At 40.4% G+C, this 115,343-nt stretch carries 109 protein-coding genes, 2 tRNA genes and 3 pseudogenes (1 of these 114 running past the window's edge); 29 read left to right on the forward strand and 85 right to left on the reverse strand.

The window, feature by feature from the left end:
* Window positions 1-264 precede the first annotated feature (264 nt).
* Window positions 265-835, reverse strand: a pseudogene (locus HL290_RS14750) (TetR/AcrR family transcriptional regulator).
* A gap of 88 nt (window positions 836-923) precedes the next feature.
* Between HL290_RS14750 and HL290_RS14755 the strand changes: the two are divergent.
* The gene (locus HL290_RS14755; protein ID WP_198496875.1) at window positions 924-2,138 is read left to right on the forward strand and encodes an oxygenase MpaB family protein; all 1,215 of its coding nucleotides are present in this window, start codon (window positions 924-926) and stop codon (window positions 2,136-2,138) included.
* 67 nt (window positions 2,139-2,205) lie between these two features.
* Here the strand turns inward: HL290_RS14755 and HL290_RS14760 are convergent, their stop codons facing one another.
* The 4 genes from HL290_RS14760 to def all read right to left on the reverse strand — a co-directional run bounded on the left by HL290_RS14760 (window position 2,206) and on the right by def (window position 5,657).
* Window positions 2,206-2,412 (reverse strand): hypothetical protein, encoded by a 207-nt coding sequence (locus HL290_RS14760; protein WP_045437095.1) that lies wholly within the window; start codon window positions 2,410-2,412, stop codon window positions 2,206-2,208.
* A gap of 54 nt (window positions 2,413-2,466) precedes the next feature.
* Complete coding sequence (locus tag HL290_RS14765; protein WP_198496876.1) at window positions 2,467-4,584, reverse strand: TonB-dependent copper receptor; 2,118 nt, start codon at window positions 4,582-4,584, stop codon at window positions 2,467-2,469.
* Window positions 4,585-4,657: 73 nt separating this feature from the next.
* Complete coding sequence (locus tag HL290_RS14770; RefSeq protein WP_003655503.1) at window positions 4,658-5,083, reverse strand: DUF2946 family protein; 426 nt, start codon at window positions 5,081-5,083, stop codon at window positions 4,658-4,660.
* Window positions 5,084-5,126: 43 nt separating this feature from the next.
* Window positions 5,127-5,657 carry a peptide deformylase gene (def, locus tag HL290_RS14775; RefSeq protein ID WP_004795267.1) on the reverse strand — a complete coding sequence of 177 codons (531 nt, stop codon included), beginning with the start codon at window positions 5,655-5,657 and terminating at the stop codon, window positions 5,127-5,129.
* Window positions 5,658-5,779: 122 nt separating this feature from the next.
* On the opposite strand from def, the gene HL290_RS14780 reads away from it, so the two are divergent.
* Genes HL290_RS14780 through HL290_RS14790 form a run of 3 tightly spaced genes read left to right on the forward strand, consistent with a single transcriptional unit; the run spans window position 5,780 to window position 8,706 of the window.
* A complete protein-coding gene (locus HL290_RS14780; protein ID WP_045126185.1) occupies window positions 5,780-6,934 on the forward strand; it encodes a LysM peptidoglycan-binding domain-containing protein in 1,155 nt (384 codons plus the stop codon).
* Window positions 6,935-6,954: 20 nt separating this feature from the next.
* Window positions 6,955-8,085 (forward strand): DNA-processing protein DprA, encoded by a 1,131-nt coding sequence (gene dprA, locus HL290_RS14785; protein ID WP_198496877.1) that lies wholly within the window; start codon window positions 6,955-6,957, stop codon window positions 8,083-8,085.
* A gap of 51 nt (window positions 8,086-8,136) precedes the next feature.
* Complete coding sequence (locus HL290_RS14790; protein WP_080026138.1) at window positions 8,137-8,706, forward strand: L-threonylcarbamoyladenylate synthase; 570 nt, start codon at window positions 8,137-8,139, stop codon at window positions 8,704-8,706.
* A gap of 390 nt (window positions 8,707-9,096) precedes the next feature.
* Here HL290_RS14790 and HL290_RS14795 read toward each other — a convergent pair whose 3' ends face one another.
* Window positions 9,097-10,017: a DMT family transporter gene (locus HL290_RS14795; protein WP_198496878.1), complete on the reverse strand. Its 921-nt coding sequence runs from the start codon at window positions 10,015-10,017 to the stop codon at window positions 9,097-9,099.
* A 105-nt stretch (window positions 10,018-10,122) separates the two neighbouring features.
* Window positions 10,123-10,776, reverse strand: a complete 654-nt coding sequence (locus HL290_RS14800; RefSeq protein WP_198496879.1) for a TetR/AcrR family transcriptional regulator — start codon at window positions 10,774-10,776, stop codon at window positions 10,123-10,125.
* 135 nt (window positions 10,777-10,911) lie between these two features.
* Between HL290_RS14800 and HL290_RS14805 the strand changes: the two genes are divergently transcribed.
* The 4 genes from HL290_RS14805 to HL290_RS14820 all read left to right on the forward strand — a co-directional run bounded on the left by HL290_RS14805 (window position 10,912) and on the right by HL290_RS14820 (window position 14,319).
* Window positions 10,912-12,126, forward strand: coding sequence for an MFS transporter (locus HL290_RS14805; protein ID WP_017391514.1), 1,215 nt, complete (start codon window positions 10,912-10,914; stop codon window positions 12,124-12,126).
* Window positions 12,127-12,147: 21 nt separating this feature from the next.
* Window positions 12,148-12,912 (forward strand): AraC family transcriptional regulator, encoded by a 765-nt coding sequence (locus tag HL290_RS14810; protein WP_198496880.1) that lies wholly within the window; start codon window positions 12,148-12,150, stop codon window positions 12,910-12,912.
* A 122-nt stretch (window positions 12,913-13,034) separates the two neighbouring features.
* A complete protein-coding gene (locus HL290_RS14815) occupies window positions 13,035-13,580 on the forward strand; it encodes a glutathione peroxidase (RefSeq protein WP_003655521.1) in 546 nt (181 codons plus the stop codon).
* A gap of 142 nt (window positions 13,581-13,722) precedes the next feature.
* A complete protein-coding gene (locus HL290_RS14820; protein ID WP_198496881.1) occupies window positions 13,723-14,319 on the forward strand; it encodes a hypothetical protein in 597 nt (198 codons plus the stop codon).
* A gap of 62 nt (window positions 14,320-14,381) precedes the next feature.
* Here the strand turns inward: HL290_RS14820 and HL290_RS14825 are convergent, their stop codons facing one another.
* From HL290_RS14825 to HL290_RS14870, 10 genes are all read right to left on the reverse strand, one after another.
* Window positions 14,382-14,801: a F0F1 ATP synthase subunit epsilon gene (locus HL290_RS14825; protein WP_003655525.1), complete on the reverse strand. Its 420-nt coding sequence runs from the start codon at window positions 14,799-14,801 to the stop codon at window positions 14,382-14,384.
* A gap of 17 nt (window positions 14,802-14,818) precedes the next feature.
* Window positions 14,819-16,213: a F0F1 ATP synthase subunit beta gene (atpD, locus tag HL290_RS14830; RefSeq protein ID WP_003655528.1), complete on the reverse strand. Its 1,395-nt coding sequence runs from the start codon at window positions 16,211-16,213 to the stop codon at window positions 14,819-14,821.
* 30 nt (window positions 16,214-16,243) lie between these two features.
* Window positions 16,244-17,113 carry a F0F1 ATP synthase subunit gamma gene (gene atpG / locus HL290_RS14835; protein WP_003655530.1) on the reverse strand — a complete coding sequence of 290 codons (870 nt, stop codon included), beginning with the start codon at window positions 17,111-17,113 and terminating at the stop codon, window positions 16,244-16,246.
* Between the two features lie 77 nt (window positions 17,114-17,190).
* The gene (gene atpA, locus HL290_RS14840) at window positions 17,191-18,735 is read right to left on the reverse strand and encodes a F0F1 ATP synthase subunit alpha (protein ID WP_198496882.1); all 1,545 of its coding nucleotides are present in this window, start codon (window positions 18,733-18,735) and stop codon (window positions 17,191-17,193) included.
* Window positions 18,736-18,781: 46 nt separating this feature from the next.
* A complete protein-coding gene (locus tag HL290_RS14845; protein ID WP_003655534.1) occupies window positions 18,782-19,318 on the reverse strand; it encodes a F0F1 ATP synthase subunit delta in 537 nt (178 codons plus the stop codon).
* Between the two features lie 12 nt (window positions 19,319-19,330).
* Window positions 19,331-19,801 carry a F0F1 ATP synthase subunit B gene (locus tag HL290_RS14850; protein ID WP_003655537.1) on the reverse strand — a complete coding sequence of 157 codons (471 nt, stop codon included), beginning with the start codon at window positions 19,799-19,801 and terminating at the stop codon, window positions 19,331-19,333.
* A 38-nt stretch (window positions 19,802-19,839) separates the two neighbouring features.
* Window positions 19,840-20,085: a F0F1 ATP synthase subunit C gene (atpE, locus tag HL290_RS14855; RefSeq protein ID WP_000424060.1), complete on the reverse strand. Its 246-nt coding sequence runs from the start codon at window positions 20,083-20,085 to the stop codon at window positions 19,840-19,842.
* 84 nt (window positions 20,086-20,169) lie between these two features.
* A complete protein-coding gene (gene atpB, locus HL290_RS14860) occupies window positions 20,170-21,045 on the reverse strand; it encodes a F0F1 ATP synthase subunit A (RefSeq protein WP_005037450.1) in 876 nt (291 codons plus the stop codon).
* Window positions 21,046-21,149: 104 nt separating this feature from the next.
* A complete protein-coding gene (locus tag HL290_RS14865) occupies window positions 21,150-21,548 on the reverse strand; it encodes an ATP synthase subunit I (RefSeq protein ID WP_003655545.1) in 399 nt (132 codons plus the stop codon).
* Between the two features lie 170 nt (window positions 21,549-21,718).
* Window positions 21,719-22,558 carry a metal ABC transporter solute-binding protein, Zn/Mn family gene (locus HL290_RS14870; protein ID WP_005037453.1) on the reverse strand — a complete coding sequence of 280 codons (840 nt, stop codon included), beginning with the start codon at window positions 22,556-22,558 and terminating at the stop codon, window positions 21,719-21,721.
* Between the two features lie 127 nt (window positions 22,559-22,685).
* Between HL290_RS14870 and HL290_RS14875 the strand changes: the two genes are divergently transcribed.
* The 3 genes from HL290_RS14875 to znuB are packed head-to-tail and all read left to right on the forward strand — an operon-like array spanning window position 22,686 to window position 24,757.
* Window positions 22,686-23,183 carry a transcriptional repressor gene (locus HL290_RS14875; RefSeq protein ID WP_003655556.1) on the forward strand — a complete coding sequence of 166 codons (498 nt, stop codon included), beginning with the start codon at window positions 22,686-22,688 and terminating at the stop codon, window positions 23,181-23,183.
* A complete protein-coding gene (gene znuC / locus HL290_RS14880; protein WP_198496883.1) occupies window positions 23,156-23,944 on the forward strand; it encodes a zinc ABC transporter ATP-binding protein ZnuC in 789 nt (262 codons plus the stop codon). The genes HL290_RS14875 and znuC overlap by 28 nt, the downstream gene beginning before the upstream one ends.
* A gap of 3 nt (window positions 23,945-23,947) precedes the next feature.
* Window positions 23,948-24,757 (forward strand): zinc ABC transporter permease subunit ZnuB, encoded by an 810-nt coding sequence (gene znuB, locus HL290_RS14885; protein WP_026057177.1) that lies wholly within the window; start codon window positions 23,948-23,950, stop codon window positions 24,755-24,757.
* A gap of 1 nt (window position 24,758) precedes the next feature.
* Here the strand turns inward: znuB and HL290_RS14890 are convergent, their stop codons facing one another.
* On the reverse strand, window positions 24,759-25,385 hold the full coding sequence (locus HL290_RS14890; RefSeq protein WP_005037459.1) for a LysE family transporter: 627 nt from the start codon (window positions 25,383-25,385) through the stop codon (window positions 24,759-24,761).
* A 159-nt stretch (window positions 25,386-25,544) separates the two neighbouring features.
* Between HL290_RS14890 and HL290_RS14895 the strand changes: the two genes are divergently transcribed.
* Entirely contained in the window at window positions 25,545-26,465 is a 921-nt protein-coding gene (locus HL290_RS14895) for a Dyp-type peroxidase (protein ID WP_198496884.1), read from the forward strand.
* Window positions 26,466-26,604: 139 nt separating this feature from the next.
* Here the strand turns inward: HL290_RS14895 and HL290_RS14900 are convergent, their stop codons facing one another.
* Both HL290_RS14900 and HL290_RS14905 read right to left on the reverse strand, forming a co-directional pair.
* Window positions 26,605-27,042 (reverse strand): hypothetical protein, encoded by a 438-nt coding sequence (locus tag HL290_RS14900; RefSeq protein ID WP_198496885.1) that lies wholly within the window; start codon window positions 27,040-27,042, stop codon window positions 26,605-26,607.
* 88 nt (window positions 27,043-27,130) lie between these two features.
* On the reverse strand, window positions 27,131-28,828 hold the full coding sequence (locus HL290_RS14905) for an NAD-dependent malic enzyme (protein WP_004640531.1): 1,698 nt from the start codon (window positions 28,826-28,828) through the stop codon (window positions 27,131-27,133).
* Between the two features lie 495 nt (window positions 28,829-29,323).
* Here HL290_RS14905 and argS point away from each other — a divergent pair, with 495 nt between their 5' ends.
* Window positions 29,324-31,114, forward strand: coding sequence for an arginine--tRNA ligase (gene argS / locus HL290_RS14910; protein WP_198496886.1), 1,791 nt, complete (start codon window positions 29,324-29,326; stop codon window positions 31,112-31,114).
* A 156-nt stretch (window positions 31,115-31,270) separates the two neighbouring features.
* Entirely contained in the window at window positions 31,271-31,885 is a 615-nt protein-coding gene (locus HL290_RS14915; protein ID WP_003655571.1) for an SPOR domain-containing protein, read from the forward strand.
* A 40-nt stretch (window positions 31,886-31,925) separates the two neighbouring features.
* Here HL290_RS14915 and HL290_RS14920 read toward each other — a convergent pair whose 3' ends face one another.
* From HL290_RS14920 to guaA, 9 genes are all read right to left on the reverse strand, one after another.
* Window positions 31,926-32,594, reverse strand: a complete 669-nt coding sequence (locus tag HL290_RS14920) for a glutathione S-transferase (protein WP_035364091.1) — start codon at window positions 32,592-32,594, stop codon at window positions 31,926-31,928.
* A 112-nt stretch (window positions 32,595-32,706) separates the two neighbouring features.
* Window positions 32,707-33,114: an OsmC family protein gene (locus HL290_RS14925; RefSeq protein WP_003655574.1), complete on the reverse strand. Its 408-nt coding sequence runs from the start codon at window positions 33,112-33,114 to the stop codon at window positions 32,707-32,709.
* Window positions 33,111-34,058 carry a pirin family protein gene (locus HL290_RS14930; RefSeq protein ID WP_056483958.1) on the reverse strand — a complete coding sequence of 316 codons (948 nt, stop codon included), beginning with the start codon at window positions 34,056-34,058 and terminating at the stop codon, window positions 33,111-33,113. The genes HL290_RS14925 and HL290_RS14930 overlap by 4 nt, the downstream gene beginning before the upstream one ends.
* Window positions 34,059-34,215: 157 nt before the next feature.
* Complete coding sequence (locus HL290_RS14935; RefSeq protein ID WP_198496887.1) at window positions 34,216-34,521, reverse strand: DUF3861 domain-containing protein; 306 nt, start codon at window positions 34,519-34,521, stop codon at window positions 34,216-34,218.
* 22 nt (window positions 34,522-34,543) lie between these two features.
* Entirely contained in the window at window positions 34,544-34,933 is a 390-nt protein-coding gene (locus HL290_RS14940; protein WP_005049063.1) for a transcriptional repressor, read from the reverse strand.
* A gap of 13 nt (window positions 34,934-34,946) precedes the next feature.
* Window positions 34,947-35,474 (reverse strand): PadR family transcriptional regulator, encoded by a 528-nt coding sequence (locus tag HL290_RS14945; protein ID WP_005049064.1) that lies wholly within the window; start codon window positions 35,472-35,474, stop codon window positions 34,947-34,949.
* Window positions 35,475-35,772: 298 nt separating this feature from the next.
* On the reverse strand, window positions 35,773-36,282 hold the full coding sequence (locus tag HL290_RS14950; protein ID WP_003655584.1) for a DinB family protein: 510 nt from the start codon (window positions 36,280-36,282) through the stop codon (window positions 35,773-35,775).
* Window positions 36,283-36,495: 213 nt separating this feature from the next.
* Window positions 36,496-36,624 carry a hypothetical protein gene (locus tag HL290_RS18795; protein ID WP_017390173.1) on the reverse strand — a complete coding sequence of 43 codons (129 nt, stop codon included), beginning with the start codon at window positions 36,622-36,624 and terminating at the stop codon, window positions 36,496-36,498.
* Window positions 36,615-38,183, reverse strand: coding sequence for a glutamine-hydrolyzing GMP synthase (gene guaA, locus HL290_RS14955; protein WP_003655585.1), 1,569 nt, complete (start codon window positions 38,181-38,183; stop codon window positions 36,615-36,617). The genes HL290_RS18795 and guaA overlap by 10 nt, the downstream gene beginning before the upstream one ends.
* A 385-nt stretch (window positions 38,184-38,568) precedes the next feature.
* Here guaA and HL290_RS14960 point away from each other — a divergent pair, with 385 nt between their 5' ends.
* A complete protein-coding gene (locus tag HL290_RS14960) occupies window positions 38,569-39,786 on the forward strand; it encodes a DUF445 domain-containing protein (protein WP_170834095.1) in 1,218 nt (405 codons plus the stop codon).
* A gap of 67 nt (window positions 39,787-39,853) precedes the next feature.
* On the opposite strand, the gene HL290_RS14965 is transcribed toward HL290_RS14960, so the two are convergent.
* A complete protein-coding gene (locus tag HL290_RS14965; protein ID WP_003655588.1) occupies window positions 39,854-40,291 on the reverse strand; it encodes a DoxX family protein in 438 nt (145 codons plus the stop codon).
* A 194-nt stretch (window positions 40,292-40,485) separates the two neighbouring features.
* Between HL290_RS14965 and HL290_RS14970 the strand changes: the two genes are divergently transcribed.
* The gene (locus HL290_RS14970; protein WP_003655590.1) at window positions 40,486-41,127 is read left to right on the forward strand and encodes a DedA family protein; all 642 of its coding nucleotides are present in this window, start codon (window positions 40,486-40,488) and stop codon (window positions 41,125-41,127) included.
* Window positions 41,128-41,134: 7 nt separating this feature from the next.
* Here HL290_RS14970 and HL290_RS14975 read toward each other — a convergent pair whose 3' ends face one another.
* The 5 genes from HL290_RS14975 to HL290_RS14995 form a co-directional block, all read right to left on the reverse strand.
* On the reverse strand, window positions 41,135-41,725 hold the full coding sequence (locus HL290_RS14975) for a LysE family translocator (RefSeq protein ID WP_003655592.1): 591 nt from the start codon (window positions 41,723-41,725) through the stop codon (window positions 41,135-41,137).
* 214 nt (window positions 41,726-41,939) lie between these two features.
* Complete coding sequence (locus HL290_RS14980; RefSeq protein WP_004795328.1) at window positions 41,940-42,326, reverse strand: hypothetical protein; 387 nt, start codon at window positions 42,324-42,326, stop codon at window positions 41,940-41,942.
* A gap of 10 nt (window positions 42,327-42,336) precedes the next feature.
* The gene (locus tag HL290_RS14985) at window positions 42,337-43,179 is read right to left on the reverse strand and encodes a ParA family protein (protein ID WP_003655596.1); all 843 of its coding nucleotides are present in this window, start codon (window positions 43,177-43,179) and stop codon (window positions 42,337-42,339) included.
* A gap of 76 nt (window positions 43,180-43,255) precedes the next feature.
* On the reverse strand, window positions 43,256-43,648 hold the full coding sequence (locus HL290_RS14990) for a SirB2 family protein (protein ID WP_004640503.1): 393 nt from the start codon (window positions 43,646-43,648) through the stop codon (window positions 43,256-43,258).
* 11 nt (window positions 43,649-43,659) lie between these two features.
* Window positions 43,660-43,968 (reverse strand): BolA family protein, encoded by a 309-nt coding sequence (locus HL290_RS14995; protein WP_004640501.1) that lies wholly within the window; start codon window positions 43,966-43,968, stop codon window positions 43,660-43,662.
* Window positions 43,969-44,198: 230 nt separating this feature from the next.
* Here HL290_RS14995 and HL290_RS15000 point away from each other — a divergent pair.
* Window positions 44,199-44,274, forward strand: a tRNA-Gly gene (locus HL290_RS15000).
* A gap of 45 nt (window positions 44,275-44,319) precedes the next feature.
* A tRNA-Gly gene (locus tag HL290_RS15005) sits at window positions 44,320-44,395 on the forward strand.
* A gap of 92 nt (window positions 44,396-44,487) precedes the next feature.
* Here HL290_RS15005 and HL290_RS15010 read toward each other — a convergent pair.
* The 9 genes from HL290_RS15010 to abaR all read right to left on the reverse strand — a co-directional run bounded on the left by HL290_RS15010 (window position 44,488) and on the right by abaR (window position 61,580).
* Entirely contained in the window at window positions 44,488-45,249 is a 762-nt protein-coding gene (locus HL290_RS15010) for a 4'-phosphopantetheinyl transferase family protein (RefSeq protein ID WP_198496888.1), read from the reverse strand.
* Window positions 45,249-47,102 (reverse strand): alpha/beta fold hydrolase, encoded by a 1,854-nt coding sequence (locus HL290_RS15015; RefSeq protein ID WP_198496889.1) that lies wholly within the window; start codon window positions 47,100-47,102, stop codon window positions 45,249-45,251. The genes HL290_RS15010 and HL290_RS15015 overlap by 1 nt, the downstream gene beginning before the upstream one ends.
* A gap of 53 nt (window positions 47,103-47,155) precedes the next feature.
* Complete coding sequence (locus tag HL290_RS15020; RefSeq protein ID WP_198496890.1) at window positions 47,156-48,430, reverse strand: DUF1302 family protein; 1,275 nt, start codon at window positions 48,428-48,430, stop codon at window positions 47,156-47,158.
* Window positions 48,427-52,068: an outer membrane lipoprotein-sorting protein gene (locus HL290_RS15025; protein WP_198496891.1), complete on the reverse strand. Its 3,642-nt coding sequence runs from the start codon at window positions 52,066-52,068 to the stop codon at window positions 48,427-48,429. The genes HL290_RS15020 and HL290_RS15025 overlap by 4 nt, the downstream gene beginning before the upstream one ends.
* A 24-nt stretch (window positions 52,069-52,092) precedes the next feature.
* Window positions 52,093-56,052 carry a non-ribosomal peptide synthetase gene (locus HL290_RS15030; protein WP_198496892.1) on the reverse strand — a complete coding sequence of 1,320 codons (3,960 nt, stop codon included), beginning with the start codon at window positions 56,050-56,052 and terminating at the stop codon, window positions 52,093-52,095.
* The gene (locus tag HL290_RS15035) at window positions 56,049-56,309 is read right to left on the reverse strand and encodes an acyl carrier protein (protein ID WP_004640490.1); all 261 of its coding nucleotides are present in this window, start codon (window positions 56,307-56,309) and stop codon (window positions 56,049-56,051) included. Before HL290_RS15035 ends, HL290_RS15030 begins: the two co-directional genes overlap by 4 nt.
* Entirely contained in the window at window positions 56,306-58,081 is a 1,776-nt protein-coding gene (locus HL290_RS15040) for an acyl-CoA dehydrogenase (RefSeq protein ID WP_198496963.1), read from the reverse strand. Before HL290_RS15040 ends, HL290_RS15035 begins: the two co-directional genes overlap by 4 nt.
* Before the next feature lie 50 nt (window positions 58,082-58,131).
* Window positions 58,132-60,021, reverse strand: a complete 1,890-nt coding sequence (locus HL290_RS15045; RefSeq protein ID WP_198496893.1) for a fatty acyl-AMP ligase — start codon at window positions 60,019-60,021, stop codon at window positions 58,132-58,134.
* Window positions 60,022-60,863: 842 nt separating this feature from the next.
* Window positions 60,864-61,580: a LuxR family transcriptional regulator AbaR gene (gene abaR / locus HL290_RS15050; protein WP_005049095.1), complete on the reverse strand. Its 717-nt coding sequence runs from the start codon at window positions 61,578-61,580 to the stop codon at window positions 60,864-60,866.
* Between the two features lie 634 nt (window positions 61,581-62,214).
* On the opposite strand from abaR, the gene HL290_RS15055 reads away from it, so the two are divergent.
* Window positions 62,215-62,631, forward strand: coding sequence for a DUF4902 domain-containing protein (locus HL290_RS15055; protein ID WP_198496894.1), 417 nt, complete (start codon window positions 62,215-62,217; stop codon window positions 62,629-62,631).
* Between the two features lie 63 nt (window positions 62,632-62,694).
* Window positions 62,695-63,261: an acyl-homoserine-lactone synthase AbaI gene (gene abaI, locus HL290_RS15060; protein ID WP_080593021.1), complete on the forward strand. Its 567-nt coding sequence runs from the start codon at window positions 62,695-62,697 to the stop codon at window positions 63,259-63,261.
* 141 nt (window positions 63,262-63,402) lie between these two features.
* On the opposite strand, the gene HL290_RS15065 is transcribed toward abaI, so the two are convergent.
* From HL290_RS15065 to HL290_RS15095, 7 genes are all read right to left on the reverse strand, one after another.
* Window positions 63,403-64,764, reverse strand: a complete 1,362-nt coding sequence (locus HL290_RS15065; RefSeq protein WP_198496895.1) for an MFS transporter — start codon at window positions 64,762-64,764, stop codon at window positions 63,403-63,405.
* A 121-nt stretch (window positions 64,765-64,885) separates the two neighbouring features.
* Window positions 64,886-65,911, reverse strand: coding sequence for an enoyl-CoA hydratase/isomerase family protein (locus tag HL290_RS15070; protein WP_198496896.1), 1,026 nt, complete (start codon window positions 65,909-65,911; stop codon window positions 64,886-64,888).
* Window positions 65,912-65,923: 12 nt separating this feature from the next.
* On the reverse strand, window positions 65,924-66,697 hold the full coding sequence (locus HL290_RS15075) for an enoyl-CoA hydratase (RefSeq protein WP_198496897.1): 774 nt from the start codon (window positions 66,695-66,697) through the stop codon (window positions 65,924-65,926).
* Between the two features lie 21 nt (window positions 66,698-66,718).
* Window positions 66,719-67,846: an acyl-CoA dehydrogenase family protein gene (locus HL290_RS15080; RefSeq protein WP_003655633.1), complete on the reverse strand. Its 1,128-nt coding sequence runs from the start codon at window positions 67,844-67,846 to the stop codon at window positions 66,719-66,721.
* 11 nt (window positions 67,847-67,857) lie between these two features.
* Window positions 67,858-69,507: an AMP-binding protein gene (locus HL290_RS15085; RefSeq protein WP_198496898.1), complete on the reverse strand. Its 1,650-nt coding sequence runs from the start codon at window positions 69,505-69,507 to the stop codon at window positions 67,858-67,860.
* A 77-nt stretch (window positions 69,508-69,584) separates the two neighbouring features.
* Entirely contained in the window at window positions 69,585-70,475 is an 891-nt protein-coding gene (gene mmsB, locus HL290_RS15090; protein ID WP_003655640.1) for a 3-hydroxyisobutyrate dehydrogenase, read from the reverse strand.
* An 11-nt stretch (window positions 70,476-70,486) separates the two neighbouring features.
* Entirely contained in the window at window positions 70,487-72,004 is a 1,518-nt protein-coding gene (locus HL290_RS15095) for a CoA-acylating methylmalonate-semialdehyde dehydrogenase (RefSeq protein ID WP_198496899.1), read from the reverse strand.
* 166 nt (window positions 72,005-72,170) lie between these two features.
* On the opposite strand from HL290_RS15095, the gene HL290_RS15100 reads away from it, so the two are divergent.
* Window positions 72,171-73,052 (forward strand): LysR family transcriptional regulator, encoded by an 882-nt coding sequence (locus HL290_RS15100; protein ID WP_016142532.1) that lies wholly within the window; start codon window positions 72,171-72,173, stop codon window positions 73,050-73,052.
* A 57-nt stretch (window positions 73,053-73,109) separates the two neighbouring features.
* On the opposite strand, the gene HL290_RS15105 is transcribed toward HL290_RS15100, so the two are convergent.
* The 5 genes from HL290_RS15105 to HL290_RS15125 all read right to left on the reverse strand — a co-directional run bounded on the left by HL290_RS15105 (window position 73,110) and on the right by HL290_RS15125 (window position 79,275).
* Window positions 73,110-74,543, reverse strand: coding sequence for an amino acid permease (locus HL290_RS15105; protein WP_004640465.1), 1,434 nt, complete (start codon window positions 74,541-74,543; stop codon window positions 73,110-73,112).
* Window positions 74,544-74,913: 370 nt separating this feature from the next.
* A complete protein-coding gene (locus tag HL290_RS15110) occupies window positions 74,914-76,353 on the reverse strand; it encodes an amino acid permease (RefSeq protein WP_151743790.1) in 1,440 nt (479 codons plus the stop codon).
* A gap of 162 nt (window positions 76,354-76,515) precedes the next feature.
* Window positions 76,516-76,875: a RidA family protein gene (locus HL290_RS15115; protein ID WP_003655648.1), complete on the reverse strand. Its 360-nt coding sequence runs from the start codon at window positions 76,873-76,875 to the stop codon at window positions 76,516-76,518.
* Between the two features lie 10 nt (window positions 76,876-76,885).
* Entirely contained in the window at window positions 76,886-77,989 is a 1,104-nt protein-coding gene (gene alr / locus HL290_RS15120; protein WP_198496900.1) for an alanine racemase, read from the reverse strand.
* A gap of 20 nt (window positions 77,990-78,009) precedes the next feature.
* Window positions 78,010-79,275 (reverse strand): D-amino acid dehydrogenase, encoded by a 1,266-nt coding sequence (locus HL290_RS15125; RefSeq protein WP_198496901.1) that lies wholly within the window; start codon window positions 79,273-79,275, stop codon window positions 78,010-78,012.
* Between the two features lie 136 nt (window positions 79,276-79,411).
* Between HL290_RS15125 and HL290_RS15130 the strand changes: the two genes are divergently transcribed.
* The gene (locus HL290_RS15130; RefSeq protein ID WP_003655656.1) at window positions 79,412-79,879 is read left to right on the forward strand and encodes an Lrp/AsnC ligand binding domain-containing protein; all 468 of its coding nucleotides are present in this window, start codon (window positions 79,412-79,414) and stop codon (window positions 79,877-79,879) included.
* Window positions 79,880-79,921: 42 nt separating this feature from the next.
* Here the strand turns inward: HL290_RS15130 and HL290_RS15135 are convergent, their stop codons facing one another.
* Complete coding sequence (locus HL290_RS15135) at window positions 79,922-81,067, reverse strand: DUF1624 domain-containing protein (protein WP_198496902.1); 1,146 nt, start codon at window positions 81,065-81,067, stop codon at window positions 79,922-79,924.
* A 74-nt stretch (window positions 81,068-81,141) separates the two neighbouring features.
* Here HL290_RS15135 and HL290_RS15140 point away from each other — a divergent pair, with 74 nt between their 5' ends.
* Window positions 81,142-83,232 carry a TonB-dependent siderophore receptor gene (locus HL290_RS15140; protein WP_198496903.1) on the forward strand — a complete coding sequence of 697 codons (2,091 nt, stop codon included), beginning with the start codon at window positions 81,142-81,144 and terminating at the stop codon, window positions 83,230-83,232.
* Window positions 83,233-83,276: 44 nt separating this feature from the next.
* Here the strand turns inward: HL290_RS15140 and HL290_RS15145 are convergent, their stop codons facing one another.
* From HL290_RS15145 to HL290_RS15175, 7 genes are all read right to left on the reverse strand, one after another.
* Window positions 83,277-83,654: a nuclear transport factor 2 family protein gene (locus HL290_RS15145; RefSeq protein WP_198496904.1), complete on the reverse strand. Its 378-nt coding sequence runs from the start codon at window positions 83,652-83,654 to the stop codon at window positions 83,277-83,279.
* A 28-nt stretch (window positions 83,655-83,682) separates the two neighbouring features.
* Window positions 83,683-84,066, reverse strand: a complete 384-nt coding sequence (locus HL290_RS15150; RefSeq protein WP_003655664.1) for a ribonuclease E inhibitor RraB — start codon at window positions 84,064-84,066, stop codon at window positions 83,683-83,685.
* Between the two features lie 129 nt (window positions 84,067-84,195).
* Window positions 84,196-84,861, reverse strand: a complete 666-nt coding sequence (locus HL290_RS15155; RefSeq protein WP_198496964.1) for an RluA family pseudouridine synthase — start codon at window positions 84,859-84,861, stop codon at window positions 84,196-84,198.
* Between the two features lie 111 nt (window positions 84,862-84,972).
* The gene (locus tag HL290_RS15160) at window positions 84,973-85,674 is read right to left on the reverse strand and encodes a DUF1003 domain-containing protein (protein ID WP_003655668.1); all 702 of its coding nucleotides are present in this window, start codon (window positions 85,672-85,674) and stop codon (window positions 84,973-84,975) included.
* A gap of 78 nt (window positions 85,675-85,752) precedes the next feature.
* Window positions 85,753-86,256: a DUF2867 domain-containing protein gene (locus HL290_RS15165; RefSeq protein ID WP_198496905.1), complete on the reverse strand. Its 504-nt coding sequence runs from the start codon at window positions 86,254-86,256 to the stop codon at window positions 85,753-85,755.
* A gap of 489 nt (window positions 86,257-86,745) precedes the next feature.
* On the reverse strand, window positions 86,746-87,945 hold the full coding sequence (locus HL290_RS15170; protein ID WP_198496906.1) for an MFS transporter: 1,200 nt from the start codon (window positions 87,943-87,945) through the stop codon (window positions 86,746-86,748).
* A 198-nt stretch (window positions 87,946-88,143) separates the two neighbouring features.
* On the reverse strand, window positions 88,144-88,728 hold the full coding sequence (locus HL290_RS15175) for a TetR/AcrR family transcriptional regulator (protein ID WP_198496907.1): 585 nt from the start codon (window positions 88,726-88,728) through the stop codon (window positions 88,144-88,146).
* Between the two features lie 251 nt (window positions 88,729-88,979).
* Here HL290_RS15175 and HL290_RS15180 point away from each other — a divergent pair, with 251 nt between their 5' ends.
* Window positions 88,980-89,681 (forward strand): SDR family NAD(P)-dependent oxidoreductase, encoded by a 702-nt coding sequence (locus HL290_RS15180; protein WP_004640433.1) that lies wholly within the window; start codon window positions 88,980-88,982, stop codon window positions 89,679-89,681.
* Window positions 89,682-89,769: 88 nt separating this feature from the next.
* Here the strand turns inward: HL290_RS15180 and HL290_RS15185 are convergent, their stop codons facing one another.
* The 5 genes from HL290_RS15185 to HL290_RS15205 form a co-directional block, all read right to left on the reverse strand.
* Entirely contained in the window at window positions 89,770-90,228 is a 459-nt protein-coding gene (locus HL290_RS15185) for a hypothetical protein (RefSeq protein WP_198496908.1), read from the reverse strand.
* 71 nt (window positions 90,229-90,299) lie between these two features.
* The gene (locus HL290_RS15190; RefSeq protein WP_198496909.1) at window positions 90,300-90,641 is read right to left on the reverse strand and encodes a hypothetical protein; all 342 of its coding nucleotides are present in this window, start codon (window positions 90,639-90,641) and stop codon (window positions 90,300-90,302) included.
* 6 nt (window positions 90,642-90,647) lie between these two features.
* Window positions 90,648-91,010 (reverse strand): hypothetical protein, encoded by a 363-nt coding sequence (locus tag HL290_RS15195; protein WP_198496910.1) that lies wholly within the window; start codon window positions 91,008-91,010, stop codon window positions 90,648-90,650.
* Entirely contained in the window at window positions 91,010-92,254 is a 1,245-nt protein-coding gene (locus tag HL290_RS15200) for a hypothetical protein (protein ID WP_198496911.1), read from the reverse strand. Before HL290_RS15200 ends, HL290_RS15195 begins: the two co-directional genes overlap by 1 nt.
* An 8-nt stretch (window positions 92,255-92,262) precedes the next feature.
* Window positions 92,263-95,043 carry a type VI secretion system Vgr family protein gene (locus HL290_RS15205; protein WP_198496912.1) on the reverse strand — a complete coding sequence of 927 codons (2,781 nt, stop codon included), beginning with the start codon at window positions 95,041-95,043 and terminating at the stop codon, window positions 92,263-92,265.
* Between the two features lie 261 nt (window positions 95,044-95,304).
* Between HL290_RS15205 and HL290_RS15210 the strand changes: the two genes are divergently transcribed.
* Both HL290_RS15210 and HL290_RS15215 read left to right on the forward strand, forming a co-directional pair.
* Window positions 95,305-95,997, forward strand: a complete 693-nt coding sequence (locus HL290_RS15210; protein WP_198496913.1) for a tetratricopeptide repeat protein — start codon at window positions 95,305-95,307, stop codon at window positions 95,995-95,997.
* A gap of 670 nt (window positions 95,998-96,667) precedes the next feature.
* Window positions 96,668-96,952, forward strand: coding sequence for a hypothetical protein (locus tag HL290_RS15215; protein WP_198496914.1), 285 nt, complete (start codon window positions 96,668-96,670; stop codon window positions 96,950-96,952).
* 104 nt (window positions 96,953-97,056) lie between these two features.
* Here HL290_RS15215 and HL290_RS15220 read toward each other — a convergent pair whose 3' ends face one another.
* On the reverse strand, window positions 97,057-97,476 hold the full coding sequence (locus HL290_RS15220) for an NUDIX hydrolase (RefSeq protein WP_198496915.1): 420 nt from the start codon (window positions 97,474-97,476) through the stop codon (window positions 97,057-97,059).
* Window positions 97,477-97,591: 115 nt separating this feature from the next.
* Here HL290_RS15220 and HL290_RS15225 point away from each other — a divergent pair, with 115 nt between their 5' ends.
* Window positions 97,592-97,936: a hypothetical protein gene (locus tag HL290_RS15225; protein WP_198496916.1), complete on the forward strand. Its 345-nt coding sequence runs from the start codon at window positions 97,592-97,594 to the stop codon at window positions 97,934-97,936.
* Window positions 97,937-98,167: 231 nt separating this feature from the next.
* On the opposite strand, the pseudogene HL290_RS15230 reads toward HL290_RS15225, so the two are convergent.
* From HL290_RS15230 to HL290_RS15240, 3 genes and pseudogenes are all read right to left on the reverse strand, one after another.
* A pseudogene (locus HL290_RS15230) lies at window positions 98,168-98,669 on the reverse strand (NUDIX hydrolase).
* Between the two features lie 268 nt (window positions 98,670-98,937).
* The gene (locus HL290_RS15235) at window positions 98,938-99,447 is read right to left on the reverse strand and encodes a GNAT family N-acetyltransferase (RefSeq protein WP_198496918.1); all 510 of its coding nucleotides are present in this window, start codon (window positions 99,445-99,447) and stop codon (window positions 98,938-98,940) included.
* Window positions 99,448-99,624: 177 nt separating this feature from the next.
* Window positions 99,625-100,581: a carbon-nitrogen hydrolase family protein gene (locus tag HL290_RS15240; protein ID WP_198496919.1), complete on the reverse strand. Its 957-nt coding sequence runs from the start codon at window positions 100,579-100,581 to the stop codon at window positions 99,625-99,627.
* A 200-nt stretch (window positions 100,582-100,781) separates the two neighbouring features.
* On the opposite strand from HL290_RS15240, the pseudogene HL290_RS15245 reads away from it, so the two are divergent.
* Window positions 100,782-100,886: pseudogene (locus HL290_RS15245) on the forward strand (Mpo1-like protein); the annotation flags it as partial.
* 65 nt (window positions 100,887-100,951) lie between these two features.
* Here the strand turns inward: HL290_RS15245 and HL290_RS15250 are convergent.
* The 8 genes from HL290_RS15250 to HL290_RS15285 all read right to left on the reverse strand — a co-directional run bounded on the left by HL290_RS15250 (window position 100,952) and on the right by HL290_RS15285 (window position 109,360).
* Window positions 100,952-101,530 (reverse strand): DUF4126 domain-containing protein, encoded by a 579-nt coding sequence (locus HL290_RS15250; RefSeq protein WP_198496920.1) that lies wholly within the window; start codon window positions 101,528-101,530, stop codon window positions 100,952-100,954.
* 122 nt (window positions 101,531-101,652) lie between these two features.
* Window positions 101,653-101,787, reverse strand: coding sequence for a zinc ribbon-containing protein (locus HL290_RS15255; protein WP_004640417.1), 135 nt, complete (start codon window positions 101,785-101,787; stop codon window positions 101,653-101,655).
* Between the two features lie 346 nt (window positions 101,788-102,133).
* A complete protein-coding gene (locus HL290_RS15260; RefSeq protein ID WP_198496921.1) occupies window positions 102,134-102,613 on the reverse strand; it encodes a DUF2569 domain-containing protein in 480 nt (159 codons plus the stop codon).
* 402 nt (window positions 102,614-103,015) lie between these two features.
* Complete coding sequence (locus HL290_RS15265; RefSeq protein ID WP_045437454.1) at window positions 103,016-103,531, reverse strand: hypothetical protein; 516 nt, start codon at window positions 103,529-103,531, stop codon at window positions 103,016-103,018.
* Between the two features lie 218 nt (window positions 103,532-103,749).
* Complete coding sequence (acnD, locus tag HL290_RS15270; protein WP_198496922.1) at window positions 103,750-106,356, reverse strand: Fe/S-dependent 2-methylisocitrate dehydratase AcnD; 2,607 nt, start codon at window positions 106,354-106,356, stop codon at window positions 103,750-103,752.
* Entirely contained in the window at window positions 106,356-107,513 is a 1,158-nt protein-coding gene (gene prpC / locus HL290_RS15275; protein WP_198496923.1) for a 2-methylcitrate synthase, read from the reverse strand. The genes acnD and prpC overlap by 1 nt, the downstream gene beginning before the upstream one ends.
* A gap of 259 nt (window positions 107,514-107,772) precedes the next feature.
* Window positions 107,773-108,657 (reverse strand): methylisocitrate lyase, encoded by an 885-nt coding sequence (prpB, locus tag HL290_RS15280; protein ID WP_003655707.1) that lies wholly within the window; start codon window positions 108,655-108,657, stop codon window positions 107,773-107,775.
* A complete protein-coding gene (locus tag HL290_RS15285; protein ID WP_003655709.1) occupies window positions 108,650-109,360 on the reverse strand; it encodes a GntR family transcriptional regulator in 711 nt (236 codons plus the stop codon). The genes prpB and HL290_RS15285 overlap by 8 nt, the downstream gene beginning before the upstream one ends.
* Before the next feature lie 515 nt (window positions 109,361-109,875).
* Between HL290_RS15285 and HL290_RS15290 the strand changes: the two genes are divergently transcribed.
* On the forward strand, window positions 109,876-111,090 hold the full coding sequence (locus tag HL290_RS15290; protein ID WP_003655711.1) for an aromatic amino acid transaminase: 1,215 nt from the start codon (window positions 109,876-109,878) through the stop codon (window positions 111,088-111,090).
* A 50-nt stretch (window positions 111,091-111,140) separates the two neighbouring features.
* On the opposite strand, the gene dld is transcribed toward HL290_RS15290, so the two are convergent.
* The 4 genes from dld to lldP form a co-directional block, all read right to left on the reverse strand.
* Window positions 111,141-112,847, reverse strand: coding sequence for a D-lactate dehydrogenase (gene dld, locus HL290_RS15295; protein ID WP_198496924.1), 1,707 nt, complete (start codon window positions 112,845-112,847; stop codon window positions 111,141-111,143).
* Between the two features lie 297 nt (window positions 112,848-113,144).
* Window positions 113,145-114,296 carry an FMN-dependent L-lactate dehydrogenase LldD gene (gene lldD / locus HL290_RS15300; protein WP_004640408.1) on the reverse strand — a complete coding sequence of 384 codons (1,152 nt, stop codon included), beginning with the start codon at window positions 114,294-114,296 and terminating at the stop codon, window positions 113,145-113,147.
* A complete protein-coding gene (gene lldR / locus HL290_RS15305; RefSeq protein WP_198496925.1) occupies window positions 114,293-115,045 on the reverse strand; it encodes a transcriptional regulator LldR in 753 nt (250 codons plus the stop codon). Before lldR ends, lldD begins: the two co-directional genes overlap by 4 nt.
* 19 nt (window positions 115,046-115,064) lie before the next feature.
* Window positions 115,065-115,343: the end of an L-lactate permease gene (gene lldP / locus HL290_RS15310; RefSeq protein WP_198496926.1), read on the reverse strand. Its footprint extends 1,389 nt past the window's final position; only the last 279 of its 1,668 coding nucleotides appear in the window; its start codon lies beyond the right edge, outside the window; its stop codon occupies window positions 115,065-115,067.

Genomic DNA, 115,343 nt, shown 5'->3' on the forward strand with positions numbered 1-115,343 from the left:
TTTTAAAACTTATTCTCAAAACCAACTTCTTATCAAATCCACTGCTCAAAGCAATCAACCCAATTCCAAGTAACTGTTTTTCAACAAGTTCTTATCTGCATCACCGCCGATGGATGTGCATTATAGAGGATTAAGATCCCTTTGCAAGCGAAAATTAAAAACTTATGACTTGAGCGTTCATTTTTAAAACAACAAACATATTAACCAATTGTTTTATATCAATAATTATTTTAATTCTTTATTTTTGACTTAAATAAGCCAGTATCATGCTCGATAATTCTTGTTTAAGTTGTTGTTCTGAGATAAGAAAATTGTTCTGACTAACATATCTCATCATTGTAAAAAGCGTACTATTGATGATTACAAAGGATTTATGCTTCACCTGTTCGAAGTCCCATTGATGGGGATTTCTACTAAATGCATATAGTCCAACTTCAAAAAAATGTTTTTCTAAAATCTGAGCAGCTTGCGAATGACTATAGTCATGCCAATGCTTCAGCACCTCTATAAAAAAACCATGATCGGCTTTTAATGCAGCAAATCCTAGTTCTATTGCTAAGGGGATAAGGATATCCAAAGGAATATTTCCTTGCTGCATAACTAATTCTTTGAGTTGTTGCCCCAATAGTTCGCTTTTACGGCGCAACAGTTCTTCAATGATTTGATCTTTATTCTCAAAGTATTGGTAAATTGAACCTACACTTACTCCAGATCTCTCTGCAATTTTAGGAGTCGTGGTATGGAGCAATCCATATTGGGCAATACAGTGCTGTGTCGCCTCTAAAATATGGTCAACAATAATTTTTGAACGCTGTTGCTGTGGGGCTTTTCTCATTGGTTTTTTATTCTTTAAATGTGAATTGAATGCGAATAATTATTCATATTAGCCTATTTATTATTCAGTTCAATAAGTAAGTGACAAAATGCAAATAAGTAGCCCGACTCGACTTGCCTCTTTTAATGACATGCAAGACAGTAATTTCTTTACTCAGTTTTTAAATGTCTGTTGCAAAAAACCAGCACAGCCAAACTATGCAGAATATGTGTCTTTACAACGTGCTCTTTATGAAGGGGACGTTGAAATGGATAAAGTAATTGATTGGGTTATGCAAAATCCTAAAGATCACCGCATGATTTTTGAGAAGATATTATTTCAAGGCCGCGATGACTTATCTAAGCCCATACCTACTGAGTTAGAAAGTTTCTTTAATTACATTGAACAAAAGCCTGAATGGCTAGATCAACATCAAATTGATGAGGCTATTAAATTTACTCATCGTTTAGGAATAAATAATGGTTTTATTCTTAGAGATTTATCTTTGATGGCGGGATATTTATATCCAGGGTTTAATCAGCCTCTAATTTTAACTGGCGCATTGAAGAAACAGGCAGGAACACGTTTAGCAGAGACTACAAAATGGTGGGTGGATATTACTGAACCTCAAGGGCTTTATCGTTTGAGTTCAGGCTTTACCTCAACCATTTATGTTCGCTTTATTCATGCACTCGTTCGCCGACAATTAAAAAAGTCTGATCGTTGGGATAGCGAAATTTGGGGAATTCCTCTTAATCAGTTTGATTTAGCAATGACCAATTTAGCGTTTAGCAGTGTGGTTTTGTTAGGAATTCGAGCTTTAGGAATATGGCCGACTAAACAGGAAACTAAGAATTTTTTACATTTTTGGCGTTATGTTGGCTGGTTGATGGGTATTGATGAAAAATGGCTTATTCAATCTGAAACTCAAGGCTGGCGCTTACTTTACTGGATGCAGTTTGCTCACCCGCGCTCCGATCACAGCAGTATTGAATTAGGATCGAGCTTATCTAAAGAACCTTTTGAGAGAAAATATCAGCATTTACGTTCTTTGCAGCAGAAGCTTGCTTATCGACAACATTTAGAACTTACTCAATTTTTTATTGGTAAGAAAAGAATGAGATTACTCGGATTACCTCAACAATCTGCTTCGTGGTTTGCTTATTATCTGATTTTACGTAATTCATTACTTTATAGTGGTGCAAAGCTTTCACCAAAAATTGAAAACTTCTTATCCAAATCAGGGCGTAATATACAAAAACTTGGTCTAAGTCTTTATCAGAATCAAGGTAAAGCAAAAACCTTAGCGAGTATGCATCAATAATTTTCTAAGTCTAAAAATAAAGAATGGAAGTCTGGATATCAGACTTCCATTTTTAAATATTAAAGGCTTATTGAGATGATGAACTATGCATTTCAGCGTGATTCATTTGCTCAGTCGACTCCACCATCTGCTTCTTTTTTTGACTTGGCATGTAGTCAGGCTCATTGTTGATTGCCAAGTAAAAAATGATCATAAACAATAAACTCAAGATAGAAGCCACAATAAGTAACTTCCATCCCCACCAAGACTGTTCAGGCGATAATTTATTTGTCATTTGATTTCTCTCGTTAAATTAATATTTTCAGTTCATTTAATTCGCTACAGCTTATTAAAACTTCATGCTCATACGAACCCAGTAGTTTCTTCCGATATTGTTAAACTGCTCTTCACTCGCGAATCCAAAGCCTGCACTACCCGCTTTGTTTAAGTGTTCGGTATAGGTTTTATCTAATACGTTATCGACACCAACAGAGACATCAATATCCTTACGAAGGTTGTAACTTCCGTTTAGAGAAAGAGTTGAAAAACCTTTACTTGGTTTTAGGTCATATCCCACGATGTTACCTTGATGTAGACTCACGCGGTTTTGCTCAGCAACAGCTCGCCACAATAGACCTAAGTTATATTTATCAGCCACATAGCGAATATTTAGTCGACCTTCTAAAGGTGAAATTTGAGGTAAAGGTTTGTCATCTGTGGTGTTTTTACCCCATGCATACATCGCACTCAAATCAGCCTGAATATGATCGGTAAATTGATAGCCAATACCAGCTTCTGCACCAGCAATGGTTGCATCGACATTTTTCGCTCCAGCAGTAATATCATGGCTCATATCATGTCCACCCATATCCATGCTTGGGTGATGGTGATAACTCATTAAAATGTAGTCATCTACTAAGCCTGCATAGGCAGAAGCCCATGTATTTAAAGCGCCATGTTGTTGCTGAAAGCCCAAATCCAACTGTAGTGTTTTCTCAGGATTCACACCGTTAAAGGTATTGGTTGAGCCAGCATTACCATGTTGAGGCGAAAAAAGTTCCCAATAATCAGGCATACGTTCTACATAGCCTAAACCGATATAGCTTTTTAGGTCATGCTCAGGATGTTGATTTTCCCAGCGGACAAATGCACTTGGTAAAGTCTTTTCAAGTTTAGTATTGAAGCCTTTTGCTTGAGAATCTGCGCGCTTATCTTCAACTGTTACTCGATCTAAACGCACACCTGTAACCAGTTTATTGAGATCGTTCCATTGATAACCGAGTTCACCAAAAGCACCATATGATTGAAAACGCATATCTTGACGATATGGAACATTCATAGAAGGCATCGTTGGTGATGACATGCTGCCGCCATGTTTATTAAATTGAGAATCTACACCTGTGATCAGGCTCCATTGATTCCATTCAGAGGTCATGGCTAAGCGCGAGTTTAGTGTACGGCGTGTCACTTGCATTGCCATTGGATTTGGCATCAGCATAGTCATACCACCACCATGGTTCATTTCAACTAATGGTGGTGTACGCAAGCTAAAGTTATCCATAATATGGTCGTTATAGCTGTAGTTCACCTGCCCTTCAATTTTCTTAATGACATCAGTGATATTTTTCTTTTCGAAACGTAGTCCTAAGCTTTCACGCGCAAATTGAGAACCATCCATTGAACGTCCAGCATAGAGCGATTCACCATCAGATTTTCCACCAGTGAGTTCAACCCATGTATTTTCATCTGGAGTGAAACCAATCGCCACATCAGCATTCCATTTTTCCCATGCTGAAGGTACTGTATTGCCGTCACCATCTTGATAACTATTGGACTCAGAACGATTAGCATTTAAACGAATATATTTTTTCTCATCACCAATTGCCGCTTCAACATTATGGTCAATACGCCCATATGAACCTAACAATACACTCGCTTGTCCACGATAAGGTTTTTCTGTGGTGAGCTTTTCAGGCTGACGTTCAAAAAGGACAGTCGCTGCTGAGCCCGTATTGGCATATTGAACTGTTTGCGGACCTTTAATGACAGAAATACGGTCATAACTTTCTGGTGAAATATAAGAAGTTGGGGCATCCATACGATTTGGGCATGCGCCTAAATTTTCAGTTCCGTCAGTTAGAATTTTGATGCGTGAGCCAAACATACCTCGGAATGTTACATCGCCATTTGTTCCACCGCTTTGTATTGAGTTAAAGCCCATAATACTTTGCAAGTAATCTGCACCGTCAGTTGCAGGCACAGGCTGAATCGGTTGCTTTGGATCTGCATGAACAATAAGACCGTTTGCATCATTGCCTTGCTGTGCTGTAACAACGATAGGTGCCAATGAATGAAGTGTTTTGGTATCAACATCATTTTTTTGGGAATCAGCAAAAACTAGACCCGAATGAGAGACAGCAAACATCGCAACCCATAAAGGTTGTAATAAGAATTTAGAATGTGACATTTTTTATACGCTCTAAAACATAAATAAAGTGATATTGAAGTCAATCAAGACCCCAACAAAAATTTGCTTTTATTTATGCAAATAGAGGCGGTGCACGCCCTTGCGGGAGTAGGAAAAGTCGCTGTAGCGCAAAATAAACATGTTTGAATGCTTGTTGATAAGCGACTAAGCGAACTTGTATGCGAACTAAAACTTCTTTTACGCCGAATTCAGGCGGTAAAACCAAATTGGCATAGACGGTACAATATTGACATTGATGGTTTGCATCATGATGGTCATGGTGTTCAGGTACTTGAGCCTGTTCAATATGATGTTCATGATGTGAATGCATGGTATGTGACATGGCTTCCGTCTGTGCTTTGGGCTTCAGCAAAGCACGGGTAATAGTTTCACAGACCGGAGCAATTTGATATTGCTTCGGTAATAGCGGCTGTAGAAATACCGCAACCTGTAAAAATACTGCTGCACATGCAAGCAGTAAACCACTACGAAAAACCAAAAATCACATCCACACTATATTAATATTTGAAGAATAGAAATTTTTAACGTTTTACTGCAACTTTTTCACGCTCACGTTGACGAACAACTTTTTCGACTTTTTCACGCGCACGCTGACGTTTAAGTGGCGACAAATAATCCACAAATAATTTGCCATTTAAGTGATCCATTTCATGTTGGATACAAACAGCGAGAAGTCCATCAGCTTCTATCTCAAATGCTTGACCTTCAAGGTTAATTGCCTCAATTTTCACACGTGACGGGCGCTCAACTTTGTCGTATATTTGTGGCACCGATAGGCAGCCTTCTTCGTACTGCTGCTTATCTTCTGTCAGTGGAGTGATTTTGGGGTTAATAAAAACCAAGGGTTCATCTTTAGCTTCAGATAAATCTATAACGATTAACTGAATATGACGATCTACCTGTGAAGCTGCTAAACCAATACCTGGTGCGGCATACATGGTTTCAAGCATATCTGCTGCAAGTTGACGAATTTCATCAGTAACTTCTTCAACAGGCTTAGCAATGGTACGAAGACGGGGATCAGGAAAACTTAAAATAGGTAATAAGGCCATACTGACGTCCTCACTTATGCCATTGATTGAAAAACCAAATGAAGGAAATACTTCATCGAAAAATTGTGTGTAAGCCGCCTATTATAACGCATCTGCACACATAATTTTTAGGAATTATCATAATGAAAAAGGTTTTTAACGGCATGGGTGAATTTCATGCTTTGGGGATAAAAAAGCATTTACTTGCTTTCGCACTTTTTACAGGGGTTGCAATGGGTACAGTAGCAGAGGTTCATGCTGCTAGTCCGAACCATAATCCACCCTCTCTAAAAAGTAATGCACCACATGTCTACGTTGTAAAACGAGGAGATACGCTGTGGGATATTTCTGGTCATTTCCTAAGTAAACCTTGGCGCTGGCCAGAAATCTGGGCAAGTAATCAGCACGTCAAAAATCCACACTGGATTTACCCGGGTGACCGCTTATTGTTATGCAGTTTAGCTGGTCGACCATTGATAGGTAAAGATGAGGGAGATGGTTGTGTCGGCATTATTCGTCGCTACACAGGCCAAACAGCAAACTTACAACCTCAAGTTCGTGTGGAGTCGCTCAACGATAATGTGCCTGTTATTCCACTTGAACATATCAAACAGTGGTTAGAACACAGCACAATTTTGCCAGCCGATGCAATTGAACATACGCCTTATATTGTTGGCACTGCGGATCAACGTGTACTTGCTGCAAAGGGCCAAACGATTTATGCACGCGGACAAGGTTTAATTGATGGTCAACGTTATGCAGTCTACCGTGAAGGTGAACCGTACTATTTCATGGATAGTAAGGGTAAAAAACACAGCCTAGGTATTGAACTACAACAAGTTGCGTCAGGTATTGCGATTTCTTCTGAGAAAGACATAACAACACTTGAGCTAACTGATAGCTACAATTCCGAAGTGCGTCGTGGTGATCGGGTCATGCCAGAAGAAGATGCGACTTTGCCCACTCTATTTTACCCAGTGGATGCTAAACAAGTGACGGATGGTGGCAAGATCATTCGTGTGATGGGTTCAATTGGTAGAGCAGCCAAAAATAGTGTAGTGACTTTAGACCGCGGTACGGCTCAAGGCGTTCAGGTGGGTCAAGTCTTTGATATTACCCAACAAGGTGAAACCATTCGAGATCCTAAAACCAAAGAACCAATACAGTTACCTGGTCAACAAATTGGTAGCCTTATGGTATTTAGAACTTTTGATCAGCTTAGCTATGCATATGTATTAGAAAGTGACTTACCCATTAAAGTAGGTTCAAACATTCAGCCACCTCGTCTTGATGATTAACGCTGGATATACACTTTACAATGCTTACTCAACTTTCTTCACACCATTACCACACCCTTAAAGTGTGGTATTTGGTTCAGCACTCTTTAGTTAGCTTTAAAAAAATTGTCGACTATTTCGGTAGCTGTGAAACGGCTGTCCAACCTGCCGGGTTAGCCCAATGGTCTAATCTCGGTTTACATGCCAATCATTTAAAACGCGTAGATGAATTTCAAACTGCTCAAGGTCAGGCTCATTTTGAAAAACTGATTGAGCAGATCCAGCAATATACCGACTTTATTTTAACGCCCGATGACTCTGGGTATCCTACGCAATTGCTACCTTACACAGATCATCCGCCCATCATTTTTGGAAAAGGCCAAGCTCAAGCTTTGCTACAGCCACAAATTGCTATTGTGGGTAGTCGAAAACCAAGCCCGCATGGTCGTCAGGTTGCTTATGACTTTGCCTATTACTTAAGTGAAAAAGGATTTTATATAAGTAGTGGTTTGGCATATGGCATTGATGAAGCCGCTCATCAAGGAGCTTCAGTACATCAACGAACTATTGCTGTAACCGGAACAGGTCTAGACAGCACCTACCCTGCTCAGAATAAAAAACTTGCAGAACAGATCTTGGCTCAAAACGGCGCCATCATTACTGAGTTTTTACCCGGGACACCACCATTACAGCAGCATTTTCCACGTAGGAACCGAATTGTTAGTGGTTTGAGTTTAGGCGTGTTAGTGGTAGAAGCTACTTTAAAAAGTGGCTCTCTGATTACTGCCAACAAAGCTGCTGAACAAGGTAAAACGGTATTTGCTATTCCCGGCCATATTTATAGTGAATTTCATCAGGGCTGCCATCAGCTTATTCGTGAGGGTGCAATCTTAGTCGATCATCCTGAACAGATTGTTGAGGACCTTGCTCTTCCAACCCAATGGCAGAGTCAGCAACAAAGTCAAAGTGAGACAGCTGAAACTGGCGCGCCAGAAATTCCTGAACATTTAATTAAACTGTATCAATCTTTAGACTGGGTCGGTCAAGATATTGATCAGCTTGTCGTGCATCACTCACAACCCGTTGCAGAACTCACCTCTTCACTCATGGAACTAGAACTACTTGGTTTATGTATGCAACAATCAGGGCTGTATTTACGTTGTCGCTCTTAGTATGGGAGCACACAATAGCAATTCTGTATGATTGAAAGGAAGAGTATTACCATGATTACCACCTCAGTTACCGAAGCCGCCGAAAGTTTACATCAAGGTCAAGTCTTGGCGTATCCAACTGAGGCAGTTTGGGGGCTAGGTTGCGACCCTTTTAACGAACAAGCTTTTCAAAAAATTCTAGAGCTGAAACAAAGACCTATTGAGAAGGGGGTCATTTTATTAGCCGGCCATATTAGCCAAGTTGAGCACCTGTTAACCTCTTTACCTCAAACAACCCAACAAGAAATTATTGATTGCTGGACGAATCACCAACCTTCAGAAAGAGCCACAACTTGGCTCTTGCCTGCTGGTGAACATATTCCTTCATGGATTAAAGGTGAACATCCTCTTGTCGCTGTTCGAGTCACCACACATCCTTTGTGTGTGGCATTATGCAATGCTTTTCATGGTTTTATTGTCTCGACTAGTGCCAACCCGAGCGGGCAAGAACCTGCTCATTCACTACAAGATGCCTGCCAATACTTTGGTTCACAATTAAACTATCTCAATGGTGATTTAGGCCAAAGTCAGCAGCCAAGTAGAATTATTAATGCTCTCACAGGCGAGATTATCCGCGCCTAATTTCAGACAAAAAAAAGCTCAGTTATATAGGGATAACTGAGCATAAAAAAGGATGGGTATATACCGCATCCAGAGGGTTTGGATATCTCTGCAACGAAAGATAATTTGCCAAAAAGAGCGTCTTTCGTAGTGGTCGCTATTATGTGGCAATAGACTAAATGAGAGAAATATATAATTTCTCTAAAAAAAGCATGAAAAGTGTAGGGAATTTACGGTTTTTCGCTTAAAAATTAAAATTATATTAATATTTTTATTCGGCTTTTTTAATATTTATATTTCAACCTAGTTTTATAATCTATTTATAAATCATATAGAAAAGCTTTAACTAATAAAAAAATGGCATATTTTCATTAATTTTTTTCAAAATATGCCATAGTTTTTTTAGTGGTCTTAGTTTTGCTCTTGTATCAGCTCACTCTTTTTGGAACCGACCTTCTTTTGAGCCATGATGATACCAATTAAAATTATTACACCACCTAGTGTGTGATAAATGGTCCACTGCTCAGATAACCAGACACTCGCAATAATTGCTGTAAACACAGGAACTAAGTTCATAAAGATACTTGTTCTATTAGGCCCTAATTGCTGAACAGCCAACATCCAAACTAAAGGCGCAATGAGTGAAGCAAATACTCCTGCATAAATAGCACTCGGAGCATTTTGTGCATTTAAAGCATCCAGTCCGAACCAGAAAATCAAAGGAAGGTGAAATATTACAGAAAAACCAATCTGGACATATAAGCTCGTCATGATTGGAAGTGGCAACTGCCATTTTTTAAGAAAAACCCCATAAAATGCATAAAAGAACACAGCGATAATCATTAAGGCATCACCAAGATGTCCACCAGAACTTAATAAGTGGCCAATATCTCCTTGGGACATGACATAGAGCAAACCTGAAAAAGACAAAATACTACCAAAAACTGCAAAGCGATTAGGCACATCTTTTAAAATGGCAAGAGAAACAAAAATAGTAAAGATGGGAATAAATGCATTCACAATTCCCATATTAGTTGCACTGGTATAATGGGCAGCTGTATAAGCAAGCCCTTGATAAAGCACCATTCCAAATGCACTTAATACTGCTAATTTAGGCAAATACTGTTTTAATAAGTGTCGCTGTTTCCAAACCGGTAACAACATAAATGGGGTTAAAATAATAAAGGCGATTAACCACCGGTAAAAACTGATACTGACCGGAGAGATATAATCAGAAACATAGCGGGTAACTACAATATTCAAAGACCAAATCAGTACTGCCAAAATGGGAAATATAAATGCCCATTTATGATATTTCATGACCTGACTCATAGTAATACGCCATCTGTAAAAGAGAGTTTATTTTGAAGAATGTCTTAATAAATTGAAATATCGTATTTCCGACATTGATATTGAACTTAGGACATCATCAATTTTTTAGAATAATGTCCAAGTCTTCATGGCATGTTCCACAACTTTGTGTAATTGCTCGGTACTCGCCCCATCTCTTGCTTGAATCGTTAACCCTTGAATGACAGTTGCATAAAAGTCTGTCATTTCCTGTAACGGTGCATTTGGAGACAAATCACCCTGCTCTACACCTTGTTGAAGACGTTTGAATAATTTTTCTTTGGTCTTTATTCGTTTATCGAGAAGGTTCTGCTGCACATTCTGAGTAGCGTCAGAACAATTCATAGCTGCAACAACAAGCATACAACCAGCAGGCTTATTTGGCTGGACGAGTCGTTTAACGTTATCGTATAGATAAAGTTCAAAAGCGATTTTTGCTGTTTTTGCTTCTAAAAAGATGGTTTCAATAGGGCATGCTTCATGAGCCAAGTAGTAATCAATACTTTGATAAAACAGCCCAGCCTTATCTCCAAACGCACTGTATAAACTTGGTGCTGTAATTTCCAAAGCCTGTGTTAAATCACTGATCGACGTTGCTTCATAGCCATGCTCCCAAAACAGTAACATTGCCTTTTGCAAAACCTGCTGTTCATCAAAGCATTTAGGACGTCCACGCTTTTTTTTCAGCGTGTCCTCAGCAATGGTCAAATTCTTTTCATGCCTATTTGTCATAAAGATCACATCTATTTTTATAACAATCGTTATTAAATTAATTGACGTTCGATTTTTTATCAACTATTTTATTTTCATAATGATCGTTAGTTAATTAATAAATTGCCTTTGTTCACTCCAAATTTAGCCAAGTAAGGATTTCCTATGGACCAATCTTCTATCTCTAAAGCGCGACCCACGACCTCACCACAAGGAAGTTGGTTTGCCATTTTGGCCGTTGCCATTGCAGCATTTGCATTAGTAACAAGTGAATTTTTACCTGTTGGTGTTTTAAATAGTGTTGCAACAGATTTAAATATTTCTGTAGGTACAGCCGGTCTTATTATTACTGTACCCGGCATTATGGCCGCGATTGCTGCCCCCTTATTACCAGTTTCAGTGAAACAACTTGATCGACGCTATGTTCTCATTTTACTGACAGCAATTATGGTTATTGCCAATACCATTACTGCTTTTGCTGAAAACTTTCATATTTTATTACTCAGTCGCTTAATTTTAGGAATCTCAATTGGCGGGTTCTGGGCCACGGCAATCGCTTTAAGTGGGAAATTAGCTCCCCCCCATCTCCCTATTGCCAAAGCAACTGCTGTTGTAATGGCAGGTGTAACTTTTGCGACAGTTTTGGGTGTTCCTATTGGAACATGGTTAAGTGAATTTTATGGCTGGCGCAGTGCTTTTGGAATTACAGCAGGAATTGGCTTAATTGTTTTAATCTTACAATTAATCTTTTTACCTAAACTTGTTCCAGACTCGCCAATCCATATGAGGGACTTACCAGCATTATTACGCACGCCTAAAGCACGTAGCGGCATGCTTATTGTTCTACTTATCGGCCTTGCTCATTTTTGTGCATATAGCTATTTAGCGCCTTTCTTTAAGAATATTGCGGGCTTTAATGGTACAACGATTAGTTCATTATTATTGCTCTATGGAATTGCAGGTATTTTCGGAAATGCATTTGCTGGATATAGTGGTAATTTGAATGTCCGATATACGCTTGCCTTTGTTAGTGCTTGCTTTGCAATTGTATTTTTTGGATTCCCACTTTTTGCCATTCATGAATTTGGTGCTATTGTCTTAACTGCTTTATGGGGCTTCGCATTTGGTGCTTTTCCTACCTCAGCCAATATCTGGATGTTTGTACATGCGCCACATGCAGTTGAAAAAGGTATGCCTCTTTTTGTAGGTATGTTTCAGGTCATGATTGCCACAGGTTCATTATTAGGCGGTTATGTGGTTGATCATTTCAATGAAAATACCTTAATTTATGGCGTATTAAGTTTTGTTGCTTTAGCACTCGTAAGTACTTTTACCTTAGCAAAAGGCTTAAACAACCCTAAAGCAACCTGTGAAAATTAAAATATGAGTCAGAGCATATAAATGAAAAATGAGGACCAACGATTTTCTTTATTGAACAGTATAGAAGTTCATGAATTTCTATATCAAAAAGAAGATATTGTTCGTCCTCATGCCTCGCTCTGGGGAGATTTTAATTTCAGCTTAAATGGCATTTTAGAAATGCAGGTGGAAGAACAGCTATATCTGTCTCCACCTAGTTATGGACTTTGGATTCCACCTCAAACGGTTCATCAATCGACTGATATTGATCACGAAATTCACTATATCTGTATTCGTCTACATCCCCGCCTATGCTCTGTTTTAGGAGATGTCTGTCAGTGTTTTAGTATCCAGCCATTTTTTCGGACGTTGGTCCTCCAAATTCTGGAACAACAGAAGCAGAATAAAAAACCTGAATATTTAGAACATCTTTTACAAGTCTTATTCGACCAATTACAACAAGCCCCAGCCTATTCGCATTATTTGCCTCAAACGCGGCATCCAGTTTTATTGCCTATTTTAGAAAAGCTTTCCGACCCATTACTTTTTGATCACTCGTTACAACAGTTACTCCAAAATTTCTCGGTAAGTGACCGTCACCTGTTACGTTTGAGTCAACAAGAGCTCCAGTTGTCTTTGTCTGAATGGAGAAATCGAGCCAAAATTGTTTATGCAATTCATCAAATACGACAAGGGACACCCATTAAGCGTTTAGCATATGATTTAGGTTATCAACATAGCTCAAGTTTTATTGAGTTTTTTAAACGTTATACTGGGCAAACACCTATTCAAATTAGAAATAACTAGAATTCAGTTTATCTTTTAAAATCTTTTTCTTTTTTTGAACACGAATATTATTGCACTACCCCTCAATAGCAGTTAAAACAAATGCGTTACTTGATATCAACTACAATCTTTAGGAAATACTCATGACACAATCTGTATATCACATTCCAGTAAAAGCTATTTCAGGCGAAACGGTTGACCTTGAACAATATAAAGGCAAGGTTTTACTTATTGTAAATACTGCTTCTAAATGTGGTTTAACTCCACAATACGAAGGCTTAGAAAAGCTTTACCAAGCAAAAAAAGATCAAGGTCTTGAAATTTTAGGTTTTCCAGCCAACAATTTTAAAGAGCAAGAACCAGGTTCAGATGAAGAAATTCAACAATTCTGTTCATTAAATTATGATGTTCAATTTCCTTTATTTTCTAAAGTGTCTGTTGTCGGTGAAGATAAGCATCCACTTTATCAAACTCTGACAGCAGCTCAACCAGAACGTACTGGTGAAGGACCTTTCCGTGAGCGTTTAGAAGGTTTAGGTATTCCAACTAATCCAGCTCCAGAAGTTTTATGGAACTTCGAAAAATTCTTAATTAATAAAAATGGCGAAGTAGTGGCTCGTTTTGCTCCAAATCTAACTGCGGATGATGAACAAATCGTTAAAGCAGTTGAAGCAGAGTTAGCAAAATAACGTTTAAAAAACGTGAAAAAGAGCGTTTTCTACGCTCTTTTTTATTATCTGGTCAAAATGTTGTTTGTTTGCAAAAATACAATCTTTCTCCATATTTTATGCCTATAGTACCTATTTGCTTTATTTGATGTTGTTTGTAGTTATGAAAAAAGTTTTACAGGGTGCGTTTCTTCCTTTTGTAATTTTTGCCTCAGGCATGCTTTTACTCGGGTGTGATCAGGCACAAGACCATGCTACTGAACAAGAAAATACTGAAATAACCGAACAGGCATCTGATCAAACTATTGAACGACAAGAGTCAGATATTGCTCCGAGTAAAACCGAATTTAAAAGCGGCAATATTTTTTATATGGTTCGAGATGCTGCTAATTTACAGCTTAAAGCTGGAGATTATGTTGAACAACTTAAAGACACTCAACTTGACGTTGAACAAGCTATTCAAGATAAAAATCAAAATGAATTAAAAACAACTGTTTCAACTTTAAAACAGCAATTACAAGGTTTAAATCAAGCTCTTCTCACCTTAGATATAAAAAGTCAGGAAATTGAGAATATTCGCCAAAGTTTATTACATGCAAATCAACAAGCTCTAAGCATGCCTTTACTAAATGGGAAATTAGATCAAATCAATTTTGAACAAATTGAAAAACAGCTTAATACCATTCAAATGGATATGGTTAAACTCGCAGCTATGATTATGGCTGGAGATGAAAAACCTGATCCAAAAACTGATTCTTAAGTTATATCCAAATAATAAAAAAGCCACCTTACGGTGGCTTTTTTTGATGAACACCGCACAAATTATAATGCGCGGTTCTTCATCTTACGGATAGTTTCAAGCTGACCTGAAATCTCTGATAGAGATGCCAATGCAGCAGCTGAGTCCAAATCACTCTTTTGGTTCGCAAGCAATTGTTCAGCATTTTTACGTGCTTCTAAAATTGCAGCTTCATCCAAGTTGTCTGCACGGATTGCAGTATCTGCAAGAACCGTTACAACGTGAGGTTGAACCTCTAAAACACCGCCAGATACATAGACGATTTCTTCTGTACCATTTTCCAACTGAACACGAATCGGGCCCGGTTGAAGCAAAGTCACAAGTGGTGCGTGTCCTGGCAAAATACCAAGTTCACCACCTGCGCCTTTCGCGATTAACATCGTTACTGCGCCAGAGTAAATAGACTCTTTAACACTTACGACATCACATTGCATAGTCGCCATGAGATGATCTCCTTAAATTAGAGTTTCTCAGCTTTAGCAATCACTTCGTCAATACCACCAACCATATAGAACGCTTGTTCTGGGATGTGATCGTATTCACCAGCTAATAGACCTTTAAAGCCACGAATCGTTTCTTTAAGCGATACTAATTTACCAGGAGCACCAGTAAACACTTCAGCTACGTGGAATGGTTGAGAGAAGAAACGTTGGATTTTACGCGCACGGTAAACAACCAATTTATCTTCTTCAGCTAACTCATCCATACCCAAGATCGCGATAATGTCTTTAAGCTCTTTATAACGTTGCAAAATGTTCTGTACAGAACGCGCAATTTCATAATGCTCTTGACCAACAACTAATGGGTCTAACTGACGTGAAGTTGAGTCAAGTGGATCGATCGCTGGATAGATACCAGAAGATGCGATGTCACGGCTCAATACTACTGTTGCATCTAAGTGAGCAAATGTAGTTGCAGGCGATGGATCTGTTAAGTCATCGGCAGGTACGTATACTGCTTGGATCGATGTGATCGAACCAGATTTAGTAGACGTAATACGCTCTTGAAGAACACCCATTTCTTCTGCAAGTGTAGGCTGGTAACCTACCGCAGATGGCATACGACCTAACAATGCTGATACTTCAGTACCTGCAAGAGTATAACGGTAGATGTTGTCGACGAATAATAATACGTCACGACCTTTACCATTTTCGTCTTTTTGATCACGGAAGTATTCAGCCATAGTCAAACCAGTTAACGCTACGCGTAAACGGTTACCTGGTGGCTCATTCATCTGACCGTAGACCATTGCTACTTTGTCAAGAACGTTAGAATCTTTCATTTCGTGATAGAAGTCGTTACCTTCACGAGTACGCTCACCAACACCAGCAAACACAGATAAACCTGAGTGAGCTTTCGCGATGTTGTTGATCAACTCCATCATGTTAACGGTTTTACCAACACCAGCACCACCGAATAAACCAACTTTACCACCTTTTGCAAACGGGCAAAGTAAGTCAATTACTTTAATACCAGTTTCTAAAAGGTCAGTAGAAGCAGCTTGTTCAGCATAAGAAGGCGCTTGACGGTGAATTGGCAAACGTTCTTCAGTTGCAACTGGACCAGCTTCATCAATTGGGCGACCCAAAACGTCCATGATACGACCAAGCGTAGCTGGACCTACTGGAACAGAAATCGGTGCATTTGTGCTAGTTACATTAAGGCCACGTTTAAGACCTTCTGTAGAACCCATTGCGATGGTACGAACAACACCATCGCCAAGCTGTTGCTGAACTTCTAATGTAGTTTCAGTACCGTCAACTTGGAGAGCGTCATAGATCTTAGGAACGCTATTGCGCTCAAACTCGACGTCGATAACCGCGCCGATGATCTGAATGATACGACCGCTACTCATTGCTGTCTCCTCAATTCAAACTTAATAATGTTAAACGGCAGCGGCACCGCCAACGATCTCAGAAATTTCCTGAGTAATCGCGGCTTGACGCAGCTTGTTGTAAATGAGTTGTAGGTCTTTAATCAGTTGTCCTGCGTTGTCTGTCGCTGCTTTCATCGCGACCATACGAGCTGACTGCTCACATGCAACGTTTTCAATCACACCTTGATAAACCATAGACTCGATATAGCGAACCAACAAACCATTTAACAATTGTTCTGCTTCTGGTTCGTAGATATAGTCCCAACCATAAGTACGGTTGAGATCATCGCCTTCTTCTGCTGGTGCTAGAGGAACAAGTTGTTCTACTTTAGGCTGCTGAGTCATTGCATTAATGAAGCCATTTGATACGAGGTAGATACGATCTAATTCGCCCTTATCAAATGCATCAAGCATAACTTGGACTGAGCCAGTTAACTGTTCCAAACTCGGCGCATCGCCAAGTTGGGTAGTTGCACCAAGCACTTTACCGCCGTAATTCTTAAAAAACGAAACCGCTTTTTGACCAATTAAAGCAAATTCAACTTCAATTGACTGCTGTTGTTGTGCTTTGACATGCTGCACAACTTTCTTGAACAAGTTAATGTTCAAGCCACCGGCCAAACCACGATCTGAAGACACTACGATATAGCCAACGCGCTTAACTGGGCGGTCAACCATATAACGGTGTTTGTATTCAGGGTTTGCTTGAACCAAGTGAGCAATTACACGGCGCATATTATCGGCATACGGACGGCCCTGAGCCATGCGCTCTTGCGCACGACGCATTTTAGAAGCAGCTACCATTTGCATCGCGCGAGTAATCTTTTGCGTGCTCTTGATACTAGCTACTTTGGCGCGAATTTCTTTTAAATTTGCCATACGCTTAACCTAGTATTCGAAAGCCCTTTCGAGCTTCCGAAGGTTGATCCGTGAACCAAACTTAACTAAAACTAAACTTAGTAAGTTTGAGTCGCTTTAAAGCTTTCAATACCTGCTTTGATTGCTGCTTCGATGTCTTTGTTGTAATCACCAGTTTCATCGATTTGTTTCATCAACGGAGCATATTCTGAGCGGAAGTAAGAAATTAACGCAGCATCAAAGTCTACGATTTTCTTAACTTCTACGTCAGCCATATAGCCTTCGTTAGATGCATAAACAGAAACAGCTTGGTCAGCAATTGAGTAAGGAGCATATTGCTTTTGCTTCATTAACTCAGTTACACGTTGACCATGTTCAAGTTGCTTACGAGTTGCTTCGTCAAGGTCAGAAGCGAACTGAGCAAACGCAGCCAATTCACGGTATTGTGCTAAAGCAGTACGGATACCACCAGACAATTTTTTGATGATCTTAGTTTGAGCAGAACCACCAACACGAGATACAGAGATACCCGCGTTCACAGCAGGACGAATACCTGCGTTAAATAATGATGTTTCTAAGAAGATCTGACCGTCAGTAATCGAAATTACGTTCGTTGGTACGAATGCAGATACGTCACCTGCTTGAGTTTCAATAATTGGCAATGCAGTTAAAGAACCAGTTTTACCAGTTACTGCGCCATTAGTGAATTTCTCAACGTAGTCAGCAGATACACGAGAAGCACGTTCAAGAAGACGTGAGTGAAGATAGAATACGTCACCTGGATACGCTTCACGACCTGGTGGACGACGTAAAAGCAATGAAATTTGACGGTAAGCAACAGCTTGCTTAGACAAATCATCATAAATAATAAGAGCGTCTTCACCGCGGTCACGGAAGTATTCACCCATTGTACAGCCAGAGTACGGAGCTAAGTACTGCATTGCAGCAGGATCAGCAGCCGCAGCAGCGACAACAGTTGTATACGCCATAGCGCCAGTTTCTTCTAGCTTACGTACAACGTTTGCAATTGTTGATTGTTTTTGACCAATCGCAACGTATACGCATTTAATGCCAGAATTTTTCTGAGCGATAATCGCATCGATCGCCATCGCTGTTTTACCAGTTTGACGGTCACCAATAATCAACTCACGCTGACCACGACCCACAGGAATCATGGTATCAACTGATTTATAACCAGTTTGAACAGGTTCGTCTACAGACTGACGCCAAATTACGCCTGGTGCTACTTTTTCAACAGCATCAGTTAATTTTGCATCAATTGGGCCTTTACCATCAATTGGGTTACCCAAAGCGTCGACAACACGGCCAAGAAGTTCCGGACCAACTGGAACTTGTAAAACACGACCTGTACAACGAGCTTTTTGACCTTCTTGAAGGCTTAAGTAGTTACCTAAGACAACGGCACCCACTGAATCCTGTTCTAGGTTCAGTGCCATACCAAATAAGCCGCCGTCAAATTCGATCATTTCACCGTACATTGCATCAGCAAGACCGTGAATGCGCACGATACCGTCGGATACCATAACAATGGTACCTTCGTTTTTAGCGGTCGCGCTGGTGTCCAGATCGCTGATACGCTGTTTAATGAGCGCACTGATCTCGGATGGATTCAGTTGTTGCATTGCGCTATTCCTCAATCTTTTAATAGTTCAGTCTTCATCATTTGCATTATGCAAGAAGACGAGTACGCATTTTTTCAAGCTTGTTAAGCGCAGAATCATCTATCACTTGATCGCCTGCACGAATCACAACACCTGCAATGAGCTCAGGTTTAACTTCAACTGAAACAGTTACAGTACTGTTAAAACGCTTTTCTAAAGCAGATTTCAACAATTGCTCTTGCTCAGCAGTTAATGGGAAAGCCGATTCAATCACGACATCCACATTGTTGTTATTCTGTGATTTAAGCTGTTCATATTCTGCTTCAATTTCAGGTAACAACATTAAACGATCGTTATCTGCAAGAAGTGTCAAAAAGTTAGACACTGCTTGAGACTGATCTTCACCTAAAACTTTAGCAAAAAGCTTCACTTGCTCCACAGGAGTAAGTTCAGGGCGATTTAAATAAGCGGAAAATGCTTCGTCTTGCACCGCAGCACTGAGCACTTGTAACGCATTCGACCAATTGTCTGTTGCACCTTGCTCAGAAGCATAAGCAAATGCTGCTTTGGCATACGGACGTGCCAACGTCAAGAGTTCAGCCATGATTCGCCTCTCTTAAAGTTTAGCAGCCAGCTGAGACAGCATGGCATTATGAGCTTCTGCGTCAACTTGCTGGTTCAGGATTTTTTCTGCGCCAGTTACTGCCAAAGCAGCTACTTGTTGACGTAATTCTTCGCGAGCAGAATTGATTTCTTGATCAACAGCTTCTTTAGCCTGTTGACGAATACGCTCACCTTCAGCCGCAGCTTGAGTACGAGATTCTTCGATCAATTGTGCTGCACGACGGTTCGCTTGTTCGATCAATTGAGCCGCTTGTGCTTTAGCTGCATCAAGCTCTTGCTTTACTTGCGATTGTGCATCGGCAAGCTCAGCTTTCGCTTTTTCTGCTGCATTTAAGCCATCAGCAATTTTACGCTGACGCTCACTAATCGCATTGATTAGTGGTGGCCAAACAAACTTCATGCAGAATGCAACAAAGAATGCAAACGCAATCGCTTGACCAATCAATGTGAGGTTGATATTCATTGCAATTCCTCAAATAGTGGATTTAGGAATTAAGATGATTAACCTACAAATGGATTAGCGAAGATGAAGAACAAGCCAATACCAACACCGATCATAGGCACAGCATCAAGAAGACCCGCGATTAAGAACATACGAGTTTGAAGTTGTGGAGCCAATTCTGGTTGACGAGCAACAGCTTCTAGAAAGCGACCACCCAAAAGACCAAAACCAATCGCAGTACCTAAAGCACCGAAAGCGATCAAGATAGCAGATGCAATTGCAACTAGACCTAAAGTGAGTTCCATGAAAAATTCCTCAGAGGTTAGGTTATTACCAAATTAAATTAAAAAAATTCAGCCCAACCATCGTTTGATAGTTAGGCAATACCATTAATGTTTTTCGCTTGCCATGCTCAAGTAAACGATGGTAAGCATCATAAAGATGAATGCCTGCAACGTGATTACAAGAATGTGGAAGATCGCCCAAGGCACAGATAACGCCCATTGAATCCAGAACGGCAATAAAGCAATTAGGATAAAGATCAGCTCACCTGCATACATGTTACCGAATAGTCGGAGAGCTAATGAAATCGGACGAGCAAGGAATGTTACCAATTCCAAAATCAAGTTCACTGGAATAAGCAACGCTTTTGCAACTGGATTACTTGGGTTAAATGGGTTAAGTGCCAACTCGCCAACGAAACCACTAACACCCTTTTCGCGGATGCTGTAGAACAAGATAAGTACAAACACAGATAAAGACATACCTAAAGTAATGTTTGGATCTGTAGATGGAACGATCTTGAAGTAAACGTGGTGAGGGTTCATACCAAATACGTTTGCACCCACAAATGCTGCAACTTGAGGAATCCAGTCAACTGGGAACAAGTCCATTAAGTTCATGAGGAAAATCCACACGAAAATAGTTAATGCAAGCGGAGCGATTAAACGTGATTTGCCATGAAAGGTGTCACGGACACTTGAGTCAACAAACTCAATGATCATTTCAATTGCAGACTGGAATTTAGTTGGAACACCTGCATTTGCAGCTTTCGCAACCATCCAGAATAACAAACAGAAAATAACACCAAGGCCAATTGACCAACCCATTGAATCCAAGTGAATTGCAGTGAACCCCATCGAATGAGCTTCTTCAGCAGTCTCAGCCAATTTCCATGTACCGTCTGGCATTTTGCCATAGGTCATATTGGTCAAGTGATGCTTGATATACTCTGTCGAAGTGAGGGCATGTTCTTCAGCAGCCATAAATCACACCTGGTCAATGTCAATTACTAAAAAGAAGGGTTACGAACATCGGCGTACTGTCGATATCTCGCCACCCTCCAAAAAATCTTCAATTCTTCTTGTTTCTATACCCGTTTTTCTAGACGTGACACCCAAAATGGAGCGACCCACGACATTGCCTGAACGAGAATAAAACCAAACAGCAATGCTAACGGTGATAAAGGTTTAACATTGCTCAAAATCAAAATAAATCCAACGATCATGATTGCAAATTTGCCTAACATGCCCCTATACATGTTAGACAGCACTTGTTTTGATGCTCTCGCACCTGCTGTTCTGAAGGATTGCCATGAGAAATAACTCATAGCAAGCCAGCAAACCAGTGCACCAAGTGCCGCACTTAATGCTGCTGTCATGTCTTTTATGCTCCACGCCACAAGGGCGGAAACAGGGATCATACATGCTTGTAAGAAGACCAAAGCTTTTGCTAATCGTCGGTCAATCAAGCGACTAGTTCGGCTCATTATTTATCCACTCACAGCATAAATGCTTGACAAGTTTAGCTGATGATCGCTTTTAATCGCAGGCATTATAGAGTTACACCCCTGAACATGCAATCTTTTCCCGACTTTAGTCGGGGTTTTTCATGACCGGTGGTGCTGACGCTACAGTCAGCCTTTGTTTATTTTTTATCTTACTTTTGCGTACTTAATACACATTTATCTGTTTTTATAGCCAGTTTCTTCCATGCAGTGACAAAATCATCCTCGTTATTCATGCTCTCGTCTACTGGCTGAAAAGTAATGTTACCTAATTTTTGATACTGACTTTTAGTGGTAAAACTTTCTGCGAGCAAACACATCTGATTTTTCGGTCGATTATCATTAAGATACTTAATTTGAGCTGCTGTTGGTGCAACATGCGGATCATCCGTCAAAGCACCAGCGAACTTTAAGTTTAACGAGCGCTCTAAATATTGATAGGCATCATGATATGACCAATAGGGCTTACCATTACTTGTACTGTCGTAAACTTGTGCAGCCTGAAACATCTTACGGGCAAACATATTGGCATTATTCCAATATTTAGCCTTATTTTCAGGATGCTGCTGAGAACGTAAAGCAGCGATAAAGAAACCGATTCGAACTGCATTGTTTGGTTCTAACCACACATGGGTGTCTACTGTATTAGGTAAAGCCACGCCGCGTGTACTACGCAGGGGTAAAACAGAAACTATGCCACTATCTAATAAGGCAATCGCTTTCTTATTATTACCTAACAATTTATTTAGAGGGGCTTCATGAGCCTTACCCAACCAGATCACTAAAGATGCATCATTAATTGCTTTACGGTGAGCCGGAGTCAACTGTACGTCATGACCGGTCTGACCTTTAAGCAAAAGCTGAGGTTCTTCAACACCCTGAGTGATTTCTTTTGCAATCAGATAAATCGGGTGTGTAGAAACCACCAAACCCTGACTCCACCCTAACGTACTCAAAAGAGAGAACATACTGAAAACAAAAAAACGGAACATGCTAGACCATCAATTTAAATTAGCTCGAAGCATGTTATAATATAACAAAGTTACAAAAATACCTAAGATTAATCGAATGAAGCATCGCTTCATGCTAATATTCCGTTAAAAATTCGAGGTTATTTCTATGAGTTCCTGCTCGCATGAACATCATGATTCTTTGCATGGTGTGCATGATCACCATAATGTCGCAAACCGTTTAGCTGAAGCAGAAAATTTATGTTCTGCGACTGGCGCACGACTTACGCCTTTGCGCAAAGAAGTTTTGGAACTCATTTTAAACGCTTCGGGTCCAATGGGTGCATATGACTTACTCGCACGTATAAAAAGTCAAACTGATCGCCCCGCTGCTCCTCCAACTGTATATAGAACTTTAGATTTTTTATTAGAAAAAGGTTTGATCCATCGCCTAACTTCTATTAATGCCTATATTCCCTGTTGCCACCCTCGTGAAGGTCATCAAGCAGCATTCTTGATTTGTACCGAATGCCACATGGTTAAAGAAGCCTCTTCTCAAGGTTTAACTCACCAGCTTGACCAACTTGCAGCGTCAGATGAGTTCGTGGCTCAACACAGCATTATTGAAATTTCGGGGAAATGCCAACAGTGCCGCACAACTCCTTAAATCCTGTATTAATTCAGCTTGAGCAGGTTTCTGTTCATCGCGATGATCGGGATATTTTAAAAAAAGTTGATTTTGCTCTACATCAAAATGAAATTGTGTCTTTGATTGGTCCCAATGGTGCAGGTAAATCAACACTTATTAAAGTTCTACTCGGTATTCTCCAGCCGAGTAGTGGCCGAGTTATCCATCATAAAAAACTTAAAATGGCTTATGTGCCACAAAAGTTCAATCCTTCACACAGCCTACCTTTGCGTGTTCAGGATTTACTTGATTTAGAAAAATGTAACCCTGCCCTGCGTCAGGAAATTATTCAAGACACAGGCATTTCCAAGTTACAACAATCAAAAGTACAACAACTTTCTGGTGGAGAGCGCCAACGGGTACTACTAGCGCGTGCCTTACTTCGCCAGCCAGATATTTTAGTTCTTGATGAACCGATGCAAGGCTTAGATATTCAGTCTGAGGCTGAACTTTATGAGTATGTCCGCAGTTTGCCGGAACGATATAACTGTGCAATTTTAATTGTTTCCCATGACTTACAATGGGTGATGGAAGGAACACACCGTGTAGTGTGTTTAAATAAACATATTTGCTGTAGTGGACTACCCGAGAACATTCAACAACATCCTGAATATCAGGCAATATTTGGAACTCAACGGGTTTTCTATCAACATCATCATGATCACTGTGCTCACGGTGATGCTGCACCCCCCTGCCCTCATAATGACCGCCCTCACATCCACCCAGAACCGGAAGCTTAAGCCATGATGGAATGGTTACAATTATTGTTACCCGCATGGATTATGGGAACCTTACTGGTCTTTTTGACCGCGCCTCTTGGTTGTCTAATGCTTTGGAGACGGATGTCTTTTTTTGCTGACACCATGGCACACGGCACCCTACTTGGGGTCGCTATCGCAGGTGCTTTAAGCCTCCCACTTTGGCTTGGTGTTGCAGGCACTGCCATTTTATTGGTCGCAATTTTATGGGCGCTACATGACAATCGCTTACCCAATGATGCCCTCTTAGCCTTATGTTCAGCGACATTACTCTGTAGCGGTTTATTGTTTATTCAACATGTACCAAGTTTAAGACCAGAGCTTTTAAGTTATTTATTTGGTGATTTACTGAGTATTGACTGGCCCGACTTACCGGTTTTCACTTTAGTTATTGCGATATCACTCGTAATTCTTTACCGCTTTTGGCAGCCGCAAATACAGTTTGCAATTGATCCAGACATTGCAGTCAGTGAAGGGGTAAATGCGAACTGGCAACGTCTTATTTTTATGCTTTTATTGGCTTTATTTACTGTCTTAGCTTTGCGTGCTGTAGGTTCTTTACTTATGGGTGCATTACTCGTAATACCTGCTTTAAGCGCTCGCTTACTGGCAAACTCACCAAAGCAAATGGTTATTTGGGCATTCGTGTTAGCCCAGCTTGGTGTGAGTGTCGGCCTATGGTCAAGCGCAGCACTGAATATCTCTACAGGCTTGAGTATTGTTTTATGTATGGCGTTAACTTTTGCCATTATTTTTATAACTCAAAAGCTAAAAAATCAAACGCAGGCGGCCTGAATTAGGACGCCTGATGAACTGTACTTAATAATAAAGCCGCACAGCTAAACATAACAGCAAACCCCCTATTCAAATATTTTTGCTGTTTAGGGGAACGAAGTAATCTTAGAACCTTTGATGCCAGCCCTGTATATCCAGCCATGACAACCAAATCAATACTAATCATAGTCACAGCCATAATCAGGTACTGTATCCATTGAGGTTTACTCAAATCTAAAAACTGCGGCAGCACAGCCAATAGAAATACAATCGCTTTGGGATTACTAATATTGACCACAAAGCCATTTAGCAGTAGCGCAAATACAGATTTATCTCTTTTTTCTTGTTGAATTTCTATATCTTTTATAGGTGCTGTCCACTGTAAATAAGCAAGATATAACAAGTAAATCACACCAAACCATTTCACAAACTGAAAAGCCAAAGGTGTCGTTGCAAATAAAACCCCAACACCCGCTGCCACCACCATAATTTGAAGTAACAAAGCAATTTGTAAACCGATTGCATTCCAATAACCATGTCTAAAGCCATAGTTTAAACCACTCGACATTGAAGCAATTGCTCCCGCACCTGGTGAGATACTAATTACCCAACAGGCCAACATATAAGCGAACCAAACTTGCAGAGACATAGCGAAAAATAAACTATAAAAGTGGAATTATACTGTTTTATAAAACTATCTTGATGAGAATTCAAACAATAAAATCAAGAAATAGACTACTAACAGCTCTGCGCATCAGGCACAATAATTAAAACTCATATCAAATTATAATCGAGGAGATTCCTTCCAATGAGTGCTCAATCTGTCATTTTGCCGTTGCCATCAGACCATGCACGCTTTATTGTTCTTCGTTTAAAAGACTTAACTATTGATGAATTAAAAAACCAACTTAATGCTTTATTTGAAGCACGTGACCGCCTTATTACCCAACATTCAGATGCTCAAATCAAAACAGCAGTCGCTTTTGGCCCTGAATTATGGAAGCAGCTCTATTCGCAAACTCCTATAGGTTTTAAGCAACTTGCGCCTGAACAAGGTGCATTCAATATGCCAGTCGTGCCAGCTGATGTTCTCATTCATATCGCCAGCATGCGCTCTGATATTTGTTTTGCATTAAGCCAAGCATTTTTTGAAGGTATTCAAGATAAAGTCGAAGTTCTTGATGAGCGTGTATGCTTCCGTTATTTCGATGGTCGAGATATGACTGGCTTCATAGACGGAACCGAAAATCCTCAATTTCCAGACGACCGAGCTGAGACAGCGCTCTTACCAGAAAGCGCGGGGGTATTTGCAGATGGCAGTTTCATTTTCGCGCAGCGCTATGCCCATGATTTAGAAAAGTGGAAAAAATTGAAAGTTGATGCGCAAGAAAATGTTATGGGCCGCACTAAACTTGAATCTATTGAATTAGATGATGACGTTAAACCAGAAAACGCCCATGTTGCCCGTACTGTTGTTGAAGATGATGAAGGCGAAGAAATGGAAATTCTACGTCATAGCCTACCTTATGGAGATGGTCGAGGTGATCAAGGTCTATTTTTTATTGCCTACACCAAAGACTTGACCATTATTGACGCTATGTTAAAGCGCATGTTCGGTACAAGTGGAGATGGTATTCATGACCGTTTATTGCACTTCGTGACCCCACTTGATGGCGCTTATTACTTTGCACCAAGTGAAGAATTGTTAGAAGAAATTCTAGAAGGGTAAAATGAAAGAAGTAACTATCTAGATAGTTACTTCTTTTTTTATTTGGTTCTAAATAAAACTAAAATAAAGACATGGTCATTTTATAAAGACATTATGCTTTACCTTCATAAATTAATAAAAATCACTCTTAAATATAAACTTAAGGCCCATTCGCATTTCTTATTTCAAGCACTTCATTACAGTCTTTAGATGTTGAATAAACGAAAATTCTTTTATCTTGATTTTCCAGCAAAATGGCATCTTTATTTTCACCAAAAGCATTTTTAGAAATATCACACTTATAAGCTGACAGTTGAAAGCTCTTTACGACTTCACATTTAGACTCAACAATGTTGTCATTAAAACCATACCATTGCGTAATATTTGGATTTGAACAAGAGATTTCCCCTTCTTGATCAGCTGTTTTAAGTGTCTTATCTGCATTCTCTTTCTTTTCACTTACTGCTGAACCTGATTGATTTTTATCCGTCTGCACCACATCTGACTTATGATTAGCATCTTGTTGGGTTTTATCTGGACTTTTATCACTACAAGCCATTAAAGCGCCTATAAAAATTAAAATATAAATATTCTTCATGAAAAAGTTCTCATAATTATGTTTTATTTAAACTGAGACATATTAATAAAAAAGAGGAGCTTAAGCTCCTCTTTTTACATTCTCATTCTTAGAAAGGAATACGCTTATATTTGCGGTATTCAGGTTTCCAGAATGACTGATCAATTTTCTGTTTCAACAAATCATCACTAATTGTTACAGCGACACCATCAGCCATAGCAGCTTTTGCAACTTCGAACGCAATAACTTTAGAAACTTGTTGAATCTCACCCAATGGCGGCAATAAATCAGCTTGTGGATCTTTAAGCAATGGAGAGCAATTTGCTAAAGCACTACTTGATGCCATTAACATATTTTCTGTAACCCGCTTAGCGCCCGATGCCACAACACCTAAACCAATGCCTGGGAAAATGTACGAGTTATTACACTGCGAAATATTGTAAAGTTTGCCGTGATGATTCACAGGAGCAAACGGACTACCTGTTGCAATTAATGCTTTACCTTCAGTCCACTCCACAATATCAGCAGGTACAGCTTCAACACGTGAAGTCGGATTAGATAATGGCATTACAATTGGTCGTTCACAATTTGCTGCCAAAGTCCTAATAATTTCTTCTGTGAACAAGCCTGGCTGACCAGAAACACCAATTAACACTGTAGGCTTAGCATTTTTAACAACATCAAGTAGTGAAATCACTTCTTCAATATTGCCCCACTGATCAACCACCTCAGCTTTTTGTGCCAACTTACGCTGGAAGTCGAGCAAGTTTGGTTGATTCTCAGTGATCAAACCAAAACGGTCTACCATATAAACGCGAGCACGTGCTTCTGCATCGGTTAAACCTTCTGCAATCATTTGTGCAACAATTTGTTCTGCAATACCACAACCTGCCGAACCCGCACCTAAAAACGCAATTTTTTGATCTTTTAATTGCTTGCCCGCTGCACGACTCGCAGCAATCAAGCTACCAACCGATACCGCTGCTGTTCCTTGAATATCATCGTTAAAACAGCAAATTTTATCGCGATATTTTTCCAAAAGTGGCATCGCATTTTTTTGTGCAAAATCTTCAAACTGAATTAATGCTTTTGGCCAACGACGCTTCACAGCTTCAATCACCATATCTACAAATGCGTAATATTCATCGCCACTAATACGTGGCTGACGCCAACCCATATAGATCGGATCATTTAACAGTTGAGGATTATTCGTACCTACATCAATTGTGATTGGCAATGTATAGGCTGGGCTAATACCACCACAAGCTGTGTAAAGCGAAAGTTTCCCAATCGGGATTCCCATTCCACCAATACCTTGGTCACCAAGGCCTAAAATACGTTCACCATCTGTAATGACGATAACTTTTACATTGTTTTTATTTACGTTTTGCAAAATATCATCAATCACATCACGATCTGGATATGAAATGAAGATACCGCGGTGACGACGATAGATATCAGAGAAACGCTGACATGCCTCACCTACGGTTGGGGTGTAAATAATCGGCATCATTTCTTCGAGATGATTTTCGATTAAATGATAGAACAAGGTTTCGTTGGTATCTTGGATATTACGCAAATAGATATGTCGATTGATATCATCAGTGAAAGCGCAATATTGCTGATAAGAGCGCTGGCTTTGCTCTTCAATAGTTTCAATAATATGGGGGAGTAAACCGTGTAAGTTAAAGTTACTTCTTTCTTCTTCAGTGAAAGCCGAACCTTTATTTAAAAGTGGTAACTCTAAAAGTGTAAAACCTGCATATGGGATATAAAGGGGATGTTTACTTGGGTGTCCTGATATCATTGCCTATCTCATTTTCCAGCTTAGAGTAGAGAAAAACACGTTTTGTATGGTCTCTAAAACTCTTTGTGCGTATAAGCTTAAGCCTAATTCGTTCAAAATAGGTATTTTAAACTGTGATGTTAAATTTAAAGACTATTTAGTTAAAACATATATAAAAATAAACAATAAATATCAATATCTTAATAATTTTATATTTTTAAAAAATCTTTTATTTATCTAATTTCAAAAGCTTTTAATATATATTTTTACTTACATAGCCATTTTTATAAGAAATAATGGTGAGATTAAAAGCTAATCTACTTTTTAAAACTTCTTAGAAGGCTTGTATTTGTTTGTTTTTAGAATAGTGAAGTGATTCACCCTGCAATATTCATTTAAAAAATAATCCCCAGTAAATTGCACAAAAAGAATTACTGGAATATTAAATCCACTCCCCTAACTCATAGGAAATTTGCTATATTTGACGTTTTTCTGCGACATCTATTTTCGATTGATATGAATACGGCAATACAAGCAGCTCTCGACCATGCAGTGCAAACTCTTCAACAAGAAGGGGTGCTTCCTTCCGACTGGAATAACACAAGCAACTTAACACGCACCAAAGACCGAAGCCATGGCGACTTTGCTTCTAATATTGCCATGATCGGCTCGAAAGCTGCTGGTATGAAACCACGTGATTTAGCTGAGAAAGTTCTAGCTGCATTACCAGAAGTTGTAGATATCAGCAAAGCTGAAATCGCAGGACCTGGTTTTATTAACTTCTTTTTAAATGCAGATCAGCGCTTTGCTATTCTTGACCAGATTCAAGCACAAAAAGAAATTTTTGGTCGCAGTCAGGCAAATGCAGCGAAAAAGATCCAAGTCGAATTCGTTTCTGCAAACCCAACGTCTAGTCTACATGTAGGTCATGGTCGTGGTGCTGCATATGGTATGACTGTTGCCAAATTACTTGAAGCAACAGGTGCTAAAGTTGACCGCGAATACTATGTGAATGATGCTGGCCGTCAAATGGATATTTTGGCGACTTCTACTTATTTACGTTATTTAGAATTACTAGGTCAAAACCTTGTATTTCCAAAAAATGCTTATCAAGGCGATTACGTTAAAGAAATAGCACAGGCTATTATTGATAAAGATGGCGATGCATATCTTCGTGAAGTGGCTGATGTTTATAAAGATGTGCCAGAAGATGTACAATATGCTGAAGAACTAGATAGCGAAGGCAATAAAGTCGTTTTATCTGGCGACAAAGAAAAACATATTGATGGTCTTATTGCCAACTCTCAACAATTACTGGGTGAAGGCTACCGCGTATTCCACCAAGCTGCTCTTCATGCCATTTTAGATGATATTAAAGATGACCTTGCTGACTTTGGTGTAACGTTCAACCAATGGTTTAGTGAAGCGTCTCTTAGTGCAAAAATTGACGAAGCTTTAGAAACACTTGATCAACGTGGCTTCCTTTATGAAAAAGATGGCAACATCTGGTTTAAATCGACTGAATTTGGCGATGAAAAAGACCGTGTTGTTAAACGTCGTAATGGTCAAACCACTTACTTTGCATCAGACATTGCTTACCACTTAAATAAATTACAACGTGGTTATACCGACCTGATTGATATCTGGGGTTCTGATCACCACGGCTATATTTCTCGCGTAAAAGCGGCGATCGATGCAATGGGTTACGACTCTAAAAAATTGACTGTGCTTTTGGTTCAGTTTGTAAGTTTATGGCGTGGCGGAGAGATGGTTCAAATGTCATCTCGTTCAGGTCAGTTCGTGACTTTACGTGACTTGCGTAAAGAAGTGGGTAACGACGCAGCTCGTTTCTACTACGTGATGCGTAAGAGTGAACAACACATTGACTTCGACCTTGACCTTGCTGTGTCACAAAGTAAAGACAATGCTGTGTATTACATTCAATATGCACATGCACGTATTTGCCGTATGTTAGAAAAAGCGTTAAGCACAGGCTTACAATTCGATGTAAATGCTGCACGTACACATGCTACTCGCCTATCTCTTGATGCTGAAACTGAGATTCTTGCTAAACTGGCAGCTTATCCAGATGCAGTGTTGCGTGCTGCAAATGCGTATGAACCACATCAGGTGGGTAACTACTTAAAAGAGTTAGCTGCCTTGTTCCACGCTTGGTACAATGAACATAAAGTATTAGGCGATGATGCTGAGCTTACACAAGCACGTTTATTGCTTTCAATCAATGTACAACAAGTGTTGCATAATGGTTTAGAATTACTTGGTGTATCTGCACCAGACTCTATGTAAAAATTATATTGCATGGCAGTAAAATAAAGGTCATGCAGCATATAGTAAGCAGTGGTTTGTAGAGTTAAAATAGCTTATACAAGCCACTGTTTTTAGTATCGTAATACGAGAATCAAACTCGAATTAAAACAATCAAAATACAGAGGAATAATCCACGTGTTTGGCAAAACGCAACGCGGTGTATCTGAAAGACCTAACAAGCCTAAAAAGCCCCTAATTCCCAAATGGTTAGGGACACTTGTCGCTATTTTGGCGGTCTTATGTATCGCTGTAATGCTTATGCTTTGGAAACCTTGGCAACCTGTTCCTGCAAAAAATCAGATTACCTCTGAACATTATCAAGAAGAAGATACCAATAAAGACTATCGTTTCTACGATCTATTACCCCAACAGCAAGTAACGCCTATTCCGGAACAAGCGATTCCTGAAAGCAAAAATCAAGGCACAGCCATGATTGTTGAGGCACCAAGTGCAACTCAACCAGCTGCTTCAGAAAGTGCAGGAATTGATACGAATCCATCAGCCACTGCTCCTCAGCAACCTACTTATATTTTACAGGTTCGCAGCTATAATGACCCAGATCAGGCTGATGCTCGCCGTGCAGAAATCATTTTAAATGGCTTATCTGCAGATGTAGTTAAGAGTACTGAAAATGGGCAAATATGGTACCGTGTTATTTCAGGACCTTATGACACTCAAGACGCTGCATTGGCTGCTCAACAGACTTTACAACACAGCGGCATTGACTCTATCGTGATCAAACGCAAGTAAAATACAAATAAAAAAGGAACAAGTACTTGTTCCTTTTCTTTTAAATATCAGCACAATTCCTTTCATTAGAACCAATTCCCTTTTTTTTCGCTTTTTGAAACGCTACCCTTCGCCGAATACGATGTAAAAAAGCCTGAATATTAGGGTATTTCCCTTGCAAGCGTGATTGCAAGGCTTCCAGAGGAAAACTCATTTGAATATCAGCAAATGAAAAATCGCCTGCGAAATATTCATGCTCTGCCAAATAGTTTTCTAAAAAACTAATATGATCTTTCATACGTGGGCGGACAAAATTTGCCTTCACCCCTTCCGTGATTTTTTTTGCTACTGGTTGAATTAACCACGGCACATGCTTATTTACACTATTCATGACCAAAGTCATGACTAAGAGTGGCATGAGTGAGCCTTCTGCATAGTGCATCCAATAAATATACTGCTGTAAATTTTGAGCTTGCGTAGGTTTAAATTGTTGATTCTGATCATAACGTTGCTGTAGATATTCCAAGATCACAGCAGATTCTGCGATGACTTGCTCATCATCTGTCAGAATTGGAGCTTTACCCAAAGGATGAATACATTTCAATGTTTCTGGAGCGGAATAGTTAGGTAGGCGCTGATAATAATGAATATCATAATCTAAGCCTAATTCTTCTAAAGCCCATAAAATTCGAAACGATCGCGAACATTCCAGGTGATGTAAACTAATCATGTTATTGCCTGCTTTTATTTTTCTTTTTACATAAAAAACAGCATGTGAACATGCTGTTTTATTCCATTTGTGGAATGGATATAAAATCATCCACCTCCACAAAATAGCATTTTTACACTGTAACAAGCACAGTATGAATGTCTAAACTACGTAACAAAGTTTTAGTGACCGGAGTTTTACTACATACCACTAAGATTTTTTGTTGGAGCTCTTCATCTGGTAAGTCTTTAAAAACAATACGACGTTCAATATGTTCTTCATGCTCTCTATTGGTATGAAAATCAATTTCAACTGAGAACTCACCAAAATCATAACCTTTATGCTTCGCATACATTCTTAAAGTAATGAGCGTACACGCGGCTAAACTTCCGGTGAGCAAATCATAAGGCGCTGGGCCTTGATCTTGCCCTTCTAGCTTTTCAGGCTCATCACAAAAATACTGATGGCGACCACTGGTAATTTCACCCTTCCATTGCTCGGCAAGGGGCTTTGCTTTACTACTTGCGATTACTGCTGTCATTTTGATGCTCTCATTTGATCTGGAAGAACAGGGGCTTCTAAGCGTGCACCAACATAATCTGGAATTTCACCAAAACGCGCATCATGATTAATCCATTGCTCACGAGCTTCTTTTAAATCATCCATTGTACGTGCAACAAAGTTCCACCAGAGCAAAATTGGCGTTTCAAACGGTTCACCACCAATTAAAAGAACACGATTGCCTTTTTTTACTTCAATCTCAATTTCACTTAGTCCAGTATCTAATACAACCATGTTATCAGCTGTTAATTCATGGCCATTCACATGGGCAATACCTTCTAATGCCATAAAACCATATTCATAATTAGGATTTAATGGAATACGGGTTTTCGTATCTTCGGTAGCAATTAAGTCAACACCAACCAAAGGCGTATGTACCACTACTGGAGAAGTAGTTGCCAGATATTCGCCCACAAGAACAGTAAATTCTAGACCGTCCTTTTCAACAACCGGCAACTCTGGATAATGTTCAAATTTCGGATCCATATTGCGCTTATGGTCAGGCAAAGCAATCCAGAGCTGAGCAGCGTGCATTTGAGTTTCAGTATCAGGTGCAACTTCTGTATGCGAAATGCCGCGACCTGCTGTCATCAAGTTAACTTGCTTAGGACGAATCAGTTGTTTTGAACCTAAACTATCGGTATGCATCATGGTTCCTTCAATCATCCAAGTGAAGGTTTGCAAACCAATATGAGGATGAGGGCCAACATCTAAACCATCTCCTGCAGGAAAAGACACTGGGCCTGCATGATCTAGAAAACACCACGCACCAATCATTCGCTTTTGTCGGCTAGGTAAAGCCCGCTTAATCACTGTCCCCTGTCCAATTTCAGCAGAGCGAATTGGAAATTCCTGAATAAACTGATTGGCAAATTTTTCGCAATCGTTTGAATCAGAAATATCGTAATCATTATTATTGCTCATGATATTACTCTCTTTTACCTATGCTTTTGCAATGAGTTGTTATAGTGATCTTAACAATACACTCATTATTCAATATAGTCTTTTAGTAATACACAGGGTGTTATGAATGAGACAATCCATTTTTAATTATAGAAAAATTAAAGCTGCATGATGCAGCTTACGATGATTGTGTTTTAACGAGTTGTTTTAGATTTTTCATGAACAATCCAAATTGTGGGAAAAACTCTTGAAATAGAGGATGGTCTCGATTTTCCAACATAACTTCACTAAAAAGTTTTAGCCCAACACCAAAAGATTTTGTAGTTTCATCATCAAAAAAATCTGCTTTTTTTAAGCGCTCAACAATTTCAAAGATATCGTCATGATTACCCGTATAGAACTCAAGACGCTCAGTATATGTAGAGGCCTCTCCTTTTGCATTCTTTAAATGTTGTACAGTGACATGATATTGATGTTGTTTCATATATAAATTCTCTATTAGAAATTTAATGACTTTGGATGATTTCGACCTGTTTAAGATCGATTTGAAATTGTGTAAATACTGACTGTAAAGATGCTAAAAATTGCTCTTGTTTAGCGGCTGTTAGATCTGTACAACGAATTTGCAATAATTGATTATTCTCGACTGTTGGTAAGTTAAATTTAGCTTCATCTCGTTGTGGCTGACGATTTGAAATTAAACCCGCTCCCGCCAAGTCGTTCACTACCCGATAAACTGTGGCTAAACTTAATTTCTGTTTTTGGGCATATAACTTTTGGTAAATCTGTTTGACAGTTAGATCTTCTGCTTGCTGTTGAATTAAAGACAAAACAGCAAGTCTTGGATGAGTGACTTTTAGGCCCGTTTCTTTGATTTTATGCTGTAGCTCTAACATTTCTATTTCCAACTTATAATCGCCCAATCGCAACCGCAGCTTGATCAATTTTTTCGGCAATTTGATAAATCTGCTCTTGCTGTAGACTCGCCGAGTTCAACTTCAAACGTAACGCTGTTTTTAGGTTTTCCATCGCACGGTGAATTTCAATTAATTCATCATTACTGTGAATTTCACGTCTAAGTCGTAATTTTTCTAGTAGCTCAGTCAGCTTGTCTTGTTGTTCGGTTAAGTAAGCTTTACCCAACTCTGTGATTTGATATTGCTTACGTTCTACGTCTAACAAAGTAATGAAATTCATTTCTTCCAGACTAGTTAAAGTTGGGTAAATGGTACCTGCACTCGGGGTATAGCCATCGCCTACCAAGTCACTTATTTCTTTAATAATTTCATAGCCATGCTTTGGGCTTTGCTGAATGAGATGAAGCACCAAAAGTTTCATTCTACCCGCTTCAAAAAGCCTCCCACGACGCCCCGAACGGTGGTGGCCGCGATGATGTTCGTGGTGTTCATCATGATGATGTTCTGATTGCTGTCCCATCTTTAAAGTTTCTCTAATATGTTTAATTTATGACTATTAAGATATATCTTAATATATCTTTTATCAAGAAAAACTAACAGCTTAAATCTATTAATTTGATATTTATTAATATTAATTTTAAACCTTTAAAAGTTAAGTAATAAAAAAGAGTGCTTATGCACTCTTTTACTAGCAATACCTAACAAATATGTTTACAAAACAACCAAATTATTTCGAATACCGCCTTTGTGTTTTTCAAAGACCTGATAAATATATGACTATCTAAAAAATAATAATTTTAAATTCAGATAAATATAAGTTAAATGTGATGATTTTCTTCGATTAGCATATATACCAAATCAAGCTCAGGACAATCATATCCCATTGAGGTTAGAGCTGCTGTGACTTGCCCTCTGTGATGAGTTCCATGATTAAAAACATGTAATAGTGTTTCGGCATATGGCAGGCTCATCTCTTTACCAGTAGATGTTTTGTACTGTAGATCGTATTTAAATTTTTCAATATCAACACATTTTAAAAAATTTATCCAATTACAAGCCTTATCCTCTAACTGAAAGATCAACTTGTCTTTATCATTCTCTATGATGGTATTTAGCTTTAATATCGGTGAAGGTTTAGCTAAAAAACGAGGAAACCAAAGATAGTGTTCGCCAACAAGTAAATGATTTAAAGTTCCAGCGATACTTTTGAAATAAAGTCCACAATCAGCATTGAAGTCATCATTAGAAACATTCCTCAAAACCTGATTTAATTTTTGAGTAGACCAAACGTTGTATCGAGCTAATAATTCAAACGTTTTTAAATCCATTTATAAAGAACCGGTTATTAATTTGTCTAAAATTAACATAACACGGCTTATGAGAAATGAAGTTAACGTCTTTAGCAAAAAAATCAAATATTTAAAACTTTCACTTCATTATAAAACAGCAAAAAGCCGACTTTTCCAAGTCGGCTTTTTATTAATCCATTCTAGAAATACCACACTGCCGTAGGCATCTTGCACTTCACTTAAAACAATGTTTTAAGTTCGTTCATGTCGCAATTCAGGCAAGAAGGCTGCTTCTTGAAATCCCATACTGCCGCAGGCATAGCCTTTGGCGTAAATTTGGCTAAAAGCTACCGCTTTTAGAAAGCCCAAATTTACTCCCATTCAATTGTTGCTGGCGGCTTAGATGACACGTCGTATACAACACGTGATACATCTTTAATTTCATTCATAATACGCGTTGAGATTTTATCAACCAATTCGTATGGTAAATGTGCAAAACGAGCTGTCATAAAGTCAACTGTTTCAACTGCACGAAGTGCAATAACCCATGCATAACGACGACCATCACCTACTACACCAACGGATTTAACAGGTTGGAACACAGCAAATGCTTGAGCTGTTTTGTCATACCAACCGCTGTCGCGAAGCTCTTGCATAAAGATGTCATCAGCAAGACGAAGAATATCTGCATATTCTTTTTTCACTTCACCCAAAATACGAACACCTAAACCTGGTCCTGGGAATGGGTGACGGTAAATCATGCTGTGTGGCAAGCCAAGTGTTGTACCTAATTTACGTACTTCATCTTTAAACAAGTCACGTAAAGGCTCAACCAATTCAAATTCTAAATCGTCTGGTAAACCACCCACATTGTGGTGAGATTTAATGACATGTGCTTTACCTTGTTTGCTTGCAGCAGATTCGATCACATCTGGGTAAATCGTACCTTGTGCTAAGAATTTCACGCCATCAAGTTTACGTGCTTCTTCAGCAAAAACTTCAATAAACTCACGGCCAATAATTTTACGTTTTTTCTCTGGATCAACTTCACCAGCTAATGCAGTTAAGAAACGCTCTTCAGCATCTGCACGAATTACACGGATACCCATGTTTTCAGCAAACATTTGCATTACTTGGTCGCCTTCGTTTAAACGAAGTAAACCGTTATCAACAAATACACATGTCAACTGGTCACCAATCGCTTTGTGTAAAAGCGCAGCAACTACAGATGAGTCAACACCACCAGAAAGACCTAAAAGAACTTTTTCATCACCAATTTGCTTACGTAACTGTTCTACACGTAAGTCAATGATGTGTTCAGGTGTCCAAAGGCCACCACATCCACAAATTTTATGAACAAAATTTGTAAGTAATTCTTCACCTTTTGCCGTGTGCGTTACTTCTGGGTGGAATTGCACACCATAGAAACGGCGTGTTTCATCACTTACAGCAGCAACTGGACAACTTGGCGTGCTTGCAGTAATGCTAAAACCTTCTGGAATCTGGCTCACTTTGTCGCCATGGCTCATCCAGACATGAAGTTGGTCTTCACGGTCTTGTAGGTTGCCAATCAGTTGGTCACGTTTAACGATATCAACTTCGGCATAACCAAACTCATGTACAGTACCCGGCTCAACTTTACCGCCTAACTGTTCAGACATGGTTTGCAAACCATAGCAAATACCCAATACTGGAACACCCAACTCAAACACCACTTGCGGTGCACGTGGGCTGCCTTCTTCATGCACACTCTCAGGTCCACCTGACAAAATAATGCCATTTGGCTTAAAAGCGCGAATGTCTTCTTCAGACATATCAAAAGCATACATTTCAGAGTAAACACCGGCTTCACGTACACGACGTGCAATGAGCTGGCTATATTGAGAGCCGAAATCCAGAATCAGGATACGATCTTCAGTAATTTGAGTATTGGTAGTCATGACAAACCACTAAATGGCAAAAGAATTAAGCGCGCCATTTTAACATTTTTCACGCTTCGGCGCACCGCAAATCATCATATATCTTATTTTTTTCATTTCTGAATCATTTCTATAGCTAGATTCTGTGATAGAAATCAATATTTACTTATATTTATCAATAATCTGATTTAATCTTAAAAACTTCACAGGTATTGATAAATTCATCACATTCTATGCAGCATCACCATGAATTTGATGTTAAGATGACCCGATAAAACAGGCATTACCATGGAAAGGTAAATACCATAAGCGATATTTGTCTGTGCTTAAACAATTATCCATTTTTATGGCTTGTTGCCCCCTATCAAAATCAATAGAAATCCAAGGAACAACAATGCTTCAAACTATGATTGCAGATTTCCAGCAACATTTTTGGTTGTATATCTCTATTCCTTTTATGAGTGGTTTAATTGGCTACATCACCAAGGTGATTGCCATTCAGATGATGTTTTCGCCACTTGAATTTAAAGGCATTAAACCATTTCTAGGTTGGCAAGGCATCGTGCCACGCAAAGCCGAGAAAATGGCAACAATCGCTGTTGAACTGATGACAGCCAAGCTCATTAAACCTGAAGAAATTTTTGCTCGCCTAGATCCTAAACGCATTGCTAAAGAAATAGAAAAACCATTGCTGGCCGCAGCTGAAGATATTACCCGTGACGTTGCGCAAGAATATCAGCCAGGGTTATGGGAAGGCATGCCAGAGTTTGCGCGTCAAAGACTGATTCGTCGTGTGCAATCAAAAGCACCCGAGATTGTTGAACATATCATGGGTGAAGTACAACGTGATGTGAACCGATATTTTGATATTAAACATCTGGTTATTAGTAACTTACTTAAAGATAAACGCCTACTCAACAACATTTTTAAACGAGTTGGCAAACAAGAATTTAAATTTTTCAGTAATGTCGGATTTTTCTTCGGTTTTGGTATTGGTGTGATCCAAATGTTTTGCTGGATCGTCACGCAAGGAAAATACCCATGGATGCTTCCAATGTTTGGCGGCTTTGTGGGTTTTTTCAGTGACTGGATTGCACTGCAAATGATGTTTAGACCTCTTTATCCTAAAAAAATATTTGGTTATACATGGCAAGGTTTATTTATCAAACGTCAAAATGAAGTTGCAGCCGACTATGCTGCGCTCATTTCTAAACAGCTTCTGACTTCACGTCATATGATGGAAGAATTATTTTCTGGTACACATTCTGATCGTGTTATTGATCTGGTTAATCGTCATGTAAAACAAGAAATTGATATGCAAGCTGGTGTTATTCGCCCATTGGTTGTATATGCAATTGGCGGAGAAAAATATCAGAATATGAAATCGCAAGTTGCTGAACGCATTATGCAACGGCTTCCAGAGACTATGAAATACGTAGAGTCTTATGCAGAAGATGCCATGAATATTCGCAGTACTTTAATTGAACGCATGCAGAAATTAACGCCTTCTGAATTTGAAGGCATGTTACGCCCTGCATTCAAAGAAGATGAGTGGGCACTCATTGCAGTTGGTGCAGTACTTGGTTTTGTTGTTGGGGAATTACAAATTCAGTTCATGCTCTAATCTTACAATCCTAGAAATAAAAAAACCGGATGAATTGATCATCCGGTTTTTTATTTTGTCTTGAATATTATTTCTCGATTGCATGATCCAGACTAATACGGCCAGCACCATGAAGCATCAAGAAGAATAAACCGCCTGCCATTGCAAGGTTTTTCATAAAATGGATACCATTGTTATATTGCGCCGCTGCATCAGCACCACCTTGGTGGAATAAAAAAGCAGTAAGAATACTAAAGATCCCAAGCCCAAAAGCCGCAAAGCGTGCTTGGAAACCAAATAACAAGGCTAAACCACCACCGAACTCAACCAAGATAACTAAAGGAAGAATTCCAGCTGGAACCCCCATTGCTTCCATATATCCAGCAGTTGCTGCATAACCGGTAATTTTCCCCCAACCCGCAACAAGGAAGATATAGGCGATAAGAAGACGCGCAACAAGGCTAATGAAACTGTCTGCGCCTGATTGCGTTACGATATTTTTGACCACTACATTTGGATTAAACATATTGCCACCTTTATTTAAATGCTTATTTATTGATGAGCTCATTCTAGGTTTGGGACATTGATAATTAAATACTCAAAATCCATATATATCGTTGCATAAACGAGATGATCAATTTGTATTTTTTTGATGTTTTATACTGACTTTCTATAGGCTCACTGCTAGGATTTGAGCACGGTTTACCACTTGCTCTTATCATGGAACTTCTTGATTTTATTCTACACGTTGATCAGCATCTCGCCGAATTTATTATAAATTACGGGACGTGGATTTATGGCATTTTATTTTTAATTATTTTTGTTGAAACCGGTTTAGTAGTTATGCCCTTCTTACCGGGAGATAGTTTGCTATTCGCGGCAGGTGCTTTAGCTGCATCTACAGGTGCGATGGATCCATGGGTATTAGGCTCTCTACTCTTCATTGCCGCTGTTTTAGGTGACACGGTAAACTACCATATTGGACGTTTTATCGGTCCACGTGTGTTTGAAATGAACTCTCGATTCATTAATAAACAGCACTTAGTTAAAACTCAAGAATTCTTTGCTCGCCATGGCGGCAAAACCATTATTTTTGCTCGTTTCATACCATTTGCCCGTACCTTTGCACCTTTTGTTGCGGGGGCTGGTAGCATGAACTACAAGTTTTTCCTAACTTATAACATTATTGGCGCATTCTGTTGGGTCGCTTCTTTTGTAACTTTAGGCTACTTATTTGGAAATATGCCAATCGTTAAAGATAATTTTACCCATCTTATTTTTGGCATCATTATTATTAGCGTTTTACCAGGCATCATCGCATTTATACGTGAAAAACTAAAAAATCGAAAAACCAACGTTTGAGATTAATTTAGAAAAACCGGAATACTACTGGAAGCATACATAAAATAAGTAACATGGCCGATCCTTTATATAAATGATCGGCTTTTATTTTTTTTATTGGACCCGTTAACAATGCCCGTCCAAAAATCATCCAGAAACTTGCAGCCGGAATTAAGATCAATGAAAAAACACCAAACACTATGAGAAAATTTTCAGGCGAATTCCATGCTTCAGCAGGAAAGATTCCCGCTGCAAACAACAAAGCTTTAGGATTTTTTAAGGTAGATAAGAATAATTGACGAGGGCGAATATTACGGTGAGTTTGACTGAACTGTTGTAAGTGGGTGTTCTTCCATAAATGAAAAGCAAGCCAGAATACATAGAATACACTCGTAATATGCAAAATGAGCAGCAGTGCTGGCCAAATTGGAGCAGCTAAATGAATAAATACAGCCCAAAAGCTAATCCCATAGGCATAGCCTAACCATTCCATTGGAATAAGCCAGAATGCTTTAGATAAACCCTGAGAATGAGCAGCGGTTGCAAGTAAAGCATTTGTCGGCCCCGGAATGAGCAAAACAGCCAACATTGCCAATACAAAAAACCAACTCTCAATCATAAAGTTTCCACAACATCCAAGATGGGGCCACCTTAAACGATATAGGCAAAATATAGCAAGTTTATGAGGTCTTTTGATTATATAAAATACAGCAGTTATTAAGCTCGAAAATTTAAAATATATTGATTTATATTAATTTTATTATGAAACATTTTGCTAAACTTTATTCATCACAATATGCTTTAACTAGCATATTGTGATGCGAAATTGACTATTAATTCGTCTTTTTTCGAACAATAATCGGACAGTTTTTGAATTGAGCAGCCTGAACTATTGCTTCTTGCTGACCTAACACACGTGAAAGCTCAGTGTTTTTCGTTGAAGAAGATTGTCCCATATTTACAGAGATGGATGGACCGAATCCCCAACCGCCTCGTCCCCAGCCACCACCGAGTCCAAGTCCAACACCCATACCGGTACTTTTCGGAGTTTGTACTCCATTATCGATATATTGTTGAATACGGTTATATTCACTTTGTAGCTGTTGGCAGCCCAAAGATTGATATTGTGTCGGAGACACGTAAGTCGGTTTTACCGTCGTCGCACAAGCGCCTAGTAATAAAGTGGCTGCCACCAAAGGCGCAATATATAAGCCTTTCATCATTTTTCTCTTATCGTTTTGGTTCAATCTCACCAAACAATGTCTCATAAGCTTGAGTCAATTTATGTTCTGGTGCCAAATGAGCCAAAGGTAAATTTTTCTGATGCGATTCTTTCATTAAAACCGAAGGCGGTAACATGCTATTAAGTACAGGCAACCCTTCATCTTTCAACTGCTGAACCACTTCCCGAGGTAATTTTGCTTGAGCTTGAAATTGGTTGACGACAATTCCTTCAATTTCCAAGCGATCATTATGATCATCTTGCGTTTCGAGAACATTTTCAATCAATGTTTGTAACGCGCGCTTTGAAAAGACATCACAATCGAAGGGAATTAAGACTTTATCTGCTGCTATCAGTGCTGACAAAGTAAAAAAGTTAAATGCAGGTGGTGTATCTATATAGATACGATCATATCGTCCAATTAAGTTTTGAATTGAATCACGTAATTTATAAATTTTATGTTTACTTTCAAGTGCATGTTCAAGGGCACCAAGTGTTGGGCTGGCAGGAAGCACGTCTAATTTTGCAAAGGGAGTTGAGTGTACAAAGCTATCAATATCTTTATTTCGCGGGGCTTTTAAAATCGAACCTAACGCATTACCGATTAAACCCTTTTGTTGATTGTTTCCCAACACATCATCAAAGAAATTTTCGATATTTGGTTCTATAATTGATTTTTCAGCAGAATAAGTTGCATCATCCCCTAAAAGGTACTGACTAGAATTGGCTTGAGGATCAAGATCAATGACCAATGTCCTTAAGCCATGTTTGGCACTAATTGCGGCCAAATTTACAGTAATACTTGATTTCCCTACACCGCCTTTTTGGTTAAACACCACACGAGTTAACATGTTTCCCTCTGCATATTTTTTTACTGTACGCAGTTTAACCTAGAGCTTAAGCAAAAAGGCAAAGAATGTAGAACAATTAAGCAAAAACAGGCTTCACAATCACTAAAATAATAATAGCAATAAATGCGATAGCACTAATCATTAAACCCGCCCTACGTTGCGCCAATAAAAGAGTGTCATCTTTTTTAAAGGCTTTCATAAGGGAAGATAACAAGACTAAAAATAGAATAATTTTAGCGTAAAACCACGGCTGTACCTGAAAGTCTTTCATGACCAATAAAATTGCGCCAGTAATAAAAACTACGGTAAATGATAGATGTTGTAAGGCAACTAATATTTTACGTCCTGCCGGATTTGGTTGTTCACCTTGCACGCCTACAAACAGAGTTGAAGCGCGTAATACAAAAACCATAAGTGCAGCAGCCACCGCGGTCATGTGAATAATTTTAGTCAGTAAATGTGCATCCATGAAATTAGCCCTTAACTTTTAGGTGCATGTGCACATTCTGGGCTAGCAGGTGCTTGACCTTGCCACTCACTTGGTAAATAAGCATGAATTGCTAAAGCATGAATTTGCCCTGGATTCATTAAGTCTGAAGCTAACGCATAAACTTTTTGATGACGTTGAACCAAACGTAATCCATTAAATTCATCGCTCACCACAATCACTTTAAAATGTGACTCTTTACCTGGGAAATAACCACCATGTCCGGCAGATTCATTGATGACTTCCAAATGGCTGGGTGCAAGGGTCTGTAACCGTTCAATCAATTGTTGTTCAAGGCTCATAGCTTTTCCTTTTACGATTATTCGTATATTTGAACCTAGTATACCCTGTCTGCACACAAACAAAAGTTGCTCTTGTACGCTTTGGCTTCAAATAAAATGTCTATTTATTCGGCAACTTATCGATAAAAATACTTCTAAATACTCATTTCTGTTTTTATTTTATGCAATCAGCATAATTATTTGCATAAAGTTGTTGACCCATGTTTCGCTTAATGTATTATAAGCGGCACGCGGGAATAGCTCAGTTGGTAGAGCATAACCTTGCCAAGGTTGGGGTCGCGAGTTCGAGTCTCGTTTCCCGCTCCAAATTGGTTTTTTTTGAGAAAGTTTTCGTAAAAACTGCTTATATATGCGGGAATAGCTCAGTTGGTAGAGCATAACCTTGCCAAGGTTGGGGTCGCGAGTTCGAGTCTCGTTTCCCGCTCCAAATTTAAAAGGCCCTAGTCGAAAGACTGGGGCCTTTTTCTTTTGATTTCTTTATATCTATACTTTTAAAATCACCCATTGGAGTAATTTAATCTAGCTATATTTGCAAGGTGTTGGGGTTATTAGATTCATAGATATAAATGGTAATAATTGAAAACAATCCAGATTAAAGCATTCTATATTGTGGCTCTGCTGTAAGCATATGGAAAAGATGAAGTTAGCATCATAGATATAGCTTTCAAAATAATACTCTTCTGTTTTTTGAGCATTATTGGTTGAGTCGAGAAACTGTATACGTTCGGACAACACATGAAAGTTGAGCATCTTTAAATGACGACTCATTCCATCGCCAGTACATTTAATATAAGCCTCTTTTAGCGTCCAAATTTGAAAAAACCGCTGATATACACTGGATGGATCAATCAGTTCATTCCCCTTAATCCATTCAATTTCACTCGCTGCTAATACACTATCAACACGCATCCAATCGAACTCACGATCCACTCGTTCAATATCAACTCCTATTTCCCCCTCTTCAGTCACAGCAAGGATAATAACGTCCGCTGAGTGAGTAAGATTAAAATACACAGCCTTGCTGCCTTGTACAAAAGGCTTGCCGTTGGGATGTAATTGAATATTAACTTCATGGGGTGAGATGCCTAGCTTATCCGCCAAGACAGACTTCACTAATGCGCGAGAGATCAAGAAAAGGCGAGCCGCCTTAGGATGATATTGATCATATCTCAGCTTCTCTGCCTCGTTGAGAAAGCCGAGATAATGACTCAATACCAAATGGTCTTGTGGTACCCGTGAAACTGGGCAGACATAAACCTGTACTTGGGCACGATCAGACATTAGGAAGCTGTAGTGCTGATGTATTTCGTCAGAACTGGCGCGAGGTAGTCATATACCGCATCTACATGTGTGACGTGTGGATTATGACCTGCATCAGCTATGATATGTACAGGGATATCTGAGCTTATTGTAGTAACAATTGGGTCCTTTTCTCCCACAACGATTTCAACTTTAGATCGAAGCTCATCCAGCAAAGCCGTTTGAGTTGCTCGCTGTTCTGGCAAATTAATGCGGTGCATATATTCACTAATATGCTTGGCTACCGACACTCTACGTAATGAATCCATCGCATAACCAACCGCCGGATTCTGTTGCCCATCTGGATGCAAATCTTTAGCAATCACATCTTTTGGCACAAAACGAAAAATAAGGTTAGAGAGGGTTTGTATCCGAAACATTTTAGCGGCCTGCGCCTGAACAAAATAAGGCGATATGAGGATAAGGCGTGCAACTTTATCTGGATATTTCTTTGCAAGATTCAATGCAAAGAGACACCCTAGCGAGTGTGCAATAACAACACTATTTGGCGCTAAAAGCTTTGCAGCAGTGTCGATAAACTGACGGTTGTTATCCTCCACCACCTCATAACTGCCTGAACGCCCAAGTCCTGGCAAGTCCATCATAGCGACTTGATCGTATGTGATTTTATTGATGATTGGAGACCAGCATGCACTATCGAATGGAATCCCATGTAAAAATAATGCAGATGATTTTTCTGATTTAACTGGCTGTTTAGTATAAATTTCTGTCCAATATCGATTCTGATAGCCAAAACCACTAGGTGTAGGTACTTGCATGCGACCAAAACGTGTAAGAACCAAGCGATCAATCCAGCGAGAGAAATAAGGACTGATATTGATCAGGTCAGCGATACCCATCTTCGCTGCCATCGCCTCTGCCCCAGCAACATGATAGTGCTCGGTAGAAATGAAAGAGAGTTGTTCTTTAGAACCGTCAAGCAATACCTCAGGTAATTTCTCGAGCAGACCTTTGGGTACTTGTAAATGTGGTGAGCTGACTCCTAAGTGCTCGGCAGCTAGGTGAACTAAGCTATGAAATTTAGGTGTCGCAGGATCAAGCAGCATATACTCCTGAGCAATGGTCTCAGGATAAGACATCGTTCGGATCAGAAAGCTCACGATATACTGCATATTGCACAGCGGCAGGAATGTGTCACGCCCACCTGGCAATGCCAGCAAGCGGCCCTGATATAGCTTATCAATCATGTCGGCGACACCTATATACTGCATATCGCCATATGTATAGAAACCATCAATGACTGTCGCTGGATTTATTGCAGTCCATGGCACATTTAAACGCTTACAGGTCTCAATGAAAGCTTGGTAACCCAAAATTTTCGAAGCCTCATAGCCACCATGTTTGCAATACAACTGATCAGCCGATTCTTGCGGTGGAGCAGCCACACGATATCCGCCAATCCAGATGAATCGCTCAAGCTGCTTCAATGTTGCAGCCCATTCAATCAAAGCGAGTCCTGATTTAATGTTCGTACGCTCTGCTTCAGCTTTGCTAATGCCCCAATTAAATGATGCAGCAAGATGATAGACAACATGAATCTTTGCCTGAGCATCCGCTAGCAGAGAGTCCAGCTTAAAGTCACGGCTTAAATCATATTCAACAAACGAAATAGATGGATCAACTAGCCCTTGCGTTGCAATGAAACCTAACAGCTTATCTTTCTTGGTTGCGGCATTACGCAGCGCAGCAATCACCTGATGACCTTCACGTAAAAGTTCAACGATCAGTCTACTGCCAATAAAACCTGCTGCACCTGTTACTAATATGGTCTTCCGTGAAAAATTATCTTTTTTTGCGTTATTTAAATTATCCATAAATCACCTTATTAGGGACTGGGCACTCCAGCATTGTTTTGGAGCGAATTATCTTAAAAATTATATCGAATCTGGGCATACACCAGACTGTTATCTCTAAATTGTCCTAACACCGTATCATTTTTACCCCAGAAGCGATCTCCACCTGCATTCAACTGCCAGTGATCATTGAGGCTGTAATTAATACGTACTCTCAACAATTCATTAGGCTCTGGTGCAAAATAGAATCCTGTTACTTCCAGCTTTAGATTATCGTTCAGCAAGTTAAGTGCATAGCGCAGCATAGCTCCATACTGATCCTGCTCATATTGGTCACTGATTGTTTGCTGATAACGGTAAACTTCTCTCAATAATGGATTTGTTAGACTGTCGGCAGATCTAAAGTCCTCCGTATGTTTGTACACGCCTACTAAACTCAGCGTGGAGTTCTTTAATGACAATTCCGGTCCCATGACCACAGTTAAATTATTTTTCTTATGTGAAAGATCTTCGCTGTCATCCGAGTCTGTCTTTGTATACGCAGCTTCACCTCGCCACACGAGATCGTTATGGTTATAACTGAAATCAAAGCCATAGACGGACATCGGATTATTTTTCAGTTGCAATGTTGCATCCCCTGTTGGAGATGCTGAAAGAACTGACAAATCGGGCATGTGATCCAAACCTGAGAAATACGATGCCCCAACATCCAGACCATCTACGGAATAATCCCAACGCATTGCAAACGCAGGACGACTCTTACGGTCTATGTCATACTGAACACCAGCAATCTGACGCAATGGAATCACATCTGAACGACTACGCGGATACCACAATGCGGTCCATTTATTGGTTCCAGATTCAGGAATATACGTCAATTTGAGAGCATCATTTCCAAGACGCTGATCTGTCTCATCTGGCACTAGACGCGTATAGTCACGGGGCGATAGGTTATCCGTTGGGTTAATCCCGTCAGCTCTCCCCCAGACTACAATCTGGCGACCAACGTCGAGATAAAACGTCTGATCCCAGTTATAAGATGCGTACAACTCACGTAAGTTGCGATTCACCTTACTTACCTGATCTGGGTTTACAGTATGGTCCGTTTCGTCTCCAATATTTATGTCGTAATGGATCTTAAACTCAGGGTTAAACTTGAGCGTACCATTGGACCAGAAACTTGCTTGCCCAATGTTTTTTAACGAGCTTAGATCACGATCCGATGACCACACATCTAATCTGGCTGAGTTCTGGCTCACAAAACTAATTTCGCTGTCATCTGCATAAGCATGCTGCAGTAGCATAAAGCTACTGCAGCATGCAAATACCCAATAGGCACCTTGCGTCATTTTTCAAGGCTCTGCGGTGAGAAAATCTTATCAGATAAGGTTTTTTCTGCGACAAAATCACTGACGATAACTTGTGTCATATGCTGAGTTTGCAGATTCTTTGCCATAGATTTCATGGCCTGCCATCTTGGTTTCACTTTGCCGTAAGGACGGATATCCGTGAACTCAATATGTTTTAACGGCTTACCTGCTGTATCCCAAATGTCGATGGTTGCTGTAACAAAGTTGTCTTTGAGGATGCACATGCGACGTTTGCTATAACCAAAGTCACTCTTCACAGTATTATTGATTGGCGTTGCTTCAATCATGTAGCAATCTTTGCCATTAAATTTGCCATCTGCCAGTTTCGTGTATTTCCAGTCACTTAGCTTATAGCCAAGTACATCACCATAACTAAAGTCCGTACCGATAAAAGCATCGCCCTTATTCGCCGATGCCAAACGACGTACTTTTTTCAATGCAGGCAAATAGACAAACATGCTATCACTGCCTTTTGAGTTCTCAATCAACAGCGTCGTGGTTCCCTGTACATCTGCTGGTGAGATGAATTCAGTCAAACGCATATTGTTCTGAGTATTTCCAGCAAGCTTAGTCATATTTTTAGTCAACCGTACGCGTTGCTCGCCACTTTTAGAAGTCAGCACAAATTTAGCACTAGCACTTGAAGACAAGAACTTAGAGGCATCATCACTACGGTTCACAATGTCTTGAACTTCATCTGCATAAGATGTTTTAGGCATTGACATGGTGAGTGCAGTACCCAACAAAAGACTTGTCACAACAGTTTGTGCAACGGTAATGTTCTTTTTATTTGAGGGAAAGATAAAACGAGGTTTCAAGATTAGAATCATTGTAGGTACCATAATTAAGGTTGCAAATACACTGAAAAGCATCGCAATCACAATAAACATCGCTAGCCATTGATGGACGTGGAAGCCTTGCGATAAGGACAGCACACCGTAACCACCAGCAACCGCAGTCGCGACAAAAAGAGAGGCCTTACCAGCAGTACTTAAAGTTTTACGAATAGCGTCTTTGATATCGCCCCCTTCTTCGCGCAAGATTTCACGCAAGCGATAGAGGAAGTAAATGGCATAATCTGCACCAATACCGACAGCCATGGCCGAGATGAGGGAGTTCGGAATATTGAGCGGAATGTCGAGCCAGCCCATCACACCAAAGATCGCAAGAATCGAGAATAGAAGTGGTGTCAGGACAATCAATCCCGCAGAGAGCGAACGGAAAACTAACGCTGAGATAAAGAATACGGCAAATGAAATCTGTAGAATGTTCATGAGCTTGCCGTGAACCATCGTTTCAGTTAAAGCAATGGTCTGGGTCACATCACCACCAAAACTCACGACAGCTTTATCACCCAATTGACCCGCCATATACGTTTTTAGCGACTCAAGGATTTCTTTAATACGGTGATTACTACCCGTTTTTAACAGAATCGTGATCTTGGCATAGCGCTGAGTCGTATCAATATAAGATTCAAAATCAGTCGGCTCACCAGACATTGAGTACAACAGCAGATACTGAGCAACAACATCTTTGGTTGCTGGAACCTGAAATGCCTGTGGCTGATCGGCATTCATTGCCTGATTCATTCTCTTGATATAGTCCACGATAGAGATGGTTTTACCGACCTCTGGAATTGAATTCGCGAACTTTTCTGTATTATCAATCGCTTTTAGAATTTCTGGATTTTCAATACCATCACGAACCTTTGTATCGACCATGATGTAGAGACTGTTTGTGCCACCAAGAGACTGATTCAGAAATCTGTCATCTTGCTGCATTGGTAGGTCGCGCGAGAAGAAGTTACGGCTATCGTTATCCACCACAATACGGCTTGTGCCAATAGCAAGAAAGACGCCCAGTACTGCAATCACCGTCATTAGCATCATTCGCGGACGAACTGACAAAATGACATCGCCAATGCGTTTTGGAATCCAGTCCCAGATCGGTAAACCTTTGCGTGCGACCTTGGTAACCGAAGGCGGTGGTAGCATCGAGCGAAGTACAGGAATAAAAGTCATCTCAATGATCAGCGTACTGATGATCCCGATTCCTGTAAAAATACCGAATGAACGGATGGTCGGAATATTAAAGGTCAACAGCGAGAAGAATCCAGCCGCTGCAATTCCGCCAGCCAATATCATAACCGGACCAACACGAACCATAGACTGCACCACGGCTTCGCTATTCGCAGCTTTAGGTTCCATACCTTGGACAGTCAGTCGATCAAAGTCTTCATAGTATCGCTTGAGCAACTGCACGGCGTGCCCTGCCGCAATGGCCAGAATCAGAATAGGTGTAGGAGAGTTAAAAATATCCATTGGCTGTTTGAACAGACCCATCATACCCATACCCCATGCCACAGCCAGTAAAGCTGTAACTAGTGGAAGGATCAAACCCTGCTTACTGCGGAATGCTTCGAAGTGCAATAACCCAATGACCAGTATGGCAATCGGGAACAAGATATTGATCCGTTTAGAGTAATCTTCGGCTTTATCCAAATAAACAGGATTGCCGCCCACACTAATGGTCATATCCTTAGACTGTTCAGCCGCTACGATCTTGTTGATCGGACCCATCATCTTTTGGAAGCCCTCTGGACTTTCCTCAAGCTCAAGCAAAATGGCAGCAGTTTTCTGATCTTTAGATACCACTGAATTCATGTAGATTGGATTCAGTGCCAGCAGTTTTTTCAGCTGATCGACATCACTTTCAGTTACAGAACTGTTCGGCAGTAGTTTCTTGGCATCAAAGCCATCCGAATTGGCGGTGATCCCTTTGGCCTGACGTGCAGCCAGACTCATCAGGGTGGATCGAACCACACCCGGAGCATTATCAACTTCTTCGGTAATACGTTTGACTTTTTCTAACACTTGCGGCTGATAAATATCACCCTGCTTCGGCGTAATACCAATCACGACCATGTACTTGGAGCCGAATTTCTTTTCTATCAGCTTGGTCGAGGTGATATAAGGATGTCCTTTGGGCGCAAGCGCATCTGGATCAATAATAATTTTTACACCAGATGCGAGATACGCCAGTGCAATCGTCAAAAGCATCACCACCGTCAGCACAATACGGCGATGTTTGAGAATCCAACGCGCATATTGTTCCATCACCTGATGAGTCTTGCGACGTGGTTTATTGGTCTCGTGCGTCTGCTTACCAACCGACTCATAGGCTTCGCCCTTCTGAGCCAATGCTTCAAGATTAGCAACGTCTTTCTTGAACTGGGCGAGGACCATTTTTTTTAGCAGCGCTGGGGGCAATACACCAAAAAAGCTGCCTGGCTCAGCCTCAAACACCCATTCAATCCATGTACCTTCTGGATGTGGTTTGAAGCGGTAAGTACCTGTGTAGTGGAAAGGTCCTTCCACTACTTTGAACGCATACAATTCGTTCGGTACTAGATGGGTGATTTCACCTTTAAAGGACATCTCACGCCCAATAAAGCTAAAACCGATTTCGTACTTGCTGCCCACACGCGGAGTATTGTCTAGCAGTTCAGAATGCTTACACGACAATTGCCAGCCTGCATCATTGGCCGGGTTTGCAAGATAGTTGAAAACCTTGTCAATCTCGGCCGGTATGAGGAAAGCATGTTCTATGGTCACCATAGTGGTTCTACCTTCTTGTATTTCTTATGCGGGAATTGGATACATCTGATCAATTGTCTGGGCAACAGCCACGACATTCTCAGCGTACATAATTGATGAATGGTCACCAGGCAGATCTACCTGTGTAAATGTGTCTTTGACCAATTGATCCCAACCTAGACTTTCGCCAAAATCTTCCAGCTCATCTTTGGCCTTAACCAAGAGGATCGAAAAATCTTCAGGCTCTGGGAAATAGGTCTGGAGTGCGATGCCATTCGCCAAATAGGTATCAAAGTAAAGTCGGAAATCTGATGGGTCTGCATCTAGAGGTAGAACATTGATGTCCTTGGCTTCTTTAAGTACATGATCAAACATGTGATCTGAACTCAATTCACGCAAGTATTGCGCTGGTATCGTCAACTTCTTGCCATAAGGCGCAGCCAGATCACGGGCAAACCAAGACAAAAGCATCGCATCGTCGGCATCTTCAGGCACATTCTCTGTAATTGGAGCTCGGGTATCGATCATGACAATCCCTGTGACCTGCTGCCCCATTTGACGCAACTGATGACTGATCTCGTATGCAATCGCACCGCCAAAGCACCAGCCACCGAGGAAATAAGGTCCCTCAGGCTGCGTCTTTTGCATTTCAGCAATATAGAGCGTCGCCATATCTTCGATTGCTACTTCTGCTGCATCTGCTTCAATTAGTCCAGGAGACTGAATAGCGCGCAAGGTACGTTTCGGATTAAGATGACGCGAAAGTTCCATATAACAGAAGGTACTGCCACCAATTGGATGGAAGAGCCACAAAGGTTGCTCGTAAGTTCCACGGCGCAGTTCAATTACGATGGAAGGCTTAATTTCTTTATTTTCACGAATGATCTCGCCCAGACTCGCCACAGTGGAATATTGCGCCAGCAAAGCAACTGATAGTTCTGTACCAAATGCTTTTTTGAGGTGATTAACAAGCTTCACAGCCAGTAACGAATGTCCACCCAAGTCAAAGAAGTCATCATGTATACCAACCCGTTTAACCGACAAAATCTGCTCAAAGGTAGTACAGAGTTCAATTTCAATCGGATCACGTGGCGCAACATAATCGTTACTTTGCTCAAACACAGGCTCAGGAAACGCTTTACGATCTAGCTTATTGTTAGCCGTCATTGGAAACTCATCCAATGTAATAAACGTATTTGGCACCATGTAAGCTGGTAGATGGATTTGCATCGTCTTTTTCAGATTAGCAATGTCAATCTCATGTCCGGTTAAATAGGCCACCAGTTTCTGATCATTGCTGGTAGTCGTCTTAACCAACACAACTGCGTCTGTGATACCGTCGATCTGTTTGAGAACATTCTCGATTTCGCCTAGTTCAATACGGAATCCACGAATCTTGACTTGGAAATCTAGACGTCCATGATGAGTCAGATGTCCATCCGTACGCAGACAGACTTTATCTCCGGTGCGATAGAGTCGACCGGCATTTGGTAGAGATGGCAAAGTTCTAAATTGCGCATCTGTCAGCTCAGGTCGATGCCAGTAATCAACTGCAAGACCATCACCTCCAATCCAGAGCTCTCCCATAACGCCTGGCGGGACTAAACGCTGCTGTTCGTCAAGAACATAAAGCTGGGTGTTCGCCAGTGGTTCGCCTAAATCAATATATTTTGCATCAGTGATACGAGCCGCACTTGACCATACCGTAGTTTCGGTCGGGCCATAGACATTCCAGAGACAGCCAACTTTACCCAGCAGTTTTTCTGCCAGTATCGTATCCAGCGCTTCGCCTCCACAGAGTGCAGTCAACCCCGCATTGCCAATCCACTCACTATCTAAAAGCATCTTCCAAGAAGCCGGCGTTGCCTGCAAAACATTGATAGACTTAGCATTTAAATAATCTACCAATTGATTGCCGTCTTGTGATACCTCACGTGGGCAAACATGCACAACACCGCCGTACATCAGCGGAATCAGTAACTCAAGAATTGAAATATCAAACGCATAAGTGGTGATTGCTAACAACTGAGTCTCAGTCGTTACTTGCAATCTATCATTCATGGATAACAAGAAATTGATGATTGAAGGATGCCCAATACGCACGCCTTTAGGCTTCCCTGTCGAGCCTGAGGTGTACATCACATAAGCGGTCTCACCAAAGGCAAGCGTCTCGCGTACTTGCTCAAGGGGCACAACACCAGCTTGATTGATATCCAAACGCGGTACAGAAACGTTAAGAGCATCCATCAACTCGGTTTGAGTCAAGATGACTTTAGGTTCAGCATCTTCGATGATGTTATGTAGACGTTCACTTGGGAAATTAGGATCTAGTGGTACATAGGCTGCCCCTGCCGCCCAGATCCCGAGGATTGCTGCTGGTAATAATGCCGTGCGGTCTAGCATCAGACCTACACGATCGCCACGAGTAACGCCATGTACACGCAAATATTCAGCAATACCAGCGATATGTTGACCTAACTCACGATAGCTAACCGCATGATCCTTCGAGGTCAGAGCATGATGATCACCACGCTCATCGATCTGCTTTAGAATCATTCCCAATAGATCATGTTGAGGATAATCAGTAGCCTGTCCACGTAGGGCATCGAACTGGATACCATCCTTATAATCAGGTGCGATATCTAACTCAACGATCTTACGCTCAGGATGAGCCACCATTTCTGATAGTACAGCTTGCAGCAGTTGCACCATATTATCGGCAGATTGTGCAGAAAATAGCTCGGAGTTGTATTTCAATACGCCAACGAGTTCGCCTTGATATTCACCGCCCATTTCCAGCGTAAGATCCAATTGACCTTCTTGCTGGCGAACCGGAAAACTTCCTAACGTCAGGTCTTGACCAACCAAAGTCGCTGGGGTCTGGATTGGCAAGAGTAGTTCTTTAAACTCATCCATGCCGCCTAGACGTTCCCAGAACATTCCCACCTGCGCCAATGGATTAATACTGCCATCACGCTTTGGTGAAACAGCCTCAACCACTCTGGAAAAGGCAACTTTTTGATGCTTGAGACTTTGTCTTAATTGTTCCTGCACTTGCTGTGTAAACTGACGTAAAGGCTGATCAGCATCAATGTCCATGTGAATAGCAATCGTATTGACAAACTGTCCCAGTGCATTGCGCAGAGAACGTTCAAGTCGACCAGCTACTGGTGTGGCAATAACGAGATCATTTTCATTCGATAGTTTATGTAGCAGGATATAAAAGCCAGATAGTACGAGTCCAAACAGCGTGATCTCATAATCTTTCGCCAAGTTCACAAGACCAGACGACACTGACTCAGGCACACGGAAAACCAGTGAGCTGCCTTTATGTTGCTGCACAGCTGGACGTGGATAATCAAGCGGAATGCTATGCACGTGTGGTGCATGTTGCAACGCATTTTTCCAGAAGAGTAGACTCTCATCAGCATCATCGGTCACAGTGCTCTGCTGCTTATCTGCATACTGTGCAAACTCGATTCCGTTCACTGTATCCGACTCTGTAACTAGTCCAAAACGTTTGCAGACATCACGCAACAAGAGACCAATCGACCAGAAATCCATCAAGGCATGATGAATCACAACCGCAATCACATAGTGATTTTGACCGCGCTCATAGCAATGAATACGCCACAGCGGTGGCTGGGTCAGATCAAAGGGCTGCTTCGTATCCTGCTCGACTAATTGCGTCAAATCAGATGCATCGACATGGCGGGCATCCGACACGATAATATTAGGATAGATACGATCCCAGATAAGTTGCTCAATACCCTGATCATTGGCAGGCATGCTTACACGCAGCAGCGGATAATCATGCATTACCGCCTCTAGAATCTCCATCGGCTTGTTGCCTAATGGTTGGTTAACCTTCACATCAAAGGCCACCACCATATTGTAGGCACTGCAAGTCGACTCAAGCCGCTGGATATACCAGATGCCGAGCTGTTCTGCAGAAATCGCATGGCGCGATAGAATTGCAGGTTCCAGTCGTACAAGGTTGTTCACGAAGCAACTCCCTGCTGCAACTGAGAAACGATATATTCAGCCAACGCATTAATTGTTGGGTAATCCCATAGTAGTGTCGGCTCAAGTTCCAGTTGTGTCAGATCCTCTAGATCCCCAGACACCGACAAAGCGACGATCGAATCAAGGCCGTAACTGGTAAATTTTTTCTGTGGATCAAGAGTCTGGGGCTCTACGCGCATTTCTTTGGCTACTAGCGTGCGAATGATTTCGCTCCAGTAAGCTTTATCTTTATTCATGGGGTAATATCCTCTTTAACCGGTTTGGCATCACGCGGTGCCAGTGCAAAATCGATGACAGATAACATATGGTTGTTTGAAATTCGGTCTAGCAGATCTGCCAATGTGCTTTCACGCAGTGATGTCATTGGAGGGGACGTCTGCCCTTCAGCAGCATTTAGGAAAATGATCAGCCATGCACCATCCTGCAAAGCAGGTCTTAGGCCACGACGGTTAAAGACCCAGAAACCCAGCACAGCAATGCGAGCAAACAGCTCGGCATAGTCGCGGGCTAAGCTGAAACGTAATGTTTCGAACTCTTTAGCCGCTTCTGAACTTGAGAAATAATCTTGAATTTTTTGATCTAGCGTGCGCTGCTCGATAAGAAGCTGATCAGCACGCTCACGTAGCGTGGACAGGATCTCAGCAGCCAGCCCCACTGTAACGTCAGCATCGTTGAGCATCTCGATGATCGTTCCCAGTGACTCCATCACCAAGTCACCATCTCGGTTGAAAATCTCAAGCTCGCGGAAATCAATAGCGTCGTTTTCCACCTGCAAGTCATACAACTGGCGATAACGTGCTTTAGCTTCGGCTTGGTCGAGATGGTCGGCTTTTTTGCTACGTCCTTTATTGGCAGATTTGAGCTGAAAACTCAGGCTGTCTAGACAGACGGTGCTACTGCCGTCAAATACACTAACGATCAGATGATCTCTGAAAGCTTTCTGGTACATTCCATCAGCATATGCATTTCTTAAGAAAAAACGCGACCCAAGCACTGAGGAAGTAATTTTGGCCAGTGACTCTACATACTCAGGTACCAGTACCTTAATGATCGGTGACCATGTGCTGAACTGATTGATACAGACGTGTAGCCCACGCGCGCCAACGAGTGATAACACCTCAGCTGCTAACAGATAGGCATAGGCTGTAGCAAGTTGCTCACGTACTAGCGGAATGCTTATTACTTTTTTGTTATACAACTCGCGTTCGATAGCAAACTCGGTCGCGATGCGCAGCATCGTATCGCCCGCACCCAGAGAGAAGCTGCTGCAATATGCACGCGTCACCTGTAGCGTCTTGAGTCCAAGCTCCAATCCCTGACCTTCTTCACCGATCAGGGCATCTTTGTGAATTTCAGCATTGTTAAAGCCAATACCGCTAATATCTAGCCCACGCATACCCACCGTCGGCAGGCGGTTCAGGCTATAGGTTCCTTTAGAGGCCATGTGATGCTTATCAAGCCAGAATGCACTCAGGCTACGCGGTCCACGATCATCTGATGTTTTAGCAATCAGACTTAAAGAGTCACCTAGAGTCGCACGATTGATTGACCATTTTTCACCATTTAAGACGTACTTGCTCTCGACAGCTTGTGCAGTTACTTCACTGGATAACAGATCGGCTCCATGCGCTTTCTCGCTATAAGCAAGCGCTGGTGCAGCACCACTCAAAATCCGACTAGCGATGTTTTCGCATTGATTAGGATTACCGCCGATCCATACGATCACAGACCAAGCATTAGTGCTATAGGTCGAATTAATTGTTAGATCACGTCGTGCAAGTACGCGATGTAAATATAGCAACTCTTCACCAATTTCCATGCGACCTCCGAGCTGCGAAGGTACATAAAAACGGTTCATGCCCACAGCATTCAGAAAGTCAACAGCACGCTGAGGGTACTGCTCCTTCTCATCACGCTCGATGGCCGCGGACCAAGAAAAATCATTATTAGTATCATGTACGGAGCCTAAAATTTGCTCCAGACGAGCAGCAGATTGAAACTGCCGCAAATTGGACGTAAGTGACATGAGTTTTTGCTCAAATGATTAAAGGGTAAGGATTAAAACAAAGCACTTTTGAGTCGATTAAAAATGAGCGCGCGCACTTCTCGTTCTTTGATCATTGAGTTAAGTAGATTGGAGCTATAACGAATCATCTGCCCCCGCTGCTCACGATCACGGATGACTTCTAAGCCGTTCTTGACATAGTTTCGAGCAATCACTGTTCTACGGTTTGGATGGGTTAAACAGATCAGTTGACCGCGCTCGATTTGCTCTTTAATTTTTCTTCTTCTGATTTTGCCGCTAGTGGTCTTGTTTATCCGACCTTGATGCAGCAAATAAACACCTTCTACAGGCAAGCCGATATCAGCCACCACTTGCTCTTTAACCTGAGTTCTGATGGTTTCAAAATTAAGTGTCTTGTCTATCGACTTCTTCTTGATCTCAAGTACAACCGTAACACCGTCAGAATTACCGAAATTCACTGCTGCGACACAGCCCTTACGGACAGCAGGATGCGCTACTTCGACGGAGCACTCGATATCTTGCGGGTAATAGTTTTTGCCACGGATGATGATCACATCCTTAAGGCGACCAGTCACATATAGGTCTCCGTTTTTGATAAAACCCATATCACCAGTTCTTAAGTAATGCACTTGACTAGGCTTACCTGCTTTATTGAGAATGGTTGCAGCAAAGGTTTCCTGATTGACCTCAGGCTTCTGCCAGTAACCCGCAGTGACACTCTCACCTGCTAACCAGATTTCACCGACTTCATCAGCCTCCACCTCTTTGTGGGTATGCGGATTGACGATACGGCAATCAATGTGTGCTGAGATCTTGCCACAGCTCACCACTTGCACAGCTGTCTGATCTTGGCTGATCTGCACCAAGTTGGCATTCAACTTTTCACGGTCTATCGAGATAGCATTGAGAGGACCAGTTACACCACTGACTAAGAGCGTAACTTCTGCCAAGCCATAACATGGCAAGAAAGTATCTAGTCTCAATTGCGACTGAGTATTGAACTTCTCCATAAAACGCTGCATGACGTTGGCCTTGATCGGCTCGGCACCGTTAAACAGCACACGCACACGGCTCAGATCAAGCGATGCAGCCTCATCATCCGAGATGCGGTGTAGGCACAATTCATAGGCAAAGTTTGGCCCACCACTAATCGTGACCCCTTTTTCGCTGATGAATTGCAGCCATTTAAGAGGTTTACGGATAAAATCCAGCGGTGACATCACATAGCAAGTCAGACCTACATACACGGTCTGTAAAACCGAGCCGATCAATCCCATATCGTGATAGACAGGTAACCATGTAAGACCGATATCATCGGCTTGTGTACCAAAAGCTTCAGCAATCATGACTTCATTTGCCATGATGTTTTTATGGGTGACGATTACCCCTTTAGGCCAACCAGTTGACCCTGAAGTGTATTGAAGGAAGCAGATATCATCTTCAGCAATATGTGGAAAATCCTTTTCCACCAAGTCACGTTGCAATTGGGCGTCAACGGCATGCAATATTAAATTTTCATTTTGAGCTTTTAATGTGATCAGACCTGATAGCTCAAGAATCTTCTGAGTTGTGAGTACGATCTTTGGCTCACAGTCATTCATAATATTCAAAATATTAGAAAAACCGTTGCGATTAAAAGGCAAGCTGACAGGTACTGCGATAATTTTAGCTTTCAGACAAGCAAAGAACGATACGATAAAGTCCAGTCCAGGCTCGAACAGCAATACAGCACGATCACCACTGTCTACAAGGTTCAATAATATTTGAGCTTGATATTGAACCCGCTCGTTCAGATCTGCATACGTCAGAGATTGAATACCACCAGATTGTCGTCCCAAATATTCAAAAGCAATCTTGCCTCCATTTAAATTTGCGTGGGATTCCAAAGTTGCAATGATATTATCCGTACCCATTACAGCCATAACTTAACTCCAATTATTTATAATTCACCCTTAAAACTCGCTAATTCAGAAATTACATGTCTAGCTGGGGCTTTTAATAAAAAATGAATATACTTTTTTTGTTTAAAATATAAATTCACATTATATTTTATGTGCGAGTGTTTTTTATTACACCTGTAAGGGTTTACAGGTTGGCCTATATTTATTGAAAATTAAGACACTAGATCTCTTTCATAAATTATTTTTATTCAGTCAATTTTGTGAAATCTGGAAATTAAATTAAAACTCAAATTCAATCTTTCATATCTATTTCAATAATATTTAACAAGGTTTCTAGCCTGCCAAGTTACAACCAGTCCATATTCTTATTTTATTGTTCTCTTGATTGTAGATCTTGTATTTAAGATCTAATTTACTGTGTGCTTTCTCTTTTAAAGGGCAATAAAAGATTCAGGCAAAATCCCCTAAGAGCCTTTATCTACAAGGATAAATCTGCCTTAAATTGCATTTGAATAGCTTAAAATTATGTACAGTATTGTGACCAATATATAAACCTATAAATCAATACGTTTCATCTACCAATGACGCATAAAACATGAACACTCAATTTTATAGCAAGAACATTAATCAAAAAAATTATTTACTATTAATGTTAGAACAATAAAAGCATCCCATTAATTCAAATTTAAAATATAAATTCCAAAGTAAATGGTTCTTCTCCACAAAAAATCCATTTTAATTAAAATTCTATTAAATTAAAAAATACTTTTTAAATAATTTATTTTATTTTAAATATACATCTAATAATAATTTATTTTATTAAAATCCAATATTAAATTTCTCTATTTTATATATATCTACCTCTATAAAATCCCCAACATCACAGCCCGAATAGCTGCTGAAATTTTATTATTCACATTTAGCTTCTGCATTGAATTTCCAAGATGAAAATTTATGGTTCTTTCAGCCACCCCGAGAATCTGAGCAATCTCTGCTGACGTTTTACCTTCCGCAGTCCAACGTAGAACCTCTTTTTCCCGGTTCGTTAAATAAAGATTAAACTGAGCAAATTCTGCATCATTCACAATTTTAGCAATGCTGGAATGCACTGTCTGAGACAACCAAAACATATTGGTATATTGAGCTTTCTGTTCTTTTTCTGATAATTGGTCAGTGGATCTTGCTAGTGTTAACATTCCCCTTGTACCAATAAAGTCACGGCTTGATTGTGCCCAACCGACATTTAAACCATAAGAACGCGCCTCCTCCCAAAAATCTTTTTGAGATTGTGTGTTCGCAGATTGGCTCGACCAGACAAGAGGTTGAAGTGACAGCATACAATGCTGTACGGTTGGATCTACCACCACATATTGCTGTTTAACATAACGCTTCTGCCATGCTTCGGGATAATTATTCAACATAATTGTTTTTGGTTCAGCAATAGATAAGGGTGCCTGCATTCCATAAGCACAATAATCAAATCCGAGCTTTAAAGCTGTAGATTTGACGACCTCAAATAGCTGATATTCATTTTTTACCATCAGAGATGCTGATAGTAAATCCTCTTGCCAATTTTCCATTTACTCTCATTAGACCTTATTCATAAATCATTTTTTTAGTTGCATATAGTGAATTCACAATCCAATTAACAACATTTTTGAGCCTGAGAGGGTGGTAAATTCTTCGGATAAACTAGTTTCAGAAAGCTTTTTAAGGTTGTTATATTGCATCTGTGAATTATGCTTGAAAGTCTCAAATATAAAGAACGCATTTTATTCCAAAAAAGAGTATTTTTTACTTTCAAAAGAAGTCTATTATTTATCCTGATTTGTATATTTCTATTAATTTAACTAAATAATAACTTCTACCAACAATACACTCCGTATAAGTTTTCTATTTATTATCTGGCGAAGCGTAGAATAATTATAATGATCTCGAAAATATTATTTTAATAATAGGATATATATTATCTACAATACATATGAAAAACTCAAACTATTGATAATCTAGCAACAAGCAACTCTCATATTGAAGCTATAGATGGCTCAATTTCTGCATAAGTAAAACTCGCTGCGCGAAGTACTTTCTAAAGAACAACTTAACGTTGTGTACCACCAGATTACGGCTAACCTGTAAAAACTAACAGTATTTTGTTGGCAATAATTTATGTTATTTATCTATAGAACTGTAATTCAAGTCACTTGAACAGGTAGCATGGTCACAATCCCCCCTGATTTCTCAATCTCAACAGATGGTTTTATTCGGATGAATGAAAACCAGCTTATGAATTACCCCCTCCAGCACCTCCTATCTACTGTTGAATCAACACAAATTGAAGATTCTCAAATTCTATATTGTGGGTTTACTGAATGGGCAACATCACGGAGCCCAGCTTTAAGTACCGGATGGGACTGGGAATTTATTGAGAACAATGGAATTGCTAGCTTAAAGCGAATTGGACTACCTCGAAGCAATATCATGATTGTTGATTTATCTGGTACAGATATTGGATTTGATGTTACTGAAACATTAATCGAAAAAAAAATAGATTCTTTGTTTTGGGAACAGTTCATTTATGCTCAAATCAATACAACGCAAACAAAGTCTATATTAAGTCCAAACTTCTCTTAGAAACCTGTTAATTCTTACAGTTACCACCTTTTCAGCTGTCGAGTAAAGTCGCCTGAAAAATAAGTGGAAGCACTTGTAATGAATGTTATTGCTGGATTCCAAAACAATTTTTCAGAAGGCCTATATACCAAATTTAAAAGTTACCGCTACAAGGTATTTGTTGAACATTTGGGTTGGGAGTTGAACTGTCCAAATAATGAAGAACTAGATCAATTTGATAAAATCGATACAGCTTATGTCGTCGCTCAAGATAGAGAATCCAATATTATTGGCTGTGCCAGACTACTACCAACGACTCAACCCTATTTACTCGGTGAAATATTTCCTCAATTAATGAATGGAATGCCTATTCCTTGCTCACCAGAAATTTGGGAATTATCAAGATTTTCAGCCGTAGATTTCTCGAATCCGCCGACCTCTGCTAATCAAGCAGTGTCCTCCCCAGTCTCTATTGCAATTTTGCAAGAAGCAATCAACTTTGCAAGAGAACAAGGCGCAAAACAACTCATTACGACCTCACCTCTTGGGGTAGAGCGGTTATTACGTGCCGCGGGTTTTCGTGCCCATCGTGCAGGACCACCAATGGTTATCGATGGATATGCTATGTTTGCATGCTTGATTGAAGTGTAGTTAGTTAAATCAAAGTCTAAGAATATTGGTGACATAGCAAAGATTAAGGTCTTAAGCCAGAATCTCGTTTCGCTCATTAAATTTCAAAAGCCCTAGTCAAAAGATTAGGGCTTTTCTTTATTTGAAGATTCAAACTTAATATTAAGACTGCTCAGTAATTTTGGTTTTCAAATTTAATTCTGATTTCTTATGATAAGCCTCGTCAGTTTTAGTCTGCCAATCACGTGGCATAAATGAAGTCGATATAATCGCAACGATAGCCATAGATCCAATATAAATCATAATTAAGTAAGGATTACCCTGCCCTATACTTAAAAGTTTCGTTGCAATTAGCGGTGCTAAACCACCACCAAGCACTCCAGCTAGCTGTACCGAAATTGAGATTCCGCTATAACGAATTTCTGCCGGAAATTGACGTGCAAAAAGCTGAGCCTGTGGTGCATACATAATCGGGAAAACCACACCAATCGCTAAAACAATTGCCGTCCAGACCAATACCGGATCTTTAGTGTTGAGCATGGTGAAAAATGGATAGCAATAAAGTGCCAATACGCATAAACCAAACATAAACATATTGCGTTGACCTACTTTATCTGACAAATGTCCACATAACGGCGTCATAAATAGAATGACCACAGCACCGCAAATCGTGGCAAATAAAATGTCCTGACGTGGAATCCCAAGTTGAGCAGTGGTGTAAGCCAACGTAAAGGTTGAAGCAATATAGAACCATGCATTCTCGGCAGCACGCGCCAAAATAATGGTGATGAGCTGCTTCGGATGATTTTTAAAAACTTGTAAGGCTGGAACTTTAACTTCTTCGGACTGCTGTTTTACTTTTTCAAAGTCTGGTGACTCTGGTACTTTCACTCGAATGTACCAGCCTACTGCCAGTAAAATAATGCTGGCAAGAAATGGTAAACGCCAACCCCAACTAAACAATGCTTCTTCAGGTAATAACGACACCAGTCCTAGAGCAATTGAGGCTAACATTAAGCCACCGCCCGTACTGGCTTGAGGCAAACTTCCCCAAAAACCCTTACCGCCTTCGGGTGCATGTTCAACGGCCATGAGCACAGCACCACCCCATTCACCGCCCATTGCCATACCTTGAATAAATCTCAAGATGACCAAACCGATTGCAGCCCAGTAACCAATTGACTCGTAAGTCGGTAATAAGCCAATGAGAACCGTCGGAATCCCCATTAACATTAACGTTAGCAACAACATTGACTTACGGCCAATTTTGTCACCAAAATGACCAAAGACTAAACCACCTAGTGGTCGCCCAATAAACCCAACGGCATAAGTTGCAAATGCAGCAAGTACACCTGTAAGTGCATCCAGATTTGGGAAAAATAATTTATTAAAGATGAGAGCTGCTGCTGCGCCATAAATAAAGAAGTCATACCACTCAATGGTAGTACCGACCATGCTAGAGATGCCTGCTAATCGATGTGACGACTTTTTAGAATGTGAACCGTTTCCTTGTATTGTTTGCATCGCAATTTCCTTTCTTGGATTTTCTTGTTTTGTCTTTTTTATGCTTATGACCAGCCCTGACCATAAGCATTTTCAGGTCTCGCTTTATCTCCTTAAGCTTTTTTTGTTTTTGTAATGCGGTTTAGCTCAATTTTTCTAAAATCTGTTCAAGCTCCGGATTACGTTCTTGCCACTGCGGTTGTTTGTCTTTATCGACAATGAGCGCACGAACGCCCTCAATAAAGTCACCATGCTCAAACCAAATATCCTGTAAATCACGCTCAAGTTGCATACATTGTGGCAAAGAGAGTCCTCGCCCTAAATGTTGCAGCTTCAAACTCGTTTGTTTGGCAATAAATGAACGTTGCTGCAAAATACTGAGCATCTTGCTAGTCCAAGTCTTTAAACTTTCATCTTGTTCTTTTTCAAGACTTTGTTCAATTTCATCTAAATGCTGAAATCCGAAATGTTTACGGATGCCTTCGGCTAGTTGCTTTAACTCACTTTCGGCAGGACGAGTAATAAATCGGGTAATGATCTGCTCAATTCCTTCTTTACTTAAACTTGGCGTATCAACAAGTGCTTCTTGCAATGCTTGTAACTGCTCGCTTGGCACATGGTAGTCAATTAAATCGAGATAGAGTGCATCGCTACTGCTGATCTGCTCACCCGTAATTGCCATATAAACGCCGATATCATCAAGGCGAGACAAGAAATGCGTTGCCCCAACATCTGGGAAAAAACCAATCGCTGTTTCAGGCATAGCAAATCTAGATTTTTCACTGCTCACAACAATGTGACAAGCCTGAGCTAAACCAAAACCACCACCTAACACATAGCCATCAAGCACAACGATGACTGGCTTTTCATATTCACGCAGCGTGGTCAGCATTTTATATTCGGCACTAAAATAGCCTTTATAGTCAGCCGTGCCATTTTTATAAGTGTCGTAGAGATAGCGAATATCACCACCTGCGCAGAAGGCTTTTGGACTATTTGATTTAATTAAAATTGCCTGAACAGCAGCATCATTTCGCCACAGTTCTAATTGGGCACCAATGCCTTCAATCATATCTAGTGACAATGCATTGAGATGAGTCACACGGTCTAGAGTAATAATGCCCAACTTACCTTGCGGCTCAATCATTAAGTGATTTTCTGTATTCATTTTATTGATCTCTTATTGATTTTTAAAATTTGGCTGGCGTTTTTCAACGAAAGCCTGCATTCCTTCTTTTTGATCAGATGTCGCAAAAATTGAATGGAACATACGTCGCTCAAAGCGTAAACCTTCGGTGAGATTCACTTCATAAGCTCGGTTAATGGTTTCTTTTAGCATCATGTTTGCAGTTAAAGATCGTGCTGCAATTTTTTCAGCTGCTTGCAAGGTTTGTTCAAGTAATTCTTCTTTACTAAAAACACGTGCAACCAACCCACTTTGCTCTGCCTCTACTGCGCCCATTTGTCGCGCGGTAAAGCACATTTCCATTGCTTTGGCTTTACCAATCGCATGAGTTAAGCGCTGTGTACCACCAATACCTGGAATTACGCCTAAAGTAACTTCGGGTAAGCCAAACTTGGCGTTATCGGCACAATAGATAAAGTCACACATGAGTGCCAATTCACAGCCACCACCCAACGCATAGCCGCTGACTGCTGCAATTAAAGGTTTACGGCGCTGTGCAATACGGTCTGCAAGATGAAAAAAGTCATCAAAATAAATATCTGGAAATACCAAATCACCCATTTCTTTAATGTCTGCACCAGCGGCAAAAGCTTTTTCTGAGCCTGCTAACACCATGCAGCCAATTTCACGATCTTTTTCAAGCTGATCTAATGCCTGATTAATCTCACTAATTAATTCGCTGTTTAAAGCATTGAGCGCTTGAGGGCGATTTAATGTAATCAGTCCAACCCCATTACGCTTTTCTAATAAAATACTTTGCCACTGCATGATTTATTCCTTGTTCTGGTTTTATAGACTACGTGCGATGACTAAACGTTGAATATCACTCGTGCCTTCATAAATTTGGCAAATACGAGCATCACGGTAGATACGTTCAATCGGGAAGTCTTTGAGATAGCCATAGCCACCAAACACTTGTAAGGCGCTCGAACACACACGCTCCGTCATTTCCGAAGCAAATAGCTTGGCCATTGATGCTTCATTTAGACACGGTTGCCCTGCTTCTTTTAAACGTGCAGCGTAGTGAACCAGTTGTCTGGCAGCTTCAATTTCGGTTGCCATACTAGCAAGGCGAAAAGCGATAGCTTGATGCTCAAAAATCGGTTTGCCAAAAGTAATACGTTCTTTGGCATAGCGAGTTGCTTCTTCGAGCGCTGCACGTGCCAAACCTACTGCCTGTGCGGCAATGCCGATACGACCACCTTCTAAATTGGCAAGTGCAATTTTTAAACCTTCGCCTTCTTTGCCTAGCATGAGGCTTTTATGAATGCGTACATCTGTCAGTGCAATCTGGCAGGTATCGGATGCGTGCAGGCCTAGTTTTTCTTCAACACGAATCACTTCATAACCCGGTGTATCACGTGGAACTAAAAAGGCACTAATCCCTTTTTTACCTGCACTTGGGTCAGTGACTGCAAACACGATAATCACACCCGCATTGTTGCCAGAGGTAATAAACTGCTTGGCGCCATTTAAAATGTAATCATCGCCATCTTTAACTGCACGGGTTTTAAGTGCTGCTGCGTCTGACCCAGTATGTGGTTCAGTTAGGGCGAAAGCACCGATCATTTCACCTTGCGCCAAAGGTTTTAAAAACCGCTCTTTTTGCTCATCGGTACCAAATTTTAAAATAGGCACACAGCCGACCGAGTTATGCACACTCATAATGGTCGAAGTTGCGCCATCAGCTGCGGCGACTTCTTCGAGTGCTAACACATAGGCTAAATTGCCCGTGTCTGAACCGCCCCATTGTTCTGAAACAAGCATGCCCATAAAACCAAGTTGCCCCATTTGAGCCAAGGTTTCCTTTGGGAATGTCCCATCTCGATCCCAATCACTGGCATTGGGCTTGATTTGTTCTTGGGCGAAACTTTTCGCCATATCACGAATGAGTAATTGTTCTTCGGTAAATTGCATTGTTATTTCCTTTACCCTGCTTTAGCTTGTTGTTTAGCAATTTCTTGATTACGCAATAAAAAGCGCTGAATTTTGCCACTTGGAGTTTTAGGTAATTCACTCACAAATTCAACTAAACGTGGATAAGCATGTGCAGAAAGTCGTCTTTTAACAAATTGGCTGAGTTGTTCAGCAAGTGCATCTGAGGGTTGAGCGTCGGCAGCTAAAATTACAAATGCTTTAACGACTTCGGTACGATCTGGGTCAGGAACACCAATGACTGCTGCTTCAATGACAGCATCATGTTCGAGTAAGGCACTTTCCACATCAAAAGGTCCAATGCGATAACCCGATGTCGTGATCACATCATCACTGCGTCCCACAAAGCTCATGCTGCCATCGGCATGGAGCTCGGCAGTGTCTCCAGTTAAGTAGTAATGACCCACAAAAGGTGATTTGCGGCTTTCTTTATAGCCATCGAACCACATCATTGGAGACTGGCTAATGTCGACCGCTAAAATTCCTGGTGTATCTGCAGGCAGTTCTTCACCTTGTTCATTGACAATCGCAACGCGATAGCCCGGACTTGGAAAACCTGCTGCACCTGCACGTATTTCATGTTTTAAACCATGATGATTACACACCACCATACCCACTTCGGTTTGTCCGTAGTGATCATAAATCGGAGCATCAAGCACTTGTTTAAACCAGCGAATTACTTCCGGATTAAGCGGCTCACCTGCACTGCTCACCACACGAAACTGACCTTTTAACGGCGCCATTTGTGCTGGATCTGCTGCCATCATCATGCGGTAAGCCGTAGGTGCACCTGCTAAGTTGTTAATTTTATAATCTTTCACAATTTGGCATAGGCTATCTGTGCTAAAACCACCTTCATAGAACAAAGTGGCATGGCCTAAAAATAACGGCCCAGTAATCGCGTAGTACAGACCATAAGCCCAACCCGGATCGGCAATATTCCAAAATGAATCTTCTTCGGTTAAACCAATGGCATCTTGCATATATCGACCAAAGGCAATCAGTGCTTTTAAAGGCACTTCCAATGGTTTCGCTGGCCCAGTAGTGCCTGAAGTAAACATCAATAAAAATGGATCTTGGATGCTACGCATGACCAAATCGCATTGATCAGACTGCTGCCTCACTTCATTCCAAAAGTTAAAATCACCAGCTTTGAGCGGAGTACCTTGCACATCGGCAACCGTCACAATTGGAGGGCAATTCTCAATTTCATCAAGCTTGCTGCGGTTACCTACATCGGTCACCACCAGCTTGCTTTGTGCAAGCTGAATACGGTGTTCAATCGCCTTTGGACCAAATGCAGTAAATAGTGGCTGGTAAACAGCACCAATTCGCCAAGCTGCAAAAATAGTCACGATCAGTTCAGGTGTTCTTGGTAATAAACCTGAAATACGGTCGCCTGCTTTCACACCTTGTGATTTTAAAAAGTTGGCAAACTGACTTGACCATTCTTTTAGTTCACGGAAGGTGTATTGCTCTTTTCGCCCGTCTTTTCCTTGCCAATACAGTGCAATTTTGTCGCCATCTGCGTGTCGATCACAGCATTCATAACAAGCATTTAATGCATTGAGTGAACCTGATAACATTTTTTTTGCAGTACTTTCCAAATCGAAAGCCTGTGCAGCATTTTGATAATCCATCATATCTTTTCCCTCAGTCCGGATTTGTTGTTATTCACGACAGGGTTTAATGTATTTAAAGCCATCCTTTGGCTTTACCGTTATGCCTCTTGAGGCAGGTATTGCTGAATAATGCTCGAAAAATCGAGATTGGCATTACCACGCATGCACATTTGCTGATAGAGCTGCTGCACCATACCACCGAGTAAAATTGGCTGTTTAACTTGACCTGCGGCTTCGACAGCGAGACCTAAATCTTTCAGCATGAGCTGAGTTGCAAAACCATCTTGATAGCCTCTAGATGCTGGTGCATTTTCATTAATATGTGGCCATGGGTTGCACACATCCGAACTCCAGCAACGACCGCTTGAGCTGTTAATGACACCTGCCAATGCTTGTGGGTCAATGCCTAGCTTCACACCAAGTGCCATACCTTCGGCAACGGCAGCCATTGAAATACCCAAGATGAGGTTATTGCAGATTTTGGCAATTTGACCTGCACCAACCTCACCACAATGAACAATATTTTTGCCCATGTGGCTGAGCACAGGTTTCACTTCATTAAAGGTTTGCTCATCGGCACCCACCATAAAGGTTAGAGTCCCCGCTTGAGCACCAATGGTCCCACCTGAGACTGGCGCATCACAGATTTTGATATTTTTGCTATGTGCAACAGCAGCAATATCTTTAATGGTTTGCGGATCAATAGTACTGCTATCAATGCATAAGCTACCTGCTTTTAGCACTTCCAAGACACCATTTTCACCTAAGTAAACTTCTTTAACGTGCTTTGCAGCAGGTAACATGGTAATGACCACATCAGCTTGTTTCGCGGCTGCCTGCGGGCTGTCACATACTACGCCACCTGCCTCGGCGAAGTGCTGAATAGCAACTTCACTGAGGTCATATCCATAAACTTTGATTCCGGCTTTCAGTAGGTTATGGGCCATTCTGCCGCCCATATTCCCTAGACCGATAAAGGCGATATTCATCCGTGATCCCCTTAACGTAAACTAATGGTTGTGTTTACTGCACCAACCTCATGGCTGTCTTCAAACCAGCGACTGGTAATGGTTTTGGTTTGGGTATAGAACTGTACAGCTTGTTTGCCGTATGGCCCCAAATCACCAAGTTTTGAGCCTCTTGAACCCGTAAAACTAAAGAAAGGTACTGGCACAGGAATTGGAATATTGATACCCACTTGACCAATATCAATCAAGTTTTGGAAAGTACGTGCAATCGCACCACTTTGCGTAAATAAGCCGACACCGTTACCAAATGGATTGGCATTGATAAGAGCAATCGCTTCCTCAAGGGTATCTACACAAATAATTGAGAGTACAGGGCCAAAGACTTCTTCTTTATAAATACGCATGTCGGTATTTACACCGCTAAAAATCGTTGCACCTACAAAGTTACCAGACTCATAGCCTTGAACTTGAACATCGCGACCATCGAGTAGTAGTTCTGCGCCTTGCTCAACACCGCTATTAATCAAATCAATTACACGCGCTTTCGCACGTTTTGAAATGACAGGGCCAATATCGGTATTCGGCTCATGGCCTGCATTCACTTTTAAGGTTTTCGCTTTTTCGACTAACTCTTGAATCCACTGTTTGCTTTCACCCACCATGACTGCAACTGACAATGCCATACAGCGTTGCCCCGCTGCACCAAATGCTGCACCGACTAAGGCATTTAAGGTTTGTTCTTTATTGGCATCTGGCATAACGGCAACATGGTTTTTTGCACCCATCATCGACTGCACACGTTTGCCATGTTGCCCTGCAAGGTTATAAACATGCGTTCCAACCGCAGTTGAACCTACAAATGAAATGGCTTTAATGTCTTTATGCGTACACAAACGATCAACAACTTCTTTACCGCCATGCACAACATTCAGTACACCTGCTGGAATACCTGCTTGAATCGCAAGTTCAACGAGCATCATGGTCGATAACGGGTCTTGTTCTGATGGTTTTAAAACGAAGGTGTTTCCACAAACAATTGCCATTGGGAACATCCAGAGTGGAATCATCGCTGGAAAGTTAAACGGCGTAATGCCGGCACACACACCCAAAGGTTGCTGCAATGTGTAAGTGTCTACACCACGTGCTACACCTTCAACGTATTCACCCATTTGTAGAGTACCGATTGAACAAGCATGCTCAACCACTTCTAAACCACGTTGAATATCACCTTCAGCATCTGCCAAGGTTTTGCCTTGTTCAGCCGTCAGTACTTGCGCAATTTCCTTCATGTTCGCACGAATCAAATCTTGCAGTTTAAGCATAATGCGCATACGTGATTGAATTGGGGTTTGGCGCCAAGAAGCAAAAGCATCTTGTGCAGCTTGAATAGCAGCATCGACTTCTTGAACCGTTGCAAATGGTACACGACCAATCACTTCCTGAGTTGCAGGGTTAATAATGTCTTGCCATTCCTGTGTTTCAGACTCGATAAATTGTCCGTTAATTAGTAATTTAGCGGTTTCCAATTCGATTTTTTGGATTGTGTTCATAACCTCTCCGTAGGCCATATTTTTATTGTGTTCAATTATTAGAAAATACTTTTTGATCGTATTTTCTTTATTTCAGTTTCAATTGAGACTAACAAAGAAATCTTTGACCACCAACGCAAATTCATGCACGATTGATGTGCAAATATGCACAGGGATTACAATAAAAATGAAAGTGGATTGGGATCATCTACATTTTTTTCTGGTTTTAGCTCGCACTAAAACCCTAACCAATGCTGCGCGTATTATTGGGGTAGAGCATAGTACGGTTGCAAGACGGATTCAGGCTCTAGAACTTGCTTTAGGTACAACGCTCTTTAAGCGTGAAGCAACTGGCTATGAACTGACACTTGAAGGGATGGCACTTGTTCCTCGAGTTGAACAAATGGAACAAGCTTTCTTACAAATTGAAAAACCACATCAACCTTTACAAGGCCGTGTGCGAATTGGCACACCTGAAGGTTTTGGTACCGCATTTTTAGCCCGCTTACTGGCTGAGTTCTCCATCCAGTATCCACTGCTTACCATCGACCTGATTCCAGTGCCGAAAATGATTAAGCTCTCCCACCGTGAGGCAGACATTGTGGTGTCAATTGATCGTCCAACGTCTGGGCCTTATATCATTACGCGCTTGTCTGACTATTGCTTAAAAATTTACGGCAGCCAAAACTATCTGGCGCAAAACCCGCCCATTCGTGGTTTAGAAGATTTAACCCAACATCGCTTTGTGAACTATATTGATGATCTGGTCTATAGCCCTGAGTTGTACTGTTTAGAACGTTTACCCTTAAAGCTTAATGCCAACTTCCGTAGCAGCAGTATTTTGGCGCAACAAATTGCGGTGAGTGCTGGTGCAGGGCTTGCAATTTTGCCCAAGTTTTTGGCAGATGATAAACCGGAACTTGAAGAGGTGTTAGAGCAGCAAGTTCGCTTTACCCATACATTCTGGATGTTGACCTTTGTTGATTTACAACATGAACCGCGCATCAAATTAGTTTGGGATTATCTACGCAAGCAAGCCGATAAATATCAACATTTATTGGTTGATTAAAGAGTCTAAATAAAAAAGCCAATCATGATTGATTGGCTTTTTTGAAATTATTAATAATTAATCAAAAGTTTCTTGGCCTAGTTTTTTCATGCGCGGTTTATAAAACACATGATAGCTAACGCCTAAAACAACTAGCCATAATGGACTAACATATACCGCTTTTAAGGTATCTGGTTCTAATGCCAGAATCACTAAAGTGAACAAGAAAAATGCAATGACAACATACGCCATCAACACCCCACCCGGCATTTTAAAGGTCGATTTAGCATGTAACTCTGGACTCAACTTACGGTAACGTAAATAGCACGCCATGATCAGAAGCCATACGCTAATAAAGAGAATCACACAGAGTGAACTTGCCAAAGTAAATGCTTCCATGGTGTTTGGAACAAAGTACTGCAACACTGCCCCGCCCATAATGAAAATACATGAGAAGATTAAACCATTTGAAGGTACGGCACGTTTTGATAACCGCCCCAATGCACTTGGCGCCTGGCCATCTTTCGATAAACCGAACAGCATACGACTGGTTGAAAACACACCGCTGTTCATAGAGGACATCACCGAAGACAGCACAACTAAGTTCATAATGATGGCAGAAACTGGAATACCTGCATTTAAAAACAACTCAACAAACGGGCTTTTATCTGCGCGAATGTGATCCCATGGTGTCACTGACATCACGACAAAAAGTGCTAAGACATAAAATAGAATAATACGTATTGGAATCGCGTTAATCGCTTTCGGTAGATTTTTCTCTGGATCTTTCGTTTCAGCCGCTGTTGTACCTATCAGTTCAACGCCAATAAAGGCAAACACGGCAATCTGGAAACCTGCCAAAAATCCGCTTACGCCTTTTGGAAATATGCCGCCATGCGACCACACATTACTTACACTCACAACCTCTCCATGTGGAGCTTGAAAATGAGTGAGGATCATGTAACCACCGACTCCAACCAGGCCAATAATGGCTAAAATCTTAATGAGTGCGAACCAGAATTCAACTTCACCAAACAACTTCACCGTAAGAAGGTTAAGCCCTAAAATGAATAGTACACAGCCTGCACTAATCATGGCCTGTTGCATTGGTGAGAAACTGGCGCCTTCGGGCAGCCAGAAGCTCAAATAGTTAATGACCGCTGAAAGGTCCGCAATACCAACCAGTACCCAACCTAACCAATAAGTCCAGCCTATATAGTAGCCAGCCCATGGTCCGATCAAGTCATAAGCCATATCGACAAATGATTTGTAATGTAAGTTGGCAAGCAGTAGTTCACCCAATGCGCGCATCAGAAAAAAGAACATGCCACCAATTAACATGTAAATCACAAGAATTGAAGGACCAGCGAGGGAGATGGTTTTGCCCGAGCCCATAAATAAGCCGGTTCCAATTGCACCGCCAATTGCAATCATTTGTAGATGGCGATTATTTAATTTCCGTTGTAAATGATCAGGGGAGCTTGCCTCATCTGAATGATGAACCATTGTCATATTAGAAGTCCTTTTTATATTTTGCTTAACTTAAATCAGCAACCTATAGGGAGAAAAACGAACCATATATCGTGGGTTGCTGAGTCTATACCTCAGGACAAGATGTTCAAGTATATTTTTCCTTAATTGATAAATCGTTTGTCCTGTTTTTTTTAAGTCACATTATTTATGTAATGCCTTCACGGCAATTTTAATTAACATATCTGGATTCTCCAGATTAGCCGGAGTGTAGCATGCGATAATGCTATATGTACTTTTCCAATACCCTCAAAATCGCACCATTGACTCAAAAATAAACAATATTATTCCGATAAAAAATCGAAATAAAATAAAAAAAGCCAATCATGATTGATTGGCTTTTTATTAAAACTTAATGATCGTTGACGAGCTCACGTCCTAGTTTTTTCAAGCGTGGTTTATAGAGCACATGATATGTGACGCCTAAAATAACCAACCATACTGGACTGACATATAGTGCTTTTAAAGTATCTGGTTCTAATGCCAAGATCACCAAAGTGAAAAGCATAAATGCCAGAACTATATAGCTCATCCAAACGCCGCCCGGCATTTTAAAAGTTGATTTTTCATGTAACTCTGGACGTAATTTACGATAGCGTAAATAGCACACCATGATGAGACTCCACACACTAATGAATAGAATCACACAGAGTGAACTTGCCAAGGTAAATGCTTCCATGGTGTTTGGAACAAAGTACTGAAGTACCGCTCCGCCCATAATGAAAATACAAGAGAAAATCAAACCATTTGATGGCACGGCACGTTTTGATAAACGACCAAATGCGCCCGGTGCCTGACCATCTTTTGATAAACCGAATAGCATACGACTGGTTGAAAACACACCGCTGTTCATTGAAGACATCACGGAAGACAGCACCACCAAGTTCATAATGATGGCAGAAACCGGAATACCCGCATTTAAGAATAACTCAACAAACGGGCTTTTATCTGCGCGAATGTGATCCCACGGTGTTACTGACATCACAATAAATAGTGCCAATACATAGAACAAAATAATACGTATCGGAATGGCGTTAATTGCTTTTGGTAAATTCTTCTCTGGATCTTTCGTTTCAGCAGCCGTTGTACCTACAAGTTCAACCCCGACAAAAGCAAACACGGCAATCTGGAAACCAGCCAAGAAGCCTTCAGTACCTTTCGGGAATAAACCACCATGCGACCAAACATTACTCATGCTTGCTACAGCACCTTGAGGAGCTTGGAAATGGCTGAAAATCATGTAGCCACCCACGCCAATTAGACCAATAATGGCCAAGATCTTAATGAGTGCAAACCAGAATTCGATTTCACCAAACAAACGTACTGTCAGTAGGTTAAGACCCATCACAAACAATACACAGCCAGCACTAATCATGGCTTGTTGTGTTGGAGAAAAGCTCGCGCCATCGGGCAGCCAGAAACCTAAATAGTTGATGACCGCTGAAAGGTCCGCAATACCCACCAGCACCCAACCTAACCAATAGGTCCAGCCCAAATAATAACCAGCCCAAGGACCAATCAGGTCATGAGCCATATCAACAAAAGATTTGTAATGCAGATTTGCAAGGAGCAACTCGCCCATTGCACGCATTAAGAAAAAGAACATTCCTCCAATAATCATATAGATTAAAAGAATTGAAGGACCTGCGAGGGAGATGGTTTTGCCCGAACCCATAAATAAGCCGGTTCCAATTGCACCGCCAATTGCAATCAGTTGTAAATGACGGTTAGACAGTTTTCGTTGCAGATGATCAGGAGAGTTTTCTGTATCTGAATGACGAGCCGTTGTCATATTAAAATTCCTTTTTGAATTCCTTTGTTAAGATCAGCAACCTATAGCGAAAATCGAACCGTATGCCACAGGTCACTGAATCTGTTCACCAAAAAATGACTGGATAAACCGTATCTATCTTCCTTCTGTTAGATACATCATCATTTTTGGAGTAAAAACGAATTACTTTTGTGCTGCCGTCACGGCAATTTCAATGAGCCAGTCTGGATTGACTAAATCAGCCTGAATTGTGGCACGCGATGGAGCAACACACCCTTTTAACCAGTCAACCCAAATGGCATTTACGGTTGAAAAGTCAGAAAGATTTTTTAAATAGAGCTGCGCAGAGAGTAAGCGAGATTTGTCGGTATCGGCAAGCGCCAAAAGTTCATCAATCGTTGCAAGAATCTCACGAGTTTGGCCTGCCACATCTTGCTCGGTATTTTTAGGTACCTGACCTGACAAATAAACCACTTTGTTAAAAACAGTCACGGCGCTCATGACTTCATTGGTTTTGATCTTTTGTATATCTGAATTGGACATTCGGATTTCCTTATACCTGATTAATAAATTGAACACGGGCGGTGACAGCACACATCAGTTCATAACCCACCGTACCGGATGAAACGGCGACATCATCAATAGGCAAAATAACGCCTGTACTTGATTGTCCCCAAAGCACCACTTCACTGCCGACTTTGGCACTATCAATGCCAGTTAAGTCGACTGCCAACATATCCATGCTGACACGGCCGACTGTACGAGTGCGTACAGAGTCCACTAAAACAGGCGTGCCTGTTGGTGAAATTCGCTGATAACCATCGGCATAGCCACAAGCGACAATCCCAATCGTCATGGGTTGCTCTGCGACAAAGTTTGAGCCATAACCTACGCTTTCATTCGCATCTAAATGCTGAACGGAAATAATTTCACTGCGTAAACTCATGGTCGGTTGTAAGCCCCAATCGGCAATATTATGCGTCGGGTAGTCTGGTGAGCTGCCATAAAGCATGATGCCGCTACGTGCATAATCTGATTTGAGCTGGTCTTGATAGCGCAAAATTGCCGCGCTATTACTTACCGATCTTTCACCCGGTAAATCTTTAATAATGTCTTCAAAGGCAGTAATTTGATAATCAATACCCTGCTGACCGAAACGCTCGCCATCTGCATCTGAAAAATGCATCATGTGCGTAATCTTGGAGACGTTTGCTAAATTACTTAAACGTTCCCATGCCTGAACATAGTGCTGTGGTTTAAAACCAAGGCGGTTCATACCACTGTTCATTTTTAGGCAAACATCGAATTGAGCTGGATAGGGATGCTTTTGAACCCACTCAATTTGCTCTTCACTATGGATGGTGAAACTGAGTTGGTACTGCACACAATCAAATAAATCTTGAGGAGAAAAAATCCCTTCGAGCAACAAAATTGGACCTGTCCAACCTAAAGCACGAATTCGTTTTGCTTCATCAAGATCAAGTAAGGCAAAGCCGTCTGCCGCTTTAAATGCTTCATAAACACGTTCAACTCCATGTCCATAAGCATTGGCTTTTACAACGGCAAAGACCTTACTGTTTGGCATAGCCTTGCGTACCACCGCCAAGTTATTTTGCAAGGCTTGACGGTGGATGACTGCGGTAATAGGACGAGGCATGATTAATTTCCTAACGTCCGTTATGCAGCATGCGCATGAGAATAGCGCTGAATTGAAAGACCATCTGTACTGATTTCAGTCTTATGATTCAAGACGATGTCACTGATTAATTTTCCTGAACCACACGCCATTGTCCAACCTAAAGTACCGTGACCTGTATTCAAGAACAGATTTTTAAAGCGAGTCGCACCAATAATTGGGGTACTGTCTGGCGTCATTGGACGTAAACCCGTCCAGAAAGAAGCCTGTGCCATATCACCACCCGGGAACAAGTCCTGAGTCACCATTTGCAAGGTTGCACGGCGGTCTTCATTTAAACCTAAATTGAAGCCACTTAACTCTGCCATTCCACCTACACGAATACGTTGGTCAAAACGAGTAATCGCGATTTTGTAAGTTTCATCAAGCACAGTAGATTGCGGAGCAAAAGCTGGATCAACAATTGGAATCGTCAACGAGTAACCTTTTACAGGATATACAGGCAACTGTAGATCGAGTGGTTTCAAGAAATCACGTGAATAACTACCAAATGCTAGAACATAACGATCTGCTGTTAAGACTTTGCCATTGACCTGAACGCCCTTAATTTGATCGCCTTCTACAATCAATTTTTCTACGTTCTGATTAAACTGAAAATTAACACCTAACTCTTTAGCAATTTGAGCTAAAGCATTAGTAAATAAATAACAGTCACCTGTCTCATCATTTGGTAAATGCAAACCGCCAACCAGTTTATCTTGTGTATTTGCTAAAGCTGGCTCTACACGGCCAAGTTCGTTGCCATTTAATAATTCGTAACTTACGCCGCATTCTTGTAGCACGCTAATGTCGCGTTGAACCGCTTCCATTTGCGCTTCTTTACGGAATAACTGCAAAGTGCCTTTCGCACGGTTTTCGTAATTAATGCCTGTATCTTTTCTGAGTTCACGTAAGCAGTCACGGCTATATTCAGCCACACGCATCATACGTTCTTTGTTCACAGCATAACTTTGTGGATTACAGTTTTTTAGCATTTGCGCCATCCACTGTAACTGCCACATGCTGCCATCTAAATTAATCGCAAGCGGTGCGTGGTGTTGGAACATCCACTTCACAGCTTTAAAAGGAATTCCTGGTGCTGCCCAAGGGGTTGAATAGCCTGGCGAAATTTGACCTGCATTACCAAAACTTGTTTCTTCAGCAGGACCTGACTGACGATCAAGAACAGTGACCTCAGCTCCTTGTTGAGCTAGATAATAGGCACTTGCCACTCCGATAACGCCGCTACCTAATACAATTACGCGCATTTCTATTCCCTCACGCACACCAGTTTATTTCACTAGTATATTTCCGCCTCAATAGTTTATTTCACTGTTTTTCGGACTATAATCTAGGTAAATTTATGTTTTTATCACAAGAATTTTAAAAAAAGAGGAAATATCTATGCGCCCCCTAGATCGTATAGATCGCATGATTCTGGATATTTTACAGCGTGAAGGACGAATTGCGATCAGTGAGTTGGCATCAAGAGTCAACCTGTCGACCACCCCCTGTTCAGAGCGTGTCAAACGACTTGAACGCGATGGCATCATCATGGGTTACTTCGCACGACTAAACCCAGCTTATGTAGACCGTAATCTGCTCGTTTTTTTAGAAATTAAACTATCAGCCAAATCAGGCGATGTATTTGATCAAGTTGCCAGAGACTTAGTCGAGATTCCTGAAGTACTCGAATGTCACCTCATTTCAGGTGAGTTTGACTATCTTGTAAAAGCTCGCTTAAAGGAAATGAGTGCCTACCGTCGCCTATTGGGAGATCTGTTAAAGAAACTCCCCGCTTCGGCCTCTTCACATAGTTATGTGGTCATGGAAGAAGTCAAAGAAACTTTATATTTAGATGTGAGCAAGTAAAGCGAGGCCACTATTGAACTCGCTTTATCCACATTTTGAACATTAGAAATATTTTAAAATCGAAATATGTTTATTTTGATGTTTGAATTTCGAGAACCATTTAACAGCAGGATAAAGCGCAAAAGACAACACAATCGTGATTAACCACAGCATCCACACATGGTTAACCGACAAATAATTGCCATGGTTGACTCCCCACATATTGACTGCAAACACATACATCAGTTTCAACACATATAAATGCAGTAAATAAAAGAACATAGGCACCGAACCAAACACCACCAATGGTTTTAAAAATGAATATTGCTGCATACGTTCAAAAGCAACCAGCACAATCAAACCGATTCCAACATTCAGCAAAATAAACAGTAAAGACGGTGGATACTTGGTGAGGTTAAAAAAGCTCATTAAAGTGAGTTGTAATGACTCAAAATGCTGCCACGGCTGGTCACCATAGATATTGATAAAACGCAGTAAAACGAATAATCCAATACTTGCCAGTCCGATACTCAATAAATAGCGGCTTCTTTGTTTTGCAGTATATTTTGAACTAAAGAATTGGCCTAAAACATACCCCAGCAAAATAACACCAATCCAAGGCAAAACAGGATAGCTTGTGCGAAGCTTTATACCTGCAAACTCGATCCAACCACGCTCGTGTAAAACGAACCATACATTCTGTAAAAAACCATTTGTAAAATGCACTGAATCTAATAAGTTGTGCCCAAAAATAATCACTAAAGCCGCGCCAGTAAGAACAGGCAACGGTAAACTCACACAGCAAGCCAAAACCACCATGCTAATCCCAATCGCCCATATCACCTGTAAATAAATGATTTCGGGTGGAAAAGTCGCTGTCCAAGCAAAGTTCACCAATGTCAGCTCTAACACAATTAAAAATAGACCGCGCTTCAATAAAAACGCACGGGTTTGCTGTAAATCTTGTTTTTTTGAATGAAATAAAAAAGCCGAAATACCTGTTAAAAGAACAAAAACCGGAGCACAAATATGTGCCAATAACCGACTACCAAATAATGCAGGTTCAGTCACTGTTACATCCATTGGATCGATGACCTGCTTATGCAAATAGAAAGTTTCTCTTACATGGTCGAGCAACATAATCAAGATGACCAAACCACGTAAGGCATCAATCGACTGTAAACGCTCAATATTTTTTTCTAAAGACATAGCGATAATCAATAAAATAATGTAACGTTATATTATTACATTTAATCCCTTTTGTCTTTCATGGCTGCTCATTTATGCAACACAAATTAGGTTTGTTGTCTTCCTTAGGTCTATCGTTTATCTCGACACTCAGTTGGGGAGAAGAAAAGTCAACGGTACTGGCAACCATACGCGTTCAGGCTGAAACTACCCAAGAAGATGTAAGTCAAAATAGTTCAGCGACTAAATTTTCTCACGATGTTTTAGACGTCCCTTTTAACCGTGCTTATGTTTCAAAACAAATGATGGAACAACAAGACGTTCAACGGATTGATGACGCATTAAGCTTGGTGAGCGGGGTTTTTCATCAAAACAATTATGGTGGTGGTTTTTGGGATAATTACTCTTTCCGTGGTTTTAGTGGTGATCCAAATTTAGGGGCTACCATGATCCGTAATGGTTTGAGTGTAAACCGAGGGATTAGTGCTCCCAAAGATATCGTAAACATTGAGTCTTTAGAGTTTCTAAAAGGACCAATGGCTGCCCTCTACGGACGTGGAGAAACAGGCGGTTTGCTCAATCTAAATAGTAAAAAACCACAGTGGGAAAGCGAAAGTGAAATTAACTTACGCGCCAATAGCCAAGAACAATATCGAATAAGTCTGGAACACACCGCGCCAATTAACGATGAACTGGCCTATCGTTTAGCTGTTGCCCATGAAGATAATCAAAGCTTTCGTGATCGTGTCAGCAGTGAACGCTGGTTCTTTTCGCCGCAGCTCACATGGAAAATTTCAGACCAAACGCAACTCGACTTTGATAGTGAATTTACTCAGCACAAAGGAACTTTTGACCGCGGGGTAAGCACAGTCAATCACCAGTTTGTGATGGACCCGAAAACATTTACGGGTGAACCTGATGACGGCGATATGAAAGTAAAAGATTACTTTTACCAGTTACGTCTTAGTCATGAATTTAACCCTGACTGGAAACTGAATAGTGCCGTCAGTTATAAAGATGCTGAAATGATCGGCTTTTCGACCGAACCACGACGCCTACAAGCCGATGGTCGTACTTTAGAGCGTCAACGCCGCTATCGTGATTATCAAAGTGAAGATGTGCTGGCTCAGACAGAGTTACTTGGCAAAATTGATACATCTTGGGCTCGACATGAAATTTTACTTTCAACTGAACTTGGTCAACTCGACTATCAACAATATCAGCTTCGTCGTAATCACAGCTCAGGCATGCCAAATACAATTGATATTTATCAACCTGAATATGGAAAATATTTACCAGATTTAGCACCGTTCACCAACACCAAAGAACAGCAACGTTACTTTGCTCTTAATGTACAAGATCAAATCTTTTTTAATGATCAATGGAGTGTGCTTTTCGGCAACCGTTTTGATCAGGTCGAACAAGACTTTAAAAATCACCTGACTCAGACCGAAAGCAACCAGACCCTTCATCAAAATAGTCCGCGTTTCGGAGTAAATTTTAAAGCCTCTGACCAATGGGCTTTTTATACGAACTATGGTCGCTCATTTGCGATGAATAGTGGTATGAACCGAAATGGTCAAACGTTTGCTCCTGAAAAAGGTGAAAGCTATGAGGTTGGTGCAAAATATAAAATAAATGACCAAAGTGTGCTTAGTCTCGCTCTGTTTAAAATGAAAAAACAAAATGTGCTGACAACAGATCCAATCGACAATGCATTCCAAACAGCCGCTGGTGAAGTTAGTAGTAAAGGGATTGAATTTGACTTCAATAGCCAGCTCAATGGTCGATGGCTCGTCAATGCCAACTATAGTTATACCGATGCTCAAATTGAAAAAGACCAAGACCTAGCTAAAGGTGCTCGTCTTAGCAATGTTCCAAAACACCAAGGTTCAATCAGCACCAATTATGAATTTCTGCAAGAAGGCACGAAAAAGGCAGGTGTATGTGCCAACCTCACTTATGTTGGTGAGCGCAGTGGTCATAACATTGATAATGGATTTAACTTACCAAGTTATACGCTGGTCAATTTAAATGGCTACTATGCCCCATCCGACCGCTTACGTTATCAGCTGAATGTAAATAACTTGTTTGATAAAACTTACTATGTCTCAAGCTATAGCGATTTATGGGTTCAACCGGGTGAACCACTGAACGCTTCAATTTCGGCACAGTGGAAATTTTAATTTATCTATAAAATAAAAAAGCCCGAAAATTTTCGGGCTTTTCATTAAAACATACCGTTTTCATTGACGAGTGGGTCAGGCTGTATTTGCCCAATGTCCCAAAACTCAGCAATTTTTCCATTTTCGAAACGACAAATGTGAACTACTGCCAAGGTTGTTAACCCGTTCATTTGCATTTCAATTTTAGAATGCACAGCAACTAAATCACCATCTTCAATGACATGTTGAACTTCAAAGAATTTATTTGGAGTTTCAATTGCACTTTCACGCATTCCTTCCTTCAAAGAAGTTGCATCACCCGCATAATAAGGGTTGTGATGCTTGAAGTTAGGCACGGTGTAATTGCTATAGGCTTCATCGACTTCGCCAGCTGCGGCAAGCTCTAAAAACCGTACTGCAATTTGTTTTTGAGATAAGTTCATGATTATCTCCTACCCGTTATTTTAGACCTTACTGTAACAGGTCGTCTTCTTCATCTTCATCCTCATCAAAGACATAGGCCATGCAGCCCCATCCATCATATTCACCCTGAAACTTTTCAGCGATGCTGGTAAACCATTGTTCCAAGTCAACAATATCTGAATACTCTGGTTCCATGTTGACAAAAACTGTAATCACCCATTCATTTGGCTCAACAGAATCATCTTGAAAAAGTGAAACTTTTTGTTCTTGGTACAGTAAATAAAGTGCACATTGCTCTGCATTTTTCTGATCTTGAAAAGCAATAGAAAATTCAATTTCATGTAGATCGGTTAAATCATCCCCGTCTTCAGCCATTTGCCAAAGTACATTGCCGTTATCGTCATCTGGAAATTGTTCGTAATCACGAGTCATAATATGATCCCTTGTTGTTGTTGCCGTATTAATATTATTCGGCATTAAGAATACCCGACTTTTATTGCAGTTTGGGTATATATTCCGTTCCCAATTGCATCAAATTAATTTTTTTTAATTATATAAATTTTAAAAAGGCACCTGCGATTCAATCACCACATCCGTTCCATTTAATGGATGCTGGAAAGCCAAATATGCGGCATGTAACGCCATACGGTTTAAGTGAAATTGCTTAGGTTCAGGGTGATATAACTTGTCACCCATAATCGGATGGCCAATATGCATCATGTGTACACGTAGCTGATGTGAACGCCCTGTTACTGGTTCAAGCAATACTCGACTTTGATCTATTTTTTCATCATAGATAAGAGGTTGAAATAAGGTTTTGGCTTGTTTACCTAATTCAAAATGCACGATTTGTTTCGGGCGATTTTCCCAATCGGTAATGAGCGGAACCTCGACGCTCCCCTCTTGATTTACTCGCCCTTGTACCACGGCAATATAGTGTTTTTTGACCGTTCTCGCCTGAAACATTTTACTCACCGCGACTTCTGCATCACGGTGTTTAGCAAACATAAGCAAACCCGAAGTCGCCATATCTAAACGATGAGTCACTTTGGCTAAAGGGAACTTTTCAAGCACCCGTAAATAGGCACTATCATGATGTTCAGGCAACCTTCCCATAACCGACAATAGACCCGCAGGTTTATCAACCACGATCAAATCGTCATCTTCAAATAAAATTGAAAGCGGATCTTGTGGCGGAGCATAAACAAAGTTGTCGTTTAAAGGCATTGTCGTAGAAGCAGCAAGTGAGCATGGCGGCAGATCATAAAGAAATTTCCAATTTACCGCAAAATATTCTATAAAACTCACCATGTTCCACGTGAAACTCAGATTGAGTTTTTACCGTTTTTTATTCATTTCAGATAAAAGATCGAGCTGAATTTCTTGAATATGTGCAAGTCTTTCCCATTGATGTGATAAAAGATGATCCATTTTTTCATGTAAATGTCTAATTTCAAGCTCAGCTTTTAGATTAATTTGATAGTCATGTTGAGCACGTAAGCGATCTTTTACCTCTTGTCGATTTTGACTCATCATAATAACAGGTGCCTGAATTGCAGCTAAGCACGACAACACCAGATTAAGTAAAATAAATGGATAAGGATCAACAGGATGTACAACCATCACTACAGTATTTAAAATGATCCAAGCTACTAAAAATAGTCCAAAACAAGTTAAAAAGACCCAACTTCCGCCAAAAGAAGCTATTTTATCTGCTAGTTTTTCACCCAAAGTCCAATTCTGATCGAACTCTGTCTCTGTATTTCGACTAATCAGCTCATGCCGTTGCATACTGCCAATCACTTCATTTTCTAAAGTTGTTAACTCGCCTTTTTCTGAACGTAATAGTGATTGCACATATTTAATACGGTAGTCTGCCAAATCAGCACGACAAATAAAGGTTGAAAAAGACCAATCCGGATAATCTTTCAAGATTTCTTCACCAATGACATCTCGAATGACTTCACCCGAAACCAGATCTTTTAAGGGAAAACTCTTTCCACAAACGGCGCATTGGCGACACTGGTTTTTATTGTCCATTTTATTCAGCTCGCAATTGATAATACGTATATTATATAAACGACTTCAACAGATAACATCGTAAATAAAAATAGTACTCTAACCCAATATCTGTAAAGTGGCTGGTACTATTTTTCGGTGGGCAGGAATCACAGGCAACATGTAGAGTCGTCCAAGCAAATTTTTAATATGCACTACTATGGTTATAGTCAGTACTTGAGTCTTTTCATTCTTATAAATAGATAAAGTCACATTTAAATGTTTATCGTCATCGCCAACCACTAACTCATTTTCGGTACGTTGCAATAAGGTAAAAATTCCAATCCGATCACCAGCTACATATTCATTTTCTTTTTTATGCGCATCAATTTGCTTAAAACTTCCTAAATCTTTAAGCCCAATCTTTGAAGTAATTTTATTGCGCAAGTTCATGCTCCACTCTACCCATTGAGGAGTGTGATGGAACAGTTTAATGAGCTGCCCAAATACATTAAGATCTGGTTGGCCAAGCACAATACTCCACGAATCGTGGAAGTAAGCATTGTTCAATTGAGATGAGATTTGGCTGTCATGCGGCAAGGCAGAAAGATAAGGCTTATTCATAAATTATATTCTTGTAAAGTATCGTTTTTATTATAGAGAATTTTTTAGGGTGTCAAGGGAAAACATCTATGGTTTACTTCAACAATTATAACTTTGTAAGTTAGAACCTTATGCCTATAAACTTTTGATCTATAGCGTCCTAAGCCGAATCGAGACCTTTTGGGTGAGTACACACTAACGTTATACGTTTTGGTGCATGCTACTCTTTTCGATCCCTATCACACCCTTGAGATATAGTTTAGCCAGCACCCTGCGGGATTGTTTTTCTAAGAACAGCTAATTTTAACTATTTTTGGAAACTTTTACGCCATTAAGTAAATTAAAAAGAATTTATTCCCATTTCACTATAATTAGTTAAATTTAAATTCCATTTTATTTGTATTTTACGGTTTATTTTACCAACTCATTAACTATTTTTTCTAGCATTGCATCAAAATATAAAAATTAAACCACCCTTCACTTCTTCAGTCATGAAGGGCAAAAATCTTTTTATGAAGAAATAAAACCATGCTTACGAGCATTGTAAACGGTGCATAACGCGATGAGAGCAAAAACCAGCATAATCCATGGAAAAGAACCTGGGCCAAAACTTTCAAGTAGCCCACCGCCAACCATTCCACCGAATGCGATAGCAAGGTTAAACATAGTGACCAACATGGACTGTGTGACATCTGCCTCATGACCCGCTGTACTTGCTAAGGCTGTTTGTAATAATGTTGGAGCACCGCCAAAAGTTACTCCCCATAGCACTACGCCAGTTATAACTACAAAACTCGAAGAACTGTAAGCACCTAACAGTATTGTTGCAATAGCAAATACAAATAAGCTTAAAAGCGTTATTTTTCTTAATGATCGATCGATAAACACACCTGTAATCAAGATGCCTACAATTGAAGAAATACCAAATACAAAAAGTATCGTCCCGACTTTGTATGCCTGCCCTGTCGAGGCCAAGAAAGGCGAAATATAAGTATAAAGAATGCTATGGGCTAATATCCAAAGGAATACGACTGCTAAAACAGCTCTAATGCCGGGCATTAAAAGAACTTTTAAAATGGGCAACCTTTTTTGTGCTGACTGTCCCGCAAAATCAGGAATACTAAAACGAATCCAGACAAATAAAATCAATGCCAATACAGACATTATCCAAAATACGCCACGCCACTCAAACAGCGTTCCCAACCAAGCACCCAAAGGCACACCAATCGATAAAGCAATTGGCTGCCCAACCCCAGCAATTGCTAAAGCTCGACCTTGATAAGATGCTGGGACCATCCGTCTTACATAACCCGCTAAAAGCCCCCATATAACGCCCGCCGCCATACCTGCAATGAAACGAGCAATCAAAGTCAAAATATAATCATTTGATAAAGCAGTAATCGCATTAAATAAAAGTAACCCTGCAATCGCACTGAGTAACAAGGGTCTCCGATTCCAACTACGAGTAAGACTAATGAGAGGTATTGCCGCTAAAACCGAGCCTAAGGCATACACTGCAATAAGCTGCCCTGCGTATGCCTCTGAAATATTGAGCCCTTGACTGATTTGGGGCAAAAGCCCTGCTGGCATGGTTTCTGTCATGATGGTCAGAAAACCTGCAACAGTAAAAGCCAACAGTTTCCAAATTGGTAATTGAGCAGAAAACTCATCGGTTAACTGATGAGATGTTTCATCACTCTTAATATTCATAAAGCTTTACTCTCAAATTCTTTTTCAGCGGACTTACCCTGCTCTGCATAGCTATACGCTTGTTTTACAACGTTAGGATAGGAAGACATTTATTCTCCATGTGAATTAAAAATCCTCATTATGGAATGATCATTCCAGTTTAAATTAAATAAAAACCTTAACTATTCAGCTCAACAATAGTTAAGGTTTAAATGAATTTTATAAAACGTTTAAAGCAATCTCGACCACATCCATTAAGCATTGCTTTCTTTGTTCAAGCGGGCTGCCTTTGCCTAAAACACGCAAACCTTGCATAGTATTTAGAAAGAAACTTGCTAACGCACGCGGATTTTGAGTAGAAGCAATTTCACCAGATTGTTGAGCTTTAATTAATAAACGCTCTAAAGCATGCTGTAGTTTCTGTAGGTTACTTACAACAAATTGAGTGACATCTTCATCATGACCAGCTAACTCTAAACAAGCATTTGCGACCAGACAGCCTTTGTGTTCTGCATCATTTAGCTCATCTTCAACCACATTAATCAGTAATTGCCGAATAAGTTCTTTCGGTGATCCTGAACCAGACAGCAACTTTACATTATTAAGTGTAGTTAAAAGTTCATATCGTTGTAATGCCTTTTGATAAAGCCCTTGCTTACTTTCAAAAGTACTGTAAAGGCTACTTCTAGATAATCCTGTACCTTCAACTAAGTCTTGAACTGAAGTCGCTGCATATCCATGACGCCAAAAAACATGCATGGCTGCATCAGCAATTTCATCAATTTCAAATTCCTTTGTTCTCATAAGCAGTCTTAACAGGAACGATCGTTCCAATTAATTTATGATATGAAGATAAATAAGTCAAATTAAAAGTTATTTTATCAATCGTTGTCCCATCTGGATCATTCAAACCAAACTTACTCATTACTGCTTTTAAGATTTTTTGTTTTGCTCTTTCAGTATTATTTTTTATAGATAACTTTTTCGCTTGAATACATTATAAAAACATATTATAAACTATTTCTAACCAAATAATTGGTTTTTGGAACTTTATAATGAACAACAATATTATAATCTTTGGTTATGGAACAGGTATTTCTAAAGCCGTAGCACATAAATTTGGTAAAGAAGGCTATAAAATCGGGTTAGTGGCACGAAATGCCGAAAAACTCGAAAAGGCCATTTTAGAACTTAAAACACATGGTATTGAAGCTTACGCTTTTACATGTGATTTAGCCGTTCTTGAAAACATACCAAATCTTATTAAATGCATTAAAGATCAATTAGGAGAGATTAAAAATATTCATTGGAATGCTTCCCATGATATTGAAGGCAACATATTAGAAACTCCTCCACTGGAGCTCACCAAAAGCTTTCATATTCGCGTTTCGAGCTATATTGCTACGGTACAAGCTTGCCTACGTGATTTAGAAAAAAATCATGGCAGCATTTTATCGACAAATGGAATTTTCGCGTTCGATGCAGTGGGAATAGATTTAGTTGCCAAAGAATATTCATCATTAGCAATTACTGCTGCCGCCCAATATAAAACCACCAACTTACTTGCTCATAGTCTAGCTGACTCAAATGTTTACGTGAGCCAAGTGATTGTGAATGGTTTTGTTGATGGGACATCAGGCGCACAAGATAAGACCTACACAGTACATCCTGAAACCATTGCAGAGCAGTTCTGGTACTTACATCAACGTAAACAAGAAACTGTTTCTCTTTGTGGAGAAGCAATTCAAGCTGCTTAAAATTATTTCTTATGACTGAAGAAGCGTAATAAATTACGCTTCTCTGAACTTTTTTAATTTTAAGTTTGTATGGCGCTGAATTATTTGATTATTTCTCATATTCTGAAGGATCAATTTTGTATTTTTTAAAGAGAATAGAACGTACGGAGTCTTTTATACTGTCATCATGTTTAATAATTAAATAAATATCTTTTTTAGTCAGAGGAATTTCTTTTAGTAAATCAGGCAAGTCCGTCGACCTTATAGCACTGACTTCACTAGGTTGCTTTAAAATATCAGGATCTTGTTCTTCAAAATTAAAATCCACACCTTGCAAATTAAAGTAAACCATAACCCTTCTGTTCAAAGAGTCACTATCATCATATAGAATTGTTCCAGCTGGAAGGATTGTATATGGTGCATAGTTATCGAAATTTGATGCTATTCGCAAAGGTTTTTCTAGAACATGAATTTCTGGTGTTTTTGTACGATTCCAGAAGTAATAATTTAATAAGGACTGAATGATGAAAAATAAAGTTAGTATGGTAATTAATAAGTTCTTTTTCACATCATCCTCTTAATTAAGGGAAACAAAATCAAAAGGTAGTTTATTTCAATAAAATATACCTATACATGTATTCATTCCACAATAATTAATTTATATTTTTTATTCAACTCGTCACTACCACGACCATAAAATCCTGTTGAAATATTTATCGTATACTCACCTTTATACTTGGGAATACCTTTAATTGAAAAGTCATTAAAACCACTAGTATCATTGTTTGGCTGAATTTTTAATCCCAAATCATCAGGTATATTAGTATCTATTTCAAAGTACTTATCTATAACTTTCCCACCAGTAATTTTTATATTCTCAGAGTATACTTTATTGACATGAGCAACACTCAACTCTCTTGGTCGTACCTCATAGTTGCTACAACCACTTAGCATTAGCACTAACAAAATATATCTAAACATGTCTTCTTATTCTTTAACTACAAATTCATAAGTCTTATCCAGCTCCCCATCACCACCAGCATAAAAACCAGCATATATATTAATAGTAAAAGTTCCCTTATGTTTTGGAACTCCAGAAATTTTTAAATTATTATAAGCATCCGCTTCATTTTGATCTATTGGTTCAACAGAAATATTCATATCACTTGGAAAATTATCTTTCACTTCAAAAGACTGTGGTATGACTCTTCCACCAGTAATTTTTAATGTCTGATTATATTCTTGGCCAATATGTGCTATCGGAAGTTTATTCGGTTCAATATTGTAATCCTTACTACAACCACAAATACTCAAAGTTAAAAATATTATAGCTAATTTATTAAATTTCATTAGAAAGATTCCCTTTTTAATATTAACGCAAAAAAAACTGCTTTTTCAAAATCATATAGAGACAGACTAGATTTTAATTGTTGTTTATTCTCCCCCCAAGAAAAGGCTTGTAATTTAACTTCCGTCTTATATGGATCTGTTATATTTGTTACAGGTTGACCATTAGTCTGTCTTAATTTATCAGTCCAAACAATCCAATGATCGGGAAAACTTTGCGTACCTGAACTAGAACCACTACTTAATAAACTCGCAGAAATCAAACTAACCACATAGTAACCATCTCCAGCATATTGATTAAGTTCACTAATTAAACTAGGGTTATAACCATTAATATAAAATGGAAAAGTTTTCACCCCACTAAATCCACTTTTTTTAAACCAATTTATTAGTTCTCCCCATAATGTAATACCTGCAACTTCTTGATTAGGATCTTTTAACCGTAGCGCAATATTTTCTGATTCTCGTAAACTAGCTAATGTAATCCAATCAATAGGGGGTAACCTAGGAGTTCCATTTTTCCTATAATAATTTTTTACTCGACGACACCCATCTAAATTTGCCTCTATATTTAAATCTCCAATCTTTGTCTTTCCTGTTTCCCACAGTTGTTTAACTGCGAACTTATATTTATTCGGGCTTAAATTAATAAGACAGAAAAAATATGCCGCTGGGCCACACAAAGAAGCATCAGATTGGTCAGGTAAAGGCTCATTTAAACGTGCTTGTAAACCAGCTTCAATCTGTATCTTAGAAAATGGATCCTTAGCTTCCCCAGGCCTACAGCCTGAATCAATGCATTGAAAAACTCTTTCTCTGCTCAAATTTAGCTGGAACGTATTTTTAGACTTACTCTCTTCAACAACCTTGGTCACATAAGTTACTTCATTATATTGCACTTTTGGTATCTTAGTTTTTTGGCTAAAATTTGCAGAAGGATAAGATTCGATCTTATCTGGCACAATATAATTACTTAATACTAAAGCTTCTTTCCCACTGATACTTAATCGATATAAGTCAATAATAATTACACAATCTCTTATACCTTCAATACCTAATTTACTACCATCTATCTCAGCAGATCTTGTTTGATAAAGATTATTTCCTACTTTTTTGAATTCATTACTTGTAAAAAGTATTGAAGTTTCTGCTTTATTTTTTACGGTATTGTAAACGTACAACCTATACTTTAATAAGCTAGGTTTTACATTTGTTTCTAAAACAACATATGGATAATACTTTGCCATTATTCTTTTTACTCTATATCAATTTTTTCATCTTTAAATAAATGAAGCGATATCTCTTCTGGTTGGTAGGATTTAAATAGATCTGTATATCCCTTATCATCCGTACGACCTTCTACAATATCTCCATTAGGTAAGAAAGCGACATAGTTATGATTAGCAAAGTTATTGCCATCTTTATCTTGTAATAAATATCTCAAGTTATATTTATTAATTTCTCCTAACACGGGCAATGCTGGAACATTAGCATTTGCACTCCCTCCCCCCATAAACAAATGCTGCCCAGCCTTCACTTCAAACTTACCGCCTGTAGTCATAAAAATGCCCGAACTGGTAATTTTGACTTGAGAGCCGCCCGCAGTGAGTACAATTTCTTTGGCTGCGGTCGCTTCAATTTTGTCTTCTGCTGAAATAATCTGAACAGCTTTACGGGCAATTAAATCTGCTCCATCACCTTGCGCTTGTATCTCAACTTTACCTTTACCTGCATATAGTCTTGCGCCTTCTTGAGCTGCAAAAAGGCTGATTTTATTTTGGGCATGTGCAATCAGGTTCTTTTGGGTAGACAGATTAATGCTGTCTCCGGCAGTTTGGTTTAGCTGCCCATCTGCGCTTAAGTGAATATCTTCGTTACTGCTCAGCGCGATGCTATTTGGGCTCGCCAACAGCATAATCGCATCTTTGAAAGTTTTGGCTTTTGCATTGTCTTGCTGTTCAAGTTTTTCAATAAAGGATTTTAGGTTTTCTAAATTTTCTAAAGGATCAGTTTGCTGATTTTTAGCAACTTCACTGAGTGCCTTGGCATTGTTGAGGCCACCGTCTATTTGTTGTTTGGCCTCAATTGCATCGAGGTGTACGCCTTGAGCTTGGTCCTGTTTATGGGTACTAACAAGTAAACCACTGCCAGCTCGAACCGCACCCCACTGGTCTGTTCTCAGTTCAAAGCCTTCACCACGACCATCACTTTCCGCTTTGTCTTTTGGATGGCTTAAGTTACCGAGGTTTAACTGGCTTGCCGCATGGCTACTTTGTAGCTGGGCACTGATCTGGCCTGTGGTGTCATCAAAACGGAGTTGGTTAAAGCCTTTACCGTCGACTTCTTCGGAGCGAATGCCGCTGAGCTTTTTGGTGTCAGGTAGCTGGCCTTTCTGGTCAAACTGGGTTGGGTGACGTTCAGCTTCGTGAATGCGGCCTACCACAAATGGGCGGTCAATATTGCCATCAAAGAAGTCGATGACAACGATTTCACCCACGCGAGGCAGGAAGCGTGCGCCATAACCTGCGCCTGCCCACGGGGTCAGCACATCGACCCAAGCCGAGTCGGTGTCATTGTCGTTACTGCCTGCTCCACCGTCATGACTATGGTCGTCAGTTCGGGTAAATAGGAAACGGACTTTAATGCGTCCCCATTGATCGACATGGATGCTTTCACCTTCCAGCCCCACCACTCTAGCGCGCTGTGGGTAAGCTGCTGGTCGGTGTTCTAGCGGGCTATATTCAGGGACAGCTTTAATGTTGCGTCGAACGACATTCAGCTCAGCAAAGTGGCGCTGCTCAGGGTTTTGGCTGTCGAGTTGGGCTGCCTTAAGCTTGTCTTTTGGCAACAGACGCTCAAGTTGCTGCTGTAATTCTTTCGGTAAATTATTCTGGTTATAGTAGTGCTTGCTTAAGATTAAGAACTCTTTATCGGCACTGTCATGTTGGTCGAGTTCTGGATGGTCATTCAGCTCAAACCAGTAACCCACTTGTGCATCCCGAACGTTTCCTGAGACCGTAAACTGTTTAGAGCTCAGGTGATGGTAAGCATTAATGTGCTGGTTTAACTGTTCAATCTGGCTATTACCAGAAACTGTGGCTTGGTCTTCACCATTTAGGTCTTGCATCCAAGCGGGGCTAACATGCCATGCATCTTCAAGGTTTAGGCTAGCGTTGTCATAATGTTCGCTGTGCTGCTGGGTGCCTTGTACGCTGCCACTGCCTTCTTCTTGTTGTAAGGCGTCGGCTTGCCAGCGTTGCACATGAACCGATGTCGGCTGTAAACGGCGTTCTGACTTAACTTGCGTAATGGTATCGAACTGTTCTGTAGCACTGCTGCGCTGGTAGCGCAAACTATGTCGTTCAAGCGCCTGATAATTTTGGTTATCATCAATTAAACGTAAGACTTGCGGCTGAATGGACGCACTCGGGTCAGCGACTAAAAGCTGCGATTCATCAACCAGCCAGTTAATGCCTTCACTACGCCACAAACGGGTTAAAAAGTCATAATCGCTTTCGTTTGACTGCATCACAAATGGACGCACATCGTAGTCTTTAGTTAACCCTGCTGTGTCGAGTGTTAAGCTTGAAGCAAATAGCGGACTTTTACCCTGCCATTCTTTAAACAGAATTTCACTAATATCCCGCACGCTTTTATTCATAAATACGCGGCTATTACGGCGTTTATGCCAAAGTGCAGTTGGGTCTTTTAAGGTGAGGTTATAAATGGTGAGTGAACCATCGCTTTGCCCTTGGCTGGCTTCGGTAATAATGCCTGTCGTTCTAAAAAACTGGCCCATGTCAGTGACCTGATCGACGGCAACCTGACAGCCAATAAATTGTTTTAATGCAATATGCGCGTTCGTCGACAGACACAGTAACTCAGCAACGCTGCCCTGATTGAGCGTATGTTCGCCTTCAACACGTTGTAAGAAGACTTGCTGATTTAAAGACTGATTTGAGAATTGGATATGAACAGCACGATTTTGTGAAACAAGGCCTAAACGCTCCAATATACTCGACACACTCATCTGCATTTTTATTATCAATCAAACTTATATTTAGGCCGCATTTTAATTAAAAAAAGACTAACCTGTCTATCTATACTCATTTTCAAAATGTAACTGGTCTAAATATGCTGTTTTAGGTTAACTTCTTATTAAATAGATATTTAAACCGTAAAATCAGATCATTTAAAAGTGATATAAACCACCCAGATATATTTAATATTTTTCTTTTATATTCAAATAGATATTAAAGAAAACAATTTCTCAAATTAATAAAATTCAGGATGAGATATGAAAATAAAAAAGTCTGGTTTTTATATATTTACGGTGATTTTCTCACTTCATTCTTCAGCATTTGCTGAACCGAGTGTGGCCGATATTCAATATCGTGCAGAACAAGGGCAACCCGTTGCTCAATATCATTTGGGTATGATGCTTTTAAGTGGCGAACAAGGCGTTGTTAAAAATTATGAGCAAGCTTTTAAATGGCTAACTGCGGCTGACCAAAATGGAAGTGTGGGCGCAAAATATAGTTTAGGCATGTTGTATTACACAGGCACGGGTGTGGAAAAAGATGCCAAGCGCGCTTTTGATTATTTTACTAAGGCTGCGGCTAAGGGTCATGCTAAAGCGCAATATAACTTAGGGGTGTTATACAACAAAGGTGAAGGAACTGCGCAAAATTATGGGCAGGCTTTTGAATGGTTTAGTCGTGCTGCCGAGCAAGGCTACCCACCCGCAGAATATAATTTAGCTCAGCTATATAATAAAGGTCACGGCGTCACCCAAAGTGATGAGCAAGCGCTTAAGTGGTACACCAAAGCGGCTGAGCATGGCGAAAGTGATGCTCAGTACAACTTGGCCCAGATGTATTTAAATGGTGAAGGCACGCCGAAAAACCTATCACTGGCAAAGAAATGGTTTCAGCAAGCTGCCGATGCAGGCGATGTAGATGCCAAAGAAGTTCTTAAAAGTTTAGAATAAAGTAGCCATCTCTATAATATTTTATTTATAAGATGATGAATCCATATTATTAACAACATTACAATTACAACTTATTTCATTATTTATTTTTTCTAATTAAATATAAATATTAATTCTATTATTTTAAAAATATATTTAGATTTATTATTAAATCAAAAATATTTTAAATATTAAATTGACGTAATTAAAATCACCGATTATTATCTCGTTGCTGGCCTACATTGCCAGACGGTTTTGACAGACCGTAACTCGTAGCGGATTATAGTTCTACTATAATTCGTTAGACCCTTGCGTCCCCTTTTCTTTGCGGTAGGACGGGAGGGGGACGCCCTGTGCGTGCTGGTTCTACGAGTCCAGTCTGTCAACCCCCTTTCGTTCTACCACCATAAATTAATTCGCGGTAATCTGGTGGTAGGACTCCATTTTTTAAGGAGTTGACCATGATACTTTTCAAACTTATTCCCTCTCCAATTTAATCATTTTTTTATTATAAAATTTGGGTTTTCTATTGCCTAATTTTTTAAATTTATAAATTATTTTTATTTTAAAACTTAAATTATTTATTTTCCTACATGCATGGGAGGATTAACTATTACCTAAAATTTATTTAAAACCTTAAAACTAATTATATTTTATTTCACTCATAGATATAAATCATTATGAGAATAATATGACAATTTATAAACCTATTTTGGCTTTAAGTTTCGTTCTAGGTAGTTTGGGTATTTCGGGCTGTAACTTACACACCCAACAGGATTTTGAAAAAATTTGCCTGTCAGCTGGACACACCAAGACCAGTTGCGACTGTATTTACCAGCGACTTGAACAGGCTTACTCCCCTAAGCTGATGCAGCGCCTAAAACATGTCAGTTTGCAAAGTCCTGTTCTCCCACAGGACTTTGCCCCTACTTTTTTCAGCGTCATGCAGCGGTGTGACAAAAGTAGTATGGGCTAAGCGTTTGGCTTAGCTCCTTTATCTCTGTGTTGCAATGGTTTCTTACTTTAAATCAGCGCAAAAGATTAAAGTCTGTTGTGGCACAGAGGCCTAAAGTTGTTTGGTTAGTTGAGCTTGTATTTAGATTTAATAAATTTAAATAATTCTTTAAAAAGAGGATGCCATTCTTCTGTTGGAGGACTCAAAAAAGAGTGCCAGAAAAAATCGAAAGTTAATCCATTATCGTCTTCACAAAAATGTGACCACGTGTCGTGTAAAGCCTCATCTGTACTACACACAAAAACATGCCAATCAGGCCCTGCCTCTGAAGGAATATGTTTGCCTAGGTATGATTGAATTTGAGCACTCTTTATTCCAGATTCTTCATAAAGCTCGCGCAAAGCTGCATGTTCTAACTGTTCTTGGTGTTCCACAGTACCTTTAACGATTTGAATTCCAGCTAATGGATGTCTAAATACTAAAATTTCCAAGTTATTATTTATTTCCCTGAATACCACAGGAACCACTTTTTCTATTAAGCACATGATCACTTTCTTCTTTAAATTTAATTACATATTATAAAACTTAGTAAAATCTCATCAACTTTATAACCAATCAAGTTATTCTTTGCTTACATTAGATTTTTGAACATTTATTACAATGAACTATACATGGGATGAATTTGAGCAAAGACTCATAACCTATAGAGATGTAACTATTGATCTTGCAAGAATTTTAGATACGTATGAGCTTAAAATAAAAGAACTTCTGCAACAAATTCAACTCTTAACTTATGAAGATTCTCTACCTATATTTAATCAGTTATATGAAATACAGGCTTATTTAGCTACTGCCAAGTTTCGCTATGATCTCGACTTAAACGAAGCTTTAGATATATTTGTTTATCATTTCGATAGAGATGATAAAGAGTGTATAAGCCAATATTGGTATCAAAAATTCAAGCAAAACAAGGATATTCTTTGGCCTTTACCCCAAGACGAATAGTTTCTTGTACGTTTTAACCTACAAACTTTTAGGGATTTTGCGGATTGGCGACTTCCCGCTTTTTTCCTATGATGAGTTCATACAGGAACAGGATGTTCCAGAACATAAAACAACAATAATAGGTTCATGCACTAGGAGCGTGAGATACGACAGGAGTCATATCTAGCAACCAAATACGAAAAAGCTCGACAGGATGTCGGGCTTTTTTTATATCTGAATATTAAGAAAATTTTAGAGTTTAAAAATCTCAGGCAAGCTATCTACAAGAATATTAGGAATGTTATTTGGATAAACAATCTCATTTGTTTGGCTCAGTTCATCAAACGTCCACCAACGACTTTTGCTAATCACAAGCTTTTCGTGTTCAGACCAATTTGCTGTATTCACTTCTTCATTTTTAAGAAAAACAATAAAGAGTCTTTCATTAGAAATCACAACTTCTGCACTTGGTAGCATCATTTCAAAATTTCGTGTTGCGACATGAGTGCCCACTTCGCTTCTTACTACACCTAACTCTTCATAAAGCTCTCGGCAAGCTGCTTGCTCGAAGGTTTCCCCTTCTTCAAGCCCTCCACCGACAGTTGCCCAATATGATTGACCAGCCAAAGCATCATTTGTATGAGTAAATTGAAATAATAAAATTTGATGATTTTCATTAATCACTAATAGTCGTGAAGATTTTCTAATACGCATTTGATTTTTTTCTTGAAGTAACAAGGTGGCTATTATTCATATTCGCTTTGAAAAGTTAAATTATTTCTCAATGTACGTTTTAACCTACAAGCTTTTAGGGATTTTGCGGATTGGCGACTTACCGCTTTTTTCCTATGATGAGTTCATACAGGAACAGGATGTTCCGGAACACAAAACTACAATAATAGGTTCATGCACTAGGAGCGTGAGATACGACAGGAGTCATATCTAGCAACCAAATACGAAAAAGCCCAACAGGATGTTGGGCTTTTTTTATTGCTGTTTAAAAATAATCTGAAAGAAAATTCTTATAGTGTTTTATTCACAACATACCGTTGAACTACTTGATCTTGAGTAATTTCAGAATGAAGACGACCATTGTTTGCTTGAATTACTTTTGCGGACGCTAAATTAGATTTATAACAATGTATATGTAATTCCGTTAAACCTAATTTCCAGGCCTCCTGAATCGTAAGCTCTAATAATTTTGAACCAAAATCATTTCTACGTTTAGAAGGGCGAATACCTAAACCAATATGCCCACCACAATATTGAATCTGTTTATTAAGTTTAGGTCGTAAGTTAGATACACCAATAATTTCACTGCCTTCTACTAGCCAATATGTAATATTGGCAACATGTCCTTCCTGTAAAGATTCCCCATTTTCATACTCTCTTAGTTTATTCAAAAACGAATCAAAATTTGTATGATCAAAATCCATTGTCAAAGGGTAACGTTCTTCATCAGCTAATTCATTGATATAGCTGTGATAGCTCTCTTTAAATCTTAAATGAGGTTTTACCAACATAACGGTCATTTCTTACCCCCGAAAATTGTTCTTTTTATAATCATAATTTAAAAATAACATATTGTTATCAATAGCAACTCTTATTCTTCTCATCACCCTAAAACGTACTGTTCAATTAATATCACGTGAGCATCTTCACGACCAGTTAATCGCTATTTGTTTAATTGGAATCTATTTTTACTTCAACTAATTTTGCCAAGGAAACTTTTTCAGTCGATGTCTCACGCGATACATCAATCCGCCATGCAGGTTGCCGACATGCCATGCTAATTTTGAAGTCAGGGTCATATCAGGAATCCAATAACGTGATTGTAAGGGTAAGACAGGTTTAGGTTCAGCCAATTCAATCTCTGCGGCGATATACCCTTCACCATCCGCTAAACTCATACGTGCCAACACATTTCCAGTAGCATCACAGATTTGTGTTTCACCCACCATTTCCGTTAACCATTTGACGTAAGGTAACATCGGCATATCACTCAGGATTTCTCCGACATGGGCAGCATGTACCACTGGAATACCTGTTAAACGTGCCATTTGTGCAGGCAGTGCTTCACTTTGATGTTTATATATTTCATGTTCACGACGCATCCATGTACCCAAAAACCCATACCAATTAATCGGCATGGAGTACCAACACATTCCGCCTAAAATCAACTGTGCTTGCTGTTCTCGCACACGTTTGGCTGTGCGAAATCTTGCCCACTCCCAGCCCGACAGCAAAGCAACTTTACAGTTTAAGCTTGTCGAATCCACCTGCCCATCGTCCGAACCACCACGATAAAAGTTTTGCTCCCATGCAGTTGGAATATCTTTGTCATGCAGATGATAATCACCATTACGCTCCACCATGACATAACTGCCATAAGTATGCCCATCACGTATCGCTACAAATCCACCTGTGATCACCACATTTAATTGCTTAGCTAAGCGGATTAAAAGCTGTAAGGGCTTACCCTCCAAAGGTTGTGGTGTAAGCAACGCCTGTGGTGAATAGACGTTTGGAGAAGTCATCGACTCAGGAAGTACGATCACATCAGGCGTATGCTCTTGATGTGCAGCTAAAATCAATTGTTCAAGTTTTTTTAAATTTGCTTCAACCTTTCCTAACTGTAATGCAGGCTGAATGGCAACGATTTTCATATATGTAATTCTTTTGAGTACTCATAAAAAGCTTAGCATCGAATCTTAGAAATACTTTGACCGTACTGCCTCAATACTTGGTTTATTTTTCTGTAGAGCGACCGCTGATAAAACTAGTATTAGCTCTAAACATCGATGGCACAAAATCCACCATAAGGCGTAAAGTTCGGGTGAAATAGACTTGAACTGAAAAGCCGATCTTTTATAAGCATAATAAACCTGCGACCTTTAAACAGCCGTTCTTTGGCCTCGCCTGCGATTTTACTATGTATAAAGATATTTTATTAAAACGTGTGACGTGGTGATATACATGGAAAACTTAGATTATAAAATTACGTCTAAGTTTTCTTATTCAACTAAATTTAAAAACTCACGATGTTGAATGACTGATCTTTTCTTGCTTTTTATGACGTATCCAACGTATTGCCAAAATAACAGCAATAACCACCACAACTGCGACAAGCGCGGGAACTAGCAAAGCTGAAACAGAAAGTAAGATTGCCCCAATCCACTCCCCTGTAGCGACTACAAAATTCCCTAAGCCACCTGTGGTTGCAGTTGAAACACCGCGTGCAGCAACAGTACTCATTTGCACCACACCTGCCGTACCACCGCCCACAATAATGGCTGCTGCCCAACTGGCGAACTGCGACATTTCTCCACTGCTAACCGCCATCGTCGCTAGCGTACCCGCGATCATAGCCGCAGGTGTTGCAACCGTGTCTAAGGCATTATCGACCCATGGAATATAATAAGCTGCAACTTCACACATCGTTGCCACACCTAAAGCCAAGCAAACTGATGGCATGGCCAACCACTCAAACCCTTTTGATGGTTCAAACCATCCCATCATGGTTGCAATGCTCATCACCAACAACGGCACAAACACGCGAAAACCGCAGGCAGCGCTCAAACCCACGCCAATACATAAACCCAATATTGTTTCCATAACGGTTTCCTTTTTCATGCCCATCGCGGGTCTTGTTATGTAAGTCTTATTTTAAACTAACAAAAAGCCCCATCGGGTGACAGGGCTTTTTGTTAAATGCGAACGCAAATATTATTTTATTCTTAACGTTTAAACTCAGTGCAATAGCATTTAGTGCACGGCGGTAAACGATCTGTATTAATTTCTAAAAACACTCTCTGGCCACATTGAGCGCAGAAATAGAAGCCTGTTCCGGGTTTTTCGCCAGCTGTTACCATGATTGCGTTCCTATAATCGTATAGATATTAAACAGGAATATAACCCAGTTCGAGTGATTGTCAATTGTCCATTTCGCCCGATGATGATGGCATAAATGCAAAAAATGTTATTTGTACGATTTATCTTACAAACTTTTAGGGATTTTGCGGATTGGCGACTTACCGCTTTTTTCCTATGATGAGTTCATACAGGAACAGGATGTTCCGGAACACAAAACTACAATAATAGGTTCATGCACTAGGAGCGTGAGATACGACAGGAGTCATATCTAGCAACCAAATACGAAAAAGCCCAACAGGATGTTGGGCTTTTTTTATATTAATTAGAGTAGGTTTTATAAAATCTTTATTTCTCTACAAAAGTTGCTTTTACTCTTTTAGAAACTAACATATATGGAATCCAAATCATTCCATAAAAGATACTTTTCATAAGCTCCCTAGAAGTATCGTTATCAAAAATCTCTTCATTAGGTAGGATTAATTTTATTAATGATGCATCTATAAGAATAAAAATTATCGTAGCAATACAAAATGATATAAAGACTTTAGGAAAAATATAGTGTTTTCTAAAGAATAAGTATAATAAAACCAAGGAAATTAAGACAAAAATTGTATTAACTGCAATTTCCCCTAAAATATAATATTTCCAAAGTGGGTGATAATATACAGAGTCAACTGAAGTTAATAAATTAAACATCCCTTCTGAAAACATAGGATAGTAAGTCTGGTAACCCGTTACGATCAGCCTAATAGGAGAAACAATTAAACCAAATCCAACTAATGTTAGCCACCCACCCAATCCTTTTAATTTATTAATATCATCCATCTTAATTATTAATTCTTAAGTATAAATATTATTTATATTATATTGAGATTAATTTTTCAACAAATAAGCCATTTTCCCTTCCAATAAATCTTGCTCAAAATGCTGTAAAACAACGCCTATTTCACATACAAAAAAACCTCTTCTTATGTATCTAAACAATAAGTCACAGGCACTTCCTCAATTTCTTCATTTTGTACGCTTTAACCTACAAACTTTTAGGGATTTTGCGGATTGGCGACTCCCTACTTTTTTCCTATGATGAGTTCATACAGGAACAGGATGTTCCGGAACATAAAACAACAATAATAGGTTCATGCACTAGGAGCGTGAGATACGACAGGAGTCATATCTAGCAACCAAATACGAAAAAGCCCAACAGGATGTTGGGCTTTTTTTATGTTCTTATTTTTCTGCTAAATAGCTTCTTACACGTGCATCATTAAGTAAAGTCATTACCCCTTCAGCAATACATCCATTTAAATCTTGTACTAACACACCACTCGTATGAGGAACAGTAAATGGAATAGTTTGCCCATTTCCTAAAGTCACTTCGAATTTAATTTTACTGCGCCAGAAAAGCAGATTGGTGTAGGTACTACGTAATGAATTTACTTTAATCGCAATCGATTTCGACCCATTACCATCAACAGGTTGACCATTTTTCAATAGTTCCTTTTGAGTCTGTTGTACCATCGTTTCTGTAATAGACTTAATGCTAGAGTCCAGTTTTGTGCCCATATAAGAATATACAATCACTCGGTCATCTGAAGTTTGAGCATTGGTCACATCAGCCTTGCCAACGACCTTCACAGGTTGAATTAAGCCTGCGCGTAGAGGGTACTCTGTACTTACATAAGGCATCGTCCCACAAGCAGTTAATATAAGTGAGCATATTGAAATAATGAATAAGTTACGCATTGATATTTTCCAAGAAATCTATTGTGATTTATATTTAAGTGTAAGCGCCGCGTATCTTAATGTAAGTTAAAGAGAATTTGATGACAAAAATAAAATAATTTTAAAAAATATAATATATGCAGTCATTTTTTATAATGTATGAGCTACGTGTAGATAAATAAAAACCCCACTCTAAAGTGGGGCTTTTAAAACTATATCAATTATTTTTAACTAAGCTATCAAGCCACTTGGCCTTCTAAAAAGTCTTGCGCAAAACGCTGTAATACACCGCCTGCTTCATATACAGAAACTTCTTCTTCTGTATCTAAACGGCAAGTCACAGGCACTTCAACAATCTCTTCTTTACCATCCGCTGTGGCACGTTCAATCACTAAAGTTAAAGTCGAACGCGGCGCAATATTACCAATCACGCTATAAAGCTCTGTACCATCTAGCTTTAAAGTCTTGCGGTTTACACCTGCTTTAAACTCAAGCGGTAACACGCCCATACCCACCAAGTTAGTACGGTGAATACGCTCAAAACCTTCTGCCACAATCGCTTCAACACCTGCAAGGCGCACACCTTTCGCAGCCCAGTCACGGCTTGAACCCTGACCGTAGTCAGCACCCGCAACAATGATTAACGGCTGTTTACGGTTCATGTAGGTTTCAATTGCTTCCCACATACGCATGACTTCGCCTTCTGGCTCTACACGCGCTTTTGAACCTTGCTTAATGGTACCGTCTGAACGAACTACCATTTCGTTATAGAGTTTCGGGTTAGCAAATGTTGCACGTTGTGCAGTCAAATGGTCACCACGGTGCGTTGCGTATGAGTTGAAGTCTTCTTCTGGCAGACCCATTTTATGAAGATATTCACCCGCAGCCGAGTCCATCAAAATCGCGTTTGAAGGCGACAAGTGGTCAGTGGTGATGTTGTCACCCAAAATTGCAAGCGGACGCATGTTCGCTAAAGTACGTGGTGCAGCCAACGCCCCTTCCCAATATGGCGGACGGCGAATGTAAGTACTTTGTGGACGCCAGTCATAAAGCGGACTTTCAGCCTCTACGGTTACGCCTAAGTCAAACATTGGAATGTAGACTTTACGGAACTGCTCAGGCTTCACAGCTTCTTTAACTAACGCATCAATTTCAGCGTCAGATGGCCAAATGTCTTTCAGGTAAATCGGGTTACCGTCTTTATCGTGACCCAAAGCATCTTTTTCGATGTCAAAACGAATTGTACCCGCAATTGCATACGCCACGACAAGCGGTGGAGATGCCAAGAACGCTTGTTTTGCGTATGGATGAATACGGCCATCGAAGTTACGGTTACCAGACAATACTGCTGTTGCGTACAAGTCACGGTCAATAATTTCTTGTTGAATAACTGGATCTAATGCACCCGACATACCATTACAAGTCGTACAAGCGTAAGCCACAATACCAAAACCAAGTTGCTCTAAGTCTTTTAGAACACCCGCTTCTTCGAGGTAAAGTGCAGCCGCTTTTGAACCCGGTGCAAATGATGATTTCACCCAAGGTTTACGAACTAAACCTAGCTCATTTGCCTTACGTGCCAACAAACCTGCCGCCACGGTGTTACGTGGGTTAGAAGTGTTGGTACACGAAGTAATTGCAGCAATAATGATTGCGCCATCAGGCATTAAGCCATCAGAACGGTTTTCAACAACACCCGCAATACCTTTTTCTTTTAGGTCGGCGGTAGAAACACGTGCATGTGGGTTTGATGGACCAGCAATGTTACGTGTTACTTTTGATAGGTCAAAACGTAGTACACGTGGGTACTCTGCTTTGGTCATATCAGTTGCCCAAAGGCCGATTTCTTTTGCGTACTGTTCAACCAACGCCACTTGAGCATCTTCACGACCTGTTAGGCGTAAGTAGTCGATTGTGTTTTGGTCGATGTAGAACATCGCAGCCGTAGCGCCATACTCTGGTGTCATGTTCGAAATGGTTGCACGGTCGCCCACAGACATGCTGTCAGCACCTTCACCAAAGAACTCAAGGTATGCACCAACCACACGTTCTTTACGCAAGAATTCAGTTAGAGCAAGTACGATATCTGTTGCAGTAATGCCTGCCTGACGCTGACCTACAAACTCAACACCAATAATGTCTGGCAGACGCATCCAAGATGCACGGCCTAACATCACATTTTCAGCTTCTAAGCCACCAACGCCCACAGAAATTACGCCCAAAGCGTCTGTATGTGGAGTGTGTGAATCTGTACCTACGCAAGTATCTGGATATGCCACACCATCACGCGCCTGAATCACCGGAGACATTTTCTCTAGGTTAATCTGGTGCATAATGCCGTTCCCCGCAGGGATCACATCGACATTTTTAAATGCTGTTTTAGTCCACTCAATAAAGTGGAAACGGTCTTCGTTACGACGGTCTTCAACAGCACGGTTTTTTTCAAAAGCGTCTGGGTCTGCACCACCGAATTCCACTGCTAAAGAGTGGTCGACAATGAGCTGTGTTGGTACAACTGGATTAACTTTAGATGGGTCACCGCCTTTGTCAGCAATCGCATCACGCAAGCCTGCAAGGTCAACCAAAGCAGTTTGACCCAAGATGTCATGACACACCACGCGCGCAGGATACCAAGGAAAATCCAAGTCCTGACGGCGTTCAATTAACTGCGTTAAATAGGCAGTTAAGTTCTCGGCATCGGCACGGCGTACCAATTGCTCTGCAAGTACTTTAGACGTGTAAGGCAGTTTTTCGTATGCGCCTGGCTGAATATCTTCAACGGCTTGACGCACGTCGTAATATTCAAGCTGGGTTCCTGCCAGCGGTTTACGGTATTTTGTGTTCATTAACCACGCTCCGCCAATGGTTTGAATTTGAGGTTTTCAGGGCCTGTGTAGTTCGCGCTTGGACGAATGATTTTGCCGTCTTGGCGTTGTTCAATCACGTGCGCTGACCAACCTGCTGTACGTGCAATTACGAATAATGGTGTAAACATTGCAGTTGGAACGCCCATTAAGTGATAGCTCACAGCACTGAACCAGTCGAGGTTCGGGAACATGTTTTTCGCATCTTTCATCACTGCTTCTAAGCGTTCAGCGATTAAATACATTTTGGTGTTCTCTTGTGCTTGTGCCAAGTCATGTGCCACTTTTTTGATGACTTCGTTACGTGGGTCAGAAATTGTATAGACAGGGTGACCAAAACCGATCACAACTTCTTTCTTCTCAACACGGCTACGGATGTCTGCTTCTGCTTCGTCTGCGTTGTCGTAACGTTGTTGAATGACAAATGCAACTTCGTTTGCACCACCATGTTTAGGTCCGCGAAGCGCACCAATACCACCTGTAATTGCCGAGTACATGTCAGAGCCTGTACCTGCAACCACACGTGACGTAAATGTAGATGCGTTGAATTCGTGCTCAGCATACAAAATGAGTGATGTATGCATTGCTTCAATCCATTCTTCAGATGGTTTTTTACCATGAAGTAAATGTAAGAAATGCGCTGCAATTGAGTCGTCATCAGTTTCAACTTCAATGCGACGACCGTTGTTGCTGAAGTGATACCAATACAACAACATTGAACCTAGGCTTGCCATTAATTTATCAGCAATGTCTTTTGCGCCCGCTTCGTTGTGGTCTTCATGCTCTGGAGTTAAACAACCAAGGACTGAAACACCTGTACGCATCACATCCATTGGGTGTGCAGACGGAGGAAGTTGTTCAAGTGCAGTTTTAAGTGCTGCTGGTAAGCCACGAAGTGCTTTTAATTTTGCTTTATACGCTTTGAGTTCAGCTTTGTTTGGTAATTTGCCATGTACGAGCAAGTGAGCAACTTCTTCAAACTGGCTACCCACTGCAAGGTCAAGAATGTCATAGCCACGATAGTGCAAGTCGTTACCACTACGTCCTACAGTACACAGTGCTGTGTTGCCTGCAACTTGTCCGCTAAGTGCAACTGATTTTTTTGGTTTGAAGCCTGTTGTTGTTTCATTTGAGCTCATAGAATCATCCTTTATATCAACCTGAATTTGTTGTTTGTTCAATTTTTACTTGGGTAAAAACGCGACAGCGTCTTGCCGAGTTCTCATCCAATTTTTGGATTAACCTGCAGTTCGCCTTACTTTTCACGGATGAAAAGTAAGCAAAAATCCTTGTTGGGCTGACGATATATCCCTATATCGCAGTCCAACGTAGCGGCATCCATGCCGCCCTCACGATAGCCAAGACCATCGTTTCCTCTTCTTATAAAAGAGGACTTGTTTATTTCTTTTTAGCAAATGCGTTATCTAAGTAGTCTTCAAACGCATAGTAATTAATGCGTTCATATAACTCTTTACGCGTTTGCATAATATCAACCACGTTCTTTTGCGTGCCTTCTTTACGTAAGGTTTCATACACAGTTTCGGCTGCCTTGTTCATGGCACGGAAAGCAGAAAGTGGGTAAAGCGCAAGGCTTACATCAGCAGATGCTAACTCTTCAGTGGTAAACAGTGGTGTAGAACCAAACTCGGTAATGTTTGCCAAAATTGGTGCACCAGTTGTCTGAGCAAATTGCTTGTACATATCAAGCTCGGTAATCGCTTCAGGGAACAACATGTCTGCACCCGCCTCAATGTAGGCACCTGCACGGTCAATTGCAGCTTGCAAACCATCTACAGCCAAGGCATCAGTACGTGCCATAATTACGAAGCTGTCATCACCACGTGCATCGACCGCAGCTTTAATACGGTCAACCATTTCTTCTTGAGTCACAATGGCTTTGTTCGGACGGTGACCACAACGTTTTGCGCCCACTTGGTCTTCGATGTGCATTGCCGCAGCACCAAACTTGATGAGTGCTTTTGTGGTACGCGCAATGTTAAATGCAGAAGCACCAAAACCAGTGTCAGCATCGACCAATAATGGAAGATCACATACATCGGTAATACGGCGTACATCTGTCAATACATCATCAAGGTTACTGATTCCCAAATCAGGTAAGCCTAAAGAACCAGCGGCTACACCACCACCTGATAAGTAAATCGCTTTATAACCTGCACGTTTTGCCAAAAGTGCATGATTGGCGTTAATGGTTCCAACCACTTGTAATGGCTTTTCTTGGGCTACGGCATCGCGAAATAGCTGACCTGCGGATTGTTTAGCCATTGTTATGTTCTCCTTGTGCTTGTAGCAGTGTTTGCTCAATAATTTTGTAAGAGGCATTGATATGTCGATGCATCAGCAGCTCGGCAAGTTCACCATCGCCTTCTGCAATTGCATCTAAAATACGGATATGTTCGTCCCAAGCTTTGCTCGGACGATCGGGTGTGTTTGAAAACTGAATTCGGTACATGCGGATGAGGTGATAGAGCTCATCACACAACATTTTTTCTAGGGTTTTATTGCCACTACTTTTAATAATGCAGTAGTGAAAATCATCCTGCCCTTCTTGCAAGTAATATCCTTTACCTGCTTTAAAATTTTCATCTTCAGCATGCATACGCAATACATCACGCAATGCCAAGATTTGTTTTTTATCAATATGCTGTGCAGCAAGTTTGCAAGCCAAACCCTCTAAAGACGCACGAATCTGGTAAAGCTCTTTAAATTGTTGCAGCGAGAGCGAAACCACACGCGCGCCCACATGTGCAGTGCGCTCAACTAATTTTTGGCCCTCAAGGCGATGAATCGCTTCACGCAAAGGTCCACGGCTAATACCATAAGTCCGTGCCAGTTCAGGTTCAGATATTTTGCTACCTGCCGGAATTTGACCCAAAACAATAGCCGTCTGTATTTGTTTAAATACATTCTCGGTCAGTGTTCTACCCTGACTTTGTAGAGGCTCTGGTGCGAAGGTCAAATCTTGCATATTGTCGACAATTTTTAATCAATTATGGCTTTTATAGCGGTATGAATGAAAAAAATCAAGGTGATTGTTGACACTTCAGAGAACGCATCAGGTCAATTTTTATAGATTGACCTCTTATTTCACCTTATATTTAGACTATTACACCGCCTATCTATTAGTATTTATAAAACAAAGATTTAATATAAATTTATCTATAGTTTTATGGTTCTTTCTCAAGTGTTTTTTGGGCGCTAAACTTTTGTTTCAAACTTTAGTCTACAACCCGTGTATGACAGTAAGATTGTAGACAATCTGTTTGAATGAAATCATGAGTTATAAATTAGTATCTATTTACCGTAATTTCTTTTAAATCTTTTTTATCGTTTCTTCTGGAAAATATCGATATTAGTGAAATTATCTGGTGCTTCACAGTAGCTTTATTGGTACATTATTGAGCATCGACATAGATGTAATGTATTTTTCGAGACAGAAAAAACTTAACTCTATGCATATTGTTGAATGAAAGGACTTTTTTGATGTTTCAACATATCCCCCCATACGCAGGCGACCCAATTCTCTCTTTAATGGAACAGTTCAATGCTGATACTCGTTCTGAAAAAGTAAACTTGAGTATTGGTCTTTACTATAACGAAGACAGTATTGTTCCTCAGTTAGAGACCATTATTGAGGCGCAAAAGCGTATTGAGCCGAAGAACGGTAAAACTAAACTTTATTTGCCAATGGAAGGCTTCAAACCTTACCGTGAAGCAATTCAAGCACTTTTATTTGGTGCAAACAGCCCAGCAGTTAAAGCGGGCCGTGCTGTAACCATCCAAACTCTTGGTGGTTCAGGTGCATTGAAAGTTGGTGCAGATTTCTTAAAAACTTATTTCCCAAATTCAGATGTTTGGGTAAGCCAACCAACTTGGGATAACCACGTTGCGATTTTCAATGGCGCTGGCATCAAGACTCATTTCTACCCGTATTTCGATAACGAAACTCGTGGTGTAGATTTTGACGGTATGTTGTCTACGCTTAAAACTTTGCCTGAGCAAAGCATTGTGTTGTTGCACCCATGCTGCCACAACCCAACTGGTGCTGACTTAAACCCAGCGCAATGGGATCAAGTGATTGCGGTATTAAAAGATCGTAACCTTATTCCTTTCCTAGACATCGCTTACCAAGGTTTTGGCGATGGTATGGAAGAAGATGCGTATGCAATCCGTGCTTTAGACCAAGCTGGTCTAAACTTCATTGTGAGCAACTCGTTCTCTAAAATCTTCTCTTTATATGGCGAGCGCGTTGGCGGCTTAACTTTCGTATGTGACGATGCAGAAGCTGCTCAGTGCACATTCGGTCAGTTAAAAGCAACTGTACGCCGTATTTACTCTAGCCCTCCTACAACAGGTGCATGGTTAGTTGATGAAGTGTTAAATGACGCTGAACTTAACCAACAATGGCAAGGTGAAGTGAAAGAGATGCGTGAGCGTATTATCAAAATGCGTAGCATCTTGAAAGATGAACTTACTAAAGCATTACCAGACCGTGACTTTAGCTACCTTGTAAACCAAAAAGGTATGTTCAGCTACACAGGTCTAACTGCTGAACAAGTAGATATCTTGCGTGAAGAATATGCAATCTACTTAGTACGTAGTGGCCGTATTTGTGTAGCAGGTTTAAACATGAACAATGTTTACACTGTTGCTAAAGCAGTTGCCGAAGTGCTTGCTAAATCAACAGAAGCAGCATAAAACAGCTTTAAAAGAAAAGGCGCTTCGGCGCCTTTTTTTATATCTCTAACTTAAGATTTAGCTTTGCCCCAATACTTAAGTTTTGAGGTATGACCAATACCCACATTAAAACTGTTTGTTGGGTCGAGTTTTTGGTAAAAGTTCGCTAATGCAGGTTTGGCAATGTAGAGATGCCCGACATTATGCTCTGCCGGATATTCAGCACGGCGCGCATCCAGCAATTTCCACATTTGATGTTCCATTTCTAATGGGTCATTGCCTTTTTTAAGGATGTAATCTTGATGGAACACATGGCAAAAGAAATGCCCGTAATAGAGTTTATGGATGATGTTCTTTTCCATTTCAGCAGGCAGTTGTTCTACCCACTCACGGTCATTACGACGCAAAGCAATATCAAGCGCGACAATATCTTCAACTTCACTACGGTGCGTATCGCGATAACGAATTGCAGCTCCTGCAATTGCAAAACGGTGTAAGAAAGCCTTTCGCCCTTCTTCTTCGCTACATACGAAATAACTGCCTGACTGATGCACTGCAAAATATTCTTTTAAAAACTGCTCGGTCTGAGCTTTTGAATTATTTTCAACACGTAAAACTAAATGATGCTCAAAACCGTCTCGATACTCGGTCATACGCTTTGGCAAATGGCTTGGTAAAAAGAAAGTAATGGCCTGTAAAATATGATCCGTTAAACCTTTTATTTTAAATCTTTCTAAAAAGCCATCGACTTTATCTTTCATGGCGAAGGCTTTTGGAACATTGGCTGTGCCGAACTTTTCAATAAACAAGAATGTATCTTTTCCGTACTTTTCACCAATCAAGTAAGCATCTCGGTGAATATACTCACCTGCAATCGGTAGGCTTGGCAATGAGGTAAGTAAGTAACGGCGAATGGCTGTTAAATCATCGGCATCATTACTACCAATATAAAAAATATTGCTCTCTACTTTTTCATAAGTATCAAGACGCACAGCAAACACACAGACTTTACCCGCCGAACCAGATGCTTCAAACAACCGTGACGGGTCAGCATTAAAACGTGCTGGTGAATCTTCATCGACTTGAGTCACATCGTGGGCATAGCGATGGTCAGACGCCTGCTTTTCGCTGTCATCTAAAATATCAACGGCTTGATATTGCTGTTTCTCTAATCGAGTCAAAATTTCTTCGGGTGTGGAGCCTAAATTCACCCCTAAATGGTTCACCAGTTCTAATTGACCAGCAGCATTGACCTGAGCATATAACGCTAGTTCCGTATACGCAGGCCCACGGCGTACCAACGCACCGCCAGAGTTGTTACAGACACCACCGAGGACTGATGCGCCAATACATGATGAGCCAATCACCGAATGCGGTTCACGGTCATAACCTTTTAAAATTTGCTCTAAATTGTCTAAAGTCGCACCTGGTAAACAAATCACCTGCTTACCATCATGAATGACTTGAATGCCCTTTAAACGGCGAGTACTCATGACCAAAACAGGACTGTCATAATCATCACCATATGGTGTTGAACCACCAGTAAGTCCTGTATTCGCCGCCTGCATAATCACAATACAGTCTGCGTCAATGGCTGCTTGGAGCACCTGCCATTGCTCTAGTAAAGTACCCGGCACCACCACAGCTAGTACTTTCCCCTCACCAAAACGACGACCTTGGCGGTACTGACGAGTGCTTTGATCGTCGATCAAAACATGTGAGCGCCCTACAATATTCTGTAAACGTTCAATCACTGCTTGAGGAGAAGATGTTTGCATGATGGTTTCCTTTTGGTCATCCATTTATCAAATTAGACCAATACGACGGAGTCTCACCGTTTGTAATTTATAATTTAATTAGCTCATTCTCTAATTCGAATCAGCCCTATATTTACTATCTCGGTTGGCGGCATGGATGCCGCCTGTTGAGCAACTGTACAAGGAAGTACGGTTTGCTCAACAAAAGGTTTTTGGTTACTTTTGACCTTTCAAAAGTGACAAATGCCTATACGCAAAACATTAGCAAATCACCAAATTTTAAGGCTGTGCTTACTGCTTCACTTAAAAAGTTATTTCTTAAAAACCTTGCTTCATCGCCTGTACTAAACAATCCGCATTAATATCCGAAATCGACTTAGCACCCGTGAGCGTCATCGCAACACGCATTTCCTTATCAATCAAATCAAGTAAGTTCGACACACCTTGCCCACCTGCTGCTGCCAAGGCATACACAAATGCGCGACCCAGTAAAACCGTATCAGCACCAAGTGCCAACATACGTACCACATCTAAACCATTACGAATGCCTGAGTCAGCCAAAATAGCCAAATCACCTTTAACTGCATCAGCAATTGCAGGCAATGCACGAGCAGATGACATCACGCCATCTAACTGACGACCACCATGGTTCGACACCACAATACCATCCGCACCAAAACGCACAGCATCTTTGGCATCTTCAGGGTCTAAAATGCCTTTAATTACCATTGGGCCATCCCAAAATTCACGAATCCACTCAAGGTCTTTCCATGAAATTGATGGGTCAAAGTTCGAGCCTAACCAACCAATATAATCTTCAAGACCAGTCGGTTTACCTAAATATTTAGAGATATTACCCAAGTCGTGCGGACGTCCCATTAAGCCGACATTCCACGACCAGTGTGGATGGAACATAGACTGCATATAACGACGCATCGCAGCATTTGGCCCACTCATACCCGAATGTGCATCACGGTAACGTGCACCTGGCACAGGCATATCTACGGTAAACACCAGTGTTGAGCAGCCTGCCGCTTTTGCACGTTCCAAAGCATTACGCATAAAACCACGGTCACGTAATACATAAAGCTGGAACCACATTGGTCGGCTAATTGCAGGTGCAACTTCTTCAATCGGACAGACCGAAACCGTTGAAAGCGTAAATGGAATACCCTTTTTATCGGCTGCCATCGCGGCTTGAACTTCACCACGGCGCGCATACATGCCTGTTAAACCGACAGGAGCCAATGCAACCGGCATCGACAATGTTTCATTAAACAGTTTTGTCTCTAAACTTAACGCTGACATGTCATTGAGCACACGTTGACGCAATGCAATTTCTGACAAATCTTGTACGTTACGCTTTAAGGTATGTTCCGAATACGCTCCACCATCGATGTAATGAAATAAAAACGGGGGTAAGCGACGCTGTGCCGCAGCACGATAATCATTGCCAGAAGAAATAATCATTTTGAATCAACTCTATTTAAACGGTTTGCACGTTTCTGACGAGCTTCGTCTTCATTCAGAGAACGCACATGATTAATCACAAATTCAATATGACCGCAGACAGCTTGGCGTGCGGCCTCGGGATCTTTACGATCGATCGCATCCATGACCTGAAAATGCTGTTCACTCAGCAAGTCACTATTTATTGGATCGTTATAAACTTTTTTACGTCCCAACAAGACGTTGTATTGCAGTAGATCAAACAGGCTACGCATCATTTGAATCAGCACCACATTGTGAGATGCTTCTGCAATCGCTAAGTGGAATTCTGCATCTGCCACCGCAGCCTGTGCTGAGTCACCCGCATTTTGATGGCGACTAATTTCATTAAAATAATGATGAATTTTGGCGCGATCTTCGGGTGTTGAGCGTAATGCGGCATACCATGCAGTACCCCCCTCAAGTAATAACCGCGCCTCTTGTACATCAAAACGATATAACGGGTCTTCTTCAATCAAGTTGCTAATCGGGTTCACAATGAGTTGCTGTGGCCACTGTTCAGGTAACTGTTGAATATAAGTTCCATCCCCCCGACGGCTAATAAGCACACCTTGACTATTGAGCTGTTGAATCGCTTCACGCAAAGAAGGACGAGAAACCCCTAAGCTAGTTGCAAGCTGGCGCTCGGCAGGCAAACGGTCACCTTTTCTCATGAGACGCTCTTCAATTAATGCCTGCAATTTCATGACCACTTGATCGGAGATTCTCATCGCGTTTCCTTCACTCGAGTTATGGAATCATCCACGGAACCAGATAAGCCTGAACCGTAATAATGATGCCAACAAAGACAGTGAATATGATGCTATGTTTTACCGTGAAACGGAACAAGTCAGATTCTTTTCCAACCAAGCCTACCGCTGCACAAGCAATTGCAATTGACTGTGGAGAAATCATCTTACCTGTCACACCACCACTGGTATTCGCTGCTACAAGCAATACTTCTGGAATACCAATCTGCTGAGCAGTAGTTGCTTGTAATGCGGAGAACAAAGCATTTGAAGATGTATC

The sequence above is a fragment of the Acinetobacter sp. AC1-2 genome, from assembly GCF_016124155.1.
In the GTDB taxonomy this organism is placed as follows: domain Bacteria; phylum Pseudomonadota; class Gammaproteobacteria; order Pseudomonadales; family Moraxellaceae; genus Acinetobacter; species Acinetobacter calcoaceticus.

Coding starts and splice junctions, on each gene's coding strand:
- HL290_RS14755 (WP_198496875.1), top strand. CDS start 924: ATGCAAATAAGTAGCCCGACTCGACTTGCCTCTTTTAATGACATGCAA.
- HL290_RS14760 (WP_045437095.1), bottom strand. CDS start 2,412: ATGACAAATAAATTATCGCCTGAACAGTCTTGGTGGGGATGGAAGTTA.
- HL290_RS14765 (WP_198496876.1), bottom strand. CDS start 4,584: ATGTCACATTCTAAATTCTTATTACAACCTTTATGGGTTGCGATGTTT.
- def (WP_004795267.1), bottom strand. CDS start 5,657: ATGGCCTTATTACCTATTTTAAGTTTTCCTGATCCCCGTCTTCGTACC.
- HL290_RS14780 (WP_045126185.1), top strand. CDS start 5,780: ATGAAAAAGGTTTTTAACGGCATGGGTGAATTTCATGCTTTGGGGATA.
- dprA (WP_198496877.1), top strand. CDS start 6,955: ATGCTTACTCAACTTTCTTCACACCATTACCACACCCTTAAAGTGTGG.
- HL290_RS14790 (WP_080026138.1), top strand. CDS start 8,137: ATGATTACCACCTCAGTTACCGAAGCCGCCGAAAGTTTACATCAAGGT.
- HL290_RS14795 (WP_198496878.1), bottom strand. CDS start 10,017: ATGAGTCAGGTCATGAAATATCATAAATGGGCATTTATATTTCCCATT.
- HL290_RS14805 (WP_017391514.1), top strand. CDS start 10,912: ATGGACCAATCTTCTATCTCTAAAGCGCGACCCACGACCTCACCACAA.
- HL290_RS14810 (WP_198496880.1), top strand. CDS start 12,148: ATGAAAAATGAGGACCAACGATTTTCTTTATTGAACAGTATAGAAGTT.
- HL290_RS14815 (WP_003655521.1), top strand. CDS start 13,035: ATGACACAATCTGTATATCACATTCCAGTAAAAGCTATTTCAGGCGAA.
- HL290_RS14820 (WP_198496881.1), top strand. CDS start 13,723: ATGAAAAAAGTTTTACAGGGTGCGTTTCTTCCTTTTGTAATTTTTGCC.
- HL290_RS14825 (WP_003655525.1), bottom strand. CDS start 14,801: ATGGCGACTATGCAATGTGATGTCGTAAGTGTTAAAGAGTCTATTTAC.
- atpD (WP_003655528.1), bottom strand. CDS start 16,213: ATGAGTAGCGGTCGTATCATTCAGATCATCGGCGCGGTTATCGACGTC.
- atpG (WP_003655530.1), bottom strand. CDS start 17,113: ATGGCAAATTTAAAAGAAATTCGCGCCAAAGTAGCTAGTATCAAGAGC.
- atpA (WP_198496882.1), bottom strand. CDS start 18,735: ATGCAACAACTGAATCCATCCGAGATCAGTGCGCTCATTAAACAGCGT.
- HL290_RS14845 (WP_003655534.1), bottom strand. CDS start 19,318: ATGGCTGAACTCTTGACGTTGGCACGTCCGTATGCCAAAGCAGCATTT.
- HL290_RS14850 (WP_003655537.1), bottom strand. CDS start 19,801: ATGAATATCAACCTCACATTGATTGGTCAAGCGATTGCGTTTGCATTC.
- atpE (WP_000424060.1), bottom strand. CDS start 20,085: ATGGAACTCACTTTAGGTCTAGTTGCAATTGCATCTGCTATCTTGATC.
- atpB (WP_005037450.1), bottom strand. CDS start 21,045: ATGGCTGCTGAAGAACATGCCCTCACTTCGACAGAGTATATCAAGCAT.
- HL290_RS14865 (WP_003655545.1), bottom strand. CDS start 21,548: ATGAGCCGAACTAGTCGCTTGATTGACCGACGATTAGCAAAAGCTTTG.
- HL290_RS14870 (WP_005037453.1), bottom strand. CDS start 22,558: ATGTTCCGTTTTTTTGTTTTCAGTATGTTCTCTCTTTTGAGTACGTTA.
- HL290_RS14875 (WP_003655556.1), top strand. CDS start 22,686: ATGAGTTCCTGCTCGCATGAACATCATGATTCTTTGCATGGTGTGCAT.
- znuC (WP_198496883.1), top strand. CDS start 23,156: ATGCCAACAGTGCCGCACAACTCCTTAAATCCTGTATTAATTCAGCTT.
- znuB (WP_026057177.1), top strand. CDS start 23,948: ATGATGGAATGGTTACAATTATTGTTACCCGCATGGATTATGGGAACC.
- HL290_RS14890 (WP_005037459.1), bottom strand. CDS start 25,385: ATGTCTCTGCAAGTTTGGTTCGCTTATATGTTGGCCTGTTGGGTAATT.
- HL290_RS14895 (WP_198496884.1), top strand. CDS start 25,545: ATGAGTGCTCAATCTGTCATTTTGCCGTTGCCATCAGACCATGCACGC.
- HL290_RS14900 (WP_198496885.1), bottom strand. CDS start 27,042: ATGAAGAATATTTATATTTTAATTTTTATAGGCGCTTTAATGGCTTGT.
- HL290_RS14905 (WP_004640531.1), bottom strand. CDS start 28,828: ATGATATCAGGACACCCAAGTAAACATCCCCTTTATATCCCATATGCA.
- argS (WP_198496886.1), top strand. CDS start 29,324: ATGAATACGGCAATACAAGCAGCTCTCGACCATGCAGTGCAAACTCTT.
- HL290_RS14920 (WP_035364091.1), bottom strand. CDS start 32,594: ATGATTAGTTTACATCACCTGGAATGTTCGCGATCGTTTCGAATTTTA.
- HL290_RS14925 (WP_003655574.1), bottom strand. CDS start 33,114: ATGACAGCAGTAATCGCAAGTAGTAAAGCAAAGCCCCTTGCCGAGCAA.
- HL290_RS14930 (WP_056483958.1), bottom strand. CDS start 34,058: ATGAGCAATAATAATGATTACGATATTTCTGATTCAAACGATTGCGAA.
- HL290_RS14935 (WP_198496887.1), bottom strand. CDS start 34,521: ATGAAACAACATCAATATCATGTCACTGTACAACATTTAAAGAATGCA.
- HL290_RS14940 (WP_005049063.1), bottom strand. CDS start 34,933: ATGTTAGAGCTACAGCATAAAATCAAAGAAACGGGCCTAAAAGTCACT.
- HL290_RS14945 (WP_005049064.1), bottom strand. CDS start 35,474: ATGGGACAGCAATCAGAACATCATCATGATGAACACCACGAACATCAT.
- HL290_RS14950 (WP_003655584.1), bottom strand. CDS start 36,282: ATGGATTTAAAAACGTTTGAATTATTAGCTCGATACAACGTTTGGTCT.
- HL290_RS18795 (WP_017390173.1), bottom strand. CDS start 36,624: ATGGGAGTAAATTTGGGCTTTCTAAAAGCGGTAGCTTTTAGCCAAATT.
- guaA (WP_003655585.1), bottom strand. CDS start 38,183: ATGACTACCAATACTCAAATTACTGAAGATCGTATCCTGATTCTGGAT.
- HL290_RS14960 (WP_170834095.1), top strand. CDS start 38,569: ATGATTGCAGATTTCCAGCAACATTTTTGGTTGTATATCTCTATTCCT.
- HL290_RS14965 (WP_003655588.1), bottom strand. CDS start 40,291: ATGTTTAATCCAAATGTAGTGGTCAAAAATATCGTAACGCAATCAGGC.
- HL290_RS14970 (WP_003655590.1), top strand. CDS start 40,486: ATGGAACTTCTTGATTTTATTCTACACGTTGATCAGCATCTCGCCGAA.
- HL290_RS14975 (WP_003655592.1), bottom strand. CDS start 41,725: ATGATTGAGAGTTGGTTTTTTGTATTGGCAATGTTGGCTGTTTTGCTC.
- HL290_RS14980 (WP_004795328.1), bottom strand. CDS start 42,326: ATGAAAGGCTTATATATTGCGCCTTTGGTGGCAGCCACTTTATTACTA.
- HL290_RS14985 (WP_003655596.1), bottom strand. CDS start 43,179: ATGTTAACTCGTGTGGTGTTTAACCAAAAAGGCGGTGTAGGGAAATCA.
- HL290_RS14990 (WP_004640503.1), bottom strand. CDS start 43,648: ATGGATGCACATTTACTGACTAAAATTATTCACATGACCGCGGTGGCT.
- HL290_RS14995 (WP_004640501.1), bottom strand. CDS start 43,968: ATGAGCCTTGAACAACAATTGATTGAACGGTTACAGACCCTTGCACCC.
- HL290_RS15010 (WP_198496888.1), bottom strand. CDS start 45,249: ATGTCTGATCGTGCCCAAGTACAGGTTTATGTCTGCCCAGTTTCACGG.
- HL290_RS15015 (WP_198496889.1), bottom strand. CDS start 47,102: ATGGATAATTTAAATAACGCAAAAAAAGATAATTTTTCACGGAAGACC.
- HL290_RS15020 (WP_198496890.1), bottom strand. CDS start 48,430: ATGACGCAAGGTGCCTATTGGGTATTTGCATGCTGCAGTAGCTTTATG.
- HL290_RS15025 (WP_198496891.1), bottom strand. CDS start 52,068: ATGGTGACCATAGAACATGCTTTCCTCATACCGGCCGAGATTGACAAG.
- HL290_RS15035 (WP_004640490.1), bottom strand. CDS start 56,309: ATGAATAAAGATAAAGCTTACTGGAGCGAAATCATTCGCACGCTAGTA.
- HL290_RS15045 (WP_198496893.1), bottom strand. CDS start 60,021: ATGGCTGTAATGGGTACGGATAATATCATTGCAACTTTGGAATCCCAC.
- abaR (WP_005049095.1), bottom strand. CDS start 61,580: ATGGAAAATTGGCAAGAGGATTTACTATCAGCATCTCTGATGGTAAAA.
- HL290_RS15055 (WP_198496894.1), top strand. CDS start 62,215: ATGGTCACAATCCCCCCTGATTTCTCAATCTCAACAGATGGTTTTATT.
- HL290_RS15065 (WP_198496895.1), bottom strand. CDS start 64,764: ATGCAAACAATACAAGGAAACGGTTCACATTCTAAAAAGTCGTCACAT.
- HL290_RS15070 (WP_198496896.1), bottom strand. CDS start 65,911: ATGAATACAGAAAATCACTTAATGATTGAGCCGCAAGGTAAGTTGGGC.
- HL290_RS15075 (WP_198496897.1), bottom strand. CDS start 66,697: ATGCAGTGGCAAAGTATTTTATTAGAAAAGCGTAATGGGGTTGGACTG.
- HL290_RS15080 (WP_003655633.1), bottom strand. CDS start 67,846: ATGCAATTTACCGAAGAACAATTACTCATTCGTGATATGGCGAAAAGT.
- HL290_RS15085 (WP_198496898.1), bottom strand. CDS start 69,507: ATGATGGATTATCAAAATGCTGCACAGGCTTTCGATTTGGAAAGTACT.
- mmsB (WP_003655640.1), bottom strand. CDS start 70,475: ATGAATATCGCCTTTATCGGTCTAGGGAATATGGGCGGCAGAATGGCC.
- HL290_RS15095 (WP_198496899.1), bottom strand. CDS start 72,004: ATGAACACAATCCAAAAAATCGAATTGGAAACCGCTAAATTACTAATT.
- HL290_RS15100 (WP_016142532.1), top strand. CDS start 72,171: ATGAAAGTGGATTGGGATCATCTACATTTTTTTCTGGTTTTAGCTCGC.
- HL290_RS15105 (WP_004640465.1), bottom strand. CDS start 74,543: ATGACAATGGTTCATCATTCAGATGAGGCAAGCTCCCCTGATCATTTA.
- HL290_RS15110 (WP_151743790.1), bottom strand. CDS start 76,353: ATGACAACGGCTCGTCATTCAGATACAGAAAACTCTCCTGATCATCTG.
- HL290_RS15115 (WP_003655648.1), bottom strand. CDS start 76,875: ATGTCCAATTCAGATATACAAAAGATCAAAACCAATGAAGTCATGAGC.
- alr (WP_198496900.1), bottom strand. CDS start 77,989: ATGCCTCGTCCTATTACCGCAGTCATCCACCGTCAAGCCTTGCAAAAT.
- HL290_RS15125 (WP_198496901.1), bottom strand. CDS start 79,275: ATGCGCGTAATTGTATTAGGTAGCGGCGTTATCGGAGTGGCAAGTGCC.
- HL290_RS15130 (WP_003655656.1), top strand. CDS start 79,412: ATGCGCCCCCTAGATCGTATAGATCGCATGATTCTGGATATTTTACAG.
- HL290_RS15135 (WP_198496902.1), bottom strand. CDS start 81,067: ATGTCTTTAGAAAAAAATATTGAGCGTTTACAGTCGATTGATGCCTTA.
- HL290_RS15140 (WP_198496903.1), top strand. CDS start 81,142: ATGCAACACAAATTAGGTTTGTTGTCTTCCTTAGGTCTATCGTTTATC.
- HL290_RS15145 (WP_198496904.1), bottom strand. CDS start 83,654: ATGAACTTATCTCAAAAACAAATTGCAGTACGGTTTTTAGAGCTTGCC.
- HL290_RS15150 (WP_003655664.1), bottom strand. CDS start 84,066: ATGACTCGTGATTACGAACAATTTCCAGATGACGATAACGGCAATGTA.
- HL290_RS15155 (WP_198496964.1), bottom strand. CDS start 84,861: ATGCCTTTAAACGACAACTTTGTTTATGCTCCGCCACAAGATCCGCTT.
- HL290_RS15160 (WP_003655668.1), bottom strand. CDS start 85,674: ATGGACAATAAAAACCAGTGTCGCCAATGCGCCGTTTGTGGAAAGAGT.
- HL290_RS15165 (WP_198496905.1), bottom strand. CDS start 86,256: ATGAATAAGCCTTATCTTTCTGCCTTGCCGCATGACAGCCAAATCTCA.
- HL290_RS15170 (WP_198496906.1), bottom strand. CDS start 87,945: ATGAATATTAAGAGTGATGAAACATCTCATCAGTTAACCGATGAGTTT.
- HL290_RS15175 (WP_198496907.1), bottom strand. CDS start 88,728: ATGAGAACAAAGGAATTTGAAATTGATGAAATTGCTGATGCAGCCATG.
- HL290_RS15180 (WP_004640433.1), top strand. CDS start 88,980: ATGAACAACAATATTATAATCTTTGGTTATGGAACAGGTATTTCTAAA.
- HL290_RS15190 (WP_198496909.1), bottom strand. CDS start 90,641: ATGTTTAGATATATTTTGTTAGTGCTAATGCTAAGTGGTTGTAGCAAC.
- HL290_RS15195 (WP_198496910.1), bottom strand. CDS start 91,010: ATGAAATTTAATAAATTAGCTATAATATTTTTAACTTTGAGTATTTGT.
- HL290_RS15200 (WP_198496911.1), bottom strand. CDS start 92,254: ATGGCAAAGTATTATCCATATGTTGTTTTAGAAACAAATGTAAAACCT.
- HL290_RS15205 (WP_198496912.1), bottom strand. CDS start 95,043: ATGCAGATGAGTGTGTCGAGTATATTGGAGCGTTTAGGCCTTGTTTCA.
- HL290_RS15210 (WP_198496913.1), top strand. CDS start 95,305: ATGAAAATAAAAAAGTCTGGTTTTTATATATTTACGGTGATTTTCTCA.
- HL290_RS15215 (WP_198496914.1), top strand. CDS start 96,668: ATGACAATTTATAAACCTATTTTGGCTTTAAGTTTCGTTCTAGGTAGT.
- HL290_RS15220 (WP_198496915.1), bottom strand. CDS start 97,476: ATGTGCTTAATAGAAAAAGTGGTTCCTGTGGTATTCAGGGAAATAAAT.
- HL290_RS15225 (WP_198496916.1), top strand. CDS start 97,592: ATGAACTATACATGGGATGAATTTGAGCAAAGACTCATAACCTATAGA.
- HL290_RS15235 (WP_198496918.1), bottom strand. CDS start 99,447: ATGACCGTTATGTTGGTAAAACCTCATTTAAGATTTAAAGAGAGCTAT.
- HL290_RS15240 (WP_198496919.1), bottom strand. CDS start 100,581: ATGAAAATCGTTGCCATTCAGCCTGCATTACAGTTAGGAAAGGTTGAA.
- HL290_RS15250 (WP_198496920.1), bottom strand. CDS start 101,530: ATGGAAACAATATTGGGTTTATGTATTGGCGTGGGTTTGAGCGCTGCC.
- HL290_RS15255 (WP_004640417.1), bottom strand. CDS start 101,787: ATGGTAACAGCTGGCGAAAAACCCGGAACAGGCTTCTATTTCTGCGCT.
- HL290_RS15260 (WP_198496921.1), bottom strand. CDS start 102,613: ATGGATGATATTAATAAATTAAAAGGATTGGGTGGGTGGCTAACATTA.
- HL290_RS15265 (WP_045437454.1), bottom strand. CDS start 103,531: ATGCGTAACTTATTCATTATTTCAATATGCTCACTTATATTAACTGCT.
- acnD (WP_198496922.1), bottom strand. CDS start 106,356: ATGAACACAAAATACCGTAAACCGCTGGCAGGAACCCAGCTTGAATAT.
- prpC (WP_198496923.1), bottom strand. CDS start 107,513: ATGAGCTCAAATGAAACAACAACAGGCTTCAAACCAAAAAAATCAGTT.
- prpB (WP_003655707.1), bottom strand. CDS start 108,657: ATGGCTAAACAATCCGCAGGTCAGCTATTTCGCGATGCCGTAGCCCAA.
- HL290_RS15285 (WP_003655709.1), bottom strand. CDS start 109,360: ATGCAAGATTTGACCTTCGCACCAGAGCCTCTACAAAGTCAGGGTAGA.
- HL290_RS15290 (WP_003655711.1), top strand. CDS start 109,876: ATGTTTCAACATATCCCCCCATACGCAGGCGACCCAATTCTCTCTTTA.
- dld (WP_198496924.1), bottom strand. CDS start 112,847: ATGCAAACATCTTCTCCTCAAGCAGTGATTGAACGTTTACAGAATATT.
- lldD (WP_004640408.1), bottom strand. CDS start 114,296: ATGATTATTTCTTCTGGCAATGATTATCGTGCTGCGGCACAGCGTCGC.
- lldR (WP_198496925.1), bottom strand. CDS start 115,045: ATGAGAATCTCCGATCAAGTGGTCATGAAATTGCAGGCATTAATTGAA.